This window comes from Massilia litorea, from assembly GCF_015101885.1.
Classification (GTDB): Bacteria; Pseudomonadota; Gammaproteobacteria; order Burkholderiales; family Burkholderiaceae_D; genus Telluria; species Telluria litorea.
In genome coordinates, this window is sequence record NZ_CP062941.1 from 3,808,909 (window position 1) to 3,921,078 (window position 112,170).

Here is a 112,170-nt window from a genome sequence, read left to right on the forward strand (position 1 = left end):
TCGAGCGGCGCATCCACATCGAAGCGCCCGTTGCGCAGGTCGAACCGCTGGTCGGCGACATGCGCCGCTTCATGACCTGGAATCCGTTTGCGAAGGACAAGCCGCTGGCGCTGGATTTCAGCGGTCCCGCCGGCGGGACGGGCGCCGCCTGCGACTTCGCCGGTTCCGGCGCGGCCGGCCGCGGCAGGCTGGAAGTGATCGACTCCCGGCCCGGCAAGATCACGATGCGCCTGACGATGGCCGCCCCGGTCCGCTGCGAAAACACCATCGAATTCCTGCTGGTGCCCGGCGCGGCGGGAACCGACGTCCGCTGGGCCATGCATGGACGCAGCCCCCTCATCGCCAAATTCATGGGCCTGCTGTTCGATACCGACAACATGGTCGGGCGCGAGCTCGAAAGCGGACTGGCGGACCTCAAGGCCCTGGCCGAGGCGGCCGGCGCCATCAAAGCGGCCTGATGCCGCGAAACGGAAAGGACACGGTATGCACAAGCAAATCTTCGTCAACCTGCCGGTCAAGGACCTGGCGCGCAGCCGCGCCTTCTTCTCCAGCCTCGGTTTCGATTTCAATCCCCAGTTCAGCAACGACGACGGGGCCTGCATGATCATCGGCGAGAACATCTACGCGATGCTGCTGGTCGAGCGCTTCTTCCAGGGTTTCACCAGCAAGCCGATCGCCGACGCCAGGGTGAGCACCGAGGTGCTGACCTGCCTGTCCTGCGAGAGCAGGGAGGAGGTCGACGCACTGGTCGCGAAAGCCGTCGCAGCCGGCGGGCGCGCGCCCAACCCGAAGCAGGACCACGGCTTCATGTACGGCCACGGCTTCGAGGACCTGGACGGGCACGTATGGGAACTGTCGTGGATGGACATGAACGCCTTGCCGCCGCGACCTTGATGAGAGGAGCCGTCGACGCGGCGATCGCCGCCGTCTGGCGCATCGAGTCGGCAAAGATCGTCGCCGGCGTGGCGCGCCTGGTGCGCGACATCGGCCTGGCCGAAGAGCTGGCCGGCGACGCGCTGGTGGCCGCGCTCGAGCACTGGCCGGAGGCAGGCATTCCGGACAATCCGGGCGCCTGGCTGATGCGCACGGCGAAGAACGCCGCGCTCGACCACCTGCGGCGCGACAAGTCTTACCGGGAAAAATGCGCCCAGATCGGCCACGACCTGGAAGCGATGGAGGCCCATATTGTGCCGGATTTTGTCGACGATCTCGACGCTGCGCGGGACGCAGCTGACAACGGCCTTGTCCACGACGACCTGCTGCGGCTGATGTTCACCGCCTGCCATCCGGTGCTGTCGACCGAAGCGCGGGTCGCGCTGACGCTCAAGCTGCTGGGCGGCCTCTCCACCCACGAGATCGCGCGCGCCTTCCTGGTGCCCGAACCGACGATTGCCCAGCGCATCGTGCGCGCCAAGCGCAGCCTCGGCCAGGCGCGCGTTCCCTTCGAATTGCCGCCCCCGGCCGAGCTGGCCGAACGGCTCGCATCGGTGCTGGAGGTGGTCTACCTGGTCTTCAACGAAGGCTACACCGCCACCAGCGGCAGCGACTGGATGCGCCCCGCGCTGCAGGACGAAGCCCTGCGCCTGGGGCGCATGCTGGCCGAACTTGCGCCGCGCGAACCGGAGGCCCAGGGACTGGTCGCCCTGATGGAGCTGCAGGCCTCGCGCGCCGCCGCCCGGGTCGATCGCGAAGGCCGGCCGGTGCTGCTGCTGGAACAGGACCGCCTGCGCTGGGACGGCATCCTGATCCGGCGCGGCCTGGCGGCGCTGGCCCGCGCCGAGCTGCTGGGTCCGCCCGGCCCGTACACCCTGCAAGCCGCGATCGCCGCCTGCCACGCGCGGGCGCGCATGGCGGCGGAGACCGACTGGAAGCGCATTGCCGCGCTGTACGGTGAGCTGGCGCGCGTCAACCCCTCACCGGTGGTCGAGCTGAACCGGGCGGTCGCGGTCGGCATGGCCGAGGGGCCGGCGGCCGGGCTGGCGCTGGTGGACGAACTGGCAGGGCAAGGCAGGCTGGCGCGCTACCAGTGGCTGCCGGCGGTGCGCGGGGATTTGCTGGAGAAGCTGGGACGAGGTGCGGAGGCGAGTGCCGAGTTCACGCGGGCCGCGCAGATGGCGACGAATGCGCGGGAAAAGGCGCTGCTGGAGGAGCGGGCGCGGACGAATGCCGGCACGTAGGGTGGGCATGCCCACGCGGACATATGCGTCTCGTCTGCGCATCCTTCCGCGTGGGCGCCCGTCAAACCCGTCGTTACAAATCAATGCCCGTGCTGCTTCTCGTACTCGTCCGCTTCGGCCTTGTTCGCATGCACGATGCCGTCCGGGTGCTCGGGCGGGGTGTACAGCGTGTACAGGCGCATCGGTTCGGTCTTCGAGGTGTTGATGACGTTGTGCTCGGTCCCGGCCGGAATCACGACGGCCACGCCGTCTTCCAGCTTGTGCTCTTCGCCGTCCAGGATGGCGACGCCTTCGCCGGCTTCGACGCGGATGAACTGGTCATGGCCTTCGTGGTGCTCCATGCCGATTTCCTCGCCCGCCTGCAGGGTCATGATCACCAGCTGGCTGCGCTTCGTCGTGTACAGGACCTCGCGGAAGTTGTTGCCCGCAAGCGTTTTTTGTTCGATGTTGATGCTATAGCCCGACATGTTCTCTCCCATTCAAGTTCGGCGCCGCTCGCATCGGGCGCCAGGTGACTTGATTGTATAGCACGTGCGCGCGGGCTGCCGGAGACGGTTCAGCGCCTCCTTCAGCGTCTCCAGCCGCGCTCGCGCGCCGCGCGCTCGGCGGCGGCGTTCATCGTCGTTCCCGCAATGCGCTCGTCGATGGCGTCGAGCACCGCCTCCGGCGCCGTGCTGGCCGCCTGCCGGTAGGCGCCGCCGCTCGCCGCCTTGTCGCTCAGGACGGGTATGCGCCAGGTCTCGCCCTCGCGGCAGGCCAGGCCGGCGCTGGCGCCCACGCTGAAGCTGCGGCAATAGCCGCCGTCGCGGGTGGCGAAGCTGACGCCGATGCGCACCGGGCTGTTCGGCGCCGGATCGCTCGCCAGCTGGCGCGAGAGGGCGCCGGCCAGCTGGCCGCGCGCCACCAGGCGTCCGCCGCCGTCGGCACCGACGAAGCCGCCGCCGTCGTCCTTGAACCACAGGCTGCCGGCCAGCACGCCCAGCACCAGGGTCGCGGCCAGCGCGCCCCAGCGCGGCCAGACCGGCTGGCGGACGGGCGCCGCCGCGGGCGCGGGCGTGGCTGCGGCGCGGGTGCGGGCGTTGCGCGCGGCGTCGAGGGACAGCACCTTGCTGGCGGCAGCCGCGTCGAGGCGCGCCGGCACCGGTTCCTCCAGCACGCCGGCAAAGGCATCGAAGACCCGCGCGCGCAAGGCGCGGTGGCGTTCGACGATGGCGGCCAGCTCTGGATCCGCGCGCACGGCGGCGTCGACTTGGCTGCGCTGCGGTTCGGCCAGCTCGCCGTCGGCATAGGCCATCAGGATATCGTCGGAAAATGTCATGTCAGGGCTCTTTCATCGGACAACAGCTTTTGTAATGCCTCGCGGGCACGCGCCAGGCGGCTGGTGAGGGTGCCCATCGGAATATCGAGGACGGCCGCGGCTTCCTTGTAGGGCAGGCCGTCGACCAGCACCAGCGCGACCACGATCCGGTGTTCCTCGCTCAAGAGGCTCATCGCCTTCTGCACGGCCATGCGCTGTACCTGGGCTTCGGCGCCGTCGTGCCCGACGTGTTCGCCTTCTTCCTCGGGGGCGAAGACGGCATCGCGCCGGACCCGGCTGCGCACCTCGTCGATCCAGGCATTGCGGATGATGCGGAACAGCCAGCTGTCGAGCCGGGTGCCGTCGGTATATTGTTCACTGCGGCCGAGCGCGCGCTCCATCGCGACCTGGACCAGGTCGTCGGCGTCCTCCCGGTGGAAGGTGATGGAACGCGCGAAGCGTCGCATCCGGGGCAGCAGGGCGGCAAGTTCGTTGGCAAGCATGGGGCGATTGGGGTTCACATGAATAAAACGTTGGCGGCATGGATTTTATTCCATCTGACCATCGTTTTATATTTCATGACGCCAACCATCCCTTATGATCGCGACCATGAGACTCTTTTCTTCCTTCGCAAAAGGCCTGGCCTGGGCGCTGCTGCTGTGCTCGACCGGCGCCGCCCATGCCCAGTTGCGCCTGCCCGGTTTGCACCTGCCCCAGCCCCTTGGCGGGCTGGACAGTCTGGCGCGTCCGGCCGAACGCCTGCTCGAGCGCAGCGTGCCGGGCGACCTGCGCGGCTTGCGCCTCGATGCCGTCGAGACGCTGCTGCGGCGCCACCGCACCGAGCTGGAAGCCGATCCGCGCGGCGAGCCGGTGGTGCGGGGCGAGATCCTGGCCACGTCGCCGGCCGCCGCGGCCCTGGAGGCGGCGGCGGGCCTCGAATTTGCGGTGCTGCGCGCGGACCGCTTCGAGGAACTGGGCGAGTCGCTGGTGGTCCTGCGCGTGCCGCCGAACCTGTCGACGCAGGAGGCGCTGGCACGGCTGCGGGCGCTCGACCCGGCCGGTTCCTACGATTTCAACCATGTATATACGGGCAGCTCGGCCTTGCCGCTCGGTGGCGGGGGCGGGGCCGAAGCGGCGCGCGGCGGGACTGCGGCGGGCGCCGTCGGCCTGGTCGACAGCGGCGTCGACCTCGGTCACCCGGTGTTCGAGGGTGCCGCCGTCGAATCCTTCGGCTGCGACGGCAAACCGCATCCGGCGCCGCACGGCACGGCGGTCGCGGCCCTGATGGTTGGACGCGCCGAACGCTTCGCGGGCGCCGCGCCCGGCACCCGGCTGTTCGCGGCCGACATCTATTGCGACAGCCCGACCGGCGGTTCGGCCGACAAGATCGCCGGCGCCCTCGGCTGGATGGCACGCGCGCGCGTCGGCGTGGTCAACATCAGCCTGGTCGGGCCGCCGAACGCGCTCCTGGAGCGGGTGGTGGCCGCGATGGTCGCGCGCGGACACCTGCTGGTGGCGGCCGTCGGCAACGACGGGCCGGCTGCGCCGCCCCTGTATCCGGCCAGCTATCCCGGCGTGGTCGGCGTGACCGGCGTCGACCGCCAGGGCCGTCCGCTGCCCGAAGCCGCGCGCGGCCCGCAGGTGATGTTCGCCGCGCCCGGCAGCCAGATGGTCAGCGCCGCGCCCGGAACGTCGCCTTACCGGCAGGTGCGCGGCACCTCGTTCGCCGCCCCGATCGTCGCCGCCTTGCTGTCGAAAGCGCTGCCGCAGCCGGACCGTGCCGCCGCTGCCCGGGCCGTGTCGACGCTGGCTGCGCAGGCCGTACGGGAGAACGATGCACCGGCGGACGCGCTCGGGCGTGGCGTGGTGGGCGCCGCCTTGCGCGTCGACCCGAACCGGTTTCGCTAAAAATTTAAAAATATTTTTTGGATGGATGGAATAAACGGCCGAGTCCGCTCGTTTTCCTGATAACGGCGCGCAATCGAGCGCCTCTAACAGGAGAAACCACCATGCAAACCAAAAATATCGTCCGCCAGCTCGCCATCGTTTTCGCCCTGTCCGCCGCCGCGTCGGCGCAGGCCCAGTTGCTCGGCGGAGGAGGCGGCCTCGGCGGCTCGGTCGGCGGCATGATCGGCGGCGGCCTCGGCGGCGGCATGCGCCCGATGGCGCCGATGCAGGACATGCGCCGCGTCGAGCGGGCCGCTCCGGTCGAACGCAGTGTTTCCGGCCGCGGCGCGGCAGGCGGCGAGGGCAGCGCCCGCGCTGCGGCACTCCCGGGCGTGGGAGGCTTGCCGCTCGCTTCGCGCGGCGCGGCTGACGCCACGGGCAGCGGAAACGGCAGCCTGGCCGGCAGCGGCGCGCAAGCCGGGCGCGATGTGCAGGCCGGCGGCAACGGTACGGGCGGCCTGACGGGTGGGCTGGCCACGGGCCTGGGCGGCGGGCAAGGCGCCGCCAGTGCAAGCGGTAACGGCGAGGCCGGCGTGGCCGGCAGCGTCCGGCGCGGCGCGGCCGACCTGGGCGGCGGTACGACAGCCGGCGGCACATCGGCGGGCGCTGGCGGCACGGCCGCTCCGGCGTACCCGATGGCCGGCGGCGCCAACGGCAGCGCCTCGACCGGAGGCGGCGCAAGCGCATCGGCCGGCATCGCGCCGGGCGCAACGCTGGGCGGCGCCCGTGAACTGGCCGGCAGCGCCGCCGGCGGCGCACGTTCGGCAGCGTCGCCGGTTGCAGGGGCTGCGCGCAGCCAGGTCGCCAGCACCCGCGACTATGCCGCCGGTACGGCCGCCAACGCCCGCGGCGCGGCGCAAGCGGCCGGCAGCGCCGCCGGCGGCAGCGCGCGCGGAATCGCGAACAAGGCTGCGTCGACCCAAATGCCGGTGTCGGGTTCCGTGAACGGCTCGGTGGGTGGCTCCGCTTCGGGCAGCGCCAGCGGCAGCGGCAAGGCCGGCGGCAACTAAGTCCACGGCCTAAAGTAACGTAGGGTGGGCATTCATGCCCACGCGGTGCTACGTCGCAGCGAGATCGTCGTGCACGATCACGGAGCCCGTACGTATCACCGCGCGGGCGGAGCCCGGTGAAACCGTGGGCGAGGCCTTTGGCCTCGCCCATCCCCTACGAAAAAAGGCGCACCGCCGCCGGCCGGCGGTGCGCCTTTATGCCGAATGAACATGTCCTTATAGGAATTCAGTCCTTCATCCGGTCATTCACATGGCGTATACTCTCGGGTTCGTCTATTCATGCCCCTTGGAGTCTCATGGCCACCCGCCGCACACTACTTGCCTGCGCGATCGCGCTTTCCGCCCAGCTCGCCCTTGCCGGCGGCGCCCATGCCGACCAGCTGGCCGACATCAGGAAGAAGGGCGAGATCGTCTTCGGCGTGCTCGGCACCGACGAGCCGAACAGTTTCATCGACCCGAAAACGCGTGAACTGGTCGGCTACGAGGTGGACCTGGCCAAGGCCGTGGCAAAGAAGATCGGCGTCAAGCCGGTCTTCAGGCAGATGTCGGTCGCGGCCCGCATTCCCGAGCTGCAGCAGGGCCACGTCGACGTGCTGGCGGCCACGCTCACCCACAACAAGGAACGCGAATCCCAGGTCGATTTCGCGCTGACCCACTTCGTGACCGGCTCCAAGGTCATGGTGCGCGCCGCCGGCGGCGTCACCGCCTTGCCCCAGCTGGCCGGCAAGAAGGTCGTCACCGTCCGCGGCGGTACCCAGGAAACGAACATCCGCGCCGCCGTCCCGACCGCGACCATCGTCACCTTCGAAAACACCCAGCAAGCCTTCCAGGCCCTGCAGCAGGGCAAGGGCATCGCATATGTCAACGACGAGTCCTCGCTGCTGGCGGACTACGGCAAACTCGGTCCCGGCGCGAAGAATTTCACGATCCTGCCGAACAGCATCGGCGTCGAGTCGATTGCGCTCGGCCTGCGCAAGGGCGAGAAGAGCCTGAAGGCGGTCGTCGACGCGACCCTGCGCGAACTCGAGACCAGCGGCGCGGCCAATGCCCTGTTCAACAAGTGGTACGGCCCGGGCACGCGCCCGAACATGACCAAGCGCACGTTTTCGATCCACACCGACAAGATCTGAGTTTTTGTTTTGACGTTTTTCGATGCAAGCCTGCTCCGGTCCGGCGAATACCACGACTGGCTGGTGCAGGGTTTTACCACTTCGCTCCAGCTCCTCGCCGCCAGCTTCGTGATCGCTTTGCCCCTGGGCGTGGCGATCGCGCTGATGCGCACTTCGCACGGCCGCGCCCTGCGCGGCCTCGGCGCCACCCTGGTCGAGGGCATCCGCAACGTGCCGCTGCTGGCGCACCTGCTGTTCTGGTACTTCGCCTTTCCCGAGCTGCTGCCGGAACCCGTGAAACTCGCGCTCTACGACAGCAATCCCGAATTCATCTGCGCCGTGATCGCGCTGTCCCTGTACGCGGGCGTGCACATGGCCGAGGATATCCGCAGCGGCATCCGCGCCGTCCCGGGCGCCCAGATGGAAGCGGCGCGCTCGCTCGGCCTGGGCCGCCTCGCCAGTCTGCGCCTCGTGCTGCTGCCGCAGGCCATCCGCATCGCCGTGCCGCCGCTGCTGTCGCAGACCGTCAACCTGTGGAAGGACACCAGCGTCGCCACCGTCATCGGCGCGGCCGAGATGATGTACCAGGCCGCGCGCGTCGAGACGGCGACCTTCCGCAGCGTCGAAGCGTTTACGTTCGCGACCCTGGCCTACCTGACGGTCTCGCTGGCGATTTCGCTGGCCGCGCAGCTGTATGCGCGCCGTTTCCCGGTGCGGACCTGAGGCCGGCATGATTGAACTGATCCACGACTACTGGCTGTACTTCCTCGTCGGCCAATACCCGAACGGACCGCTCGGCGGCCTGACGCTGACCATCCTGTTATCAAGCGCCGCCCTGGTGCTGGCAATGCCGCTCGGGCTCCTGCTCGGCGTCGCACGCGTCAGTCCCTGGCGCGCGGTGCGCTGGCCGACCGCGGTGCTGGTGCAGATCGTGCGCGCGGTGCCGCTGCTGCTGGTGGTGTTCTGGGCCTACTTCTTCCTGCCGGCCGTGACCGGCGTGAAGACGGGCCAGGCGACCACGATGCTGATGACCCTCGTGCTGTTCGACGCCGTCTATCTCGCCGAAATCGTCGCCGCCGGCATCCGCTCGCTGCCGAAAGGGCAGCTCGAAGGTGCGCGTTCGCTCGGCCTCTCCTACGGCCAGGCGCTGCGGCTGGTGATCCTGCCGCAGGCGCTGCGCCATGTCCTGCCGTCGCTGGTGAGCCAGCTGGTGGCGACCATCAAGGCCACCTCGCTCGGCTATATCATCGGCCTGTCCGAAGTCTCCTTCATCGCCACCCAGGTCAACACCCTGGTGTTCACCAGGGCGGTCGAGGTCTACATCGTGCTGGCCCTGACCTATTTCATGTTGTGCTTCGGTCTCTCGCGCCTGGCCTTCCTGCTCGAGCGCCGCATGAACCGGCGCCCGGTATCTGCTTTCGCAACAAAGGTGACACCATGATCGTCCTCGACCAGGTCAACAAGTGGTACGACCAGTATCACGCACTCGCCGACGTCTCCGAGCGCGTCGCGAAGAACGAAGTCGTGGTCGTCTGCGGCCCCTCGGGTTCCGGCAAATCGACCCTGATCCGCACCCTGAACCGGCTCGAGGAAATCGACGGCGGCAGCATCGCCATCGACGGGCGCGACATCCATGCGCGCGGCCTCGACGTGAACGCGCTGCGCGCCGGGATCGGCTTCGTGTTCCAGCACTTTAATCTGTTCCCGCACCTGACAGCGCTCGAGAACTGCATGCTGGCGCCGGTGAACCTGAAGCGCGCGACGAAAACCGAGGCGCGCGCCTATGCCCTGGAGCTGCTCGACGGCGTGGGCCTCGCGCACAAGGCCGACGCCTTTCCGCACGAACTGTCCGGCGGCCAGCAGCAGCGCGTGGCGATCGCCCGCGCGCTGGCGATGCGCCCGCCGATCATGCTGTTCGACGAGCCGACCAGCGCGCTCGACCCGGAAATGGTGGGCGAAGTGCTGGGCGTGATGCGCAAGCTGGCGGGCGAGGGCATGACCATGGTCTGCGTCACCCACGAGATGGGATTCGCGCGCGACGTGGCCGACCGCATCTGGTTCATGAGCGAAGGCCGCATCCTCGAAAAAGCGAAGCCGGAAGACTTCTTCACCCATCCCGCGCATCCACGTGCGCAGCAGTTCCTGGCCGACCGCAGCGGCCGCTGATCAGACCTTGTTGACCTTACTGGCGGCCTTTCTGGTCGCCAGCGCTTCCATGTCCAGCTCGATCCAGGTCGGCACGTGGTCGCTGGGCTTGTCGCGTCCGCGAATCTCGTGGTCGGTGCCGGCTGCGCGCAGGGCAGGCGCCAGCGACGGGCTGAGCAGCAGGTGGTCGATGCGCAGGCCCGCGTTGCGGCCGTAGGCATTCCGGAAGTAGTCGTAGAAGGTGTAGATGACCTCGTCCGGGTGCATGGCGCGTACCGAATCGGTCCAGCCCTGGTTCACGAGGCGATGGAAGGCCTCGCGCGACTCGGGCCGGAACAGGGCGTCGGTCAGCCAGCGCTCCGGCTTATAGACGTCGAGCTCGGTCGGCATGACGTTGTAGTCGCCGGCGATCACCACCGGCGCGCCGGTCTCGAGCAGTTGCTGGGCGCGCGTGATCAGGCGCTCGAACCAGGCCAGCTTGTAGTCGAATTTCGGCCCCGGCGCCGGGTTCCCGTTCGGCAGGTAGAGGCAGGCGACGACCAGGTCGCCGATGACGGCTTCCAGGTAGCGGCTCTGTTCGTCGCTGTCGTCGCCCGGCAGGCCGCGCGTGACTTCGACCGGATCGGTTCCGCGCGCGAGGATGGCGACGCCGTTCCAGCTTTTCTGTCCCTGCCAGATCGCCCCGTAGCCGGCGGCATTGATCTCGGCCAGCGGGAAGCGCTCCTGCGGCGCCTTCAGTTCCTGCAAACAGGCCACGTCCGGCTTCTTTTCCTCGAGCCATTCGAGCAGGGCCGGGAGGCGGCTGCCGATGCCATTGATGTTGAAGGTGGCGACGCGCATGTTTTCTCCATGTTGTTGATAGTGATGTTGTAACTCAGCCGGGCTGGAGCAGGCGCACGACAGGCTGTCAACGTTTCCAAAAAGACATGTATCTTGAGAACCACAGACACTGCTGAGCGTGCGCGGGTTTTTTTGCAAAATATATATGATTGAATCTTACTTACTTAACTCCGGAGAAACACATGTTCACTTCCATCCTGCGCACCATCGCCCGTCCAGCCGCCGTTACTCTTTTGCTGGCGGCGTCGGCCACTGCGTCCGCAGGGAGCTGGGTCGTCAAGCCGATCACGATCGAAGGCGCGCTGGTCGAGGCCGTGGGTCCGGCCGATCGCTGCCTGTCGAAATTCGGCGGCACCATCAGCGGTCATGGCACTAGCGACCTCATGGGCGGCAAGGTCGTGTTCATCGCAACCGACTGCATCACCCCGGTCGGACCGCTGTTCAACTTCAGCAACGGCAAATTCGTCGTGATGACGACCTCGGGTGACCAGATCTTCGCCAACTACAGCGGCCAGTTCGTGCCGACCGGCGAAGGCGCGAAATACGTGTTCTCCGGCGCGAGCTTCCAGGTCACCGGTGGCACCGGCAAATTTGCCAAGGTGACCGGCGGCGGCACCCTGACCGGCGGCGAAGACATGATCACCGGCACCGGCAACATCAAGCTGGAAGGCAAGGTCCTGTACTTCCAGAACTGATCCGCCAGGCACGGACGGAAGCGGCGCCAGCGATGGCGCCGCTTTTATTTTGGCGCTGTTCGCGTTAAGTGTGGAATCTTCTTGAACGGCTGAGGTCCAACCCGGACTTCACCCCTGAGCCAGCTGCCTGCGCGGCTGGCTGCAGCGGTTTCGCGGGGTTGCCAGCCGTTACCTCGGCAACTATCTCGGCTGGCGCTGGGCGCTCGACGGCGCCCGCGTCAAGACGCCGGAGGCTTTGCTGCGAGCGGCAATCGGCATATTCCACACTTAACGCGAACAGCGCCTTTTATTTTGTCCTGTGCGCCGATGGTTTTCGCACGCTGGCATCCTGTGACGTCTCGTTACCAACCAACAGGAGCACAGCATGTCGACATACGACGACAAGAACAACGCGAAAGGCCGGTCGTGGGACCAGATCACGAAGAACGGCACCGGCAGCGCCGCCAGCGTGGGCGTGGGCGGCACCGGCGACAGCGGCAAGCTCACCGGCGACGGCAGCCGGCAGTCGGCCGGGCGCACCGACGACCTGCTCGACGACGGCTCGTCGCAGGAGGAAACCAAAGGCTTTTCGAGCAGCGGCGGCAAAGTCGATACCGGCCTGGAAGGCATGGGCAAGCAGGGCGGTTCCCAAGGGAATCGCCAGTCGGGAGAGCAGGGCAAGACGGGCGACAGCGAGCCGCGCAAGCGCTAGCGCTTCGCCCGCAGCGTGATCCGGACGATCTCGCCCGGCTGCCACAGGCGCATCCGCGGCCCCCAGCTGCCGGCGCCGCGGCTGATTACCAGCTGCATGCCGTGCGCCGCGTGCTGCCCGACCACGTGCGGAAAGCGCCGCTGCACGAGGTAGTTGAACGGCCAGAACTGGCCGCCATGCGTATGCCCCGAGAGCATGAGGCCGACGCCGCGCGCGGCCGCCATGTCGATGACCGGCGCGGCCGGCGTGTGCGAGAGCAGGATGGTCGCCTCGTTCGTGGACGCCGGCAGCACGCGCTCGAGAGCGGTGGTGAGGGACGCGCCGCCGTGCATTGCGCGGCCGACGTCCTCGATCCCGGCCAGCACCAGGCCGGGCGCCAGCTCGACCCGGGCATTGCGCAGCCAGCGCACGCCGCCGGCTTCGAACTCGGCCACCGTGGTCTCGGCGTCGCCGTAGAACTCGTGGTTGCCGGTCACGGCCCAGACCCCGCGCGGGGCCTGCACACCGCGCAGGATGGCCGCCAGGCGCGGGTCGCCGATCGGGTTGTCCTCGACCTGGTCGCCCACCATCAGCACGGCCGCCGGGTGCAGGGCGTTGATCTGGGCGACCCGTTCTTCCATCCAGGCGGCGCGGCGCTGGGCGCCCAGGTGCAGGTCGGTAAGCATCACCAGCACGGTACCGTCCAGCGCGGGCGGCAGGTTTTTCATGGCCACCTCGTACTCGACCACGACCGGCGCGCGCACACCCTGGTAGATGGCGAAGGCGCCGAGCAGCACGCCGGCGATGGCCGCGATGCCCAACAGGCGCGGCGCGCGCGTACGCCACCATAAGCCAAAGCCGGTCGAGAAGTCCGCCACCAGCAGGCACAGCGTCATCACCAGCATGATCCCGAGCCAGTTCAGCGCGAACTGCTCCGGCCACCAGCGCCAGTCGGTCGCGTCGTCGCCCATGTGCACGCCGGCCAGGTAGACGAACCAGACGAGCAGGGCGCCGGGCCACCAGCCGCGCGCAGGCACGCGTGCACGGATCCCCTCGATCCGGTACAGGCGGTGGGCCACGTAGAAGTGGAACAGGGTACCGACGATGTTCAGTACGACTGAAAACATGGAGGGCCTAGTCCGCCACCGCTCCTTGCGCCACGTCCTGCAGGGCCAGGCGTGCCAGCGCCCGGATGCCCTCGTAGGATTTGGCCGCAGCGATGAAGCGTCCGTTATGGCAGAAGCTTGCATCCGGCACGCCGGTCACCCGGGCGAGATCGGCGTCGCGCAGGCCGGCCCAGGCTTCGGGCAGGTCGGCGCGCGCATCGAAACTGTCGGCGCTGACCGGCACCGTGTGGATCATGTAGCGCTGTTCTGCGATGCTGTGGCTGATGACGAACAGGACTTTCGGCATCTCCTTGCGCACCACGGCGGTCCAGGGCAGGGCGCCGTTGTTCAGGAAGAGCAGCCTGCCGCCTTCGAGCACCTCGGCGCCGCGCACCTGTTCCAGCGCCAGCAGGGCGCCGACCCGGTACTTGACCGAGTTGACCATGATGTCGGTGAGCAGGGCCATCGCTTTCCGGAACTGGCTCAGGCGGTAGGCGTCGGCCGCTTCGCCGTAGCCGAGGCGCTGCTCGTCCATCCAGTTCGGGTTGAAGCCGGAGACCACGGCCGACAGGCCATAGCCGCCGGGCGCGTTCCTGGCCGCGCCCACGTCCGACAAATCCAGGTACTGGACGACGTCGGCATCGATCGCGTAGGCCATCTGCTGGCAGGCATCCGCGCTCAGCGTCTGGCCCGTGTGTTCGAGGGCCAGGGCCGCCACGCAGCGGGCGCCGTATTCGCGCCAGACCAGGCCCGCGCTGGCGTAGGGCACGCCGGTCGGGCGCGCGGTGTCGAAACCTTTCTGGTGGTGGTCGAAGCGACCGCTGGCCGGGTCATGGATGCCGCCGACGTCGATCGCGAAGTCGGCCGCCTCGATCGTGGCCGTGTCGCGCGTGCGCACCAGTTGACTGTCCGGGAACAGGATGAAGAGGACGGCGCATGCCCATGCATCGTCCGCGTGAAACTTGCCGCTATGCGTTACCACTACCATACCTGCTCCGATCTGAAATCAGCGAACTGGCCGCGGGCTTGAAACGCCCGCCGGCCCTGAGTCCAGATGATACCGGTTCAGGCGAAGCGGCGTGCGCCGATGCGGACGGGGCTCAGGAAGCGATGTGCGCCGGCGCCGCCGTGCGCGCGCACTGTTCGACGAATTCGGCGACCAGCTGCGGCTGGGTCACCGGCAGCATGTGGCCGCCGTCAACCAGCTGCAGCCGCGCGCCCGCCACCTTGTCGGCCAGCGCCTGGCCGTTCTGTTGCCAGTCGAGGATGGCGTCCTCGCGGCCGTACAGGACCCCGGTCGGCACCGACAGTTCGCGATAGCGCGCCTGCACCCGCGGCATGTGGCCGGGCAGGGCCTGCATGTCGGCGGACGAGGCCAGGAACTGGCGCGGACGCAGGCTCAGCATGCCGCCGCCCTTGACGGGGAAATCGCGCGGCGCGCTTTCCGGCGCGAAGACCGCGGCGAGCACCTTCTTGCCGCCCGCGATCGAGCCCGGCGTGGCCAGGGTCCAGGCGAACAGCTTGCGCAGCCAGGGCGATTCGATCGCGAGCGCCTTGAAGACTTCGGGCGCCGCGTCCTGTAGATGGGTCAGCGGCGCGATCAGGGCCAGGGCGCCGACCTTGCCGGGATGTTCGAGCGCCAGCGTCAGCGCGATGGCGCCGCCCAGCGAATGGCCGGCCACGGTCGGGCGCTCCAGGCCGAGCCGGTCGATCAGGGCGGCCAGGCTCGCGGCCTGGCTCGAAACGTCGGCCGGCGTCGCGGCATCGCGGGTCGAATGGCCCGAGCCTGGGCGGTCGACCACGACCACGCGGTGGTTCCTGGCGAGGTAGTCGGCCACGCCGTAATCGAAGTGGGCGCCCTGGCCGCCGAGTCCGTGGATCAGCAGAACGGCCGGGCCGCTTCCAGATTCGCGCACATGCAGGCGCGCGCCCGGCACGTCGACGAAGCGCCCCTTCGGCGGCAGGAAGGCCTCGATGCGGCCCGCGGTGCGGTGCGTGAACCAGGCCAGGCCGAGCAGCACCAGCAGCACCAGGGCCAGGAGGACGAACAGGATAGTCATCGGGCAGTCGCTTTCTTGAGGATGCGCCAGTAATTCACCGGCGACAGGCGTTCGAGGAGGGATACGAATCGGGCGTCGTTGCCGACCAGGATGCGCGCCTGGCGTCGTTCGATGCCGCGCGCGATGATTTCGCCCGCGGTCTCGGGCTCCATGCGCAGCAGCTTTTCGGACAGCTTGCGCCCGCGCGCGATTTCCTCGGCCGGAGCGTCGCGCGGCACGCGGGCATTCTTCGCGATCGCGGTGGCGACGCCGCCCGGATGCACCACGCTCACCGCCACCGTGCTGCCGTCGAGTTCATGGCGCAGCGCGTTGGAAAAGCCCCGCACCGCGAACTTGCTGGCCGAGTAGGCGGCCTGGCCGGGCGGCGAGACGAGACCGTAGATGCTGGAGACGTTGACGATGCGCGCTTCGTCGCTGGCGCGCAGGAGCGGCAAGAAAGCCCGCGTCATGCCCACGACGCCGTTGAAATTGATGTCCATCAGCCAGTCGAAATCGTCTTCGTCGACCTGCTCGAAGCTGCCGCCCAAGGCCACGCCGGCATTGTTGACGAGCAGGTCGACCCGCTTGTGGGCGTCCATCACCGCCGCCGGCAAGGCGCGTACGGCCGCGCGGTCGGCCACGTCGACGAGATGGGTGGTGACGCGCACCCTGAGGCTCGACAGCATCCAGGCGGTTTCCTTCAGGCCGGCGGGGTCGATGTCGGCCAGCGCCAGGTGGCAGCAGCGCCTGGCCAGCGCCAGCGCAGTGGCGCGGCCTATGCCGCTGCCAGCGCCGGTGACGACGGCGACCCGGTTCGAAACGTTCATGGCATTCTTCCTTTCGGCCCGAAACGCATCACGCCGTCGGCGATGCGTCCGAAGCGGATCGTAAACATATCCTGGAAATAGTTCTGGTAGACCTGCCAGGGACGGCGGCTGCCCTGTTTCGGCAGCAGCGCGGCGGCACGCTGGACGTAACCCGAGCTGAAGCCGAGGAAGGGTTCCGCCATCACGCCCGCTTGCTGGCGCACGACGGCGATCGCCTGGCTCTTGCGGTCCATGTAGGTCAGCAGGCGGCATACCCAGGCCGCCGTCAGGTCCGCCTTCAGCGTCCACGAGGCATTCGTGTAGCCGAAGGTCATGACGCTGTTGGGCATCCCGCTCAGCATCATGCCCTTGTAGGCCATGGCTTCGCTGGGCACCCAGGGCTTGCCGTCGACCGAGACCTGCGCGCCGCCCAGCACCGACAGCGACAGGCCGGTGGCCATGACGACGACGTCGGCGTCCAGCACGCGGCCGGACGCGAGCACGATGCCGCTTTCGGTGAAACGCGCGATATGGTCGGTGACGACTTCCGCCTGGCCGTGCTTCAGGGCCTTGAACAGGTCGCCGTCGGGCACGACGCAGACGCGCTGGTCCCAGGGCTTGTAGTCGGGCGTGAAATGGGCGATGTCGACGCCCGGGCCGAGCTGGTGCTGCGCCATCTGCACGATCTTCCGTTTCGCCAGTTCCGGCTTGCCGCGCGCGATGCGGTACAGGAGCATGGACTCGAGGATCACGCGCCAGCGCGTGGCCCAGTAGGCGAGGTTCGGCGGCAGGCGGCGCTGCAGGCGCCGGGCGAACCCGTATTCCGACGGGCGCGACACCACATAGCTGGGCGAGCGCTGCAGCATCGTCACGTGGGCGGCGGTCGCGGCCATCGCCGGCACCAGGGTCACGGCGGTGGCGCCGCTGCCGATCACGACCACGCGCTTGCCGGCGTAATCGAGGTCCTCGGGCCAGAACTGGGGCTGGACGATGCGTCCCCTGAAGGCTTCTTCGCCTTCGAAACGCGGGCGGTAGGCCCGCTCGTAATCGTAATAGCCGCTGCACATGTGGAGGAAACGCGTGCGGATCGTGCGGGTTTCACCCGTTTCGCCAGCCTGCGCCTCGACCGTCCACAGCGCGTCCGCGCTCGACCAGGCCGCGCTTACCACCTTGTGCCGGAAGCGGATGTGCTGCTCGATGCCTTGGCTGCGCGCGGTCTCGCGGATGTAGTCGCGGATCGCGGGACCGTCGGCGATCGCCCTGGCGTCGCGCCAGGGCCTGAAGCCGTAGCCGAGCGTGTACATGTCGGAGTCGGAGCGGATGCCCGGATAGCGGAACAGGTCCCAGGTGCCGCCGATCGCCGCGCGCGCTTCCAGGATGGCGTAACGCTTGCCCGGGCAGCGTTCCTGCAGCATGGCGGCGGCCCCGATGCCCGACAGGCCGGCGCCGACGATCAGGACGTCCAGGGGCGCGTCCTCGTGCCGCGAAGGTGGGGTGTGCATGGCGTCTCTGCTTGTATTTTTATATAGTTGACACTCTACATTGTCAGATTATTTGTGACAAGCAAGTGTGTCAAAATAGCGGGATGACTTTCGAACCGACCGCACCCCGCGCCTACCGCGGCGTCTCGCCCGAACAGCGCCGCGCCGAGCGGCGGGCCAGGCTGATCGCCGCCGCGATTGCCGTGTATGGCGAGCGCGGCTACCGCCAGGCGACCGTCAAGGCGGTGTGCGAGGCGGCCGGGCTGACCGAGCGCTATTTTTACGAATCCTTCGAGAACAGCGAAGACCTGCTGGTGACCTCCTTCAATGCCGTCACCTATGCCGTGTTCGACGAGCTCACGGCCGCCGCCCGGGCCGCCGGACGCGGCCGGGGCGCGCGCGCACGCGCCATGCTCGACGCCTATTTCAGCGCGCTGCAGCGCTCGCCAGCCTCGGCGCGGGTCTACCTGGTCGAGATCCGGGGCGTCAGCCGCGAAGTCGACAAGGCCTTCGATGCGGCCCTGCACGCGATCGGCGCCGAGGTGGCGCGCCAGATCGCGCCGGCCGGGGCCGAGCCCGACCCGCTGCTCGAAGCGGGAATCGTCGGCGGCGTGATGCACATCGCGCTACGGTGGATCGATGCCGGCTACCAGCCGCCGCTGGAAGTGGTGACCGACACCGCGCTGCGGCTCGGGATGGTACTTGCGCGGCCTCGGCGCAGCCCCGGCCGCGGCCAGCCGGCCCGGAGCTAGTCGCCTACCTTGCGATCGAGGACCGCGGACAGCGACTCGAGCTTGACCGGTTTCACGAAGTGGTGGTCGAAGCCGGCGCTGCGCGCCAGCACCTTGTCGTGCGCCTGGCCGTAGCCGGTCAGGGCGACGTAGCGGGCCGGACGCGCGCCCTGCAGGGCGCGCAGGCGCCGTACCAGTTCGTAGCCGTCAATGTCGGGCAGGCCGATGTCGAGGATGAACACCTCGGGCCAGTCGGCGGCGGCGTTGGCGAGCGCCGCGCCCGGGCTGTCGGCGGTCGACACCGTATGGCCGAGGGCGCCCAGCACGTCGGCCAGCGATTGCGCGGCGTCGATGTTGTCGTCGACGACCAGCACGCGCCGGCCCGGCGAGCCCGGACATCCGGCTTCGGTACCCACCGCGCCGGCCTGCTCGTGCGCACCCGGCGTGCGCTCCGGACCGGCCGTGGCGGCGATGTCGAACGCCACGCGGAAGGTGCTGCCGTGCCCGAGTCCCTCGCTGTGCGCCTCGACCCGGCCGCCGTGCAGCTGCACCAGGCTTTTCACCAGCGCCAGGCCCAGGCCAAGCCCGCCCTGCGAGCGGTCGGGCGTGCGTTCGGCCTGCGAAAACAGGTCGAATACCTGCGGCAGCATCGCGGCGCCGATGCCGATGCCGTTGTCGCGCACGCTGATCGTGACGCAGCCGGCGTGGGTCGAAACGGCCAGTCCGATGCGCCCGCCCTGGGGCGTGTACTTGGCGGCGTTGTTGAGCAGGTTGGCCACGACCTGCACCAGGCGCGTGCGGTCGCCGAGGACGCGCACCCCGGCGCAGCCGAGGTCCGGTCCGAGGTCGAGCTCGAAGCGGTGCGCGCGCGCCTCGATCAGCGGGCGCGCCTGTTCGACGGCGCCGGTGACGACCGCGCTGATGTCGACCAGCTCGCGCTCGAGCGCCACCAGGCCGCGCGTGACGCGCGAGACGTCGAGCAGGTCGTCCACCAGCGCCGTCATGTGGCGCACCTGGCGGGTGATCACTTCGCTCGACTGGCGGATGCGCTGTGCGTTCGAGCCGGCCATGGTCAGCAGCTGGGCCGCATTGCTGATCGGCGCCAGCGGGTTGCGCAATTCGTGCGCCAGCATCGCCAGGAACTCGTCCTTGCGGCGGGCGGCGGCGCGCAGTTCGTCGGCGCCGGCCTTCTGGTCGTGGATGTCGGTCAGGGTGCCGACCCAGTGGGTGGCGCGGCCGTTCTCGTCGAAGCTCGGCATGGCGCGGTTGAGCACCCAGCGGTAGCCGCCCGCGTGGTGCACCATCCGGTGCTCGGCCTCGAACAGCACGTTGGCGGCGAAGCTCTTTTTCCAGGCCGCCAGCAGCGGGCCCTGGTCGTCTGGATGGACCACCTGGCGCCAGATGCGGTAGGAAGCCGCGGCCGGCACGATGCCGGTGTATTCGTGCCAGCGCTCGTTGACATAATGCTCGCTGCCTTCGACATTGCTGGACCAGACCATCTGCGGGATCACGTTGGCGATGCTGCGGAACTTCTGCTCGCTTTCCTTGAGCGCGCGCTCGGCCTGGACCTGGGCCGAGATGTCCATCGTCGCGGCCACCGCGCCGACCAGGGCGCCGCCGGCGTCGCGCATGGCCTGGGCGCGCACCAGGACGGTCTTTCTCGTACCGGGCGCGCCGAAGGGTTCGATCTCGATCACCGCTTCGTGGCTGTCGCCGCCATCGAGCACGCGCGCGATCGGCCAGTCGGATGGCGCCATGCAGGAGTCCGGGGTGGCGCCATCGGCCGCGAGCCATCCCTTCCAGGCGTCGTAGCCGGCGATGCCGTTGTCGGGCAGGTAGTCGCCCCAGATGGCCCGGTTCGCGGCATTCGTCACCAGCAGGCGACCGTTGGTGTCGGCATAGGCGATGCCGACCGGCGCCGCCTCCAGCAGGGCGTCGAGGCGGCGCCGGCTGTCTTCGGCGCGCAGCGAGGCCGCGGCGGCCCGTGCTTCGCTGGCGATACGCGCATCCTCGGCCATCTTGCGCGCCGTGATGTCGACCGCGATTCCGGCAAAGCGGCGCTTGCCGCTGGCCGGATCGGTGAACACCTTGCCGCGCGCATTGACCCAGACCTCGCATCCCGAGCGCTGGGGAATCCGGTAGTCGATGTCGTAGCGGGTGTCGAGGTGCGCCGGGGCCAGGATCACGGCCTCGATTGCGGCCACCACGCGCGGCCGGTCTTCGGGATGGATCATGTCGGTGAAGCGTTCCAGTTCGGTGCCGGAGCGCGCCAGCGCCGCGTCGACTTGGAACAGGCGCGCGAAGCGCTCGTCGACATGGGTCGCGCCGTCGTCGAGGTCATACGACCAGGTGCCGATATTGCCGGATGCCTCGAGCGAGAGCGCCAGGCGTTCCTCGGCCTCCTTGTGGCGGGCAAGGGCCCGCACCTTGTCGGTGACTTCGACGCAGGTGCAGATCAGGCCGCGCACGCTGCCGCCGGCGTCGCGCAGCGGGTTGTACGAAAAGGTGAACCAGGCCTGTTCGGGGTAGCCGTGGCGCTCGAGCGTGGTTTCGTAGTTCTCGAAAAAGAAGGATTCGCCCGCCATCACGCGGCGGATATACGGGCCGAGGCTGTCCCAGACTTCGTGCCAGACCGCCGGGTAGGGCGAACCGAGGCTGTGCGCCTTCTGGCCCAGCATCGGCTCGTAGGGGTCGTTGAAGAACAGGGTCAGGTCCTCGCCCCAGACCAGGAAGGTCGGGAAGGAGGAGCTGAGCACGATGCCGAGGCTGGTGCGGAGCGTGGCATCCCAGGCCTCGATCGGGCCGAGCGGATGCTTCGACCAGTCGAGGCTGCGGATGCGCCGGCCTGTCCTGCCGCCGTTATCGAGGAATTCTGCCTGGTTTGCTTGCTGGTTCACGGTCGTCCGAGGCGGCTAAATTTTGTATTCTACACAGTTCCTCGTCCGCAAATCCGGCATTGTCGATCCGCCAGCGGGCGGCCCGCCGCGAAGCCGGCGCCCTTGGCGCTCAGTTCCGTCATTTTTTTCGCCGGCTTCGGCCCGCGGCGGACGCAGGCTCAGTCCCAGCCTTTTTCCGATTCCTTTTCGTAGCTCTTGAGGTCGCGCGCGAACATCTCGTTGAGTTCGTCGCGCGCACGCTTGGCCATCGAGACGTACTGCTCGCGGTCCTTGTAGAAGGGATAGACGGCATCGACGCTCGCCTTGTTGTGCTCGCGGAATTTCAGGGTCGCCTCGCGTGCGCGGTAGGCGCCGTAGCCGAGCTGGCCGAGCACGCGCCGTCCGAGCTGCAGGGCCGACTCGAAGGTCTCGCGCTCGATCACGGTCACGCCGCGGTCCATCAGCTGGTACAGGTGGGTGACGTTGCGCGCCCGCGCGAGGATGGGCAGGTCCGGGAAATGCTCGCGCACGGCGTCGGCCAGGGCCAGGCTGTCTTCGATGTCGTCGATCGCCAGCACCAGCGCGCGCGCCTTGCCTGCGCCGGCCGCATGCAGCAGGTCGACCCGGGTGGCGTCGCCGTAGAAGACCTTGAAGCCGAAGCGGCGCAGCAGTTCGATCTGGTCCGGATCGTGGTCGAGCACCGTCAGGCGGATGCGGTTCGCGTTCAGCAGGCGCCCGACGATCTGGCCGAAGCGTCCGAAGCCGGCGATGATCACGTGGCCCTCGTTGTCGTCGATGGCATCCGGCTCGCGCAGGTTCTGCCCGTGGTAGCGCGGTTCGAGTACCTTGTCGTGCAGGAGCAGCAGCAGCGGCGTGGTCACCATCGACAGCGCCACGGTCGCGACCAGGATCGAGCCGACTTCGGGCGTGAACACGCGCGCCGCGCCCGCCGCGCCGAACACGACGAAGGCGAACTCGCCGCCTTGCGAGAGGAGAAAGGCGAACAGCCAGCGCTGGCCGCGCGCGATGCCGAAGCGGTGGGACAGTGCAAACAGCACGGCCAGTTTCAGCGCCAGGAAAGCGAGCACCAGCCCGAGTATCAGCAGCGGCTTCGACAGGAAGACGCCGAAGTCGACCGACATGCCGACCGCGATGAAGAACAGCCCGAGCAGCAGGCCCTTGAACGGTTCGAGGTCGGTCTCCAACGCATGGCGGTATTCGGAGTCGGCCAGCAGCACGCCGGCCATGAAGGCGCCGAGCGCCATCGACATGCCGACCCACTGCATCAGCAGCGAGATGGCGATCACCAGCAGCAGGGCAAACGCGGTGAAGATCTCGCGCATGTCCGACTTGGCGATGATGCGCAGCGCCGGACGCACGAGGTAGCGGCCGGCGACGATCACGCCGAGGATCACGCCGGCCAGGCGCGCGGCGCCGAGCCAGCCGCCGCCGCTGCTGTCGCCTGCCGCCACCCCCAGCAGGGGGATCAGCGCGATCATCGGGATCGCCGCGATGTCCTGGAACAGCAGGATGGCGAAGCCGGCCTGGCCGGCGGGCGTGCCCATCAGGTTGCGCTCGCCCAGGGTCGCCAGGGCGATCGCGGTCGAGGACAGGGACAGGCCGAGCGCGCCGACCAGGGCCACCTGCCAGGAAATGCCCGCCAACAGGGCCGCGCCGCACAGGACCCCGGCCACGCCCAGTACCTGCGCGGTGCCCCAGCCGAAGATCGGGCGCCGCATCGACCACAGGCGCGCCGGCTCGAGTTCGAGGCCGATCAGGAACAGCAGCAGCACCACGCCGAACTCGGAAAAGTGCAGGACGGTCTCCGCCTGCGTGATCAGCTTCAGTCCCCAGGGCCCGATCGCCATCCCGGCCAGCAGGTAGCCGAGCACGGCACCGAGGCCGAGGCGTTTGGCCAGCGGCACCGCCAGCACGGCGGCGGCGAGGTAGACGACGGCATTGGCGAGGAGCTCATTTTCCATTTGCGGTTCCATCGGCGTGTCGTTTAGGCGGGGTGAGCAGGAAGGCCTCGAGGCGGGCGCGGAAGGCCGCGACGTGCGCCTCGATCGCGGCCTGGTCGGCGCCGTTCGCGCCATGCAGGATGTGGGGCGGCCACCAATGCATGCCGCACAGGAGGGCGGTCTGTTCGAAGGGCGGCAGGTAGGCCTCGAACGGGCGCCCGTGGCGCTCGCCCGCCTGGTACGCGTCCTCCGGGCTGCCGGTGGTCACCGCCAGCCAATAGCCCTTGCCGCGCAGCGCGGTGGCGCCGGGACCGTAGGCCCAGCCGGGTTCCAGCACGCTGTCGGTCCACTCCTTCATCAGGGAAGGCATGCTGTACCAGCGGATCGGATGCAGGAACACGACCAGCTCGGCCTGTTCCAGCAGCGCCTGCTCGCGCGGCACGTCGATGTAGAAATCGGGATAGGTCTCGTACAGGTCGTGCACCAGCACGCCATCCAGGGCCCGCGCGGCCTCGGCCAGCCTGCGGTTGATGCGCGAGCGGTGCGGCGCGGGGTGGGCGTAGAGGACGAGGACGCGGTGATTCGGCATAGGCATGTACGTGATTGTCTTGCACGATTGTACATGCCGGGCGGCCAGGCGCAGCGCCGCTTGCCTCTTCTGCCGGTGCCGATGCCGGGCGCTAGATCCCGGGTGCCGCGCCGGGCAGCGGCGCATCGGCCGGCAGCAGGCCTTCGCCGACGAGCGCCTCCCAGAATGCGCGCGGTATCGTCATCCCCATCAGGGCCGCGTTGCGGCGCAGGTGCTCGGGGCTGCTGGCGCCCGGAATGGTCGCCGCCACCACCGGGTGGGCGGCGCCGAACTGGAGGGCGGCCGCCGCCAGGTCGACCCCGTGGCGCGCCGCGACCTGGCGCAGGCGCTCGCGCCGGGCGTGCTTGTCCGGGCCGGCCGGCCTGTAGTCGTAATGCTCGCCGCCGGCGAGAAAGCCGGAATTGTAGGGCCCGCCCAGCACGACCGATGCGCCGCGCCCGGCGCACAGCGGAAACAGCTCGGCCAGGGGCGTCGTCTCCATCAGCGTATAGCGTCCGGCCAGCAGGAAAATATCGGGATCGGACGCCTGCAGCGCGCGCAGGCAGGGCTCGACCGTGTTCACGCCCATGCCCCAGCCCTCGATGAGGCCTTCCTCGCGCATCCGGACCAGGCCCTCGAAGGCGCCGCCCGGACCTGAGGCGATGGCAAACCAGTGTTCGAATTCGGCCCGGCTGAACTGGTCGGGCGAAAGGTCGTGCACATAGACGATGTCGATGTGGCCGAGCGCCAGACGCTGCAGGCTGTCCTCGACCGCCCGCCGGGCACCGTCGGCGCTGTAGTCGATCACGCGCCGGAACGGCAGCGCGGAAACGAAAGGGCTGGCGATCTCGCCCACGGGACCGGGCACCAGCAGGCGTCCGACCTTGGTCGACAGCGTGTAGTGGTCGCGCGGGCGGCACCGCAAAGCCTGGCCGAAACGGTGTTCGGACAGGCCGGCGCCGTAGTGCGGGGCGGTGTCGAAATAGCGGATGCCGGCTTCCCACGCGGCGTCGACGGTCGTGCGGGCGGCCTCGTCGCTCGTCGTATGGTACATGTCGCCCAGGCCGGTGCCGCCCAGGCCCAGGTGCGTGATCGGTCGATAGCGCTGGTTCACGTCGGCTCCCTTGTCGTCGCTGGTCAGGAAAGACATCATGCCCGCTGCGTCACGCCGGCCGCGCACGGTTGACGACAAAAAACCCGGGCAGCTTGCGCTGTCCCGGGCTCTTGTCGCCAGCGCCGGTACGAGCCGGCTGCCACGCGTATCAGAAGTGGAAGGCGACGCCGGCGGTGACCTTGGTCATCTCGCTGATCGGCTTCGACACTTCCAGGCGGCCGCTGATGGCTGGCGAGAAAGCGTAACCCAGGCCGACGCCGTAGACGACGCCGTCGTCCAGCTTTTCGGAAGCCGACACGCCCATGTACGAGCCCTTGACCTTGATCTCGTTGTAGCCGAGGCGGCCGAACAGGTTGAAGCCGCTCGACAGCGGCAGGGTGCCGATGACCGAGATGCTGGTCTGGTTGAACTTGACGTTGACGTTGTGGCCGTCGACATCGACGTCGCCATCGGCCAGGCGGTTGTAACCGGCTTCGATCGCCACGGTCTGGTTGAATTTGTAGCCGACGAAGCCGCCGAAGCCGCCTTCGCGACCTGCGCCATCCAGCTTGGTCGAGCTGGCTTCAGCGCCAACGTAGAATTGTGGGGCTTGCTGGGCGAATGCCGACGACGAAGCGATGACCAGGGTTGCTGCGGCTGCGATTTTCTTGAACATGTCTATGGACCTTTTATGCGATTGTTATTGATGCGGGAGAATATTTCCACACAGAACTATTATCGCATGCTTTACTCGAATTTACAATTCGACGAAGTAAAATCTGTGAAACTTTTGGTAGCGATATCGAAGGAAGTGCAATAATTCAAGGACTTGGATTCTCACGCTTTCTCACAGATGGTTAGATTCCGTCGTGCAATTGTTAACTGATAGGTCAGCCCTGCGGGCAAGAAGAAGCCCGGCTGCTTACGCAAGCCGGGCCGGACTGCGTGCCTTGGGGCGCGGCTCAGAACCTGAAAGCGACGCCGGCCAGGATCCTGGTCGCGTCGCTGGACGGCTTCTGCACCTCCAGGCGCGCGTGGATTACCGGAGTGAAGGCGTAGCCCAGGCCGACGCCGTACAGCACGTTATTGTCGTGTTCCCTGGCGCTGAAACCGGCGACGTCGGCGTCGGCCGTCAGGCGGTTGTAGCCGAGGCGGCCGTAGACGTCGAAGCCCGCACTCAGGGGCAGGCTGCCGATCACTGCCAGGTCGAGCTGGTCGAGCGTCACCTCGGCACGCAGCGGCCCGGTACGGTATTCGGTATCGGCCAGGCGGTGGTAGCCGCCTTCGACGGCGAAGCTTTCGTTGAACCTGTAGCCGAGGAAGGCGCCGTAGCCGCCGTCGCGGTCGTAGTTGTGGACCTTGGTCGACGAGACGTCGACGCCGGCGTACAGCGAGGGCGGTTCGGCGGCGAAGGCGCCAGATGCGGCGGCGAGAAGGGCGGTGGCGGCGGCAAATTTCTTGAGCATGGTGTGGGTCTCTTGTCTGGTCAATGAAAGAGGCCGAAAGCGGCGCTTCGGCCAGGCGCGGGTTTGTCGTACGCACCAAGGTGACGCACCAAGGTGACGCACCGAGGTGGCGCACTAAGGTGACGCACGATTGCCAGCCAGCGATTGTTGCGCGCGTCGGGGTGGGTAGGTATTGATCGATCCCAGACAGCGGCCGCGGGTGTGCGCGATTACAACGATTGGAGCGCGCGCAATGCAGGAATCACATCTTGCAGGCGCGTCGCTTCGCAGCTGGGGACCGCCTCCGAGTTGTTGGCCTGGCCGCCGGAATTGAACCAGCAGCTGTCGATGCCGAACCGGTTGGCGCCGAGGATGTCGGCGTCGAGGCGGTCGCCGACGATGACCGTCTCCTGGTGCGAGAAGGCGCGCGCCATGTTGACGGCATAGTTGAAGAAGCGGGCGTCCGGCTTGGCGTGGCCGCAGGCCTCGGAGGTGGCCACGAAGGAAAGGTGCGCATGCAGCCCCGAGGCGCGGATGCGCCGGTGCTGGATGTGCTCGACCCCGTTCGTGATGATGCCCACTTCGCCGATGCCGGCCAGCGTTTCGCACAGTTGCTGCGCGCCGTCGACCAGGACGACGGTGTTCGGCAGCGACTCGAGATACAGGTCGCTGGCCGCTTGCGGATCCAGGTCCAGGCCCGCGCCATACTCGGCGAAGGTTCGGCGGAACCGTTCCACCTTCAGGAAGTCCTTCGACACCGCGCCAAGCTCGAACGCCCTCCAAAGTGCCAGGTTGATGGCCTGGTAGCGAACGAACAGCCCGTCGGGAACCGCTTGCAGGCCCAATTCGCGCATGGTGCGTTCGAAAGAGAGCCGTTCCGAGGCCTTAAAGTCGAGCAAGGTGTCGTCGAGGTCGAACAGGAAGAGTCGGTGTTTCATCGGGGGAGCGTGGCCGTAAAACCCCATGATACAAGGCCCGGTGTGCACGCGCCGGATGCGAAGAAGGCCTGCCCGCGCAGGCCTTCCGGTTGCCACCCGGCCTGCGTTCAGATATGCAGCGCGTGCCCCAGCGCCCGCAGCGCCGCTTCCTGTACCGCTTCGCCCAGGGTCGGGTGCGCGTGGATGGTGCCGCCCACGTCTTCCAGGGTGGCCCCCAGCTCGATCGAGTGGCTGAAGGCCGTACTCAGTTCCGACACCCCGCGCCCGACCGCCTGCCAGCCGAGGATCAGGTGGTTGTCGCGCCGTGCCACGACGCGCACAAACCCGTCGGTCGACTCGATCGTCATCGCCCGGCCGTTCGCCGAGAAGGGGAAGTTGGCGCTGATCGCGTCGATCCCCGCGGCCTCCGCTTCGCCCGGCGCCATGCCGACCACGACCACTTCCGGATCGGTGAAGCAGACCGCCGGCATGGCGTTCGGCTGGAAGTGGCGGCGCTTGCCGGCGATGATCTCGGCCACCATTTCGCCTTGCGCCATTGCGCGGTGCGCGAGCATCGGCTCGCCCGCGAGGTCGCCGATCGCCCAGACATTGCGCATCGAGGTACGGCACTGGTCGTCGATTTTCACGGCGCGGCCGTTCATGTCGAGCTGCAGCGATTCGAGGCCCCAGCCGCCGGCGCGCGGACGGCGGCCGACGGCCACCAGCACGCGGTCGGCGGACAGGACGATTTCCTCGCCCATGGCCGTCTTGACCCGCACGCCGTCGCCGGCCGCGTTCAGGCCCAGCACCGAGGAACCCAGGCGCAAATCGATGCCCAGCTTTTTCAGACTGGCCGCGACCGGCTTGGTCAGCTCCGCGTCGTAGGCCGGCAGGATGCGCTCAAGCGCTTCGACGACGGTGACCTCCGCGCCCAGCTTGCGGTAGGCCGTGCCCAGCTCCAGGCCGATGTAGCCGGCGCCGACGACCACCAGCTGCTGCGGAATCGTTGCGGGCGAAAGCGCCTCGGTCGAGGAGACGACGTTCCCGCCAAAAGGCATGAAGGGCAGTTCGACCGGCTCCGAGCCGCTGGCCAGCAGCAGGTGTTCGCAGCGCACGCGCTGCAGTTCGCCGTCCGCCGTTTTCACCTCGACCGTCTTGCCGTCGAGGATGCGGGCGAAGCCGCGGATCACCTGCACGTCGTTCTTCTTCAGCAGCGCGCCGACGCCGCCGGTCAGGCGCTTGACGATGCCGTCCTTCCAGGCGACGGTGCGCGTGACATCGATCGAGGGCGCGGCGGCCGAGATACCGAGCGGCGAATCGCCGGCATAGTGGCCCGCCTTCTCGAATTCCTCGGCCGCGTGGATCAGGGCTTTCGAGGGGATGCAGCCGATGTTCAGGCAGGTGCCGCCCAGCTGGCCGGCGTCGACCAGGATGGTCGGGATGCCGAGCTGGCCGGCCTTGATGCCGGCGACATAGCCGCCGGGACCGCCGCCGATGATGAGCAGGGTCGTGACAAGTTGATTCATCTCCTTACTCCACGAACAGGGTTGCCGGGCACTCGAGGTAGCCGCGGATGGTCTGGATGAATTCCGCCGCCACCATGCCGTCGATCACCCGGTGGTCGAAGGAAGACGACAGGTTCATGGTCTTGCGCGCCACCATCGCGCCGTTCAGGATCACGGGTTTGTCGATGATGCGGTTCACGCCCACGATGGCCACCTCCGGACGGTTGATCACCGGCGTGGTGACGATGCCGCCCAGCGCACCGAGGCTGGTGATGGTGATGGTCGAACCGCTGAGTTCCTCGCGTAGCGCCTTGCCGCTGCGGGCGGCGTCGGCCAGGCGCGCCACTTCGGCGGCTGCCGACCATGGATCGCGCGCTTCGGCATTGCGCACCACGGGCACCATCAGGCCGGCGTCGGTCTGCGCGGCGATGCCGAGGTGGACGGCGTTATACGTGGTGAGGATGTTGGCGTCGTCGTCGAAGCGGGCGTTCACCGATGGGTACTTGCGGATCGCCAGCACCACGGCGCGCATGATCAGCGGCAGCAGGGTCAGTTTCGGGCGCTGGCCCGCATAGCGCGCGTTGAGCTGGACGCGCAGGGCTTCCAGTTCGGTGACGTCGATTTCCTCGACATAGGTGAAGTGCGGGATGCGGCGCTTCGCTTCGGCCATCTTCTCGGCGATCTTGCGGCGCATGCCGATCAGCGGCATCGCCTGTTCGCCTTCCAGCACGGCGTAGCGGCGGTCGCCTTCAGCGGCCTTGCGCTGGCCGCGCGCGACGTGGGCGTCGAGGTCGGCGTGGCTGATGCGGCCGGCCGGACCGGAGCCGGTCACGTACTGCAGCTCGATGCCCATGTCCCAGGCACGCTGGCGCACGGCGGGAGCGGCCAGCGGTTTTTCGCCGGCGGCGCGGCCGTGGTGGGCCGGCGCCTGCGATCCGCCCGCGCCTTGCGTGTAGGCCGGCGCCGTCGCCGGGCGCGCAGGTGCGGCCTGTGCCGGCGCTGCGTCTTCGGCGCTGGTCACGGTGGTGACGACGGTTTCCGGCTGCGCTACCGTGATCGGCGGGAACTCCTCGGCGGTGCCGGCGCTGGAGCCGGCCGGCGCCGCCTTGGCGGCAGGGGTCTGCTGGCGCGCCGCAGTCGTCTCACCGGAGTGATTGCCCGCGCCTTCGACCTCGAGCCGGATCAGTTCGGCGCCCACGGCCATCGCCTCGCCCAGCTTGCCGCCCAGGGAGGTCACGGTGCCGTGCACCGGCGACGGGATCTCGACGGTCGCCTTGTCGGTCATGACGTCGGCCAGCACCTGGTCTTCCTTGACCGTGTCGCCCGGCTTGACGTGCCAGGCCACGACCTCGACTTCGGCAATGCCTTCGCCCAGGTCGGGCATTTTAATGACGTGAATACCCATTTATTTCGCCTCCATCGCACGTTTGAACGCGGCGCCGACACGGTCGGGGCCGGGGAAGTACGCCCATTCCTGCGCGTGCGGATATGGGGTGTCCCATCCGGTAACGCGCTCGATCGGCGCTTCCAGGTGATAGAAGCAGTGTTCCTGCACGAGCGCCGTCAGTTCCGCGCCGAAGCCGCTGGTGCGGGTCGCTTCGTGCACGACGACGCAGCGGCCGGTCTTCTTGACCGATTCGACGATGGTGTCGAGGTCCAGCGGCCACAGGGTACGCAGGTCGATGATCTCGCAGTCGATGCCGGTCTCCATCGCCGCCGCTTCCGAGACCCAGACCATGGTGCCGTAGGTGATCACGGTGAGATCCGCGCCGGGACGGAAGATCGCCGCCTTGTCCAGCGGGACCGTGTAGTAGCCCTCGGGGACTTCGCCCATCGGGTGCTTGCCCCAGGAGACCACCGGACGGTCGTGGTGGCCGTCGAAGGGGCCGTTGTACAGGCGCTTGGGCTCGAGGAAGATGACCGGGTCGTCGTTCTCGATCGAGGCGATCAGCAGGCCTTTCGCATCGTAGGGATTCGAGGGCATCACGGTGCGCAGGCCGCAGACGTGGGTGAACATCGCTTCCGGGCTCTGGCTGTGGGTCTGGCCGCCGTAGATGCCGCCGCCGCAGGGCATGCGGATCGTCAGCGGGGCCGTGAAGTCGCCGGCCGAGCGGTAGCGCAGGCGCGCCGCTTCGGAGACGATCTGGTCGGAGGCCGGATAGAAGTAGTCGGCAAACTGGATCTCGATCACCGGGCGCAGGCCGTAGGCGCCCATGCCGACCGCGGTGCCGACGATGCCGCCTTCGGAAATCGGCGCGTCGAACACGCGCTGCTTCCCGTATTTGGCCTGCAGACCGTCGGTGGCGCGGAACACGCCGCCGAAATAGCCGACGTCCTGGCCATACACGACCACGTTGTCGTCGCGGCCCAGCATCACGTCCATGGCCGAGCGCAGGGCCTGGATCATGGTCATCTGCGTCATGACCGGATCTTTATCACTATCACGCACCATCATCACACCCCCAGTTGTTGACGTTGGCGGCGCAGGTGCTCGGGCATGTCCTTGTAGACATCCTCGAACATCGACGCCGCGCTCGGGACGCGGCCATCGGCCAGCGTGCCGTATTGTTCTGCTTCCTTCTGCGCGGCGATGACCTCGGCCTCGAGTTCGGCCTGGACCCGCTCGTGCTCTTCGTCGGACCAGGCGCCCAGCCTGGTGAGGTGCTGGCGCAGGCGGACGATCGGGTCGCCCAGCGGGAAGCGGCTCCAGTCGTCGGACGGGCGGTAGCGCGACGGATCGTCGGAAGTGGAATGGGGGCCCGCGCGGTAGGTCACCCATTCGATCAGGGTCGGCCCGAGGTTGCGGCGGGCGCGCTGGGCGGCCCAGCAGGACGCGGCATACACGGCGAGGAAATCGTTGCCGTCCACGCGCAGGGACGCGATGCCCGAGCCGACGCCGCGTGCGGCGAAGGTCACGCTCTCGCCGCCGGCAATCGCCTGGAAGGTCGAGATCGCCCACTGGTTGTTGACGACGTTGATGATGCACGGCGCCCGGTAGACGTGGGCGAAGGTGAGGGCGGTATTGAAGTCGGATTCGGCGGTGGCGCCGTCGCCGATCCAGGCCGAGGCGATTTTCGTGTCGCCCTTGATCGCCGAGGCCATGGCCCAGCCGACCGCCTGCGGCACCTGGGTGGCCAGGTTGCCGGAGATCGAGAAGAAGCCCTTGTCCTTGACCGAGTACATGACCGGCAGCTGGCGGCCCTTCATCGGGTCGCGCTCGTTCGAGAGCAGCTGGCAGATCATGTCGACCATCGGATATTCGCGCGCCATCAGGAGGCTTTGCTGGCGGTAGGTCGGGAAGCACATGTCGCCGTCCTTCAGGGCCAGCGCGTGCGCGGTGCCGATGGCTTCCTCGCCGAGCGAGGTCATGTAGAAGGACATCTTCTTCTGGCGCTGGCCGATGACCATGCGCGCGTCGAAGATGCGGGTCTTCATCATCGTGCGCAGGCCGAAGCGCAGCTGTTCGGTGTCGATCTGCGGCGCCCACGGGCCGACGGCATTGCCTTCGTCGTCGAGCACGCGGATCAGGACGGTCACGAGGTCGGCGGTGTCGCCGAACTGGACGTCCACCTCGGGCCGGCGGACGGCGCCGGCGGGACTCATTTGTAAGTACGAAAAATCGGTCTTGCAACCCGGGCGGCCGGTTGGCTCCGGGACATGCAGCGACAGAGGGTTACCCTGGCTCATAATGCGCGTTTCCTTTGTGAGGTGATGTGCGGCAAGCTGAGATCATAAATCGTGCGATGGCGCGCACGGTCATTGCAGAGAAGTATTTTCGTGGTGCTTTGCAGCATAGATCGCGGGTGTCGGAAGTGTTTCGACAGCGCACATGTCACGTATCACCGCGTGGGCACAAGTGCCCACCCTACGGTACGCAACGACCGTAGGGTGGGCTCTCGAGCCCACGCGGTGAAACGCGTCCTCGGAAAACTCGCGACCGCGCCGCCACCCACACGTGGCAAAACCTAGCATGTGGCCGACCGCCGAAGCCTGAACCAGACCAAACCAACCTGATGTTGGATTGCTCCAAGACACCTACCACGCCATCCATCCACCGCCCAGCGCCCGGTACAGCCCGATCAGGTTCTCGACCTGTGTGCGCCGCAACGTAACCAGGCTCAGCTCGACCTGGTACAAATTGCGCTGCGCATCCAATTCCTCGAGATAGGAGGCGTAGCCTGCCTGGTAGCGGTCGTGCGCGTAGCCGAGCGAACGGGTCAGGATATCGCGCCGCTGCGTCGCATGGTCGACCTGCTCGGCCAGGCGCGGCACCCCGGCCAGCGCATTTTCGACCTCCGAGAACGCCGTCAGGACGCTGCGCCGGTAGGCAAACGCGGCCTGGTCGCGCTGGGAGGCGGCGGCCTCGTACTGGGCGCTCAGGCGCCCGCCCGTGAACAGGGGCGCGAGCACGCTGCCGCCCAGGCTCCAGACGGTCACCGGATCGTAGTCGAGGGCGTTCACGAACAGGCTCCCGAGCTGGGCGCTCAGTGAGACTTGCGGCAGGAAGGCCTGGCGCCGCAGCGCGAGGTTGACGTCGCTGGCGGCCAGCAGCAGTTCGCGCTGGGCGATGTCGGGCCGGCGCGCCAGCAGCTGCGAGGGCAGCACGGCGGGCACCGGCGGCAGGCGCAGGGCCGCGAAGCCGCCTCTCCCATCGGTACTGCGCTCGACGTCTCCGGGCAGTTCGCCCGCCAGCAGGCGCAGCGCGTTTTCCTGGCGCCGTACCGCCAGTTCCAGCTCCGGGATCGCGCCCAGCACCGACTGGTATTCGGACTGGGCCTGGGTCAGCTGCAGCTGCGAGATGTAGCCGACCCGGGCCTGGTCCTGGGCCAGGCGCAGCGCCTCGTTGCGCGAGGCGACCGTCTCGCGCGTAATGCTCAGCTGTGCATCGAGAGCAAGCAGGGCGACATAGTTCTGGACCGTGCCTGCCGCCACCGCCAGCGCGGCCGCATCGCGTTCGGCCTGCGTCGCCCGGTATTGCAGGCCGGCCGCGCGGACCTGGTTGCGGATGCGGCCGAACAGGTCGGGTTCCCAGCTGGCCTGCAAAGTCGGCTGGATCGAGCGGCTGGTGCTGATGCCGGTTGCCGTCAGCGCGCGGCCCGCCTGCACGCCGAGCGCGCCGTTCAGGGCCGGCAGGCGCGCGGCTTCCGCGAGTTCGGCCTGGGCGCGGGCTTCGTCGACGCGCGCCACCGCGATCAGCACGTCGCTGTTGCGCGCCAGCGCCGCCTCGACCAGGCGAGAGAGGGCCGGATCGCCGAAGCTGCTCCACCAGCCCGGGTCGACGGCGGCGCTGCCGGCAAGCTGTTCGCGCCAGTTCTCGGGCGCCGTCACGCGGGCGGCGTCCGGCATCGCGCGATAAGTTGGCAGGCAGCCGGCAAGAGTGCCCGCACCGAGCAAGGCCAGCGCCGTGTTGAAGCTGCGCCGCCTCATCGGGCGTTCCCGGCTGCGCGCGCGTTATCGGCCTCGCGCGGCGCCGCGCCGGTATCGACTTCGGCCGTCACCGACATGCCGGGACGCAGGCGCTTTGCCAGCGGCTGGTCCGGGTCGATCGCGATCCGGACCGGCAGGCGCTGCACCACCTTCGTGAAATTGCCGGACGCGTTATCCGGACGCAGCACCGAGAATTCCGAACCCGTGGCCGGCGCGATCTGCTCGACGTGGCCGGTGAGTACCTCGCCCTCGAAGGCATCGACCTTGAAGCTGGCCTGCTGGCCGACCCGCATGCGCCAGGTCTGGCCTTCCTTGAAGTTGGCCACCACCCACAGGGTATCGGGCACGAGGAACAGCAACTGCGAGCCGGCCGTCACGTACTGGCCGCGGCGCACCGTCGCCTCGCTCACCTGGCCGGCGCGCGGCGCGACGATCACGGTGTTGGCCAGGTCGATCTTGGCCAGCTCGAGCTGGGCCTGCGCCATGCTGACCTGGGCTTCCAGGCCGCCGCGCGAGACCGTCGTCCCTTTCACGCGCTGCTGCGCGATCTCGATCTCGGCCTGCGCCTTGAGCACATTCGCCGCCGCCAGACGGGCCGAGGTGCGCACCCGATCGCGCTCGCTGAGCGAGACCGAGCCGCGTTCTGCCAGTTCGTCGACCCTGGCCTGCTCGGCGCGCGCGCGGGCCTGCTCGGCCTGGGCCGCCACCAGGTTGGCGCGCGCCGAGCCGACGGTGGCGGTGTTCTGGGCCTGCGTCTGTTCGGCGTTGTTCAGGGCGGCCGTCGCATTCGCGACCTGGCCCTCGGCCGCGCGCACCCGTTCGCGGTAGATGCGGTCGTCGATGCGCAGCAGTTCCTGGCCACCCTTGACGTACTGGTAGTCCTTGACCAGCACCTCGGTCACATAGCCGTTGACCTGCGGCGCCAGCACGGTGATGGCGCCGCGCACATAGGCGTTGTCGGTGCTGACGCGGGTACTGTTGAAGGGGCCCAGGTGCCAGGCCCACATGATCAGGCCGATGCCGACCGCCGCGACCACCGCCATGATGCCGATCGAGGCCGGGGTGGCCTTGATTTTTTTCGGCGGCGCCGCGGTGTCGGCGGCGCCTGCGGCCGCGGCGGTCCCTGGCGCGGCGACGCGCGCGCTGTCGTCGGCGTCGGTGGGGACCGGCGGGTTGGCCTTGGCGGCTTCGATTTCGTCGCGGGTGGGAGGTGTCGGACTATTCATGTATACCAGGTTCAGGAGGGGTTGTTGGCAAGGGCGGCACGGCGCTCGCGGATGGCCACGCGCACCGCCACGTACAGGGACCAGAACAGGAACAGCAGGGCCAGCACGCCGCTCAGTGCGAAGACATCGTTGTAGGCCCTGACGTTCGCCTCGCGGCGCGTGATCTGGGCCAGCAGGGCGGCGCCTTGCGCGGCGCGCAGGACCGGGTCGGCGATCGTGCCGCGGTAGATCCCGCCCTGCAGCTGCAGGCGCTGGGCGACCTGGGGATCGGCGGGATTGAGTTGCGCCGTGAGGTCGCTCGAATACACCTGCTCGCGGTGCAGCTGGTAGGTGCTGAGCAGCGCGGAGCCGGTGAGGCCGCCAAGCGTCTGCGTCATCGACAGCACGACGGTGAAGGTGATCACGTAGTTCGGCCCGAACTTCAGGGCCTGGGTGATCCCGAGCAGGACCAGCGGCCCGAGGAACATGCCGCTGCCCACGGCCACCAGGAACTGGCTGAAGAAGAAGTCCTGCGGCCGGTCCAGGCTGGTGCGCCCGTAGTCGAGGGCCGCCGCCGTGCCGAACAGGACGATGGCGACGATGATCTGCGGGATCAGGGTCTTGGGGCTGAAGGTGAGCGAGCTGGCGGCGATGCCGCAGATGGTGCCGATCAAAATCACGCCGAACAGCGGCTGCATCTGGTCCGGCCCCATGCCCAGCACGCGCAGCAGGCCGACCGCGCCCACGGTCTGCTCGGTGGTGAGAAAGCGGATCAGGAAGGCGCCGACGATGAAGCGCAGGATGCTGGGCGTGACCAGCCAGCGCGTCTGGATCAGCGGGTTCGCGCGATGATGCTCGATGTAGAAGGCGGCGCTGATCAGGACCAGTGCGCCCATCAGGAGCCAGGCCAGCCAGGGCTCGTCGAACCACCACTGCGAATAGCCCTGTGCCAGTACCGCCACCAGCATGGCGGCGCCGGGCGCCATCAGGGCGAAGGTGAGGAAGTCGAGCTTTTCGAAGACCTTGATGTGCATGCCCGGCGGGAGCTTCAGCACCACCACGGCCGCCCACGAACACAGGGCCAGGCCGGCCTCGAACAGATACAGGTTGTGCCACTGGCCGAACACCAGCAGGGTCGGCGAGAGCAGCCAGGCGAGGGGCGTCGCCAGTTGCGGGATGCCGACCCCGATCACGACCATCTTGCCGGTGTAGGCGCGCGGCGCGGCCTGCAGCATATAGAGCATCGAGAGCGTGGTGGCCGCGGCGCCGGCGAAACCGCTGACGGCGCGCACCGCGACGGCCATCGTGAAGCCGCCGACCATCAGGTGCAGGCAGGTGACGGCCGCGTACATCGCCAGGCCGATCTCCGCGAACAGGCGCAGGCCGTATTGCTGGCGGAACTTGAAGACCAGCAGGTTCACGGTCACGTTGACCATCGCGTAGGCGGCCGGGAGCCAGGTGGCCTCGGAAGGCGTCAGGCCGAGCTGGCCTCCTATCGTCGGCAGGTTGGCCGAGACCAGGGCGTTCCCCAGCCCGCCGGTAATGCCGACCAGCAGGGCGACCAGCGCATAGGCCAGCCGCACCATCGGCGTATGGTAGGGCATCGAGGCGGAGCCGGGCAGGGTCGGCTTTTCGTGTTCCTCCCAGTTGGGCGTCGGTCTGAGCAGCTGCGCCATCAGCGTCCTCGCGGGGCCGGCGCGGGGGGCGACAGCGCGCCGCCCGTCAATTCGAGCGCGCGCCGCACCAGGCTGCGGCGCCTGGCCAGGGTACCTCCGCGCAGCGCCGCGCCCAGCATGCCGCAGAGCAGAACCAGGTCGGCCGGGCGCAGGTCGGGGCGGCAGGCCTTGCTCTTCAGGGCCGCGGCCAGCGGCGAGCGGAACAGCCGCGCCAGGCGCTCGCGCGCGGCTTTCGCGGCCGGGTGGCCGGGTTCCAGCGCGCGCCAGTAGTCGGCGATGGCAGGTGCTGCGACCAGATTCATTCCCACCTGCTCGACCAGGGCGAACAGGTCGTGGCCGCGCGCTTCGGCTTCCAGGCCGCTCATGGCGCGTTCGAACAGGGCCTCGACGAGGGCCGCGCGGTCGGGGAAGTTGCGGTACAGGGTCGCGCGCCCGACGCCGGCGCGCGTGACGACCAGGTCGAGCGGCGCCGTGATGCCACGCTCGGAGAAGACCGCGTCGGCGGCATCGAGGATCTGGTCGCGCCGCAGCGCGGCGTCGGAGCGCAGTAGGGTCATGGTTGTGGACACCCTTGTCCGGTTGGAGGTTGTCGGATTGTTACCAGAATACTGCGATGCGCCGCGGGCGAGCGCACGGGTGGCGGCGGCGGGTGCACGGAGACGTGCGTACCGCGTGGGTGTGAATGCCCACCCTGCGTAGAGTGGCTTCCCGTAGGGTGGGCATTCATGCCCACGCGGATCTAAAGGACCGAGACAGCAACACGCGACAGCACCACGAACTCACATTGCGCCGCCCCACACCCGCTCGAATTCTTCCATCGCCACCGGCTTCCCGAACAGGTAGCCCTGCAGCACCCCGCATCCGTGCGCCACGAGGAAATCGCGTTGCGCCTCGGTCTCGACCCCTTCGGCCACCACCTGCAGCTTGAGCGTACGCGCCAGCCCCAGGATGGCGTCGACGATCGCCCCCGCATTCGCGTCCCCGGGCAGGTCCTTGACGAAACTGCGGTCGATCTTGAGCTCGGCCAGCGGGAAGCGCTTCAGGTAGCTGAGCGAGGAGTAGCCGGTACCGAAGTCGTCCAGCGAAAAGCTGACCGCGTGCGCGCGCAGGGCGTGCATCTTGCCGATCACGTCCTCGACGTCCTCGGCGAAGACGCTCTCGGTCAGTTCGAGGCAGAGGCGGTGCGGTGCGGCGCCGGTCTCGACCAGGGTCGCCAGCACGCGCTCGACGAAGTCGGCCTGGCGCAGCTGCTGGGCGCTGACGTTGACGGCGAGCGTGAGGCAGGCCAGCTTCGGGTCGCGCGCCCAGCGCGCCAGGACGCGGCAGGTCTCCTGCAGCACCATCGCGCCCAGCGGGACGATCAGGCCGCTCGATTCGGCCAGGCCGATGAATTCGGCCGGGCCGACCAGCTCCAGCCCCGCATGGCGCGAACGCAGCAGCACTTCGCCGCCGACCAGGCGCCCGCCGACGCCGAACTGGGGCTGGCAGTGCAGCTCGAAGCGCTGGCGCCGGATGCCGTCGCGCAGGTCGCGTTCGAGTTCGATCTGGCGGTCGGCCGCGGCCTGCATGCTGGGGTCGAAGAAGCGCACCGTGTTGCGGCCCTCGGCCTTGGCCCGGTACATCGCGAGGTCGGCCTGGCGCAGCAGGGCGTCGACGCTGGCCGGCAGCGCGCCGAACATGGCCACGCCGATACTCGGCGTGCTGACGCTGGGACGGTCCGCCAGCTGGTAGGGCTGGGCCAGGGCGTGCAGCAGCTTGGCGCCGATCGCGCCCGCTTCGTGCACGGCTGCATCGGCGGTCTCGCCCAGGTTCTCGAGCACGACGACGAATTCGTCGCCGCCCAGGCGCGACAGGTGGTCGCTCTCGCGCACCGTGTGGCGCAGGCGCTCGGCCACTTCGCGCAGCAGTTGGTCGCCGACGTCGTGGCCGAGGGTATCGTTGAGCAGCTTGAAGTTATCGAGATCGATGAACAGCAGGGCGCCGAACTGGCGCGTGCGCTCGCTGCGCGGCAGGATTTTCGCGAGCTGCTCGATCAGCAGGCGCCGGTTCGGCAGCCCGGTCAGGTAATCGAAATAGGCCAGCTCGTAGATGTGGCGCTCGGCCAGCTTGGCCTCGGTGAGGTCGGTATTCGTGCCCGACATGCGCAGTGCCCGGCCGTGTTCGTCGCGCAGCACGAAGCCGCGCGAGAGCACCGGCACGTAATGGCCGTCGCGGTGCCGGAGCCTGAATTCGACGCTGTAGCTGCGGTCCTGGCCGCGCAGCAGGCTGCGCACGAAGTGGATCGCCCGCTCGCGGTCTTCGGGATGCAGCATGGCGGTCCACGTTTCGGGCCGCTCGGGCAGTTCGCCCGGCCGGTAGCCGACCATCTCCCAGTAGCGCTCCGAATAATAGAGCTGGTCGCTGACCAGGTCCCAGTCCCAGGGTGCATCGGTCGAGCCCTGCAGCACCAGGCGCAGGCGCTCCTCGGACTTGAACAGCGACTGTTCGACTTCCTTGAGCTGGGTGCAGTCGGTGAAGCAGACGATCACCTCGTTGACGCTGCCGTCCCTGGCGTGGACCGGAAAGGCGTTGCAGATCAGCCAGCGCAGCGTTTCGCCGCAGCGCAGGCCGATGATGAAATTGCTGAGCATGGTCCCGTGGCGCAGCACCGAGGCGACCGGGTAGTCGTCGGGCGCGAGGACCGTGCCGTCGGCGCGCAGCAGGGTCCAGTCGCTGGCGGCCAGCGGGGCGCGGCGCATGGCGTCGAGGGCCGAGCCGAGCAGGCGCAGCGCATGGCAGTTGGCGTAGACCGCGCGCTCGTCGCTGGCGTGGACGACGACGCCAGCCGGAATATGGTCGAGCAGCTCGTCGAAGCCGCGCGGCCGGCTGGCCGGCGCCGCGGCATGCGTGGGCAGGCCGCTGCCCTCGCGCAGGGTGGCGGTGTAATGGGTGGCCGCGCCGCCGGCGCCCTGCACCGGGACGATGTCGAGTTCCGCCGGCTGGACCAGCGCGTGATTGTGCGCCAGCGCGACGGCCAGTTCGGCCAGGGTACGTCCGACGACGTCGGGGTTCGCCAGGCGGGTACGTTCAAAAAAGGTCTTGCTCGCGGCCAGCACCCGTTGTTCGGCGTCCGCCACCAGCACGCCCGGGTCGGCCGGGTGCGCCGGAGCGGCGCCTGCCGGCCCGGGAAGGGCAGCGGCGCCGCTACCGCGAGCGAAACGCTGTGCAAAGGTTTCCATGTCGTGGCCACCATAGGTAACGGGACCATGGTAGCCGCTTTGTCCAGGCCGCGGCGCGAGGCTCGCTCAGGCCAGCGCGGCGCGGGCGCGGCGCTGGCGCACCACGTAGCCGATGCACAGCACCAGCAGCCATACCGGGATCAGGTAGACCGAGATGCGCATGCCGGGGATCAGGTACATCACCACCGTGATCCCGGCCAGGAAGGCCAGGCACAGGTAGTTCGCGAGCGGGTAGAAGGGGCTCGGGAAGCCGGTGCGGGACCCCGCCTTTGCAGCGCGGAAGCGCAAATGCACGAGCGAGATCGTGGCCCAGTTGATGATCAGGCCCGCCGTCGCCAGTCCCATCATCATCCCGAAGGCTTCGGCCGGCAGGAAGTAGTTCACCAGGATGCAGGCGCCGGTGGCGAGCGCCGAGACCCCGAGCGCGGCCAGCGGCACGCCGCTGCGGGTGAGCTTGAGGAGCGCACGCGGCGCATTGCCCTGGGCCGCGAGGCCATACAGCATGCGCGTGTTGGCGTACACGCCGCTGTTGTAGACCGACAGCGCGGCCGTCAGCACGACGACATTGAGGACGGTGGCGACGGCATTGCTGTTCAGGGCCGCGAAGATCAGGACGAAGGGACTGCCGCCGCTGGCGACCTTCTGCCACGGGAACAGCGACAGCAGGATGAAGAGCGAGCCGATATAGAAGATCAGCACGCGGTACAGGGCCTGGTTGGTCGCGCGCGGGATCGAGCGGGCAGGATCGTCCGCTTCGGCGGCGGTGATGCCGATCAGTTCCAGCCCGCCGAAGGAGAACATGATGATGGCCATCGCCATCACCAGGCCCTGCACGCCGTTCGGGAAGAAGCCGCCATGGCGCCACAGGTTGGCCACGCCCGCCTCCGGGCCGGCCGTGTGCGACACAAGCAGCCAGCCGCCGAACAGGATCATGCCGATCACGGCGACGACCTTGATCACGGCGAACCAGAATTCGAGCTCGCCGAAGGCCTTCACGTTGAGCAGGCTGAAGGAATTGATGATGGCGAAGAAGACGAGGGCCGACACCCAGGTCGGCACCTCCGGGAACCAGAACTGGACATAGATGCCGACCGCCGACAGCTCGGCCATGCTGACGAGGATGTACATCACCCAGTAGTTCCAGCCCGAGATGAAGCCGGCCATGTGGCCGCCGTATTTGTCGGCGAAATAGCTGACGGAACCGGCAACCGGTTCCTCGACCACGAGCTCGGCCAGCTGCCGCATGATCAGGAAGGCGACCAGGCCGGCGACGCCGTAGCCGAGCAGGACCGCGGGTCCGGCCATCTGGATCGTCTGGGCAATGCCGAGGAAGAGGCCGGTGCCGATCGCGCCGCCGAGGGCGATCAGCTGGATGTGGCGGCTTTTGAGGCCGCGTTTGAGTTCTTGTTTTGGGTCTGCCATTGCCGCCTGCGCCGGTATGCAAAAGTCAATGATTCTAATGCATATGGGCATCGGCGGGGATGGAATGGCGGGTCAGACGGTGTGCACCAACCCCAGCCGCCGATTCGCCGGCAGCGCCACGTCGATCATCTTCGGCTGCGGCAGGTCGAGCGCCGCCATCAGGGCGATGAAATCGTCGCGGCTGCGCCCGGCGAGGCGCGCGTTGTTGCGCTTCTCCCAGCCGATGGTCGAGACGCTCTGGCCGCGGTAATCGTGCCCCGGCCAGACCCGGGTCTCGTCCGGCAGGGCGAACAGTTTATCCCGGACGCTGTCGTACAGGTCGCCCGCGCTGCCGCCCTGGAAGTCGGTGCGGCCGCAGCCGTCGATCAGCAGGGTGTCGCCCGTGAACAGGTTGGTGCGCCACAGGAAGCTGACGCTGCCCGCGGTATGGCCGGGCGTGTGCAGGACACGGACCTCCTCGCCGCCGAAGCGGACCACGTCGCCATCCTCGAGCTGGACTTCGGCCGGCGCGATGCCGCAGCCGCTCGGGGCGCAGGCGCGCGCGCCGGTCAGCTCGCGCAGGCGGCCGCTCGAGGTCACGTGGTCGGCATGGGCATGGGTTTCCAGCGCGTAGGCGAGCCGCAGGCCAAGCCGGCGCAGGTGCGCGAGATCGCGCTCGCAATGGCGGTCGACCGGGTCGATGATGGCCGCCTCGCCGTTGGCGGCCGCCAGGATGTAAGTATAGGTCGACGATTCGGCGTCGAACAGCTGGATCGGGTTCATGGCGTTCTCCTCGCCGCGCATTCTACGGCAGCGGAGACGGACTCAGGCCATTTTCGGACCGCGTGCCCGCAGCCATTCGGCCAGCTCGAACAAGGCCATGCCGGCGACCATCGCGAGGACGAACAGCAACGGCTCGCCGCGCCCGGTGCCGAGCGAGGCCAGGGCCGGCCCCGGACAGAAGCCCGCCAGGCCCCAGCCGGCGCCGAAGACGAGGCTGCCGATCACCAGGCGGCGGTCGATGGCGGTGCTTGTGGGCAGCCTGATCGGCGCCCCGGACAGCGTCCGCCCGCGCCGCCGCGCCAGGGCGAAACCGATGGCCGCGACCAGGGTCGCGCCGCCCATCACGAACAGCAGCGACGGGTCCCAGTTCCCCGCGAGATCGAGGAAACCGAGCACCTTGCCGGGGTCGGTCATGCCGGAGACGATCAGGCCGATGCCGAACAGGAGGCCGATGGCGAAAACGAATACGAGTTGCATGGGGTATTCCTCAGGCGAGGGCGTGGCGTACCAGGTACACGGTGACGAAGCCGGCGCCGACGAACAGGCCGGTTGCGGCGAGCGAACGGGGCGAGCGGCGCGCTACCCCGCACACGCCGTGGCCGCTGGTGCAGCCGGAACCGTAGCGGGTGCCGATGCCGACCAGCAGTCCGGCGCCGAGCAGCATGCCGCTGCCGGCGTCGACGTGCAGTTCGGGCAGCGGCTTGAAGAGCGCGTAGAGGACCGGCGCGAGCACCAGGCCGAGCAGGAAGAGGGCGCGCCAGGCGGTGTCGCCATGGCTCGGGCGCAGCAGGCCGCCGAGGATGCCGCTGATGCCGGCGATGCGGCCATTCAGCAGGATCAGGAGCGCCGCGGCCAGGCCGATCAGCATGCCGCCGATGAGCGAGGCCCAGGGTGTGAAGTGGATCCAGTCGACTGTCATGTTCATTCTCCCCTGGATTTGGTCAAGCTGGATCGTACAAGGTGTGCCATCCGGCCAGCGCCCGGGTGAATGATGGCATGTCAGGGCGCCTTGCGCAGCCCGCTCAATTGTTCGTCCAGCGCCGCGCGCGACAACTCGCCCAGGTGGCGCCCGGCCAGCATGCCGCGGCGGTCGTAGAACAGCGTGGTCGGATAGCCGGCCGCGCCCACGGCCGGGGCCAGCGCGCGCGGACCGTCGAGCAGCAGGTTCGGCATGGACAGGCCTTGCGCCGCGAGATAGCGCCGTACCGTATCGGGCTCCTCGCCGGCGTTGACGAAAACAAAGGCGACGTCAGGACTGGCCGCCTGCGCCGCCGCCATGGCCGGCATCTCGCGCCGGCAGGGCGGACACCAGGTGGCCCACAGGTTGAGCACGACAGGCTTGCCCTTGAACTCGGCGAGGCGCACCGCGCTGCCGTCGAGGCGCCGGAAGGCGAGCTCGGGCAGTGGGCTGCTGGCCGGCTGGCTGGCCTGGATGGCCAGTCCGGTGCCGGCCCAGACCAGGATGCCCGCCAGCGCCGCCCCGAGCAGCGGCCGGCGCAGCGCGGGTTGGCGGCGCAGCTGCTCGAAACCGGCCGCACAGGCGGCCAGCAGGCCGGCAAAGGCGACAAAGCCGCCGTCGCGGATGTCGAGCATCGACAAAGGCGCGGCGAGGTAGGTATCGAAGTGCTTGAAGACGAAGGCGGCACGGGCTGCGACGAAGCCCCAGACCGTCATGCGCCACAGGGCGGGGCCGGCATCGATGCCGCGCCGGCGTTGCCAGGCCCAGGCGGCAAGGTTGGCGACGGCGAGTGCTGTGAGGGGACTCACGACCCGCAGCGGCAGGACCAGTGGTCCCAGGTGGATGGCATCCAGGGTGCGCTCCTTGATTCGTAGAACGGACGTTCAGGAGCACATATTAACTGGACAGTATTAACGGAAAATTAAGGCGCTGTTCGCGTTAAGTGTGGAATATGTCCCGGTTGGACCTCAGCCGTTCAGAATTCCACACTTAACGCGAACAGCGCCAAATTGATTGGCACACAGGAGCACGGCGCCTGAAGCCCCGGCCTGCGCGAAAAAAAAGGCGCCGCGTCCGGTGCTGCCGGGACGTGGCGCCTGCGCCGGCATGCCCCGGCTTATCGACCCTTGGCCTTGCTGCGACGGCGCAGCGCGCCGATGGCCAGCGCGCCCGCGCCCAGCAGTGCGACCGAGCCCGGTTCGGGCACTTCGCCGCCGCCGGGACCGCCCGTACCGCCGCGCTCAAATGCGCCGACGTACACGGTTTCCGGTGCCGCCTGGGTGGTCCCCAGCGCGAACTGGATGCCGCCGCCGACCACGCATTGCGACAGTACCGGGCAGGCCAGCATGGCCGCCGCGGCCTGGGCGTCGTCCAGCAGGAACAGGTTCAGGCCGGATTGCCCGATGCCGCCACTGTCGCCGAGCACCAGGTCCGGTCCCGTGTACGAGTAAAAGGTCCGGGTACTGGTCGCCGTATTGAAGAGGCTCAGGTAAAGGTCCGTGAGCGTGGCCGTGTTGCCGGGAGCGCCTTCGCTGATGTTCACCGTAAAGCCCAGCTGGCCGGCGCTGGTGAGGCCGGCGATATCGCTGAGGAAATACGTATTGTTGCCGGCGTTGCCGGCCGTGTTGTCACCGCCTTGCAGCCCCTGGTCGCAGGTCTGGGCGGGCGTTCCCGGGTTGCCGCTGGTGAAGGTCACGCATCCGGACTGGATGCCGTTGACGTTGGGCGGGTTCCCGTTACCCTGGCCATTGTCCTGCACGGTCACGACCGTCGAGACGGCTCCGAGTCCGGTTCCGGTCGTCTGGGTGCCGTTCGTGTAGACGAGGTCGGCGAAAGCCGGCGCGGCACCGGTGAGGCAGGCCGCGCTCACCGCAAGTTTGAGGATTGCTGATTTCATGACGTTCCCTTTGTAACAGTTTTCACATCTGTAACTACCGAACACAACACCGTAAGCGAAGCAATTTGCGAACCAGCGCGAATACAACGAATGGAATCAAACGTTTAGGCGTGTATAGCTCAGCAGCAAGAACGTGACATGTAAAATCTTCCGAATGACTTGGTTTACCTCGATGTCACGTTTCAATCAGGCGCGCTATCGAGGCCCAGGGGCTTGAAAATGGAAATTCCCTGCCGAGCACGGTATTCGGGAAGAGAACGCCGATGTGGAGCGATTGCCGCATGAATCCGACCAAGGAAAGTGGCAAAGACGTAAAGAATATCTAGCTCGCATACATGGTGGCGGTTTTCAAGTTGCACCGGCCGCGAACCATGGAAAAAGGCGAAGGCAGGGCAGCTTGTCGAAATAATTTACAGCAGCGCCGGGGCCGTCGTGTGCGGGCGCCGGGGGTTGCGCGCCTCCACGGAATCAGCTGGTTTCAGGCGTCGTGCCTGCGTGGCGCGCTGTGGCCTGCGGAGCGGGTACATGGCTGACCAGCAGCCGGTCGATCCGGTTGCCGTCCATGTCGACGACTTCGAAACGGTAGTCTCCCCACTGCGCCGTGTCGGCCGCGCGCGGGATGACGCCGAGCTGGTAGAGCATAAAGCCGGCCAGCGTGTGGTAGGTGCCGGCTTCTTCGCCCGGGAAGCGCAGGTCGGTGCCCATCAGGTCGCGGAAGCGGTCGAGCGCGACGCCGCCGTCGAGCAGCCAGCTGCCGTCTTCGCGCTGGACCGCGTCGGGTTCGCCCTGTTCGCCGATGACGGTGACCTCGCCCACCAGCGCGCTCATCACGTCGGTAAGGGTCACCATGCCCTGGATGTCGCCGTATTCGTCGACGATCAGCGCGATCTCCGCATTGTTTTTCTTGAACAGCTCGAGCAGGGCCATCGCGCTGACCGTTTCCGGCACGTACAGGATCTCCTGCACCGCCGCCTCGATATCGATCGCGTCGAGCGAGCCGGCCCGCACCGCCTGGGCCAGCAGCTCACGGGTGTGCACGAAACCGATGATCTGCGAGCGGTCGCCGCGGCAGACCGGCATGCGGCTGTAGTGGCTGGCGGCCACGCGCGCCAGGTTCTCGCTGCGCGGCTGGTCCAGGTCGACCAGGGTCAGGTCGACACGGGGCGTCATCAGCGCCTTCAGGTGGCGGTCGTCGAGGCGCAGGGCGCGCGAGACGATATCGTATTCGGTTTTCTCGAACACGCCGGCGTCGGTGCTTTCCTTGATCATGCCGGTGATGTCTTCCTCGGTCGGCGCCTCATCCTTGTGGCGGCCGATGCCGATCAGGCGGACGATGGCCTCGGTGGCGAGCGCCAGCATCTTCACGAAGGGCGACATGATCGTCGACAGCATCCGTAGCGGCGGCGCAATCAGCGTGGCCATCGCTTCCGGATAGGCCATCGCGATCCGCTTCGGGACCAGTTCGCCGAGGATGATCGAGGCAATCGTGATGCACACCACCACCAGGCCGAGCGAGGCCTGGTAGGCGTAGGGCGCGAGCAGCGGCATTTGCTTGAGCTGGGGTGTCATGTGCGCCACCAGCGAGGCCTCGCCGAAGGCGCCGTTGAAGATGCTGATCAGGGTGATGCCGACCTGCACCGTGGAGAGGAAATGGCTCGGCTCGTCGGCGAGCCCGAGCGCCGTGCGCGCGCCGCGGCTGCCTTCGCCCGCCGATTTCTCCAGCCGCATGCGCCTGGCCGAGACCAGCGCCAGTTCCGACATCGCAAATACGCCATTCAGGAGGATCAGGAAAAGGATGATCAGTATGTCGGTCATCATGGCGTGTGCATTGGTCTCCAGCGGCATGGCGGGCCGCATCCGGGGGCGCCGGCGGCGCGCGATCATTCGCCGGCATCATCGCACGCGGCCTGGCGCGGCCCGCGCACCGCACGCAGGGCCGCGCCCGGGCCTGCGCAGGCGGGCCATGACGGTTCATCCGCGGGCGCACGCGCTTCGGCCATCGCTTTCGACCGGCCGTCGCGGCGGCCGGGCAGGGCGGCGGCGGCGGTGCTAATGTGCGGCCACCAGACCAAGGGAGACAAGCATGCGAAACCGACTGTTCAAGCTGGCCGCGCTGGCGGCCGCGCTGGTGTGCGGCGCCGCCGCCGCCCAGCCGACGCCCGCCGGCGACTACCACCAGCACGTCTTCAGCGACGAGATCCTTGCACTGCTGGGACCGGACGCGGGCTTGAGGCCGGTGCAGGCGAAAGAAGTGATCGGGCTGCTCGACGCGGCCGGCATCCGCAAGGCGGTGCTGCTGTCGACCGCGTATATGTATGGCAGCCCGCGCCGCGCGGTCGAGGACGAATACGCGCAGGTCAGGCGCGAGAACGACTGGACGGCGGCGCAGGCGGCGCAGTTTCCGGACCGCCTGATCGCGTTTTGCGGCGTCAATCCCCTGAAGGATTACGCAATCGACGAGATCAGGCGTTGCGCCGGCAAGCCCGGGCTGAAGCGCGGCCTCAAGCTGCATCTCGGGAATTCCGACGTGCAGCTCGACCAGGAGGCGCACCTGAAGCGCCTGGCCGAGGTGTTCGCGGCTGCGAACCGCGCGGGCATGGCCATCGTGGTGCACATGCGCGCCAGCATCCGCAACAAGCGGCCCTACGGCGCGGCGCAAGCGCAGGCCTTCCTCGACAAGGTATTGCCGGCCGCGCCCGACGTGCCGGTGCAGGTCGCGCACCTGGGCGGGAGCGGGCCGGGCTTCGAGGATCCGCCGGCGCGCGAGGTGCTTGCCACCCTGGCCGCGGCCGCCGAAAGCGGCAGCCGCAGCACGCGCAACCTGTGGTTCGACGTCGCCTCGATCGCCGACCGCGACATCAGCGCGGAGGCGGCCGCACTGCTGGCAAAGCGCCTGCGCCAGGTCGGCATGGGGCGCGTGCTCTACGGGACCGACTCGGCACAGGGGAATAACCTGCGTCCGCGCGAGGCCTGGGCGGCGTTCCGGCGCCTGCCCCTGACCGAGGCCGAGTTCGCGCAGATCGCCGCCAACCTGCCGCCGTATTTCCGCTAGCTGTGGCAATTCGGCCACGACGCTGCGATGACATTGTGACATCAGGACTCATCAATATTTTGCATTGCTGAGTAAACGAGGTATCCTGCCGCCAAGATTTTGAACTTGCAACCGCCATATTCTTTAGCAGAAATACGACAGAGATCACGCGCATGCGTGTTTAGGTTGCCTTACGGAAATTCCAGGGCTACACTCTGCTCAGTAACTGAAAAGGGCAAACACCGCGAAAGCGGTGGACGCAAAGTCAACGGTCTACCGAGCCATGCATGGCTCCATGACGGCAGGACTGCCAGGCATCGACATTCCGTGTTGCGAGCTTTCGTTCGCCCGGATGCATACGGCCAGCATTCCTGTGATTTCTACCTAACAGGATTCGCTTGCCATGATCAATGCTTCCAACCTCTTCTCCCTGCGTCAAACCGCCGCCGCACTGGCAGTCGCCAGTCTCGTCCTCTCGTTCGGCGCCAGCGCCCAGGCCGCACAGCCTGGCGAATTCGCGCGCGGCCGCATCCTGATCGAAGCGCGCGCCGGCCTCTCCGACGCCGAGCTCGACGACCTGGTCAAGGCCCACGGCGGCAAGCGCCGCAAGGTCGGCCAGAGCCGCATGCAGATCGTCGACCTGCCGCCCGGCCTGTCGGAAGAGGACGTGGTCGCCAAGCTGGCGCGCCGCCCGGAACTCAAGTTTGCGGAGCTCGACCGTAAAGTCACGGTCGCGATGGCCGTCAACGATCCTTACATCGGCAGCGCCTGGCACATCGGCAAGATCGGCGCCCCGACCGCCTGGGACAGCACCCAGGGCAGCGGCATCACGATCGCCGTGCTCGATACCGGCGTCAACGTCGCCCACCCGGACCTGAAGGACCGCATCGTTCCCGGCTTCAACGTCCAGGACAACAATACCGACACCAGCGACCTGTGCGGCCATGGCACGGCGGTGGCCGGCACGGCCGCGGCCAGCACCAACAATGCGCTGGGCGTGGCCGGTATCGCCGGCGCCGCGAAGATCATGCCGATCCGTATCGTGTTCAAGGATGCGGCCGGCGCCTGCCAGGCCTATTTCAGCACCATCGCCAGCGGCATCACCTACGCCGCCGACCACGGCGCGCGCGTCGCCAACGTCAGTTTTGTCGGCATCGCGGGCAGCTCGGCCGTGAAAAGCGCCTCGAACTACATGAAGAGCAAGGGCGGCCTGGTCTTCATCTCGGCCGGCAATAACAACGTCGATGAAAACGTGGTGCCCGACACCGCCTTCATCATCGTCTCATCGACCGACAGCTACGACGCCAAATCGAGCTTCTCCAGCTGGGGCAGCTTTGTCTCGCTGGCGGCGCCCGGCACCGGCATCTGGACCACCAACAACGCGCTCGGCTATTCGGCCTGGAACGGCACCTCGTTCGCCAGCCCTGTCGCCGCAGGCGTGGCCGGCCTGATGATGGCATCGCGTCCCGACCTGAGCTCGGCGCAGGTCGAGTCGCTGCTGTTCAAGACCGCGGTCGACCTGGGCGCGGCCGGCCGCGATCCGGTGTTCGGCTATGGCCGCGTGAACGCCGCGGCCGCCGTCAGCGCCGCCCGCGCCTTCGTCAGCACGGTCGACACCACCGCGCCGACGGCCTCGATTGCCGCGCCGCTGGGCAGCAGCACGGTGTCGGGTTCGGTGCCGGTCAGCGTGAATGCGCTTGACAACGTCGGCGTGGCCCGCGTCGAGCTGAAGGTGAACGGCACCGTGGTCGCCACCGACAGCGCCGCGCCGTACAGCTTCAGCTGGAACTCGGCCGGTTCGCCGAACGGCATGGCCGCGTTGGTCGCGGTCGCGTATGACGCCGCCGGCAATGCGGGCGCCTCGAGCACGGTGTCGGTGAACGTCGCCAACGTCACCACCTCGGTGCCGAGCGACACGATCGCGCCAAGCGTCAACATCACCAACCCGGTCGCCGGCGCGGTCAACGGTACGGTGGCGGTGAGCGTCAGCGCCACCGACAACGCGGGCGCCGCCGGCATCCGCACCAGCCTGTCGATCGACGGCGTGCTGAAGGCCAGCGGCAGCGGCGGTTCGCTGTCGTACAGCTGGAACACCAAAAAGGAGCGCGCCGGCACCCATACGGTTTCGGTCACCGCGCGCGACGCGGCCGGCAACGCCAGCACGAAATCGGTTGCCGTCACGGTCAATTAAAACCGTCCGACGCAATGGAAAATGGCGCCCTGCGGGGCGCCATTTTTTTCGCCTGATCGCAGGATCGAAGGCTTATTGACGGCTGCGGCGGCGCAGGGCCATGCCGGCCAGGCCCGCGCCCAGCAGGGCAAGCGAAGCCGGTTCCGGCACTTCGCCAGGATTGCCGCCAGGACCGCCGGTGCCGTCGTCGCCCGGCACGTAGGTGATGTGGCTCAGGCGGCCGATGTTGCAGTTGTTATCATTCTTGGTGTCCGAGCAGTCACCACCGCTCAGGAAATTCACCTGGGAGCTGCTCCAGACGAGTTGCGTCAGGTCGCCGGTATTCTTGAAGACATAGGTGTCGAGATTGGTATTGCTGCCGCCGGTGCCAAACTTCAGCAGGAAATAACCTGGTCCTGGTGCGGCAACATTGATCACGAACAAACCGGTCGCCGCGTCGAACGTCGCGCCGTTGGTACCGTCGATCTTGGTCAGGTCGTTTTGGTTGTAATCGTTGCCGGTTGCATCTTCGAAAAAGCTCAGTTCGGTTCCGGCGCCCGAGCTGGCGCTGTCGTACGATTTCAGGAACTCGTCCATCGTTGGTCCTGCCATGGCGCTGCCTGCTGCCAGGCCGGTTGCTGCGATTGCTGCAATCAGGATGCTCTTCATCTTCGTTGCGTACATGGTCAACCCTCTTTTTAGTTGTCAGCCCATCTATATGCAAAGGGCGTGCCAGCGTGCGTAAGTGCTTGATTTGTTAATGAACAGCATTTATTTGAGGTGTGGAAAACACAATAGTAGTTGACCACTGTAAATTATTTCGACAGCGCAGTCCCAGCTGCGGGGCCGATTCAGCCGATGACCGTGACCACCACCGTGCGCCGATGCGGCCTGGTCCGATGCTCCCATAGGAAGATGCCCTGCCAGGTACCGAGCAGCAGCCGGCCGCCGCCGACCGGGACCGTGATACCCGTATCGGTCAGCACGTTGCGCGCGTGCGCCGCCATGTCGTCGGGGCCTTCGTCATTGTGGCGGTAGGCCGGGTCGCCGTCCGGCGCGAGGCGTCCCAGTACGGTGTCGAGGTCGCGCCGCACGTCGGGGTCGGCGTTCTCCGTGATCGTCAGCGAGCAGCTGGTGTGCTGGACGAAGACCTGGGCCAGCCCGCAGGCGATGCCGGACGCCGCGACGACTTGCGCCACCTCGTGCGTGATGTCGCGGGTGCCGCGGCCGCGGGTCTCGACATGCAGGATGTGCTGGTGCGCCATCGGGCCGCTCCCTTACGGCGTCGGCCGGAAGTTTTTCCGGATGCCGGCCCAGCAGTCGTGATACCCGGCCTGGAGCTGCGGGGAAGCGAGGGCGTGCGCGGTCGGGCAGAGCACGTTGCGGGTTTCGAACATGAAGGCCATGGTGTCACCGACCTTCGCCGGCTTGCCCGTATCGGCCGTGCTGGCCTTGTCGAAGGTCGCCGCATCCGGTCCGTGCCCGCTCATGCAATTGTGCAGGCTGGCGCCGCCCGGCACGAAGCCCTCGGCCTTGGCGTCGTAGGCGCCATGCACCAGGCCCATGAATTCGCTGGCGACATTCCGGTGGAACCAGGGCGGGCGGAAGGTGTCTTCGCCGACCAGCCAGCGCGGCGGGAAGATCACGAAGTCGAGGGTGTCGACGCCCGGGGTGTCGGAAGGGGCCTGCAAGACCAGGAAGATCGACGGGTCCGGATGGTCGTAGCTGATCGAGCCGATGGTGTTGAAGTGGCGCAGGTCATATTTATAGGGCGCGTAGTTGCCGTGCCAGGCGACGACGTCGAGCGGGGAGTGCCCGATCTTGGCGCTCCACAGGTTGCCGCAGAATTTCGCCACCAGCTGGAAATCGCCTTCGCGTTCTTCATAGCGGGCGACGGGCGTCAGGAAGTCGCGCGGGTTGGCCAGGCCGTTCGAGCCGATCGGCCCCAGGTCGGGCAGGCGCAACAGGGCGCCGAAGTTCTCGCAGATATAGCCGCGCGCGGTGCCGTCCGGCAGGCGCACCTGGAAGCGGACGCCGCGCGGGACGACGGCGATTTCCTGCGGTTCCAGCGCGATCGTACCGAGCTCGGTGGCGATCTCGAGGCGGCCCTGCTGGGGCACGATCAGCAGTTCCCCGTCGGCCGAGTAAAAGAAGCGGTCGGTCATCGAGCGGTTCGCCGCGTACAGGTGGATCGCGCAACCGGTCATGCTTTCCGGCGAGCCGTTGCCGGCCATGGTGACCCAGCCGTCGACGAAATCGGTGGGCGCATCGGGCAGCGGCAGCGGACTCCAGCGCATCTGGTTCGGCGGCGGGGCGACGTCGGTAAAACTGCCGACGATGCGGCCCTTGTCGATTTGTTCGAACGGCCCGTGCATGGCCGCCGGCCGGATGCGGTACAGCCAGGAGCGGCGGTTATGCGCGCGCGGGGCCGTGAAGGCCGTGCCGGAAAGCTGCTCGGCGTACAAACCATAGGCGACCTGCTGGGGCGAATTGCGGTGCTTCGGCAAGGCGCCGGGCAGGGCTTCGGTGGCGAATTCGTTGCCGAATCCAGACAAATAAGCTGATTGGTAAGCGGATTCGGTACCGATGTGCTGGGTCATGCGGATCTCCTTGCAGTATTTCCGTGCACTCTAAGTCAGGCGTTGGCATTTTACGACGTGAATAGATGAATGTAGACTATTCATCTGCTAAATACTGGAGTCCCTTGTGATCGAGCCGCACGATATCGACCTGAACCTGTTGGCCGTGTTCCAGGAAGTCTACCGCGAACGCCAGATTTCGAACGCGGCGCGCCGCCTGAACCTCAGCCAGTCGGCCGTCAGCAATGCGCTGGCGCGCCTGCGCCGCCTGTTCGGCGACGCGCTGTTCGTGCGTACGGGGCAGGGCATGCAGCCCACGCCCTTCGCGCAAAGCCTGGCGGAACCGGTCGGCGCCGCCCTGGCCCAGGTCGCGCTGGCCCTGAACCAGCGCAGCGCCTTCGAAGCCGCCGCCAGCACGCGCCGCTTCACGATCGCCATGACCGACGTCGGCGAGCTGCATTTCATGCCGGCCCTGATCGAACGCTGCCGCCTGGCGGCGCCCCACCTGCAGATCAGCTCGCGCCGCGCGGGCAGTATCGCGCTCAAGGAAGAAATGGAGAGCGGGCGGGTCGACCTGGCGATCGGTCCCTTCGAGGACATTTCCGAAGCCTTGTATCAGCGCCTGCTGTTTCGCCAGCCCTATGTGAGCATGGTCAGGCGCGGCCATCCGCTCACCGAAGGCAAAGTCGACCTGGCCCGCTTCGCCGCCGCCGAGCACCTGTTCGTCGACTCCAGCGAGAGTCCTTACGACCGCATCAACCAGCTGCTGGAAAAGGCCGGGATCGGCGCCTCGACGCGCTTCCGGGTGCCGCATTTCACGGCCGTGCCCTACATCGTCCAGGCCAGCGACCTGGTGGTGACGGTGCCGCAGAAGCTGGCCGAGCGGGCCGGGCCGCCCTTCGGCCTGGCCTGGATCACGCCGCCCCTGAAGCTGCCGCCGCTGCAGACCAATATGTTCTGGCACCGGCGCTACAACCAGGACCCGGGCAACCAGTGGCTGCGCGGGCTGGTCGCCGGTACCTTCGCCCAATAGGGCGGACGGCCACGCTCGAGCTCGTTTAATCCGCTCGCTTTGATCTAACGCAAACTCTAAACCTTGCGGACAGCGATCCTGACGGCTTGTCCTGACAGGAGATCAACATGCAACTGCATCGACTCACCCGCGCGGCCGCGCCGCTTGCGCTGACTGCGCTCATGTTCGGCTTCACCGTCCCGCAGGCCTTCGCGGACGAGACCTGCAACTCCCCCTACCTGTCCAGCCTGGTCAAGGGGCAGGAAGACTACCTGTACGTGTGGACCCTGGGCGTGAAGGGGATGGGCGACGGCTCGGACAAGCTGGTCACCCTCGACGTGAATCCGAAATCGCCCAGGTTCGGCCAGGTGATCACGCAAGTCTCCGTGGGCGGGCGCGGCGAGGCCCACCATGCCGGTTTCACCGACGACCGCCGCTTCCTCTGGGCCGGCGGCCTCGACGACAGCAAGATCTATGTATTCGACATCCACACCGATCCCGCGAAGCCGCGGCTGGTGAACACGATAGCCGATTTCGCCAAACGCTCCGGGCTGGTGGGCCCGCACACCTTCTATGCCTTGCCCGGCAGGATGCTGGTCGGGGCGCTGTCGAACAACAAGGACGGCGGCGGCACCACCGGCATGGCCCTGTACAACAACAAGGGCGAGTTCATCCGGACCTACGACATGCCGGCCGCGCCTGCAATGAAAGGCGGTGACGGCTACGGCTACGACCTGGCCATCAATCCGGCCAGGAACGCGATGCTGAGCTCCAGTTTCACCGGCAAGAAAAACTACATGACGCCGCTCGGCACCCTGATCAAGGACCAGGGCGCGATGAAGCAGTTCGGCAATACGATGGTGCTGTGGAACCTGAAGGCCATGCAGCCCGAACACGTGTTCCAGGTGCCCGGCGCACCGCTCGAAATCCGCTGGTCGCTGAACCCGGGCGACGACTGGGCGATCACGGCGACCGCGCTCACCTCGAAGCTGTGGCTGGTGAAGAAGGACGCCAAGGGCCAATGGCAGGCGAAGGACGTCGCCACCATCGGCGACCCGGCCAGGACGCCGCTGCCGGTCGACATCTCGATGCGGGCCGACGGCAAGGGCCTGTGGGTGAATACCTTCATGGACGGCACCACCCGTTACTTCGACATCAGCAATCCGGAGGCGCCGCGCCAGACCTATGCGAAGAAGACCGGGTCCCAGGTCAACATGATTTCGCAGAGCTGGGACGGCAAGCGGGTCTATGTGAGCTCCTCGCTGCTGGCCAACTGGGACAAGGGCGGCGCGGACGACGAGCAATTCGTGAAACTGTTCGGCTGGGACGGCAAGGAGCTGAGCGAACAATGGAAAGTGGATTTCTACAAGCTCAAATTGGGGCGCCCGCATCACATGAAGTTCGGCGCGAAAGCGGGGCAGCTTGCGGCCTATCCGGCGGCAGCTGCGCCGGCCGCGGTCTCGATCGCGAAGCGGTGAGGGCGGGCGCGGTGTCGCGCGCCGCCTTGCTGGCGCTCGCCCTGTGGGCGGGTGCCGCCACGGCGGCACAGGACCCCGGCCCCTCCACCGTCCCGGTGCCCGGCTTCGTGCCGCCCGCACCGGGCAGCTACCGGCTCGAGCGCATCATGAAGGCGCCGGACGGGATCGTGCTGGAGAGCGACGGCAGCCTGCGCCGCCTGTCGGAATTCACGACCGGCAAGGTCACGCTGTTCTCCTTCATCTATACCTATTGCACCGACGCGAAGGGCTGTCCGCTGGCCTATGCCACCCTGCACAGCCTGAAGGGGACGATCGAGCGCTCGCCCTCCCTGCGCGGCAAGGTGCGTTTCGTCAGCATGAGCTTCGATCCGGAATTCGACACCCCGGTGGCGATGCGCAGCTATGGCGGCAGCGAGGCCCGCGATCGGCGCGGCCTGGACTGGCACTTCCTCACCACCCGTAACGGCAGGGAACTGGCGCCGCTGCTCGACGGCTTCGGCCAGGATGTCTCGGTCGCTGCCGAAGGCCGGCCCGGCCGGCGTCCTCCTGTACTGAGCCACATGCTGAAGGTCTACCTGCTCGACCCCGGCGGCGAAGTGCGCGAGATCTATTCGACTTCGTATCTGCACCCCGCCGTACTCCTCAACGATGTCAAGACCCTGTTGCAGGAGCGGCCCGGTCCTCGCCCGCGCTGAAAAAAAACCGGTTTTCGAACGGGGCGGGGACGGGTATGCTCCGCCCCGAGCATGCCGATCCGACATGATTGTCCGGAGCAGCTTGAGGAAGGACGCCCCGACTGGCGTATCATTCCGCTCGCACGGTTCCGCCAGGTAGCGCGCTCACGAGGCGCGCGCCGGCTGGAGGAGATCATTTGTACCAGTAGGAAGATAAGGGAAAACAAGATGGCTGACCTGTTTGAGAATCCAATGGGCCTGATGGGCTTCGAATTCGTCGAGTTCGCGTCCCCGACGCCGGGCGTGCTCGAGCCGATCTTCGAGAAGCTGGGCTTTACCAAGGTCGCGGTACACCGCTCGAAGAACGTGGCGCTGTACCGCCAGGGCGAGATCAATTTCATCATCAACAACGAGCCGAAAAGCTACGCCGCGTATTTCGCCGCCGAGCACGGCCCGTCGGCCTGCGGCATGGCCTTCCGAGTCAAGGATTCCCATCAAGCCTACAGGCGCGCCCTGGAACTCGGCGCCCAGGCGGTCGAGATCCCGACCGGCCCGATGGAGCTGCGCCTGCCGGCCATCAAGGGCATCGGCGGGGCGCCGCTCTACCTGATCGACCGTTTCGAAGACGGCAAGTCGATCTATGACATCGATTTCGAGTTCCTGCCCGGTGTCGAGCGCCGCCCGCCCGGCCATGGCCTCAAGATCATCGACCACCTGACCCACAACGTCTACCGCGGCCGCATGGCCTTCTGGGCCGGCTTCTACGAGAAACTGTTCAATTTCCGCGAAATCCGCTACTTCGACATCAAGGGCGAGTACACCGGCCTGACCTCGAAGGCGATGACCGCGCCCGACGGCAAGATCCGGATTCCGCTGAACGAAGAAGGCAAAGCGGGCGGCGGCCAGATCGAGGAATTCCTGATGCAGTTCAACGGCGAGGGCATCCAGCACATCGCCCTGCTGACCGACGACCTGGTCACGACCGTGGACGCGCTGCGCGCGGCCGGCGTGCCGCTGATGAGCGCGCCACCGGCCACCTATTACGAGATGCTCGACGGCCGCATCCCGGGCCACGGCGAAAATCCGGCCGAGCTGCAGGCGCGTGGCCTGCTGCTGGACGGCAGCGTCGTCGACGGCAAGCCGCGCCTGCTGCTGCAGATCTTCGGCGAAGCCCAGCTCGGTCCCGTCTTCTTCGAATTCATCCAGCGCAAGGGCGACGACGGCTTCGGCGAAGGCAACTTCAAGGCCCTGTTCGAGTCGATCGAGCGCGACCAGGTGAGGCGCGGGGCGATCGGGCAGGCGGCAGAGGCCGCGTAATATAATACGATGCGCCGGACAAACCGGCGCCATTCGGAGAACCTCGCCTTTCGGAGAACCTTTTTGCTGCCCGCATTCGCCCTGCTGCTCCTCTTCCAGTGCCTCGGCGAAGGCCTCGTCTTCCTGCTCGGCCTGCCCGTGCCCGGCCCGGTGGCCGGGATGATCCTGCTGTTCGTCACGCTGGTGCTGCGGCCGGCGCTGCAAACGCGCATCGAAACCGCCGCAAACGCACTCCTGGGCCACCTGTCGCTGCTGTTCGTCCCGGCCGGCGTCGGCATCGTGGCGGCCGCCGGCAGCGGCAGCGGGCACTGGCTGGCGATCGTCGCTTCCCTGGTTGCCAGTACGGTGCTGACGCTGGCGGTCACCGGGCTGGTCCTGCGCGGAATGAAACCGGAAGGAGAGGGCGATGCCTGATTTCGCCCAGCTCAGTCCGCATCTGAACCAGTTCTGGGTGTATTTGTCCGCCTCGCCGCTTCTGGGCCTGACGATGACGCTGTGCGCCTACGTGCTGGCGCAGGAAGTCTACAGGCGCTGCAAGTATTCTCCGCTGGCCAATCCGGTGGCGATCGCGATCGCCCTGGTCAGCATCGCACTGCTCGTGAGTGGCATGTCCTACCAGCGCTATTTCGCCGGCGCCCAGTTCGTCCACTTCCTGCTGGGACCGGCCACCGTGGCGCTGGCCGTGCCGCTGGCGCGCCAGGTACCGCGCATCCGGCGCGCCTTCCTGCCCCTGGCCTGCGCCTTGCTGGCGGGCTGTGTCACCGCCATCGTGTCGGCGGTGGGCGTGGTGCTGGTGCTGGGCGGGTCGGGCGTACTGGCGCGCACGGTGGGGCCCAAGTCGGCCACCTCGCCGATTGCCATGGCGATTTCGGAACGCCTGGGCGGCGTGCCCGCGCTCACGGCCGTGCTGGTGATCGGCACCGGCATTTTCGGCGCCGCGATCGCACGCTCCCTGTTCAATGCCATGAAGATCGAATCCCATGCGGCGCGCGGTTTTGCGCTGGGCCTGGCCGCCCATGGCATCGGCACGGCGCGCGCCTTCCAGGTGAGTGCCGAGATGGGTGCGTTCGCCGGTCTCGGCATGGGATTGAACGGCGTGATGACGGCCGTGCTGGCGCCCTGGCTGGTACCCCTGGTCATGCGCCTGCTGGGCTAGCCGGCAGGCGTTCCGGCTCCAGATTCAGCCCCGAGCTGTCAGCTTGCGTGCCGCGTCGAGCTGGCGTTGGACCAGGTACGGGTGTCGTCCGGCTTGCCACCCGGTTTCTTGACCAGGCTGCGCAGCGCGAGCAGGGCACTGATGCCGCCCACGACCATCGCGGTCGTGCTGCCGGAGAAGCCGACGGCGTGGCTCTTGGCCAGCTGCCCGGCTTTCGGCGCAACCAGTTCCATGCGGCGCTTGTTCATCTGGGCGCCGAGTTCCGACAGGCGCGCCTTGCTCATCAGGGTTTCCGCCTGCGGCAGCAGCGTCGTTTCCTCGTCGGCCACGTGGTGGATCACGTCGCGCATCAGTTCGAGCAGGATCTTGTCGTGGCGCGGGTCGGAACCGCTGGTACGGCGCAGTTCCGCGATCAGGCGGCGCATGTCGTCGTGCTCGGGCTCGGCCTTGTGGACGAAGGGCTCTCCCTTGTCGATCTGGCGCATCACGGGATAAAACACTTCCTCTTCCAGCGTGGCGTGGATCTCGAGCGCAGTGCAGATGGTATCGGCCAGCGCTTTCTTGACGCTCGGCGACTTGTCCTTCGTGTACTGGTGAAACGTGACCATCACATGCGAGTGATCGAAACGGATCATGTCGGTGATAGTCGGGCTCAGCTGGTTCATGGAAAACATGGTGTGTCCCTCCGGATTGACGAATGAATAAGATCCTAGTCCGGGCCGGTGCTGCACGGCGTAGGAGTGCGACGCATCGGTTTGTCGGCAAACGGCGCGCTGATGCGAAAATAGTTGAGTAACTGAAAGTAATAGCTACGTATGCGATCTGACCGGAAACAGGTGTTTTTCCTTGTGATAGTTTGTCACCGATGTCCTACACGGGAACGGCCAGGCTGCTGATTACTCGTCGAAATTTGTCCTGCCAAGATGAAGCCATGTTCGACTGACGGTTGACACCGTGCAGCCGTTTTAAGAGGGCGAGGCACGCTGTCGCGTGAACGCTTAGTTTTCATCTATCGGAGGAGTCGGAATGTTTGCACATAACAAGCGCCTGCAGTACACGGTTCGCGTTTCCGGACCGAATCCAGGCCTGGCCAACCTGATGCTCGAGCAGTTCGGCGGGCCCCAGGGCGAGCTGGCTGCCGCCATGCGTTACTTTACCCAGGCCGTATCGGAAGACGATCCGGGCCGCAAGGACATGCTGTTCGACATCGCAACCGAAGAGCTGAGCCACCTCGAGGTGATCGGCAATATTGTCGCCATGCTGAACAAGAGCGCCAAGGGCGAGCTGGCCGAAGCGGTCGATACCGAAGCCGAGATGTACCGCAAGATCACCGGCGCCGGCAACGACTCCCACATCACCCAAGTACTGTACGGCGGCGGCACGCCGCTGGTCAATTCAGCCGGCGTGCCCTGGACCGCGGCCTATATCGACTCGATCACCGAGCCGACCGCCGACCTGCGTTCGAATATCGCCGCCGAAGCGCGCGCAAAAATCGTCTACGAGCGCCTGATCGCGCTCACCGACGACCCCGGCGTGAAGGAAGCGCTGGGCTTCCTGATGACGCGCGAGGTGGCGCACCAGAAATCCTTCGAAAAAGCCCTGTATTCGATGGAGTCGAATTTCCCTCCGGGCAAAATGCCGGTCGATCCGCGCTTCTCCAGCGTCTATTTCAATATGTCGCAGGGTCCCGGCGAAATGCGCGGCCCATGGAACCAGGGTCCGCAGTGGGACTTCGTCACCGACCGCGAAAAGCAGATGGCGGTCGACGGCGGCTCCGGCGAAGCCGAGGTCAAACTGCCCGCGGCCGACATCGAGGTGCTCAAGCAGATGCAGGCGCGCACCCTGTCCGATCCGTCCAAGGATCCGCAGACCGGCGCCGAACTGGGCCTCGACCCATCGACGCCGAAAGGCGCCTCGGCTGTCAGCAAGCCGTAATCACGCAGCGAAGGGCGCGCGCCCCGGTTTCCGGACCGCTTTTCGGTCCGATCCAGGCGCGCGCCGTGGCCGCTCGGGTGTTTGCTACCCTGTTTTCAAGCCGGGTAGTGCGCCCCGGGCGGACGGAAGGAATCGTGGATGGACTCCGAAACAAGCAAACTGGGCTGGACTGGCGCGTATCTGCGCCCCCTTGTTCGTGCCTTGACCGTGCGGCGCATCATCGGCCTGCTGATTTTCTCGGCCGGCTGCGTCCTCATGCTCGGCAGCCTGGCCGACCAGCTCATGACCAATCCCAAAATGCCCGCCGCCTTGCTGGGCGGCGCGACGGCCGCCGCGGCCACGGCCCTGGGCACCCTGCCGGTCCTGTTTTCACAGAATTTTTCGAAACGTACCTATGACGGTTTCCTCGGCTTCGGCGCCGGCGTGATGCTGGGCGCGACCGCATTCTCGCTGGTCATCCCGGCCCTGGCAGCCGCGCGCTCCTCGGGCGCCGGACCCTGGGAAGCCAGCCTGCTGGCGGGTGTCGGCATCATGGGCGGCGCCGGCGCCATCCTCCTGATGAGCCGCGCCACCGAGCCGGCCCAGGTGCTGGCGAGCGACGTGCACGGCAGTTCGCTGCGCCGCGCCTGGCTGTTCGTCACGGCCGTCGCCCTGCACAACATGCCCGAAGGCCTGGCGATCGGCGTGGCCTATGCCGGCATCGACATCGAAAAAGCCCATTCGCTGATGACCGGCGTCTCGATCCAGGACGTGCCGGAAGGGCTGGTGGTGGCCCTCGCGCTGCGCACGGTCGGCTACAGCCGCCTGGTGTCGGTCGGCCTCGGCGTCCTGTCGGGCGTGATCGAGCCGATCGCCGCGGCGTTCGGCGTGGCCCTGATCGGGGTCGCGGGCGGGATGCTGCCGGTGGCGCTGGCGGCAGCGGGCGGCGCGATGCTGTTCGTGATCGTCAACGACGTGATTCCCGAGATGCGCGAAAACGGGAACGGGACCTCGGCGACGATTGCCCTGATTTTCGGGTTTATCCTGATGACGGTGCTGGATACGGCGCTGGCCTGATTTCTCGACCGGTGCGCCTTCAAGGCTCGAAATGCCGCACGAACCAGCTGCAAGCCAGGTCCGCCACCTGTTCCAGCGCGCCCGGCTCCTCGAACAGGTGGGTTGCACCCGGCACGATCTCGAGCGCTTTCTCGCAGCCCAGCGCCTCGTACGCTTCCCGATTCAGGTCGACCACCTGCCCATCCTCGCCGCCCACGATCAACAGGGTCGGCGCGATCACGTGGGCCAGGGCCGTCCCGGCCAGGTCCGGCCGCCCGCCGCGCGAAACCACGGCCGCGATCCCCGTTCCGCTGTCGGCCGCTACCCGCAGGGCCGCCGCCGCGCCCGTGCTGGCGCCGAACAGGCCCAGGGGCAAGGGCGCCGTCAGCGGTTCGGTACCGAGCCAGCTTGCCGCTGCGTGCAGGCGCGCGGCCAGTACGTCGATGTCGAAGCGGTTCCGGTAAGCGGCGTCTTCCTCGGGGGTGAGCAGGTCCAGCAGCAGGGTGGCGATGCCGCCATCGCGCAGCTCGGCCGCCACCTGGTTGTTGCGCGGGCTGAAGCGGCTGCTGCCGCTGCCGTGGGCGAACAGCACGACCCCGATCGGGGTTGCCGGCAGTTCGAGCATGCCTTCAAGAAGCGCGCCGCCCGCAGGAATGCTGATCAATAGCTTGCGTGTCATGGCTCCCTCCAGCGCCTGACAACATCGCCATGGCAGCGTTGCACCGCCTTGCCCTGACGATGTTGTCAGGCGCACCAAATCAGCTTAGACCTCGGCACAAAAAGAAAAATCCGGCAGGACACGCGGTCCGGCCGGATCGTGGAGGTCGGCGCCGGCACGGGCCGGCACCTACTCAGTATACGAAGCTTAGTCGCGGATTTCCAGCTTGCGGTTCAGGCTCAGCGCCGCCAGCGAGCCGACCGCGCCCGACAGCAGGTAGAGGCTGACATAGCCGAGGCCGAAGTTGGCCGACAGGCCGAGCGCGACCAGCGGGGCGAAGGCGGCGCCGACCAGCCAGGCCAGGTCGCTCGTCAATGCCGCGCCGGTGTAGCGGAAGCGCGACTCGAAGTTCGAGGTCACGGCGCCGGCCGCCTGGCCGTAGGACAGGCCGAGCAGGCCGAAACCGATCAGGATAAAGGCGTTCTGGCCGGCTTCACCGCCGTCGATCAGCATCGGGACGAAGGCCGAGAAGATGGCGATCAGGGCGGCGAGGGTGCCGAGCGTGGTGCGGCGGCCGACCTTGTCGGCGATCAGGCCGGAAATCAGGATGCAGACGGCGGCCACCGCGGCGCCCCACATCTGGACATACAGGAAGCCGCTGATCGGACGGGTGTCGTAGAGCTGCATCCAGGACAGCGGGAACACCGTCACCAGGTGGAACAGGGCGTAGCTGGCGAGGGCGGCGAGGGCGCCGATGACGACGTTGGCGCCCTGCGTGCGGACCAGTTCGCCAACCGGTGCCGGATCGAGTTCGTGGGCGTCGAGCAGGCGCGAATATTCCGAGGTCGAGACCAGGCGCAGGCGGGCGAACAGGGCGACGACGTTGATCGCGAAGGCGACGAAGAAGGGGAAGCGCCAGCCCCAGACCAGGAAATCGTCGGTCGACAGGTTGTCCAGCATATAGGCAAACAAGCCGGCGGCGATCAGGAAGCCTAACGGTGCGCTCAATTGTCCCAGCATCGCGTACCATCCGCGCTTGTGCTCGGGGGCGTTCAGTGCCAGCAGCGACGGCAGGCCGTCCCAGGAGCCGCCCTGCGCCACGCCCTGGGCGATGCGCATCAGCGACAGCAGGACGATCGAGGCGGTCCCGATCTGCGAATAGGTCGGCAGGAAGGAAATGACGACGGTTGCCGTGCCGAGCAGGAAGAGGGCGATGGTCAGCTTGACTTCCCGGCTGAAGCGTTTCTGGATCCCCATGAACAGGATGGTGCCGATCGGGCGCGCGATGAAAGCGAAGGCGAAGATGGTGAAGGCGTACAGGGTGCCCTCGAGCCGGTCGGCGAAGGGGAAGAACACCGCGGGAAACACGAGCACCGAAGCGATCGCATAGACGAAGAAGTCGAAGTATTCGGAGGCGCGGCCGATGACCACACCGACTGCAATTTCGCTCGGGGAGATATGGCCGTCCCGGGCATTGATGTTGCGGGCGCCGCTGTGGGGGGCGGTTACTGGCGCAGCTCCTGCGCCGCCGTACGTATTCGTGCTTTGCATATTCTTCGTCTCCAGTCAGGTCGGCGGCCTTCAGAAATCCCCCTGGCCTGGGCAAGGGTGGGACAAAACGTCCAATGTTCAGCGAAGGCCGATGGCATTACAGTAGCATGTTCTCATTCCCATGTAACGTTAGATACCTAGCATGATTCCTAAAATTGTCCGACCCGGGCTTTCACTTCTCCTGCTTGCAGCGCTGTCCGGCTGCAATACGGTGACGATGAATGCGGCCGGTGATATCGCAAGGCAGCAGGCCGACCTGATCAAGGTCTCGGTGTGGCTGATGTTAATCATCATCATTCCGGTGATGATCCTGACCGTCGTTTTCGCGTGGAAGTACAGAAAGAACGCAAACGCCCGGTACGAGCCGGACTGGGATCACTCGACCAAGCTCGAGCTGGTCATCTGGGGCGCGCCCCTCCTGATCATCATCGCGCTGGGCCTGATCACCTGGATCAGCACCCACAAGCTCGACCCTTACCGTCCGCTGGACCGCCTGGACGCGCAGCGCGCGGTGCCGGCCAACACCAAGGTCCTCGAGGTGCAGGTCGTCTCGCTCGACTGGAAATGGCTGTTCATCTATCCGGAGCAGGGCATCGCCACCGTCAATGAACTGGTGACCCCGGTCGACACCCCGATCCGCTTCAAGCTGACCTCGTCGACCGTGATGAACGCGTTCTACATCCCGACCCTGGCCGGCATGATCTACACGATGCCGGGCATGGAGACGACCCTGAACGCGGTGGTCAACAAGGCCGGCGCCTACAAGGGGCAGTCGTCCAACTTCTCGGGCGACGGTTTCTCGCACATGAAGTTCGCCTACCACGGCACCAGCCAGGCCGAGTTCGACGCCTGGGTCGCCAAGGCCAAGGCCAGCGGCAAGGCCCTCGGCCGCGCCGACTACCTGGCGCTGGAAAAGCCGTCGGAAAAAGAGCCGGTGCGCCTGTACGGCAGCGTCGAGCCGAACCTGTTCCTGTCGATCGTGAACCGCTGCGTGGCCGAAGGCGCCGCCTGCATGAATCACCAGATGGCCCAGGACATGCAGCGCGTGCGTAACGACATCGCCCTCAAGCAGTTGCCGCAGGATGGCAAGCGCGTGGCCGATGCCAGCGGCGAAGTCTGCGAAACCCCTATTAATTCTGTGAAGAAGTAACCATGCAAGACTCATTTGACTTGACGAAGCTTATCTTCGGACGGCTCAGCTGGGACGCGATTCCGTTCCATGAGCCGATCCTGCTCGCTACCTTCGCGGGTGTGCTGGTAGGCGGTGCGGCCCTCGTCGGCCTCATTTCCTACTTCCGCCTGTGGGGCACCTTGTGGCGCGACTGGATTACCAGTATCGACCACAAGAAAATCGGCATCATGTACATGATCCTCGGCCTCGTGATGTTCCTGCGCGGCTTTGCCGACGCGCTCATGATGCGCGCCCAGCAGGCGATTTCCTTCGGCGACAACGCCGGCTTCCTGCCGCCGCACCACTACGACCAGGTCTTCACCGCCCACGGCGTGATCATGATCTTCTTCGTGGCGATGCCCTTCGTGACCGGCCTGATGAACTACGTCGTGCCGCTCCAGATCGGCGCGCGCGACGTGGCTTTCCCGTTCCTGAACAACTTCTCGTTCTGGATGACGACCATGGGCGCCGTGCTGGTCATGGCCTCGCTGTTCGTCGGCGAATTCGCGCGTACCGGCTGGCTGGCCTTCCCGCCGCTGTCGGGCATCCTGGCAAGTCCGGGTGTCGGCGTCGACTATTACATATGGTCATTGCAGATTGCGGGCGTAGGAACATTGCTGTCCGGGGTCAACCTGATCGTCACCATCGTCAAGATGCGCGCGCCGGGCATGGACCTGATGAAGATGCCTGTCTTCACCTGGACCTCGCTCTGCACCAACATCCTGATCGTCATGTCCTTCCCGATCCTGACCGCCACCCTGGCGATGCTGGGCATGGACCGCCTGTTCGACACCAACTTCTTCACGGCCGACAAGGGCGGTAACGCCATGCTGTACGTGAACCTGATCTGGATCTGGGGCCACCCGGAGGTGTACATCCTGATCCTGCCGGCCTTCGGCATCTTCTCCGAAGTCGTCTCGACCTTCTGCGGCAAGCGCCTGTTCGGCTATACCTCGATGGTGTACGCCACCGTCGTGATCATGATCCTGTCCTACCTGGTCTGGCTGCACCACTTCTTCACCATGGGTTCCGGCGCGAGCGTCAACTCGTTCTTCGGCATCACCACGATGATCATCTCGATCCCGACCGGCGCGAAGATCTTCAACTGGCTGTTCACGATGTACCGCGGCCGCATCCGCTTCGAACTGCCGATGATGTGGACCGTGTCGTTCATGCTGACCTTCACCATCGGCGGCATGACCGGCGTGATGCTGGCCATCCCGGCGGCCGACTTCGTATTGCACAACTCGCTGTTCCTGATTGCGCACTTCCACAACGTCATCATCGGCGGCGTGCTGTTCGGCCTGTTCGCGGGCTTCAACTACTGGTTCCCGAAGATGTTCGGCTTCAAGCTGAACCGTTTCTGGGGCCTGGTCTCGTTCTGGCTGTGGTCGATCGGTTTCTGGGTTGCCTTCCTGCCGGGTTATATCCTGGGCTTCATGGGCGTCACCCGCCGCTCGAGCCACTTCGAAGATCCTGAAATGCAGTGGCTGTTCGTCATCTCGTTCATCGGCACGCTGATGATCGCCGGCGGTATCGCCGCGCTGCTGATGCAGATCTTCGTCTCCTGGCGCGACCGCAAGAAGAACGTCGACGTCACCGGCGACCCATGGGATGGCCGTACGCTGGAGTGGGCGACCTCGTCGCCACCGCCGGACTACAACTTCGCCTTCACGCCGGTCGTGTACGACAACGACACCTACGCCGACATGAAGAAGAACGGCTGGAAGCGTCCATTGACCGATTACGTCGCGATCCACATGCCGAAGAACACCTGGGCCGGCTTCGTGATCTCGGCGCTGTCGATGGTGCTCGGTTTCGCGATCATCTGGCACATGTGGCTGCTGACCGGCCTCGCGTTCTTCGCGATGATGGTGGCAACCATTGCCCACACGTTCAACTACAAGCGTGACTATTACATTCCGGCGGAGGAAGTGACCCGTACCGAGAATGCACGCACTAAATTGCTGGAAGCCCATGTCTGAAATTAACGCAACCCTCAGTGCGCAAAACGGCGGCGTGACCGGCGCCGACGCCGGCTCGCGCTACCACGTGCGCGAGCACCATCCGGAACACGGCACCATGCTCGGTTTCTGGATCTACCTGATGAGCGACTGCCTCATCTTCGCCAGCCTGTTCGCGACCTATGCTGTCCTGGGCCGTAACTACGCCGGCGGGCCATCGGGCGCGGAACTGTTCAACCTGCCGCTGGTGGGCCTGAACACGGCCTTCCTGCTGGTGTCCTCGATCACCTTCGGCTTCGCCATGATCTCGGCGCAGTCGAAGAACCTCGGCCGGGCCCAGCTCTGGCTGGCCGTGACCGGCATTCTCGGCGCCTGCTTCCTTGGCCTGGAAATGTACGAATTCGTCGAGCTGATCCACGAAGGCGCCGGCCCGTCGCGCAGCAGCTTCCTGACCGCGTTCTTCTCGCTGGTCGGCACCCACGGCCTGCACGTGCTGTTCGGTATCGTCTGGCTCGTGACGCTGATGTTCCAGCTGGCCAGGCATGGCCTGTCGGTCGAGAACCTGCGCCGCATGGCTTGCCTGTCGCTGTTCTGGCACTTCCTGGACGTCGTCTGGATCTTCGTATTCACCTTTGTTTACCTGATGGGGACGCTGCCATGAGCGAACATCACAACCACGGTCACGACGACCACGGCCACGGCCACCATGACGCGCACGCAGTGCACTACAGCCTGAAGGACTACTCGATCGGCTTCGCGCTGGCCGTGATCCTGACGGTGATCCCGTTCTGGCTCGTCATGGGCAACATCCTCGATCCTTCGATGACGCGCTTCGTCATCATGGGCTTCGCCGGGGTCCAGGTCGTCGTCCACATGATCTATTTCCTCCACATGAACTCGAAGTCCGAGGGAGGCTGGAACATGATGGCGCTGATCCTGACCATCGTCCTGCTGGGCATCGTCCTGTCGGGTTCGATCTGGGTCATGTACCACATGAACGCCAACATGATGCCCGGCATGGGCGACGCAGCGGCCGTCACCAGCCACGGCACCCACGACATGCCATGACGGACCGGCACGGTCCGGGAGAGGGCGCCCCGACAACAGGGCGCAATTCAAACGTCGCCAGGCTGGTCCTGGCGGTAATCGGACTCTTCCTGATCGTGCTGTTTGCGGGGCTGGGGACCTGGCAGGTGCAACGCCTGTCCTGGAAGCTGGCCCTGATCGAACGCGTGGAGACACGCGTCGGCGCACCGGCGGCGGCTCTGCCGCCGGCAACGCGCTGGTCTTCCATTTCAAAAGAGTCCGACGAATACCGGCACGTAGCGCTCGCCGGCCACTTCCTCTACGAATACTCGACGCCGGTGCAGGCGGTCTCCGAACTGGGAGCCGGCTTCTGGCTCGTCACGCCGCTGTGCACGCCTGACGGCAGCATCGTGCTCGTGAACCGGGGCTTCATCACGGCCGACCAGGCGCGCGGCCGCTATCCGGCGCGCAGCGCGGGCGGCAATCCCTGCGCCGCCGGCGGCCCGGCGCACAGCCTCACCGGCCTGTTGCGCATCACGGAACCCGGCGGCGGCTTCCTGCGCGATAACGATCCTGCCGGTAACCGCTGGTTCTCGCGCGACGTCGCCGCCATCGCCGCCGCACGCGGCCTGAACAATGTCGCACCATACTTCGTCGATGCGGCGCGCGGGCAGGACTCGGCGAACGCACCCGAACATCCGGTCGGCGGCCTGACGGTCATTTCCTTCCAAAACAATCACCTCGTGTATGCGATCACTTGGTATGCTCTTGCTTTGATGGTCGCCGGTGCGTTGTGGTACGTCGCGCGCACGGGCGGCAGGGAAACCCGCAAGGCAAGGAACGATGGCCGTAAAGCTTGATCTGTTAACAAAAATAACGCCTTCGATCGCATCCGCGCTCGAGGCGAACGTCGAATACGCCGCCGGCCACAAGAACATGCTGCAGCTCATCGAGCTGCGCTGGATCGCCGTCATCGGCCAGGTCACGACGATCGCCGCCGCGATCCTGATCTTCGACGTCAACCTGCCGCTGGTGCACATGCTGCAGGTGCTGGCCTGCCTGATCGCCTTCAACATCGCCAGCCATTTGCGCTGGCACGAACGGCGGCCGGTCGCCAACAGCGAGCTGTTCATGGCCCTGCTGGTCGACGTCGCCACGCTCACCGTCCAGCTCTACCTGTCCGGCGGCACCACCAATCCCTTCGCTTTCCTGTACCTGCTGCAGATCATCATCTCGGCCGTGCTGCTGGAAGCCTGGTCGACCTGGTCGATCGTGTTCGTCACCTTGCTGTGCCTGGCCCTGCTGGCCATCTTCGCCCAGCCGCTCGCGCTGCCCTTCGACCATGCGCGCGGGATCGCCAGCCTGTATGTGCAGGGCATGCTGCTGTGCTTTGCCATCAACGCGGCGCTGCTGGTGATTTTCATTACCCGTATCAGCGGGACCCTGCGCGCCAAGGCGGCCGACCTGGCCGACCTGCGCCAGCGCGCCGCCGAGGAAGACCATATCGTACGCATGGGCCTGCTCGCTTCCGGCGCGGCCCACGAACTGGGCACGCCGCTGGCGACGCTGTCGGTGATCCTGGGCGACTGGAAGCGCATGCCCGAGTTCCGCGACAACCCCGACCTGCGCGAGGAAATCGCCGAGATGCAGACGCAACTGAAACGCTGCAAGTCGATCGTCAGCGGGATCCTGCTCTCTGCGGGCAGCGCGCGCGGCGAATCGGCGGTGCGCACCACCATCCACACCTTCCTCGACGGCCTGGCCGAAGAATGGGAAGAGCGGCGCCAGGTCGACGTGTTCGAGTACGAGAACCGGATCGCCGAGGACATTCCGGTCGCCTTCGATTCGGCCCTGAAGCAGACCATCGACAACCTGCTCGACAACGCCTTCGAGGCCTCGCCCGACTGGGTGCGGCTGGAAGCGAGCGTCGAGGACGACACCCTGCACCTCGTCGTGCTCGACAAGGGACCGGGTTTTGCACCGGCCATGCTGAGCCAGTTCGGCAAGCCTTACCAGTCGACCAAGAGCCGCCCCGGCGCCGGCGTCGGCCTGTTTTTGGTGGTGAACGTGGCGCGCACGCTGGGCGGCGGTGTGGCGGCGCGCAACCGCGACGGCGGCGGAGCGGAGGTCAGGCTGACGATTCCCCTCGCGGCGATCGTGCTGAGCGGGGAGGGCGAGCATGTCTGAGCTGTCGCCTGAAACGCCGGTCCTGCTCATCGTCGAGGACGACGAAGCCTTTGCCCGCACCCTGGGGCGTTCCTTCGAGCGGCGCGGCTACCGCGTGCTGCACGCGCCCGGTTACGAGGAAGCGGCGAAGGTGCTGGACGAGCACGACCCCGGCTATGCGGTGGTCGACCTCAAGCTGAAGGGCAATTCCTCGGGCCTGAACTGCGTGCAGCTGCTGCATGCGCACGACCCGGAGATGCTGATCGTCGTCCTGACCGGCTTCGCCAGCATCGGCACCGCGGTCGAGGCGATCAAGCTGGGTGCCTGCCAGTACCTGGCGAAACCCTCGAACACGGACGACATCGAGGCCGCCTTCGGCCACGTGGCAGGCAATGCCGATATCGAAGTCACCAACCGCTCGACCTCGATCAAGACGCTGGAATGGGAGCATATCCACGCGGTGCTGGCCGAGACCGATTTCAATATCTCGGAAGCGGCGCGCCGCCTGGGGATGCACCGGCGCACGCTGGCGCGGAAGCTCGAGAAGCAGCGGGTGAAGTGAGCGGATGACCTGAGCCGGATTCAGCCGGCCGCTGCCAGGGTCGCCTGCTCCGCCGTCTTCAGCTGTTTCGAAATCAGCTCCGCGAACAGGCGCATGGTCGTCACCGTGGTTTTATTGCTCAGCGATGCAGGGTAGGGGTCGAGGCCGCAGAGCGTCCCGAAATACGTGCCGCAGGGGCGGAACAGCGGTACCGAAAAATAGCTCTTGAAGCCGTACATGAGCGGCGTCGGATGGTCTTTGTAGACAGGGGAATCGTCGACGCTGTCGATGACGATCGCCAGGCCGGTGTCGCGCACGTCTTCGCAGAGCGTGGTCGTCACGTCCAGCGGATCGCCGGGTTTCAGGCCGTAGTCGAGCCGGTCCAGGATGGCGCATGCGGTCCAGGTCGCATCGGTCACGTGGGCGACGCAAATGAAGCGCAGGCCGGTCAATTCGGCCAGTGTACGCATGATGTCGGGAACGGCGCTGATGGCCTGCACTTCGGCTACACAATGCTGCAAGGCTTTGTCCAACGGGTGCTCCTGGAATAAAACGGTGAGGATGACATCCTAGCATCCAGCCGGCGCCTGTTTCCGATTATTCGGCTCCCTGCCGATTCTCAGAGCCCCGCCAGCAGCTTGCGCACCGCCTGGTGCGCCTCCAGCCAGCCGCTTTCGATCAGCTTCGGCCGGCACTCGGCGCATTCCTCGAACGGGTTGCAGGCGTGGGGCAGCTCGACATACTTCGAACCGACCACCGGTTTGGCGCCGTGGGCGTCGCGCGAGGAGGGGGCTTTCGGACTGCTGTCGGCGCTGTCGCCGGAGGCGCCGCCGGCGATCCAGCGTGCGAAGGGCTCGCTATCCTTGCCGTCCGGGACGTACCAGCATTTGCGCGTCGGGTTCCAGCGCGCGCCCAGGGACTTGGCTTCGTCTTTTTCGGCGTAGGGGACCTTCAGGAGAATCATGGGTGTGCTTTCGACTGAGCCGCGGTGGTGCGGCGGTCGGTATTGTACGGGGAAGTGGCGCGATGGGGGAGTCCACCCTGGGCTAGGCAAGCGGCCGCGGCGCGGATGCCTGCTGCGTTCCGATGCATGCCTGAAGCGGACGGAAATTGTTCAAAAACTTGTTCGAATACGATAATATTATCTTTTAACAACATTTTCGGGAGCGCGTTTGGAACACGAAAGCCACCACCATCATCATGCGCCCAAGACCGGCGTGCGCTGGCTGGACCTCGGCCTGGGCCTGTCGGCCGGGGTCGTCTCGCTGGTCTCGCTCTGGCTCGGCCTGCACTCGGCGCATTCGATGGAAAAGCTCGTCGCCGCGAACAGCTACCCCTACCTGGAACTGATGCGTTCGAACATCTCGACGGTGCGCATGCCCGATTCCGATCGCATGCGCCAGACGGTGACCTATTTCTTCGAGAATAACGGCATCGGTCCCGCGCGCATCGAGTGGGTACAGTTCAACTTCAAAGGCAAGCCGATGCGGGACATGAACGACCTGATCGAAGCCTGCTGTTCGATGGCTGGGTCCGATCTCAGGGCGATCGATACGCGGGGCAATGTAGTAAATGCACTCGTGCGTCCGGGCACCAGCGTCCCGATGTTTACCTGGAACGAGCCGTCGACCCCGAACCCGGCGTTTTATGCGCTGCTCAAGCAGATGAACGACATCACCTTCTCGGCATGCTATTGCTCGGTCTTCGATGAATGCTATGTGCGCAGCGACGACGACCGGAAGCCCCAACCGGTCGAGCAGTGCACCCCGCCCGCCGTCACCTTCCGCCCAGGCTTCCACCCCAAGGGTGCCTGAACGAGGGATTTCCCTCAGCCGCCCATCTTGCTGAGCGCGAACGCCGCCAGGAAACCCATCACCGTGATCAGGCCCGCGAAATCGTGGGCCTCGTCGAAGGCTTCGGGAATCATGGTATCGGCCAGCATCGCCAGGATGGCCCCGGCCGCGACCGCCGTGGTCGCGGCCACCATTCCCGGCGACACACCTTCGAACAAGGTAAAACCGGCCAGCGCCGACAGGCCCGAGGCCAGCGCGATGCCGCCCCAGATGCCGAAGATGTAGCGCGCGCTGCGGCCGGCCTTCTTCATCCCGGCAGCGCTCGACAGTCCCTCGGGCACGTTCGACAGGAAAATCGCCCACACCGCCACCATGCTGACCTTGCCGCCGCCCAGCATCGACAGGCCGATCACGATCGATTCCGGAATGCCGTCGAGCAGGGCGCCGACCGCGATCGCCGTGCCGCTGCCTCCGTGTTCCCCTTCGGTCGGCTGGCAGCCGGAGCGCTTGCGGTGGCGTGCGCCGCGATGGGCCAGCCACCAGTTCGCCAGGGTATAGACCAGGGCACCGCCGAGGAAACCGAGCGCCGTCGCCGGGAAGCCGCCCTTGTGGAAGGCCTCGTCCATCAGCTCGAAGGAGAGGGCGGAGATCAGCACGCCGGAACCGAAGGCCATGATGCCCGCCACCATCCGGATCGGCACCTTGAAGCGGTAGCCGACGCCCGCCCCCACCAGCAAGGCGGCTCCTGCCACCAGCCCCCAGAATCCCGCCTGCAGCCACATCGGTATATATTCCATCGGTTCTCCTTGGTTTTGTCAAAATGTTACGCCGAACCGCGAAACCGCCGCGTTCGCGAGTCCCGGGCATGCCATGGAACCGTCATAGGGCTGTGGTACATTCGGCACTTTTGTACGGAGCGTAACGCATGACCTCGTCCCCCTTTATCCGGCCGCGTATCAGGATCACAGCGCGGCTTACTGCGCTCGCGCCGGCGCTGCTGCTGGCGGCCTGCGCCGGCCTGGTGAGCGATCCCGGCCCGGACGACGCCGCCTTCGTCGTGATCGGCGAAGACGGCGCCGCCACCGCGCGCCTGGTAACGAGCGCGGCGACCTGTCCGCCGCTGCTGGTCGACAACCGCGCCATGCCGATGCGGGTGCGGGTGCCGAAGTCGAGCATCCCTGCGCGGCCCGGCCAGGCGCACACGCCGCCCTCCAGCGCGATGCTGGCCTGCGAGGCGCCGATCGCGGCCGGTGCAGTCACCGCGAGCGTGGCCGGACACGATTTGCCGGTGCCGAAAGCGGCGCCGCAGCGGATCGTCGTCATCGGCGATACCGGCTGCCGCCTGAAGGGCAAGGACTTCCAGGCTTGCAACGACCCCGCGGCCTTTCCCTTCGCGCGCGTGGCCGCCAGCGCCGCCGCCTTCAAGCCCGACCTCGTGATCCACGTCGGCGACTACCATTATCGCGAGGATCCATGCCCCGCCGGCCGCGCGGGCTGCGCCGACAGCCCCTACGGCTATGGCTACGATGCCTGGGCCGCCGACTTCTTCACACCCGCGCGCAAACTCCTCGCGGCCGCCCCCTGGGTGCTGGCGCGCGGCAACCACGAAAACTGCAGGCGCGCCGGCCAGGGCTGGTGGCGCTGGCTCGATCCGCGTCCTTTCCAGGCGGGGCGCGACTGCGATTCGCCGGCCAACGACGCGGTCGGCGAATACAGCGATCCGTATGCCGTGCCGCTGGGCGGCGGCGTCCAGCTGCTCGTGTTCGACAGCGCCAACACGAGTTACAAGGGCTTGCCGCCGGGCGACCCGCGGCGCGCGGCCTACGCGGCCCTTTACCGCAAGATCGAGGTGCTCGCGCGCGGCGCGCGCTCCAGCATCGGGGTCAACCATCATCCGGTGTTCGGCGTCGGCGCCCTGCGCGACGAACAGACCGGGGCGGTGAACCTGTTCGGGGGCGATGCCGGCCTGCTGGACGCCTTCGGCGACGTCGATCCCGGCTACCTGCCGTCCAGCGTGGCGATGCTGCTCTCCGGTCACGTGCACCTGTGGGAGCAGGTCAGTTTTGCCAGCAGCCACCCGACCCAGTTCGTGTCCGGCTTCTCGGGTACCTCGGAAGACATCGTGCCGCTGCCGGCCATGCCGCCGCCGGGCATGGCGCCGGCGCCCGGCGCCATCGTCGAGCACATGAGTTCCTGGATCGACGGTTTCGGCTTCATGACGATGGAGAGAACCGGACCCGATGGGTGGCTGGTCCGTGTCCATGACCGCGACGGACTGGAGCGCAATCGCTGCAAGGTAGAGGGCAAAAAGTCGCGCTGTGCGCTGGCGCAGGTGCATTGACCGTCCATACGTTCGCACAAATGTAGTTGCCAAGAATATATATTTGAGGCAATATGGCTGGGTTCGGGGCACACCGCCAAGGTGGGCTCTCGATCAGCGATGAGACGCGCTTGCGTTTCTTTTGCGCCCCCGGGCCTTCCGGGGGCGGTTTTTTCAGGACCTGCCCAGGTTCTCAATGGGAGGCGCACCGCCCGGTGCACAGCGAGCCTCCCGCCCATCGAGGAGGATGTCCATGCCCGATTACGCCGATCTCGGCCTGCAACTTGCCTGGCCGCTGGCCATCGCGCTGTCCTGGATGGCAGGCGAACTGATTTTCCGCTGGACCGCGCTGCCGCGCATCGCCGTGTATGGCCTCGCCGGCTTCGTGTTCGGCAATCTCGCCGCCGGCTACCTGCCGCCCTCGGAATCGAAGAACTTCATGCTGCTGGCGAACCTCGGCTTCGGCCTGATTCTGTTCGAACTGGGCTACCGCATCAATTTGCGCTGGCTGCGCCACAATCCCTGGATCGTCGCCACCTCGCTGCTGGAAGCGGTGCTGACCTTCGCGGCCGTCTACCTGGTGGCCGGCGCCTGCGGCATGGACATGCTGCCGGCCGCGCTGACGGCCTCGCTGGCGATGTCGAGTTCCCCAGCCGGCCTGTTGCGGGTGCTGAACGAGCAGGGCGCCGCCGGCCAGGTGACCGAGCGCGCCATGCACCTGACCGCTCTGAACTGCGTGATGGCCGTGTTCACCTTCAACGTCGTGGTCGGGATCGGCGTGTTCCAGACCTCGGGCGACCTGGCCCACGCGGCCGGCAGCAGCCTGCTGGTGCTGGGCGCGTCGAGCGTGCTGGGCGCGCTGTTCGGCGCTCTGGTTCCCCTCTGGCTGCGGATGATCAACGCTGCGCGCGACGCCACGCTCGCCTTTGCGCTGGCGGTGGTGCTGCTGGTCGCGGTCACCTATGTGCTGCAGTTCTCGCCGGTACTCGCGGCCCTGACCTTTGGCCTGGTAGCGCGCCACCGCCGCATCGCCCTCAGCCCGGCCCAGCGTAATTTCGGCGTGCTGGGCGACCTGCTGGCGGTGCTGATGTTCTTCTTTGTCGCCACCAGGGTCGAGGTCGAGCACCTGGGCGGCGGCATCGCGCTCGGCCTGCTGCTGGTCCTGGTGCGCGGCCTGGTGAAGGTCGGCGTGTGCACGGCTTTCGCGCGGGTGTCCGGCATCTCGGCGAAAAAGGGCGCCTTGTCCGGCCTGGCGCTCACGCCGATGGCGGTGTTCGCGATCCTGCTGATGGAGCAGACGCGCTGGATCGGCGTCGACCTGTTCGACAGCCTGGCGCCGCTGGCGGCCGTGATGCTGCTGCTCGACGTGCTCGGCCCCGTGCTGACCCAGCGCGCCGTCGTCTGGGCCAACGAAACCCGTCACATCAAGGAGGCGTGAGTATGGCACTCCCACCATTCGCCCAATCGCAATCGCTCACCATGGGCGTCGAGCTCGAACTGCAGCTGGTCAGCCTGTCCGACTTCGACCTGGTCGCGGCCTCGCCCGACATGCTGGAACTGCTGGGACGCGCGCCGTTCCCCGGCAACGTCACACCCGAGATCACCGAGAGCATGATCGAGATTAATTCGAGCGTGCACACCCGGCATGGCGAACTGCTGGCGGAACTGCGCGAGATCCGCGACACCCTGCTGCGCGCCGGCGACCGCCTGAACGTCGGCGTCTGCGGCGGCGGCACGCACCCGTTCCAGCAGTGGTCGCAGCGTAAAATCTTTTCCAAGCCGCGCTTTCGCGAAGTGTCGGCGCTGTACGGCTACCTGGCCAAGCAGTTCACGGTCTTCGGCCAGCACGTCCACATCGGCTGCAAGTCGGGCGACGAGGCTTTGTACCTGCTGCATGCGCTGAACCGCTACATCCCGCATTTCATCGCGCTCTCGGGTTCCTCGCCCTTCCTGCAGGGCAGCGACACCCAGTTCAATTCGGCCCGCCTGAACAGCGTGTTTGCCTTCCCGCTGTCGGGCCGCGCGCCCTTCATCCTCGAGTGGGACGCCTTCCGGCGCGATTATTTCGCGCGCATGGAAAACACCGGCATCGTGCGCAGCATGAAGGATTTCTACTGGGACCTGCGTCCCAAGCCCGAATACGGCACCATCGAGCTGCGCGTCTGCGATACGCCGCTGACGGTGGAGCGGGCGGCGGCGCTGGCCTGCTACCTGCAGGCGCTGTGCCGCTATCTGCTGGAAGGGAACGAGCCGCCGCCGCTGGAAGACGACTACCTGGTCTACAACTACAACCGCTTCCAGGCCTGCCGTTTCGGCCTGGACGGCACGCTGGTGCATCCGCAAAGCCACGAGACGATCTCGCTGCGCGAAGACATCCTCACCACCCTGCGCCGGCTCGCGCCGCATGCGCAGGCGCTGGGCAGCGAGGCGGCGCTGGAGCATATCTACAACGAAACCCATACCGGTAGCGATGCCCACCTGCTGCGCGAGGCGCACCTGGAGGCGGGCAGCACCGAGGGCATCGTGGATGCGGCGCTGCGCCGCTTCCGCGCGGATTGCGATTGAAGGCCGGCCATGCAGCGGGCAGTCCGCCCAGCCTTGGCCCGATGCTGACGAGCCGCTTGCAGGCCGCACCGTCTGCTCGCCGGGCTCAGGTGCCCGAGCGCAGCAACTCAGGCGCGGCAGCCACGATAGTGCCGCGCACGCCGTTCCGGCCGCCGCGCTTGACGGCGTACAGCTGCTCGTCGGCGGCTTCGATCAGGACGTCGAAGCTGGCCGGAGGGTAGGGGTGCAGAGCGGGCACGCAGGCGATGCCGAAGCTTGCGGTCGCGGTCACGGAGCTGCCGTTGCCGACCGGGGTGGACGCCTGGGCGAAGGCATGCCGGATCCGTTCGGCCAATGCATGTGCGCCTGCCAGCTCGGTCTCGGGCAGTACCAGCAGGAACTCCTCGCCACCATAGCGGATGACGCAGTCGACGCCCTCGCGCGCCATCGAGCGCAGCAGGCCGGCGAATGCGCCCAGTACCAGGTCGCCGGCGGCATGGCCGTGGCAGTCGTTGACGCGCTTGAAGTGGTCGATGTCGCACAGGATCACCGACAGGGCGGCGCCGTAGCGGCCCGCGCGCGTCAGCTCAGCGTCGAGCAGGCCCCGCTCCACGATCCGGCGGTTGTGGCATCCGGTCAGGGGATCGCAGTCCGCAACTTCCTCCAGCAGCATGGCGGAACGAAACTGCTCGCGCTGGGCGAGATGAAAGCGCCGTGCGGCGATGGTGCCGAGGGCGTTGCCGAGAATGAGCATCAGGACCAGCGCCACCAGGTCGTCCAGCTTCAGGGAGCCCTGAACCAGCAGCATTGCGCCGAACGCCAGGCTGGCGCCGGTGCCGATCGCCGCCGAATACACGAAGCGATTCGGGAAGATGACGTAGATCGCCATCAGGATCATCCCGAACGACATCAGGTTCCAGGGCATGGCGGCCGGCTGGTACCAGCACAGGATCGGGAACGCGCTTGAACCGATGACCATGACGGCGCAGGTCGCCCGGATCGAGACCCGCACCGAGTCGGGGTGGCGTGCGATGGCCTCGCAGGCGCACAGTGCCGCCAGCGCGACCAGCAAGCGCAGCGCCACCATGGCCCACGCGGTCGGGGTCGGACCGAGGGTGGCGATATCGGTCAGGCCGAATACGACATAAAAAAACGCGGAGAACAGCAGGCTGGCCCGCAGCTGGGCGCGACGCTCGGGCAGGAAATGACGGATGAAGCGGTCCTCGCATTCCCGATCGGCGAACTCGGCGCGGCGGCGGTCGATCGCCAGGCGGCGGGCGGGCAGGTGATATAAGGACACGGCAACTCCCGGCAGGGGACTCGATCAGGCGGCCGCAAGGCGACAGCATTGAGTATCCGCCAGATTCTAACCCAAGTGCAGGCGCGAAATTGCTATTCTGAAATGGGAGGTCCCCCAGGGGCGCGGCTCGCAGCCGCCTGAAGCTGCGCCAGCGGCACCTGGGCGCCGACTTCGTCGGCGGCGAGCACGGCAATCAGGCTGGCCAAGTCCGCTTCCAGACGCTCGAGGGTGGCCGCATCAAGGCTGGACAAGGCCTCCGGCAGCACAGCAGTTGCGCACGGCCCTTGTGCGCGAGCAGGCTGCACATGACCGGCCTCAGTAGGTTTCCTTCAGGTTGGAAGCCTTTGCGACTTCCTTCCACAGCGTCAGTTCGGACGCCAGCTTCGCGCCGAATGCGGCAGGCGTTCCCGTGAAGGACGCGGCGCCTTCGCTGGCCAGGCGCGCTTTCATCGACTCCGACGCGCCCAGTTCGTTGATCGCCTTGTTCAGTTTCGCGACGATCGGGGCCGGCGTATTGGCGGGTGCGAGGACGCCCCACCAGGTGGTGATGCTGTAGTTGGGCACGCCGGATTCGGCAATCGTCGGCACGTTGGGGAACAAGGACGAACGCTCGCTGCCGGTGACGGCGAGCAGGTCCACCGCGCCGGTCTTGACGTGCTGCGCCATCGCCGGAATCGTCGTGAAGAAGATCTGCGTGCGTCCCGCCAGCAGGTCGGCCGTTGCCGGGCCGCTGCCCTTGTAGGCGACGTGCGTCATGTTGGCCCCGGTGCGCTGCTTGAACAGTTCTCCGGCGAGATGCAGGACGGTGCCGGGCCCCGAGGAGGCGAAGTTGATTCCTTGCGGGCTTTTCTTGGACGCCGCAACCAGCTGGGGAACCGTCTTCGCACCGACGCTCTTGTGCGACACGAGGATCAATGGGGCGGTGCCGATCATGGCGATCGGGGCAAAGTCCTTTGCCACGTCGTACGAAGGCTTCTCTTCGGTAGCGACGTGGGTGACGAACGACGAGCTGACGAACAGCAGGGTGTAGCCATCCGGATCGGCCTTGGCCACGAGCTTGGAGCCGATGACGCCGCCCCCGCCGCCGCGATTGTCGACCACGACGGGCTGGCCCAGCTTCTCGGACATGCCTTTCGCCAGGCCGCGGGCGACGTTGTCGGTGCCGCCGCCGGCCGCGTAGGGCACGACCAGGGTAATGGCCCGGGTCGGGTAGTTCTGCGCCATGGCGGCAACCGGCATTGCCAGCAGCGCGGCGGCAATCGGGGCGAGCAGGCGAGGGAAGGTCGTCGATGTCATGTGGGTCTCCGCTTTGTTTTAAGATCAATTTATGGGATCGATTTCGAAGCCCGGTTTTTCAGGACCGGTTGCGTGCACAATCGAAGTTTCCCGGATCGGGATTGATATGTAAATTGCAAAATATTGTTCTATTAATGCTTCAAGCGCATTAGTTAGTGCCGGATCTCAGTTGGGGGACCACAGCTCGCCCGTCGCCCTGGCTGCACGCACGACGGCCTTCCATTTTTCCAGCTCGGCCTTCACCAGATCGCGCAGTTCTGCCGGCGTGCTGGCGTGTACTTCTGCGCCATCGCGCTCGATGCGCTCGACGAGCTCGGGGTCGGCGAGGACTTTCCCGAGGCTGGCATTGAGCCGCTCGACAACCGGCCCGGGCGTGCCCGCCGGTGCGAACAGCGCATACCACTGGGTCACGTCCACGCCGTCGACGCCGGCTTCGGCCAGGGTCGGCACGTCCGGCAGGATCGGCGTGCGCTTCGGCCCGGCGACGGCCAGCGCGTGCAGCTTGCCGCTCTTGATCAGGCGCGCAGCGGTGAACAGGCTGGGGAACATGAGCTGCGCCTGTCCAGCCATCGTCGCATCGACTGCATGGGCCGCGCCGTTGCAGGCCCGGTGCTGCAACTCGGTACCTGAATTCGAGGCGAACATGGCGCCGGCGAAGTGCGGCGCCGTGCCGATGCCGGCGGATGCGTAGCGGTACTTGCCTGGTTCCTTCCTCAGGCGTGCGACCAGGTCGCCGACAGTGCCGACCGCGAGCTCCGGGGACGCCACCAGCACGGTCGGCGAATAGCCCACCAGCCCGACCGGCTCGAAGTCTGCGACCGGGTCGTAGCGCAAGGTCTGCAGGGCCGGGTTCATGGCGTGGGTGGCGATATAGCCGAACATCAGGGTGTGGCCGTCCGGGGCGCTGGCGGCGACGTATTCGGCGGCGATCGTGCCGTCGGCGCCGGCCCGGTTGTCGATCACCACCGCTTGCCCCAGCACCTGTCCGAGTTTGTGGGCGATAGCGCGCGCCATCGTGTCGTTGCCGCCGCCGGCCACCGTGGGCACCACGATCCTGATCGGTTGCGCAGCCGCGTCCGCGGCGGGGCGCGCCGTGCGTTCCTGCGTCGCTTCCGGCGCGGCGGGCCGCGACAGCACGTAGTCCGGAATGTGCAGTTCGCCGCTCAGGATCTTGCGGGCGGTGCGCAGCAGCGAAGCACGCTTGACCTGCGCCGCTGCCCCGACCCCTTCGACGGCAACTTCGATGTCGATGCGCCCGGAAGGATGGAGCACCGAGACCTTGCCGAGGCATGCGCCCGGCTCGGCGCGGCTGGCCACCGTCCCCGGCAGGGCAAAGGCGCTCGCCACGCCGATGGCGCCGGTAACGGCATGCGACGCATGGCAGCGGCGCGGGGTGAAATAGCGCGAGGTGATGCTGTCGGCGCCGTCGCCCTGGCTGACGAGGACCGGTTTCGGTATCACGCTGTTCGAGACGTCTCCCAGGCCCATCATCCCGCCCGCCACCCGCCGCAGCGCTTCGAGGCGGTCGAGCAAGGCCCCGTTCGAATCGAGTTCGACCGGGCTCTCGCCGCCGTGCAGGCCGAGATCGGCGGCGCGCACGATCATCAGGGGCATGGCCGCATCGATGCAGGTGACCTCGATGCCGTCGATGGTGTCGATCCGTCGGCCGGTCGGGAACACCTTGCCCGTGACGGCGCCCCAGGCGTCGAGGAAGTTCAGGAGGATCGGCGCGGCGGTCCCGGCGACGCCGTCGATACGCGCGTCGCCGTCGTAGGTGATGCGCCGTCCCGGGGTCTGGACCGTCACCTCGATGCGCGACCCGGTGTTCACGTTGAACACCCGCGCAGTCGTACTGCCTTCGGTCGCCTCGATCAGGCCTTGCTCGAGCGCGAAGGGCACCACGCCCGACAGCATGTTGCCGCAATTCGGGCGCGTATCGACCGAGCGTTGTCCGACCCCGACCTGGGCGAACAGGTAGTCGAGGTCGCAGTCCGGCCGGGTCGAGCGCGACACGATCGCCACCTTGCTGTTGAGGGTGCTGCCGCCGCCCACGCCGTCCAGTTGCAGCGGGTCCGATGCGCCGATGGCGCCGATCAGGACCTGGTCGCGTGTTTCGTCATCTTCGGGCAGCCACTCGCGGAGAAAAAAGGGACCGCGCGAGGTGCCCGCGCGCATCAGTACACAGGGTAGGACTTTGCTCATGGTGTCGAATGCTTCAGAAGTTGTGGCGCAGGCCGAGATTGAATGCCTTGTCGCCGGTGCCGGTGTCGGTGGCGTTGCCGACCCTGAAGGCGGCGCCGTTACGGTTGTCGATCACGGCGTAGGCGATATAGATGTCGGTCCGCTTGGACAGGAAGTAGTCGTAGGCGACACCCCATTGGCGCGCATCGTTGTTCGCCGCCGTGTCGTCGTTGTGGCGGACGTGGGAGAACAGCAGCTTGTTGGCGCCGAAGGGAATCGACACGCCCGCCAGCATGTCCTTGCTGTCGGCGGCTGCGGGCCCCTTGTTGACTGCATAGGACGCGTAGACGGTCACCGGCTTGAACGCATAATTCGCGGACACCAGGGTATTTCGGGTGCGGTCGGTCGCGGTGGGGTTTTCGATGCGGTGATGCGCCAGCTGGATGGTCAGGGGCCCGGCGGCATAGCCGACCGATCCGCCCAGCTGCCGGCTCCTTGCGCTGTCGCCCGCCACTTCGCCGGGCGCCCAGGCCAGGTCGGCACGCAGCCCGGCAAACACGGGACTCACGTACTCGACCATATTGTTGGCGCGCGTATTGGTGGCGAACAAATTGCCGGAGCGCCCGGCCATGCTGACCGCGCCGAACGGATCGCCGATGTCGCGCAGGGTCTTGTAATAGGGCGTGTACTGGCGTCCCAGCGTGACGGCGCCGAACTTGCCGTTCAGGCCCACGAAGGCCTGGCGCCCGAACAGCACGCCGCCCTGGCCCGACGCGCCGGTGTCGGCATTGAAGGCGGCCTCGAGCCCGAATACCGCCGACAAGCCGCCACCCAGGTCTTCCTTGCCCTTGAAGCCCAGGCGCGATCCGGACGCGATGCCGCTGCTGATGTTGGTCACGGCGCCGTCCGGACCGCCGCTCTCGCGCACCAGGCCGGCGTCGACGATGCCGTAGATGCTGACGCTGCTCTGCGCCATGGCGCTGGTCGAACATGCGGCCAGCAGCGCGAGGCCGATCGTGGATTTGTTCATGACTGTCTCCTTTTTTCGTTTGTTTTCAAGACCGGAACGTCCCTGGCTGCCCGCTGCGAACGTCGCGAGAACGGTCCAGGCAAGCTATGGGACACCGCGCCCGGACTGAAGTTTCTACTCCTGGACGGGGTGTCCGCGCCCGGCCCGGCTGCGCAGGACGCGGTCTACCATCTCGCCCGACAGGCCCAGGTAATTCCCGGGATCGCAGAGCGCGGCCAGTGCCGCCCGGTCCAGGTGCTGGGAGATTTCCTTGTTCTCGACCAGCAGCTCGAGCAGCGGCCGATTGTCCCTGATCGCGACGCGGCAGATGTCGTACACGAGGTCGTGCGCATACTCGCGCCCGAGATAGGGGCCGAGTCCCATCATCACGGCTTCCGACACGACCAGGCCATTGGTCAAATCGAGATTGGCTCGCATCCGGCCCTCGTCCACTTCCAGGCCTTCGAGGACGAAGCGCGACTGGGCCAGTGCCCCTGCGGCCAGGCAGAACATCTCGGGCAGGACGATCCATTCGATCTCCCATGGCCCGGTCGAACGCTCGTGGTCGGCCACGTTCGCGTCGAGCAGGGCCGCCACGTGCTGGCGCACGACGCTGATGCAGGCGTGGATATAGCACGAGGAAATGGGGTTGCGCTTCTGGGGCATCGTGCTGCTCGAGCCGCGGCCATGCGCGAAGGGCTCGTACACTTCGCCGACTTCGGTCTGCATCATCAGCTTGACGTCGGTCGAGAACTTGCCGAGGGTGCCGGTGACCAGGCCGAGGAAGCAGCCGACTTCGGCGATGTTGTCGCGGATCGTGTGCCAGGCGATGTCGGGCTGGCCCAGTCCCAGCTCCTGCATCAGGCCGGCCTGGGTTTCGAGGCCGCCTTCGGAGAGCGAGGCGAGGGTGCCCGAGGCGCCCGCGAATTCGCCGACCAGCACGCGCGGGCGCAGCTGCGCCAGCCGTTCGCGATGGCGTTCGATGGCGCTCAGGAGACCCGCGACCTTGTAGCCGAAGGTGATCGGTACCGCCTGCTGCAGGTTGCTGCGCCCGATCATCGGGGTGTCGCGGTGGCGCGCCGCCAGGCCGGCCATCGCGGCCGAGATCGCGGCCAGTTCGGCATCGACCAGTTCGAGCGCTTCGCGTATCTGCAGCACGGTGGCGGTGTCGGTGATGTCCTGGGTGGTGGCGCCCCAGTGGCAGTACTCGCCCAGCTTGTCGCGGCACAGGGCGTTGATCTGCGAGACCACGCCGAGGATCGGGTAGCCGATGCGCTGGGTCTGCTCGGCGAGCTTCGCCATGTCGATCTTCTCGAGCACGCAGTTACGGACGATTTCGTCCACGGCTTCCTGGGGAATGATGCCCAGGCGCCCCTGGACGCGGGCCAGCGCCGCTTCGATTTCCAGGTATTTGCGGGTGCGGTTTTCGTCCGACCAGACCTGGCGCATCGCCGCGGTGCTGAAGATGTTTCCGAAGATCGTTGAGTCGACAATTGTTGCGGCCATGATGAGTCTCCTGAATTGTAGGTAAATTCGCGTGGGTAAGTTCAGCCTGCGGTGGATGCGGGCGGGTAGTCGAGGATGGCGCTGGCGCGCAGCAGGACAGGGCGGTCGACCATTTTTCCGTCGACCTGCACCGCCCCCGTGCCGGCCTGTGCCGCGGCGAGCACGCGCGCGGCCCAGTCGCGTTGTTCCGGCGTGGGCGCCAGCATGGCGTGCAGGGCCTCGACCTGGCGCGGGTGGATGCACATCTTGGCGCCGAAACCGCAGGCCCGCGCCAGCCCGACATCGTCCCGCAGCGCGGCCTCGTCGTTGATTGCGGCCGTGACGCCGGCAATCGGCGCCGGCAGCCCGGCGGCGCGCGAGGCCAGCGCGATCCGGCTGGCCGGATAGAGCAGGCCGCGCGGATCGTCAGTCAGCCCGAGGTCGAGGGCATAGTCGAGGGTGCCGAAGGCCAGCCGCTCCACGGCCGGGGCGGCGGCAATGGCGTCGACCTCGAGCAGGCCCCTGGCCGACTCGATCAGGGCGATCACGCGGGTGCCGGGCACCAGGGCGGCGGCGACGCGGTCGATCTGGCTCGCCGATTCGGCCTTGGGCAGCATGACCGTGCAGGGACCGAGCGTTCGCAGCGCGGCCAGGTCGGCGTCGAACCAGGCGCTGGCGTCGTCGTTGATGCGTACGACCAGCTGCGCGGGGTGAGCGCGGCCTTCGGCGCGCCAGGCGGCGAGCGCTTCGCGTGCCGCTTCCTTCTGGTCCGGCGCCACCGCATCTTCGAGATCGACGATGACGGCGTCCGCGCCGCTGCCGAAAGCCCTGGCGAAGCGCTCGGGGCGGTTGCCCGGGACGAACAGGTAGCTGCGCGGCGTGCGCGCGGTGGCGGCGCTCATATCGCCTCCTCGCGGCGCAGCGCGGCGATACGGTCGGCCGCGTAGCCGAGTTCGGCGAGGATCGCGTCGGTGTGCTGGCCCAGCGCCGGCACGGCATCCATGCGCGGTGGCTGCTCCTCCCAGGAGCCCGGCGGCAGCAGCGCGGGGATCGCCCCGACCGGGGAGTCGACCTCGGTCCAGCGGCCGCGCCCCTGCAATTGCGGATGCGCCCACACCTCGGCCATCGTGTTGACGTTGGCGTTGGCGATTTGCGCCTCGTCGAGACGGGCCACGACCTCGGCCGCGGTCAGGGAAGAAAAAACGGCGACGATCAGTGCGCGCAGTTCATCGCGGGCCGCGCTGCGTTTCGGATTGCTCGTGAAACGGGGATCGGCCGCGAGTTCCGGCATCCGCAGGACCTTGCTGCAGAACAGGGCCCACTCGCGTTCGTTCTGCAGGCCGAGCATGACGGTCTTGCCGTCGCCCGCCGGGAAGGGCCCATACGGATAGATGGTCGCGTGGCTGGCGCCCGTGCGCGGCGGCGGCGGGGCGCCGTCGAAAGCGTAATACAGCGGATAGCTGGTCCACTCGACCAGCGACTCGAGCATCGAGATGTCGATGTGCTGGCCGCGTCTGGTCCTGGCGCGCTGGAGGAGGGCGGCCAGGATGTTCGTGTACGCGTACATGCCCGCCGAAATGTCGGCGATCGACGGCCCCGCCTTGGCCGGTTCGTCGGCGCTGCCGGTGACCGAGACGAAGCCGGCCTCGCTCTGGATCAGCAGGTCGTAGGCCTTCTTGTCGCGGTAGGGGCCGTCGCTGCCGTAGCCGGAAATGTCGCACACGATCAGTTCCGGCTTTTCCCGGGACAGGACCTCGTACGACAGGCCGAGCCGCGCGGCGGCGCCGGGCGCCAGGTTCTGCACGACGACGTCGGCCTGTTCCATGATCAGCCGGCGCAGGATGGATTGGGCCTCCGGGTGCTTGACGTCCAGCGTCAGGCTCTCCTTGGAACGGTTGGTCCAGACGAAGTGCGAGGCCATGCCGCGTACCCGCTCGTCATAGCCGCGCGCGAAGTCGCCGACGCCGGGGCGCTCGATCTTGATGACGCGGGCGCCGAGGTCGGCCAGCTGGCGCGTGGCGAAGGGCGCGGCGATCGCATGCTCGAGCGTGACGACGGTCATTCCTTCGAGCGGCCTCATGCTGCACCTCCGTCCACGGCCTGCAGGGTGGCGCGGGCATCCATCGTCAGCCAGCCCTCGTGATCCTTCGCCCACAGGTGGATGCTGCCGTCGGCTTCCCGCTGTCCGCAGACGTAGAAGTGGTGGATGTCGAACACGGGGCGCAGGGCGCGGAATTCGAAGCGCGCCACCTGCGCCTCCGGCAGGTGCTCGCGCAGCAGGTCGAGCAGCAGGGTGGCGACCAGGGGACCGTGCACCACCAGGCCCGGATAGCCTTCGACCTCGGTCACATAGCGGCGGTCGTAGTGGATCCGGTGGCCGTTGAAGGTGAGGGCGGAATAGCGGAACAGCAGCACGTCGTCGGGGACGACCTTGCGTTCCCAGTCGGCGTCGGCCGGGGCCTGCGTGGGCGTCGGTGCCGATTCCGGCGCGCCCGGCTGGATCGCCTCGCGGTAGACGATGTCGTGGAATTCGGTGAGCGCCACGGCCTGCTCGCCGCTGCGGCGCAGTTCGTGCTTCACCTTGACGAACACCAGCTTGCCGCTGCGGCCTTCCTTTTCGCTGACATTAGCGATCGTGGAAGTGCGGGTGACCTCGTCGCCGATCCGCAGCGGTGAATGAAAGCTGAATTGGCTGCCCGCCCACATCCGGCGCGGCAGCGCCACCGGCGGCAGGAAGCGGCCGCGCTTCGCGTGGCCGTCGGCGCCGACTTCGGACTGGCGGTACAGGGGCAGGAAGTACAGCCAGTGCCACAGCGGCGGCAAGGCGGTGCCCGGCTGCGGCCGCTCAGCCGGGTGGTCCAGCGTTGCCGCCAGCGCGGCATACGGCGTCGCGGTGAAGGTGTCGGTGACCGTTTCGGTCCTTCCGATCCATTCTGTCAGATTCATGCCTGTCTCCTCTGCGGTGTAGTCGTCCGCTTGCAATGGATACAGTTTCGCGCTAGCGTATTGATTTGTATATTGCAAATTTTATTGGGATTGATGCGTCATGAACATGAATTTCGACCTGGCCGACTTGCGCGCCTTTGTCGCCGTCGCGGAACTCAACAGCTTCCGGGCCGCGGCCGATTCGATCCACCTGTCGCAACCGGCCTTGAGCCGCCGCGTCGAAAAGCTCGAGCTGGCGCTGGGCGTGCGGCTGTTCGAACGGACCACGCGCAGCGTCAGCCTGACGGCCGTCGGTCGGGACTTCTCGCGCAAGGCGCGCAGCCTGCTCGACGACCTGGAGCGCTCCCTGCTGAGCATGCAGGCAGTCGCCGCCTCGCAGCAGGGTGAAGTGGTGATCGCCTGCGTGCCCTCGGCCGTGTATTACTTCCTGCCCAAGGTGCTGCGCACCTTCCACGAGCAATACCCGCGCATCCGGGTGCGCATCATCGACGACGGCGCGAACGCCGTGCTCGAGAGCGTGGCAAAGGGAGATGCCGACTTCGGGATCAATATCATCGGCACGCAGGAGCCGGAGATCGCCTTCCAGGCCATCCTGAAGGAACCGTTCGTCGTGGCCTGCCACCGCGACCATCCGCTCGCCGGCCGGCGCCAGGTGAGCTGGGCCGAGCTGGCAAACTATGATTTCATGACCGTGGACAAAAGCAGCGGCAACCGGCTGCTGGTGGACCTGGCGCTGGCCAACTCCGACGTGCGCCCCAGCTGGTGCTTCGAGGCCAGGCATGTGTCGACCCTGCTGGGGCTGGTGGAGGCGGGGCTGGGCATCGCGGTCGTGCCGCGCCTGTCGATGCCGCAGGGCGAACACGCGACCCTGGCGCAGGTGGCATTGGTCGAGCCGACGATCGACCGGAATGTGGGACTGATCCGCCGCAACGGGCGGGAGCTGTCTCCATCGGCACGCAAACTGTACGAGCTGATCGAGTCGACCTGGCCGCTCGGCGGCGGCCAGGCCGCGCGGGCCGATACTGCTTCAGGCGGGTGAGGGCAAGCCCTCGGAGAGACCGGCAGCCTCGTCGAGCGAAGGGGCGGCAACGAATCCGCCGTCCAGTTCACGCTTCAGGGTGTCGCGGTCGCATGCGCCTTCCCAGATCGATACCACGACGCTGGCGACCGCATTGCTGATCAGGCTGGTCAAGGCGCGGGCCTCGGACATGAAGCGGTCGATGCCGACGATCAGGGCCACGCCCGCCACCGGGATTTCCGGCATGACGGTCAGGGTCGCCACCAGGGCTACGAAGCCGCTGCCGGTCACGCCCGCCGCGCCTTTCGAACTGAGCAGCATGACGCCCAGCATGGTCAGGATCTGGCCCAGCGACAGGTGGACATTGCAGGCTTGTGCGATGAACACGCTGGCCAGGGTCAGGTAGATGGCCGTGCCGTCCAGGTTGAAGGAATAGCCCATCGGGAGCACCAGGCCGGAGACGCTCTTCCTGCAGCCCAGCTTTTCCAGCTTGAGGAGCATGCGCGGCAGGACCGGTTCGGTCGACGAGGTCCCGAGCACGACGATCAGTTCGTCCTTGAAATAGCGCAGCACCTTGAGCAGGCTGAAGCGGTGCAGGCGGGCCAGGGTGCCGAGCACGACGAACACGAAGAACAGGCAGGCGAGGTAGAAGCTACCCATCAAGGTGCCGAGGGAGCTGATCGACTTGATGCCGTACTTACCGACCGTAAATGCCATGGCGCCGAAGGCTGCCAGCGGCGCCAGCTTCATCAGGAAGCCGAAGACCGCAAACAGCACATGCGAAAAGGCATCGATCGCCTCGTGCACGGGCCTGGCCGCCGCGCCGACGCGGGACAGTCCAAAGCCGGTCAGAACCGCCAACAGCAGCACCGGCAGCACCTCGCCCTCGGCAAAGGCGCCGAAAAAGGTGTTGGGGATGATGTGCATCACGAAGGGGACGAAACCGGTCGGCGCGCCGGTCCTGGCATACTTGGCGGCCACGCCCTGGTCGAGCAGGGCTGGGTCGATATTCATGCCCACGCCCGGATGGATCAGGTAGACCGCCGCCAGGCCGGTCATGAGCGCAATGAAGGTCAGCACGTAGAACAGGCCCATTGCCTTGCCCATGGTCCTGGCCACGCCCTTCATGTCGCTCATGTTGGCAATGCCCAGTGCAATGGTGCAAAACACGATCGGCGCGATCATCATCTTGATCAGCTTGACGAAGCCGTCGCCCAGCGGCTTGAGCGAGGCCCCGAATTCCGGCCAGATATAGCCTACTGTAATGCCGAGCGCGACCGCCATCAGCACCTGAATGTAGAGCGCGCGATAGAACCGCGGTGCCTTAGTCATCTCAATCTCCTTTAGTGAACTTGCCTGGGTTCGAATGCCCATTGCGGTGGAGATGTCAGTGTCGCCAGCTTTCAGTTATTTGTGAAATGCAAATTTCGACCCCAATTGATGCGGAAGACGGATCAATGGACGAAAAAAGGGCTTCCCGTGGGAAGCCCTTCTCATTCAGCCGAACAGCGCTCAGATCTGCACGGAATCGGCCACCTCGCGGAACTGCGGAATCTGGTCGAAGTTCATGTAGCGGTAGATGTCACCCGCATTCTTGTCGAGCACGCCGATGTTGGCCATGTACTCTTCTTTGGTTGGAATACGGCCCAGGATCGAGCACACCGACGCCAGCTCGGCCGAGCCGAGATAGACCTGGGTTTCCAGGCCCAGCCGGTTCGGGAAGTTGCGGGTCGAGGTCGACATGACCGTGGCGCCTTTCCTGATCTGCGCCTGGTTGCCCATGCACAGCGAGCAGCCCGGCATTTCCATGCGCGCGCCGGTGCGGCCCAGGGTACCGTAGTGGCCTTCGGCGGTCAGCACCTGCTGGTCCATCTTGGTCGGCGGCGCCATCCACAGGCGTACCGGGATGTCGGACTTGCCTTCCAACAGTTTGGACGCTGCGCGGAAGTGGCCGATGTTGGTCATGCAGGAGCCGACGAACACTTCGTCGATCTTCGCGCCGGCGACCGCGGAGAGCGTCTTGACGTCGTCCGGGTCGTTCGGGCAGGCCAGGACCGGCTCGTGGATGTCGGCCAGGTCGATCTCGATCACGGCGGCGTAATCGGCATCGGCGTCCGGCGCCAGCAGCTCGGGTTTGGCGAGCCAGGCTTCCATGGCCTCGATGCGGCGCTCCAGCGTGCGGCGGTCGAGGTAGCCGCTGGCGATCATCCACTTCATCAGGGTGATGTTCGAGGTCATGTACTCGATGATCGGTTCCTTGTCCAGGTGGACCGTGCAGCCGGCGGCGGAGCGCTCGGCCGAGGCGTCGGACAGTTCGAAGGCCTGTTCGACCTTCAGCTTGGGCAAGCCCTCGATCTCCAGGATGCGGCCGGAGAAGATGTTCTTCTTGTTCATCTTGTCGACGGTCAGCAAGCCTTGCTGGATCGCGTACAGCGGGATCGCGTTGACCAGGTCGCGCAGGGTCACGCCCGGCTGCAGCTCGCCCTTGAACCTGACCAGCACCGATTCCGGCATGTCGAGCGGCATCACGCCCGTCGCGGCGGCAAATGCCACCAGGCCGGAACCCGCCGGGAAGGAGATACCGATCGGGAAACGCGTGTGCGAGTCGCCGCCGGTGCCGACGGTATCCGGCAGCAGCAGGCGGTTCAGCCAGGAGTGGATGACGCCGTCGCCCGGACGCAGCGCGACGCCGCCGCGGTTCTCGATGAAGGGCGGCAGCTCGTGGTGGACCTTGACGTCCACCAGTTTCGGGTAGGCCGCGGTATGGCAGAACGACTGCATCACGAGGTCGGCCGAGAAGCCCAGGCAGGCCAGGTCCTTCAGTTCGTCGCGGGTCATCGGCCCGGTCGTGTCCTGGGAACCGACCGTGGTCATGCGCGGTTCGCAATAGGTACCGGGGCGGATGCCCTGGCCTTCAGGCAGGCCGCAGGCGCGGCCGACCATCTTCTGCGCCAGCGAGAAGCCGCGGCCGGAATCGGCCGGGTCGCGCGGCAGGCGGAACAGGGGCGACGGGCCCAGGCCCAGCGCTTCGCGCGCCTTGGCGGTCAGGCCGCGTCCGATAATCAGCGGAATCCGGCCGCCGGCGCGCACTTCGTCGAACAGCACGTCCGATTTCACCGTGAACTCGGCGATCACCACGCCATCCTTGAGGGCCTTGCCTTCGTACGGGCGCAGTTCGATCACGTCGCCCATGTCCATTTTCGACACGTCGAGCTCGATCGGCAGGGCGCCGGCGTCTTCCATCGTGTTGTAGAAGATCGGGGCAATCTTGCTGCCCAGGCAGACGCCGCCGAAGCGCTTGTTCGGCACGAAGGGAATGTCCTTGCCGGTGTACCACAGCACCGAGTTGGTGGCGGACTTGCGCGAGGAGCCGGTGCCGACCACGTCGCCCACATAGGCGACCAGGTTGCCCTTGGCCGTCAAGGCTTCGATCTGCGCGATCGGGCCGATCCTGCCCGGTTCGTCCGGATGGATGCCGGGACGCGCATTCTTCAGCATGGCCAGCGCATGCAGCGGGATGTCGGGACGCGTGGTCGCATCGGGCGCGGGCGAGAGGTCATCGGTATTGGTTTCGCCCGACACCTTGAATACGGTGAGGACCAGGCTGTGCGGCACTTCCGGGCGCGAGGTGAACCACTCGGCATCGGCCCAGGATTGCAGCACGCCCTGGGCGTTGGCGCTGCCCTTGTCGGCCAGTTCCTTGACGTCGTGGAAGTAATCGAACATCAGCAGCGTCTTCTTCAGGCCTTCGGCCGCCACCGCGCCGACGACCGGGTCCTCGAGCAGGTCGATCATCGGCTTGATGTTGAAGCCGCCCAGCATCGTGCCCAGCAGGCGGGTCGCCAGTTCGCGCGAGATCAGCGGACTGGTTTGCGTGCCCCTGGCGACCGTGTTCAGGAAGGCGCTCTTGACCTTGGCCGCGTCGTCCACGCCTGCGGGAACGCGGTGGGTGATCAGGTCGAGCAGGAACTGTTCGTCGCCCGCCGGAGGGTTCTTCAGGAGTTCGACCAGTTCGGTGGTCTGCGCCGCGGAAAGGGGAAGGGGAGGAATGCCGAGGGACGCGCGTTCGGCGACGTGGGTGCGGTATGCGGATAGCATGTGAAGCTCTTTTAGTCAGGTCAACAAGTCAAGGAGGCGATCGCCCCTTGTTCCGCCCCGGATTATACCTCAAAGAGTCTTCTATAAGACATAAGACACAAAACTAAAGGACAGGCCGCCGCAGTAGCGGCGGCGCGGGTTGCAGCGCCCTACAGCTGCGCCAGCGGCACCTGGGCGCCGGCTTCGTCGGCGGCGAGCAGGGCGATCAGGCTGGCCAGGTCCGCTTCCAGGCGCTCGAGGGTGGCCGCGTCGAGGCTGGACAAGGCGTCCGGCAGCACACCCGCGAAGGGCAGCGGCGCGCTTTTCAGCAGGGCGTCGGCCGCCGGCAGGGCGCGCAGGGCGACCCCGCGCCGGTCGAAACCGTCGCGCGCGGTCGAGACCAGGCCGCGGCTTGTGAGCGTGCGCACCAGGTTGCTGGCGGTGGACTGGTGGATGTCGAGCGAGCGCGCCAGTTCCGTCACGCCGATCCCGGGTGACTGTGCGATCACGGACAGCGCCCACAGTTGCGCGCCGCCGAGGCCGGCTTCGCGCTCGACCTGGCGGAAATGGGTTTTCACGGAATTGAACACGATCCGGAACTGGCGCAGGACGCGCGTCGCAGGTTCCGGCTGGGCTGCGTCGGGTGTGTCGGGTGAGATAGATTGTAAAGACATTGTGACATCATAACGGAAAGCGTCAGGCCTCGCGAGGCCTGCCGCGGAGACTGTGGCATGGACTGTGGCACGTACGCCGCACGACGTCGGCTATACTGCGCGCAAGAGAATCAATTTAGCAAGGAAAACAGTGGATCAGGACGAGAAGACCGAGAGCGGCATCCGCCAGCAGGCCAGGGATTTGTTCGGCAGCGCCGGCGGCAGGGCCAGGGCGGGGGTAAGGCAGGCGCATGGCATTCTCGCCGGACGTCCGCGCCACCAGCAGGTGCTGCTGATCGGTTTGTGGTCCTTCGCGGCGCTGCTCATCGCGCTCATCATTTACCTGCTGATCCTGATTCCGCTCACGCCCGGCATCGCCGACCTGAAACAGGTCAGCAGCGCGCGCCCGACCGTCATCATGTCGTCCGACGGCAAGGAGCTCGGCACCTTCGAACAGGGCCTGCAGGAGCGCGTCAAGCTGTCGCAGGTCTCGCCGCATGTGGTGACGGCCCTGATCGCGACCGAAGACCACCGCTTCTACGAACACCATGGCGTCGACTTCACCCGCATCGGCGGCGCCATGCTGGCCAGCCTGAAGGGCGACGCCCAGGGCGGTTCGACGATCACCCAGCAGCTCGCCCGCAACATGTTCCCGGAAGAGATCGGGCGTGCGCGCAGCATCAACCGCAAGCTGAAAGAGCTGATCACCGCGATCAAGATCGAGAACAACTACAGCAAGACCGAAATCCTCGAAGCCTACCTGAACACGGTGCCCTTCCTGTACAACGCGCGCGGCATCGAGATGGCGGCGCGCACCTATTTCTCCAAGCCGGCATCGAAGCTGGACGTGCTGGAGGCGGCAACCCTGGTCGGCATGCTGAAGGGGACGTATTACTACAATCCCGTCACCAATTCGCAGCGCTCGCTCGCGCGCCGCAATGTGGTGCTCGGCCAGATGTACAAGCACGGCGCCTTCAACGAGGCGCGCTACAAGGCGCTGGTGAAGCGTCCGCTGCGCCTGGACTTCGAGCGCCAGGTCGAGCGCAGCGGCCGCGACAACCATTTCACGGCCTATGTCCGTAAATGGCTGCTCGAATGGGCCAACGAAAACGATTACGACCTCGAACTCGACGGACTGGTGGTGCAGACCACGCTCGACGCCGGCCTGCAGGAAGCGGCGCTGCGCGCGGTCGAGAAGCAGGCCAGCGCGCTGCAGGCGGTGGCCGACGTCGAGTGGGCCAATCCGAATCCGCCCGGTTCGACCTCGATCGGCACCTACACCTCGATGCGCACGAGCGTCGCGCCCTTCGACTACTACTGGCTCACGCACCGCGCGCAACTGGACGCGTTTGTCCGCGAAAGCGGCGACTACAAGCGCGCGGTCGAGGGCGGCGAGGCGCCGGCCGCGGCGCTCAAACGCATCAAGGCGGACCGCGACTTCATGCGCAAGCTGCGCGAAGCGAAGACGCGCCTGGAAGCCGGCTTCGTCGCGATCGACCCGGCCACCGGCGAAGTCAAGGCCTGGGTCGGCAGCCGCGATTTCGCGCGCGACCAGTTCGACCACGTGGCCCAGGCCGCGCGCCAGCCGGGATCGACCTTCAAGCCCTTCGTGTATGGCGCCGCCCTGGAAAAGGGCATCCCGCCCGAGCAGCCTTATGTCGACGCCGTGATGGACATCAAGGCCGCCGACGGCACCATCTGGCGCCCGACCGACATGACCGGCACCACCGGGCGCCAGATGACGATGCGCGACGGCCTGGTGTACTCGAAGAACACGATCACCGCCCAGGTCGGGCGCGACGTCGGCCTGGGGCCGGTGATCAAGCTGGCCCAGAACCTCGGCATCCGCCAGAGCAAACTGTCGCAGGTGCCCTCGCTGGCCCTGGGCACCAGCCCCGTGACCCTGCTCGAGATGGTCAGCGGTTACGCCAGCATCGCGGCCCAGGGCGAGTACCGCAAACCGGTCTTCGTGCGCCGCATCAGCGACCGCGACGGCAACGTGATCGCCGACTTCGCCACCGTGAAGCCGGAGCGCGCGATGTCGCAGGCGTCCTCGGTGACCCTGATCGACATGCTGCGCGGCGTCGTCAACCGCGGCACCGGCACCGCCGTGCGTTCGCGCTTCGGCATCAACGGCGACGTCGCCGGCAAGACCGGCACCACCCAGAACAATGCCGACGGCTGGTTCATCCTGATGCACCCGAACCTGGTGGCCGGCGCCTGGGTCGGCTTCAACGACAACCGCGTGACGATGCGCTCGGCCTATTGGGGGCAGGGCGGCCACAACGCCATCCTGCTGGTGGGCGACTTCTTCAAGACGGCGCTCGACGCCGGCAAGATCGACCGCGAGGCGCTGTTCCCGGGCGGGCGTCCGCAGGCGCCGGCGCGGGTCGAGCGCGAGCAGCCGGAAGAGGAATTCATCGACCCGCGTGAGTTGTCCGAGGGCGTGCCGGCGGATGCGGCGCACCCGCTGCAGCAGGAAGAGCCGGCCGAGGACGAGGCCGAGGAAGCCCAGGACGCGCCGATGGAAGGGGTGCCGCCCCCTCCACCGCCGCCGACGCCGGTACCGTCGCCCTCGTATTAACCCGGAAGGCCCGGAACCGCTCGTCAGGCGGGGCTGAACTGCCGTAGGGTGGGCTCCCCGAGCCCACGCGGTGATACGTGCCGGCTCCGATCCCGCATTCGACGATCTTGAGGGCAGGTATCAACGCGTGGGCATGCCCACCCTACGCTAAGGTCGCGCCGCGCCTTCTCATTTAGTCGTGAAGTTGGTCAGCCACTGCAGGTTCGGATCCTTCGCCCAGCTCGCGGCGCCGGTGTTCCAGTTGCTGTCGACGTTGTTCTGGCTGCCGAAGCAGTCGCCGGAGGGGCGCGTGGACCCAGCCGCTGCTGTTCGCATTCAGGCACCAGTACAAGCCCGCCGCGCAGGTCAGCCCGGCCGGCGAAATTATCGCGTTCGCCGTTGACCGCCCGCGAGCGGGGCCCGGCAGGGCCGGTTGGCCGGCGAGTGCGTCAATACTATCTTCAGATGAGCTCGTTTGCGCGCACGGGGCTTACAGAATTGGCGTGCCGCCCGTGACGGCGATGCGCGCGCCGGAGATATAGCTCGCCTGGTCCGAGGCCAGCAGCACGTACACCGGCGCCACCTCGGCCGGCTGGCCCGGCCGCTTCATCGGCACCTGCTGGCCGAAACTCTCCACCTGGTCGGGTGGCATCGTCGCCGGGATCAGCGGCGTCCAGATCGGCCCCGGCGCGACCGAGTTCACGCGAATCCCCTTGTCCGCCAGCAGCTGGGCCAGGCCGGCCGTGAAGTTGGCGATCGCGCCCTTGGTCGCGGCATAGGCGAGCAGGGTCGGCTTCGGGTTGTCGGAGTTGATCGAGGTGGTGTTGATGATCGCGGAACCCGGCGCCATGTGTTTTACCGCGGCCTTGCAGATGTGGAACATGGCCGTGATGTTGACCTGGAAGGTGTAATCCCATTCCTCGTCCGGAATCTCCTCGATCGAATCGTGACTCATCTGGAAGGCGGCGTTGTTCACCAGTACGTCGATGCGGCCGAATTCCTGCACCGCGCGCTCGACGATGGCGCGGCAGTGCTTCGGGTCGGCCAGTTCGCCCGGCATCAGCACGGCGCGCCGCCCGGCCGCCTCGACCAGGCGCGCCGTTTCCTGCGCATCCTCGTGTTCGTTCAGGTAGGCGATCAGGACGTCCGCCCCTTCGCGTGCAAAGGCGAGGGCGACGGCGCGGCCGATGCCGCTGTCGCCGCCGGTGATCACGGTTGCCTTGCCCACCAGCTTGTCCGAGCCCTTGTAGCTCGTTTCGCCGTGGTCGGCCGGCGGATCGAGTGCGGATTCGTGACCGGGTGGCTGTTGCTGCTGTTTCGGCTGGTTCATCGCATGCTCCTCAGTGAATGCGACGGACGCTCAGCTGCCCTTCGGCAGGCTGCGCAGGGTCGCGGGAAAGCGTGGGCCTCCGGGCAGTTCGGTGGCTGGCGGTTCGACCGCGTCCTGCAGCAGCAGTTGCTGCGCGCGCGGGGCGGTCGAGATGCCGAGGTCGGCGAACATCTGCATCGAGGCCAGGATCACCGCCTGCTGGGTATTCATGAACAGGTCGTAGTCGGCGTCGAGGACCGTGTAGACGATCTCCCACTCGATGTAGTCCTGAGTGTACTTCGCCAGGTGGGCGCGGTCGAAGCGTACCTTCTCGCGCTTGCCGATGAATTCGGCCACCGCGGTCGGCACCTTGGCCGCCAGCGCCGCCGGCGTGTCCGGATGGGCGCGCAGGTTGAAGACGATGCGGCGCGTGACCATGCGCTTGAAGTTCGACACCGTGGCCTTCAGCAGTTCGGCGTTCGAGACGATGATCTGCTCGCCGCTCGAGGCGCGCAGGCGGGTGGTCTTCAGGCCGACCTTCTCGACCGTGCCCGAGGTGTTCGAGGTCGAAATGAAGTCGCCCACCTCGAAGGGCTTGTCGATCGCGATCGCGAGCGAGGCGAACAGGTCGCCCAGCACGTTCTGCACCGCCAGCGCGATGGCGATGCCGCCGATCCCGAGGCTGGCGACAAAGGTCGTGATGTTGATGCCGAGGTTGGCCAGCAGGGCCAGCGCGAAAATCACCCAGACGCTGGTCTGCAGCACCCAGATGATCAGGGTATGGGCCACGGTCACCTGAGCGTCGGTCGTCGCGTGCTCGTGGTTGCGGAAATAGCGGCGCGCGGTGACCTTGATTGCGCTGTGCAGGTAGATCGCCAGCTGCAGGCCCAGGGTCAGGAACCAGAGGTGGCTCACGCGCGCGTTCCAGGGCGGCGGCAGGTCGAGCGCGGACAGGCCGATCAGGAGGCTGGTGGCGATCACGACGAGATTGCTGGTGCGCGCCAGGGTCTTGCGCAGCACTTCGGCGACCGGGCGGTGTGCGTGCTCGTCGCCCAGCTGGTCGAGGCGGCGCCGGAACAGCATCAGCGCGCCGTGGATGGCGACGAAGCTGGCCACGGCCAGGGCCAGTGCGAACAGGGCGTTCGGGAGCGTGATGTCGAGGGATGCAACGAAGGCGCGGATATCCACTTTGGGCTCCTTTTTTTATGGAAGAGGGGGCGCAAGGGCGCGCAAAACGTCCGGCGGCACGAAGGGCGCCGGAGGGTGAAGCGGAATTGGCACTGCAGTGCGCTGCCGCGGCGCGGGGCCGCGACAACGGGCGGACGCTCAGGGCGTCCGCGGAGGCGAACTACTTATTTGCGCTTCAGGTGCTGGCGTACCGCTTCGGCCGACACGCCGACCTCGGATACCGCCTTTTCCAGCTCTTCACGCGTCACGCCCAGGGCCTCGGTCCAGTGGCGCACTTCCCACTCTTCGTGAACGTTGATGCGGCTGCGGTCCTGCTGACCGGATTTTTGCAGATTATCGGACATGATGGCCTCCTATCGATGAATTTGGAACGAATATGCCACGCCCTGCAGCCACCGTCGGTTAAGCATTTCACGTTGAGCAGGCATTGCCCGGTAGCCGGCCTGCGCGTGTGCTCAGGCGCAGCCGAAGTTGTGCAGCGACGAGCCGGAGCATTCCGAGGAACCGGGCGGGCACGCACATTGAGGGACGGTGGAGCTGTTGCCTGTCGCGTTATCGGTGGTTTGAATCGGCGTGGGCACCGATACCTGCACAGGCAACAGCCCCGACGCCCCCACGCACCGATGATTCCGCCAGTGCAATAAATTCCTTGGCTCCGTGCTGCTGTTTCGGTTACGCTTGTCGGATCGGCACTATTGAGGAGCACACCATGTCTTATGAAACCTCCCAGCCCGAGCGCAGCGCGGTGGACGCGCTGCCCGGTCTTGTCGCACTCGACTTCGGCACCAACTGGTGCGGCTATTGCCGCGCCGGCGAACCGCTCATCGCGGGCGCGCTGAAGGACTATCCGGACGCCCGCCACATCCAGGTCGAGGACGGCCCCGGCCGCCCGTTGGGGCGCTCTTTCAAGATCAAGCTGTGGCCGACGGTCGTGGTCCTCAAGGACGGCGTCGAGGTCGCACGCGTGACCCGTCCCGACAGCGCCGACGAGGTGCGTGAAGCGCTGTCGAAGGCGGGGAGCACATGAGTCGGCAGACGAATTAGCCCATGCAGCAACCCATGCAGCAACCCATAACGAGAATATGAACGAGACTATGAGTCAGCCATCCAATAAAGCGCGTACCGTCCTCTTCGCCAGCTTGATCGGCACCACGATCGAATTTTTCGACTTCTACATCTACGCCACCGCCGCGGTGCTGGTGTTCCCGAAACTGTTCTTCCCGGCGGCCGACCCGGCCGCCGCCGTGCTGCAATCCTTCGCCACCTTCGCCATCGCCTTCTTCGCGCGTCCGGTCGGCTCGGCCCTGTTCGGCCACTTCGGCGACCGCATCGGGCGCAAGGCCACCCTCGTTGCGGCGCTGCTGACCATGGGCCTGTCGACCATCGTGATCGGCTTGCTGCCGACCTATGCCACGATCGGCACGCTGGCGCCGCTGCTGCTCGCACTGTGCCGCTTCGGCCAGGGCCTGGGCCTGGGCGGCGAATGGGGCGGGGCGGTGCTGCTCGCCACCGAAAACGCGCCGCCGGGCAAGCGTGCCTGGTATGGCATGTTCCCGCAGCTGGGCGCGCCGATCGGCTTCCTGCTGTCGGGCGGCATCTTCCTGATCCTGACCCAGACCATGGGCGACGAACAGTTCTTCGCCTGGGGCTGGCGCATTCCCTTCCTGTCGAGCGCCATCCTCGTCATTGTTGGCCTGTACGTGCGCCTGAAAATCCACGAGACGCCCGACTTCCAGGCCGTGCTCGACAAGGGCGAACGCGTGAAGGTGCCGTTTGTCACCGTGTTCAAGGAGCATGGCCGCGCGCTGCTGCTGGGCACCCTGATGGCGACCTCGACCTTCGTCCTGTTCTACCTGCTGACCGTGTTCGCGCTGAGCTGGGGCACGACCGGCCTGCACTATTCGCGTACCCAGTTCCTGCTGCTGCAGCTGGGCGCCGTGTGCTTCTTCGGCTTCCTGATCCCGCCTTCGGCCATCATCGCCGACCGCTTCGGCCGCCGCGCCGCCATGATCGGGGTGACGGTCGCGATCATGGTGTTCGGCCTGACCTTCGGCGCGCTGTTCGTCGCCGACGACCTGGTGAAGGCAGGCCTGTTCCTGGTGATCGGCCTGTCGCTGATGGGCCTGACCTACGGACCGCTCGGCACGCTGCTGGCCGAACTGTTCCCGCCGGCGGTGCGCTATACGGGTTCTTCGCTGACCTTCAACCTGGCCGGCATCCTGGGCGCCTCGCTGGCACCGTATGTGGCGACCGCGCTGGCGAAGAATTACGGGATCGAATACGTCGGGTATTACCTGACGGGTGCGGCGGTGCTGAGCCTGATCGCGCTGTTGCTGGTGAAGAGCCCGGCGCGCCAGCCGGAGGTGGCGCGGGTTTGATTTATTGACGATAACGGGGCTGTTGCCTGCCCCGTTTTCGGTAATGTTGATCCGCATGGGCTCGGAGAGCCCATCCTACGGGATGCTTTTCGACCGGTAGCGTCGCCCGTAGGATGGGCACTTGTGCCAATGCGGATTCAAAACACCGATGACGCTGCAGGCATCAGCCCAATAACGCCTGCATGCGGCATCAACCCGACGGCAGCAGCTTGTCGTCTTCCTTCTTGTCCGAGCGCACCCCGGCGAGCCGGTCGACCTTGATCAGCCCCTCCGCCGCCGCATGCGAGGCCGCGAAGACGCTGTCCGGCGCCAGGATCAGCTGGGTGCCGGTGGTGCTGACCTCCTCGATCAGCCTGTCGAGCGCCTCGATCCGCACCGGGTCGGGGTTCACGTTGCGGATATAGATCATCCGTACCGCCTGCGGATGGCGCCGCACGATCTCGGCATAGATCTCCGGATCCTTCTCCCCGCTGTCGCCGATCAGCACAAACTGCATGCCCGGATAAAAACGCAGGATCAGTTCGATCTTCTCCAGCTTGTGGTTGCCGTGCTTGGTGAGCTTGAACACGTCGCGCATGCCCAGCTCGCGCAGCAGCAGCGGACCGACCGGGATGCCCTGCAGGCGCAGGAAGTCGACCAGGAAGCCGAACAGGTGCCAGGGACTGGACGACACATAGAACAGCGGATTGTCCTCGTTCCCGCTCGCGCCGTCGCGCAGGGCCCGGTAGAAAGCGGCCACCCCCTTGAAGGGCTTGCGCGTGTGGGCGTTGGTACGCGCCAGCATCAGCGCCATGTTCAGCTTGTTGGTGACATTGGTCCACAGAACCGTGTCGTCGATGTCGCTGATGATTCCGAAGCGGGCGCTCGCGGCCGGCACGAAAGCCTCGGCCGAGGCGCGCACCGGTTGGCCGTCGGCGCCGAGCGAGTCCGGCAGTTCCAGGTCGACGCGGTGCGCGCCGCCGGCGAGCGGGGAGGAGGGCAGGATCTCGAACTCGAAATAGCCGCCGCTGTCGGTCACGGTTTCCCAGCTGCGGCCGTCGAAATGCGCGGTCACGCGCGCGCCGGCCACCTCGTCCGATTCGAGCCGGCGGTAGAGGGCGACCAGGTTGCTCCAGCTGCTGTCCTGGCCGGTCTGCTCGCGAAAACTCGCCTCGTCGAGCACGCGGCCCTTGATCCAGAGTTTGTTCGCGTTGCCAAAACCGAGATAGGGCAGCACCAGCAGGGGGTGGTCGCTGCCCAGCCGGCGCAGGCGGCGCAGGGCGCGGGTGGCGAACTGCCCGGCCGCGTCGGCCAGGCGGTCGTGCAGGGCAGGCGCTTGCGCCGCTTCGTCCAGGCGCCGCGGCGCTGCGGCCACGGCTACGGCCTCGCGCGCGGCGGGCGGGTGCTCGATCCAGAGCCGGTGCGGGGCAATTCCCGCAGCCTGCAACGCGCGTTCGAACTCCCCGGACAAGGCGGCGGGCAGGGCGCGCGGCAACAGCTGCACCTGCACGCCGGCCTGCCTCAGCCGCGCCAGCTCGCTGTCGGAGGCAAGGCCCGGATTCAGATAGACGGTGGCGCCGGGTGCGGCGCGTGCGGCGACCTCGGCAAGGCCGGCAGGGCTCAGGATCAGGTAGGCGGTTTCAATGCGCGGTTCGGTCATCGGTATCGGCAGGTGGCCAGGTTCAGGCATCAGTATCGCGTATCTGGCCGATCCGGCAACGCACGGCTGGCCTGGCATGCACTGTGCACGCTAGCGCACAGTCCGATTCGGCGAACCAAGGCATACTGCGGGTATTGTCTTATTGTCATGAGATACCGAACAGCCCACAGGACTCCTGCCCCATGTCTTTCGCCATCATCGCAAGCCTGGTCGTACTGATTGTGATCGCCACCCTGATGCCGCTGTCGCGTCACACCGAATGGTGGGTGCGCGACCTGGATTTCCCGCGCCTGCAGATCGCATGCGTGGCGCTCGGCGTCCTGCTCGTCAAGACGATTGTCCTCGACTGGGACGAGACCGAAACCTATATCCTGGCCGCCGCGACCCTCGCCTGCCTGGCCTACCAGGCCTGGTGGATCCTGCCCTACACCCGGCCCTGGCCGAACGAGGTGAAACGGGCGGTCGGCGGCGCGCCGGGCGACCGCATCCGCATCCTGACCGCGAACGTCCTCACGCCCAACCGGAATACCGGCGCACTGATCGCGCTGATCCGCGAGCACAAGCCGGATGTCTTCGTCACCCTGGAGACCGACCAGTGGTGGCAGGAGCGGCTCGACGTGCTCGAAGCCGCCTATCCGCACTCGATGAAATGTCCGCTCGACAACCTGTACGGCATGCACGTCTATTCGAAGCTGCCGCTCGAGGACAAGGCGATCCAGTTCCTGGTCGAGGACGACATCCCGTCGATGCACGCGCTGGTCGTGCTTCCTTCAGGGCGCAAGGTGCGCATGCACTTCCTGCACCCGGCGCCGCCGAGCCCCACGGAACACGACGAATCGACCGAGCGCGACGCCGAGCTGCTGGTGGTGGCGAAAAGCGTGGCCGGGCTGGACACGCCGGTGATCGTCGCGGGCGACCTGAACGACGTGGCATGGTCGACCACGACCCGGCTGTTCCGCAAGATCAGCGGGCTGCTCGACCCGCGCATCGGGCGCGGCATGTTCAACACCTTCCACGCCGACCACTGGTTCCTGCGCTGGCCGCTGGACCACCTGTTCCACAGCCGCCACTTCACCCTCGGCTTCATCCGCCGTTTGCCGCATTTCGGTTCGGACCACTTCCCGATGCTGGTCGAACTGGTCTACGACCATGCGCGCGGCGCCGACCAGGAGGGGCTGGAGGCCGATGCGCAAGACCATGCGCTGGCCGAGGAGAAGATCGCCGCCGAGCCGGTGACGGTCGACGACGTGCACGAGCCGCAGGCGTGATTCAGGCCTCGCGTTTGAACTCCGGTGCAGGAAGAGGATGGCGCCGCTCGTCGGGGCGCATCAGCACCCGGCGCGCGACGTCGAAGGGCACGCCCATGCCGGCCATGACGCGCGCGGGCGAATCGCCGGTCGGGGTCTTGATCGCCGCGTCGATCAGGAGCGCGGTCTTGTAGTCGGTTCGTCTGTCCATGCACCGATTGTCGCACGGGTTCGGCTCAGAACGAATACACCAGCGTCAGCGAAGTCTGGGTATCGAGGTTCTTCTTGTCGACCGGCACGTTGGTGTCGTTGCGGGCGGAGAAGGCGGCCTTCATCTGCATCGTGTCGTTGATCTTGGTGGACAGGGCCGATTCGGCGATCGAGTGCACGTTCGAGGTGCCGCGCTCGACGCTGACGGTCTGCACGAAAGCGGCCGAGGGGCTCACCTGCCAGCGGAAACGCGCGGCGCCGCGCACCGTCATGCCGCTCTCACGCTCGCCCGTTTCGCGCTCGCCGCTGAAATAGCCCGGACCGATTTCGACGTCGAGCGCCTTGTCCGCAGTATTGTAGAGCTGCGAGCCGTGGCCGACCGCGAACGAGGTGTAGCGCGTGTAGGCGCCGAACTTGTCGTTCACGTGCGAACCCAGCACGAAGGCGCGCGAACCTTCCTTCATCAGCTTGTAGGCGGCCTTGGCCGACGCGGTCCAGCGCTCGGCCGAGCGGGTGCGGTAGCGTTCACCGTCGTCGTCCGTGATCTCGTCTTCCTTGAAGAAGCCGCTGACGATGTATTCGTTGCTCCAGTCGGCGGTCTCGTGGCGGGCGTCGATCTTGCCGCTGATCGAGGTGCCGGTGGTATTGCCCGAGGTACTGATCGCACCCAGTTCGGCCGAGGTGAACCAGCTGCCCTCGGGAATCGTCTCGGGACGCGCCACCTTCAGGGCGCTGTGGATGCTGCCGATGGTGGGCAGCTCGTCGGCGGCGCCGTCTGCATGGGCGGGGAAATGGGCCAGGCCGAGCAGGGCCAGGGCGTACAGCGGGAATGGTTTCATAAGCTAGGGTGCGGCCGCGGCGCCAGCCCGTGGGCTGGACCGTCTGCCTGCCGGTCGGTGATCTGTCAACTGCGCAGCAAACTGCGCGCAAAGAGCGCCGGTGCACGCGGTGCGGCAAAGGGGCTCGGCCGAGATTGTATCCCAGAAGCAGCATAAATGCGCGCCGAAGCCAACCGAACCGGCCATGTTGCGGCCACGGCGCGACTCGACAGTAAGCCGGAGCGCGCCCGCATTCCCGCTCCGCCGGCTTCAGGTGCCGATGTACACGATCTTGAAAATGAACAGCGCCGCGATCACCCAGACGACGGGTTTGACATCGCGCGCCCGGCCCGTGGTCAGCTTCAGCGCCGCATAGGTGATGAAGCCGAAGGCGATGCCTTCCGCGATCGAATAGGTGAACGGGATCACCAGTGCGGTGATCGCGGCGGGAATGCTCTCGGTGGTGTCGCCCCATTCGATGTCGCCCAGGTCGCGCAGCATCAGGCAGGCGACGAACAGCAGGGCCGGGGCCGTGGCATAGGCCGGCACCACGCCGGCCAGCGGCGCGATGAACAGGCAGGCCAGGAACAGCACCGCCACCGCCAGGGCGGTCAGCCCGGTACGTCCACCCGCCTGCACGCCGGCCGCGCTCTCGATATAGGCCGTGGTGCTCGAGGTGCCGAGCATCGAGCCGGCGACGATGGCACCGCTGTCGGCCAGCAGTGCCTTGTTGAGGCGCTCCATCTTGCCTTCAACCAGCAGGCCGGCGCGGCTGGCCACGCCCATCAGGGTGCCGGTCGCGTCGAACAGTTCGACCAGGAAGAACACCAGCACCACGTTGATGATGCCGACCGACAGGGCACCCCGGATGTCGAGCTTCAGCAGGGTCGGATCGATCGAGGGCGGCGCCGAGAAGATGCCGTGGAAGGTGTTACCACCGAAGAAGAATGAGAGGATGGTGACGACGATGATGCCGATCAGGATCGCGCCGCGCACCTTCAGGCGGTCGAGGGTCACGATCAGGAGGAAGCCGAGGATCGCCATGATGGCCTGCGGCTTGTGCAGGTCGCCCGCCTTGACCAGGGTCGGCTCGCTGCCGACGACGATGCCGGCGTTCTTCAGCGCGATCAGGGCCAGGAACATGCCGAGGCCGACGGTGATGGCCACCCGCAGCGAATGCGGGATGCCGTTGACGATCATGCCGCGCAGGCCCAGCACGGACACCAGGATGAACAGGCAGCCCGAAATGAACACGGCGCCCAGCGCCGCCGGCCAGGCCACGCCCATGCCGAGCACGACGGCGTAGGCGAAATAGGCGTTCAGGCCCATGCCGGGCGCCATGCCGATCGGGTAGTTGGCGTACAGGCCCATCACCGCGCTGCCGAGGGCGGCCACGAGGCAGGTTGCCACGAATACCGCTTCCTTCGGCATTCCGGCGTCGCCGAGGATCGAGGGGTTGACGAAAATGATGTAGGCCATCGTCAGGAAGGTGGTCAGGCCGGCGAGCAGTTCGGTGCGGACGTCGGTGCCGCTTTCGCTGAGTTTGAAGTAGTTGTCGAGCATCGTGGATGGGGTTCCGTGTGGGGCGCAGAAGGCTTGTCATGCGCGCGGTTGGGATGACCGAAGCATAACACCGCAGAGCCCGCAGCGCGGCCATAACATGGTCTTCGGCACGACAAAAACGCCGGCCGGCGAGGGCGCCAGGCGGTCTCAGCCGTTTTTCCACTCTTTTCTTGCTTTACGTTGCAGGATTGGTATCATCGATTTTGCTGGCTGTCATGTCGATGGCCGTCTACCTGTGAGCCCGCGATGCAAATCCGTGCCTACCTGTATCTGATGGCTGCGGCAATCCTGGTCCCGGTGATCCTCTTCGCCGGATTCGCGCTGCGCCTGATCGAAGGCGCGGAAACCGACCTGGAGCGGGCCAGGGTGGTCCGCGCGGCCGATCGCGTCGCCCTGCTGGTCGACGCCGAACTGGCCGCCACCCGGAGTGCGCTGCGCGTGCTGGCCGCCTCGCCCAGCCTGGCGCGCGGCGACCTCGACGCCTTCTACGAAGAAGCGAAAGCGGCCACCGGCAGTCCCGACGCATGGGGGGTGCTGCTCGACGAGAACGGGCGCATGTTGTTCAACACGCTCGCCCCCAGCGGCGCAGCGCTGCCCCAGGAAGCACTTCCCCCTTTCCTTTCCTCGGTACTGGCTGCGCAGCGTCCTTTCGTCACCGAGCTCATTCCGGGCTACGTCAGCGGCCGCATGATGACGGCCGTCGGCATGCCGGTGAGCGCCGGCGGACGGCGCTACGTGCTGGGGGTGGCTTACGGCGCCGAGCATTTCCGCCGCCTGCTGGCCGAAGCCGGGACGCGGCCCGACTGGCAGCTCGACATCCTCGACCGCGCCGGCAAGCTGGTCGCATCGAACCTCGGGTCGGCCGAGCTGGTGGGCCAGGAAGCGCCGGCGGCGCTCGCCGCGGCCGCCACCCGTTCGCGCGAGGGCATGCTCGGGCTGGCGCTGCGCAATGGCGGCGAGGGCACGGTCGCCTTCAGCCGGTTGCCGGACTCCGGATGGCTGGTCGCGGTCGGGGCGCCTGCCGCGTCGCTCATCGCGCCGCCCGGCGGCGCGCGGCGCGCGGCGGCGCTGGCCCTGGTTGCGGCCCTGCTCGGGGCCGCCGCGGTCTCGGCCTCGTTCGGCCGCGGCCATGCGCGCGCCATCCGCAGCGCACTCGAGGCGGCAAGCAGCCTGGGGCGCGGCGAACTGCCGCCCCAGCGGCGCTCGCGCATCGTCGAGATCGACCGCCTGCTGGCGGCGTTGCGCCAGGCCGGCAGCGAGCTGCGCCGCACCCAGGCCACGCGCGACTCGGCCGGCAGCGAACGCCAGTCCCAGCTCGAGCACGCCCAGCTGGCGCGCCAGAGGGCGGAGGAGGAAAACCGCGCCAAGGACCAGTTCCTGGCCATGCTCGGACACGAATTGCGCAACCCGCTCGCACCGATCGGCACCGCGGCCCAGCTGCTGAAAATGCCCGACCTCGACAGCCACCGCGCGCGCTATGCCGCCGACGTGATCGGGCGCCAGGTCGAACACATGAACCGCCTGCTCTCCGACATGCTCGACGTCTCGCGCGTGACGCGCGGCCTGGTAACCCTGAACCTGGAAGACGTCGACCTGCGCAATATCGTCGAGCGCGCCGTCGAGCAGACCCGGCCGCTGATGGAGGAACGCCAGCATCGCCTCGAACTGCGCCTGCCGTCGCAGGCGGTGATGGTGCGCGGCGACCAGACCCGCCTGACCCAGGTGGTGGCCAACCTGCTGACGAATTCGGCCAAATACACGCCGCCGCACGGCGCGATCCAGCTGTCGCTGGGCAGCGCCGGCAACGAAGCCACCCTGAGCGTGGCCGACGACGGCGAAGGCATCACCCCCGACCTCCTGCCGCGCGTGTTCGACCTGTTTTCCCAGGGCGAGCGCAAGGCCGACCGCGCACAGGGCGGACTCGGACTGGGCCTGGCCCTGGTGCGCAGCCTGGTGCAGCTGCACGGCGGGGAGGTCGACGCCAGCAGCCCCGGAAGCGGCGGCGGCAGCATCTTCACCGTGCACCTGCCGCTCAAGCACGAACTGGCGGCGCTCGCGGCGCCGGCGCCGAACCCGCGCCGCGGCCGCGATTCGGTCCGCGATCCGGCGCGCAACAGCGCGCCGCCCGCGCTGCCGGCGGCCTTGCGCGTGATGCTGGTCGACGACAATATCGATGCCGCGGTCAGCCTGTCGCTGCTGCTGGAGGCGGCCGGCGACCACCTGGTATCGACCTATTACGACGCCGCCAGCGCGCTCGAATGGGCCGCCTTCGAGCGCCCCGACGTGTTCATCCTCGACATCGGCCTGCCCGACATGAACGGCTACGAGCTGGCGCGGCGCCTGCGCGCGATGCCCGAGTTCGCCGACACGCTGTTGATCGCGCTGACCGGCTACGGCCAGCTGGCCGACAAGGTAAGGGCGCGCGAAGCCGGCTTCGACCTGCACATCGCCAAACCGGCCGAGCCGGAGGAGATCCTGGCGGCACTGGCGACGGTCAAGGTCGCCGGCGAGACCGAGCGCGTGGAATAGCGCGGCTCCGGCGGGCGATTCCGGCTGCGCGCGAGGCCACCGATGCGCTACCATGGCGTTTTCATCCTTCATCACGCTGACCCATGCCGAAAAACAAGAAGCCCGTGCCGCGCAAGCCGGCCGCCGCCGCCGAACCCGATACCGACGCACTGGCCCAGGCCCTGGCTGACCTCGCGCTCGAGGTGGCCGAGGGCGAGGACAGCGATCCCGAACTGGCCGCCGCGCGCGAGCAGGAGCTGCTGGTCGACATCCGCAAGGCCCTGCGCAAGAAGCGCGACGAGGTGCTCTACGGCGCCATCGAGCTGGCACGCTTCACCGATCCCGAAGCCTGCCGCCTGCTGCGCGCCCACATCGGCGAACAGTCGGCGACGCTGCACCTGCGCCGCGAAGATGAGCCGGAACTCGAGATCGACGCCTTCCTGATCCCGCTGTTCGTGCGCAGCACGGGCGGGCTGGTGGCCGAGGAAACCTTCGCCGACGATGCCGCCTACGAGGAGCTGGCGAACAGTTTCGTCGCCGCTGAACTGGACAGCCCGCGCGCCAAAGTGGCCCTGGTGCGCCATGCCTACGACCTGGCCGAGGCCGACCACATCGGCTATTCGGCCCTGCAGGAGCTGCTGCGCGAGGCCGCCGCTTCCCTGACCAGCAAGAAGCCGGTGGCCGCGCCGCTGCTCGAAGCGAGCATCCGCGGCTGGACCGGCGAGCGCTTCGCGCCCGACGAGACGGCGATGGAGCTGCGCTTCCTGTTCGGCTTTTCGCTGAAACGCGCCGACGATCCGTTCTACGCCGTGCCGAAGGACGAGATCGACGCCGACGTGTATTTCGCCGACCGCATGCGCCGCTACCGCGCCTGGACCGAACGCGTGGCGCCGCTGGTGCGCCGCTGCCTGGCGGCCGATCCGGACAGCATCAGCGTCGACTTCCTGTACCAGGACCTGTTCCATGGCGCCAAGGAGCAGGGCGTGTCCGAGCTGGCGATGCTCGGCACCCTGGCCGAAATCAACCGCCTGCTGGCCGGGAAAGAACTGGCGGCCGACCGTGTGCGCGCCGTCGTCGCGCCGCTCGACGCCGGCGAACACATCGAGCTGCGCGTCAACCTGTACGCCCTCGATGGCGGACCTCCCTGGGGCGGGACCGCAAAGCCCGTCGACCTGGCCGCCGATCTCGGCGCCGAGGTCGACGAACTGTGCGATGCGCTCGGATCGATCGGCATCGACGACGTGTCCACCGCCGACGGCTTCGACGACCAGGGCCATCCGGAAGGCGCCCAGCCGTATCCTCCAGGCTGACTCCGTTCCAGCCTGCGCTGCGCTGCAACAACGGGGCGGCGCGCCCCCCCGCTGCGGGGCTGGGGCGGGGCGCCACCGGATGCCGCCGGGTCCCGCCGCGGCGCGCGTTTCGCCCACATAACGGCAGAGTATGCCTACACCCTCCGGGGCGCACGCCTTGCCCCGATGATCCCTCCCAAGCCGCCTGCGCAGCCCCTTGCCGGGCGTGCGCACGCTTGCGCATGCCTGCCGTATGGATGAGTTTTCGTAGTGGATTTCCTTGTATATGGGTAGGACTACACCTACAAAATTGCCTGCGGGACACCGGACTCTCCTATGAGGAAATGCTCTGCGTTTCCAACGAGTCCTTTCTAGCGGCTAATGTTGCGATGCATAAATGAAAATAGTAGTAATTTTGCATGATACGATTCGGGGGTCCGGCTGCGTGACAGGGCGTGAATTTCCCGCCACCGCCATGATTAGCCACGGACCCAAGATCAACTAAAGCGCCACAAAGGCGAAAGGAAATCAACATGCCGACCCTGATCGTGTTTTGCCACCTGCGCTGGGACTTCGTCTTCCAACGCCCACAACATCTGATGACGCGCCTGGCGGAACACTACCAGATTCTGTTTGTCGAGGAACCCGTCCACAGCGAGGGTCCCGCCCACCTGCAAAAGACGACCGTCGCGCCGAACATCACGGTGTGCCGCCCGCATACGCCGATCCAGAACACCTGGGGTTTCCACGACGACCAGCTGCCGACCATGCAGCGCCTGCTGGCCGACCTGGTGCCCGAAGGCGAGCGTCCGGTGGTGTGGTTCTATACCCCGATGGCGCTGCCGCTGCTGCAGGGCTTCAATCCTTCTCTGGTCGTCTACGACTGCATGGACGAACTGGCCGCCTTCAAGAACCCGCCGAAGCAGCTGCTGCAGCGCGAATCGGCCCTGCTCAACATCGCCGACCTGGTCTTCACCGGTGGCCCAAGCCTGTACGAAGCCAAGAAGGACCGCCACGCGAACGCCCACTGCTTCTCGAGCAGCGTCGACGCCAAGCATTTCCGCAAGGCCCTGGACGCCTCGATCTCGCATCCGGACCAGGCACACATCGCCGGTCCGCGCCTGGGTTTCTACGGCGTGATCGACGAGCGCTTCGACACCGAGCTGGTGCGCCAGATGGCCGCCGCCCACCCGGAATGGCAGATCGTGCTGGTCGGCCCGGTCGTGAAAATCGATCCGGCCGAACTCCCGCGCGCCGACAACGTCCACTACATGGGCCAGCGCAACTATGACGAACTGCCGAAGTTCCTGGCCGGCTGGGACGTCTGCCTGCTGCCGTTCGCGATGAACGATTCGACCAAGTTCATCAGCCCGACCAAGGTGCTCGAATACATGGCCGCCGAAAAGCTCAGCGTCAGCACCCCGATCACCGACGTCAAGGTGCCGTACGGCGACGTCGTCGCGATCGCCTCGACCGCGGACGAGTACATCGCCGCCTGCGAACGGATGCTGGCCGCGAGCGAAGACGAAAAAGCGAAGCTGATCGAGCGCATGCGCGACATCGTCGCCAACACCTCGTGGGACAAGACTGCCGGCCGCATGCACGAGCTGATCAGCACCACCGCGCCGGGCAAGGCCCGCTCGGCCGCTGCCGCCGTGCTCGAAGCCGGCACCGCCGCCCGCGTCAGCCCGCTGCCGGTCGCACAGAAGTCCGCCGCCTGATTTCCAGGCAGCGCAAGAACCCGCCCGGCCTCGCGGTCCGGCGGGTTTTTTTATGCATGTCGCTGGCTGCCAACGAAGCCATTGACTGCAGTGCACCGTAGGGTGGGCACCGCCCACGCGTTACCTGCCTCGCCGAAGTAGCAATCAGCACTGCTCCGACAAATCGCCTGGACAAACGCCAATACGCCAACACGGATCATCATCCCGCGTGCGCGTGCGCATGCCCACGCTACGGTGGGCGTCTGCCAACACCTGAATAAGAGCACTCGTCCACTCCACGTCCTCAATGCCTGAACGACGCCGCCGGCGCCACCGCCTGCGGCCGCGGCGGTACCTCGCCGTCGGCCATGCGCACGATCGACAACGGATGCGCGAAGCGGATGCCTTCGCGTTCGAAGCGCCGGTAGATCTCGAGCAGGACCGCCTGCTGGGTATCCATGTGGGCGATGTAGTCGGGACTCTGGAAGTGGTACACCACCTCGAAATTGAGCGACCACTCGCCGTAGTTGAAGAAATGGGCGCGCTCGAAGGCGGCCATCGGCTCGGCATCGACGACTTCGCGGATCAGTACCGGAACCCGCGCCAGCTGGGTGTCGCTGGCGCCATAGGCCACCCGCAGCACGAAGGCGACGCGGCGCGTCTCCATGCGCTTGTGGTTGTGGATGCGG

The 112,170-nt window shown here is 67.0% G+C and carries 103 protein-coding genes, 1 pseudogene and 1 riboswitch (2 of these 105 cut by a window edge); of the genes and pseudogenes, 42 read left to right on the plus strand and 62 right to left on the minus strand.

The genetic code is table 11. The annotated features are described in order from the left end of the window. The 3 genes in view from LPB04_RS17155 to LPB04_RS17165 are tightly spaced (at most 25 nt apart) and all read left to right on the plus strand, a layout consistent with a single transcriptional unit that may run on beyond the window. On the plus strand, positions 1-458 hold the 3' portion of the coding sequence (locus LPB04_RS17155) for an SRPBCC family protein (protein ID WP_193685719.1). The gene continues 82 nt to the left of window position 1, outside the view; only the last 458 of its 540 coding nucleotides appear in the window; the start codon falls outside the window, past its left edge; the stop codon is at positions 456-458. A 25-nt stretch (positions 459-483) separates the two neighbouring features. Continuing rightward, a complete protein-coding gene (locus tag LPB04_RS17160) occupies positions 484-894 on the plus strand; it encodes a VOC family protein (RefSeq protein WP_193685720.1) in 411 nt (136 codons plus the stop codon). Beyond that, positions 894-2,177, plus strand: coding sequence for an RNA polymerase sigma factor (locus LPB04_RS17165; RefSeq protein ID WP_193685721.1), 1,284 nt, complete (start codon positions 894-896; stop codon positions 2,175-2,177). The genes LPB04_RS17160 and LPB04_RS17165 overlap by 1 nt, the downstream gene beginning before the upstream one ends. Before the next feature lie 80 nt (positions 2,178-2,257). Here LPB04_RS17165 and LPB04_RS17170 read toward each other — a convergent pair whose 3' ends face one another. The 3 genes from LPB04_RS17170 to LPB04_RS17180 form a co-directional block, all read right to left on the minus strand. Next, entirely contained in the window at positions 2,258-2,644 is a 387-nt protein-coding gene (locus tag LPB04_RS17170) for a cupin domain-containing protein (protein WP_193685722.1), read from the minus strand. Positions 2,645-2,745: 101 nt separating this feature from the next. Then, positions 2,746-3,495 (minus strand): anti-sigma factor family protein, encoded by a 750-nt coding sequence (locus LPB04_RS17175; protein WP_193685723.1) that lies wholly within the window; start codon positions 3,493-3,495, stop codon positions 2,746-2,748. Next, positions 3,492-3,977, minus strand: a complete 486-nt coding sequence (locus LPB04_RS17180) for an RNA polymerase sigma factor (RefSeq protein ID WP_193685724.1) — start codon at positions 3,975-3,977, stop codon at positions 3,492-3,494. Before LPB04_RS17180 ends, LPB04_RS17175 begins: the two co-directional genes overlap by 4 nt. 106 nt (positions 3,978-4,083) lie before the next feature. On the opposite strand from LPB04_RS17180, the gene LPB04_RS17185 reads away from it, so the two are divergent. The 6 genes from LPB04_RS17185 to LPB04_RS17210 all read left to right on the plus strand — a co-directional run bounded on the left by LPB04_RS17185 (position 4,084) and on the right by LPB04_RS17210 (position 9,706). After that, complete coding sequence (locus LPB04_RS17185; RefSeq protein WP_193685725.1) at positions 4,084-5,382, plus strand: S8 family serine peptidase; 1,299 nt, start codon at positions 4,084-4,086, stop codon at positions 5,380-5,382. Positions 5,383-5,483: 101 nt separating this feature from the next. Then, positions 5,484-6,431 carry a hypothetical protein gene (locus LPB04_RS17190; protein ID WP_193685726.1) on the plus strand — a complete coding sequence of 316 codons (948 nt, stop codon included), beginning with the start codon at positions 5,484-5,486 and terminating at the stop codon, positions 6,429-6,431. Between the two features lie 296 nt (positions 6,432-6,727). Then, entirely contained in the window at positions 6,728-7,561 is an 834-nt protein-coding gene (locus tag LPB04_RS17195) for an ABC transporter substrate-binding protein (RefSeq protein WP_193685727.1), read from the plus strand. A gap of 9 nt (positions 7,562-7,570) precedes the next feature. Next, positions 7,571-8,263: an amino acid ABC transporter permease gene (locus tag LPB04_RS17200; protein WP_193685728.1), complete on the plus strand. Its 693-nt coding sequence runs from the start codon at positions 7,571-7,573 to the stop codon at positions 8,261-8,263. Between the two features lie 7 nt (positions 8,264-8,270). Next, the gene (locus LPB04_RS17205) at positions 8,271-8,981 is read left to right on the plus strand and encodes an amino acid ABC transporter permease (protein ID WP_193685729.1); all 711 of its coding nucleotides are present in this window, start codon (positions 8,271-8,273) and stop codon (positions 8,979-8,981) included. Next, complete coding sequence (locus LPB04_RS17210) at positions 8,978-9,706, plus strand: amino acid ABC transporter ATP-binding protein (RefSeq protein ID WP_193685730.1); 729 nt, start codon at positions 8,978-8,980, stop codon at positions 9,704-9,706. Before LPB04_RS17205 ends, LPB04_RS17210 begins: the two co-directional genes overlap by 4 nt. Here the strand turns inward: LPB04_RS17210 and xth are convergent, their stop codons facing one another. Continuing rightward, complete coding sequence (xth, locus tag LPB04_RS17215; RefSeq protein WP_193685731.1) at positions 9,707-10,525, minus strand: exodeoxyribonuclease III; 819 nt, start codon at positions 10,523-10,525, stop codon at positions 9,707-9,709. Positions 10,526-10,707: 182 nt separating this feature from the next. On the opposite strand from xth, the gene LPB04_RS17220 reads away from it, so the two are divergent. From LPB04_RS17220 to LPB04_RS17225, 3 genes and pseudogenes are all read left to right on the plus strand, one after another. Continuing rightward, the gene (locus LPB04_RS17220) at positions 10,708-11,220 is read left to right on the plus strand and encodes a hypothetical protein (protein WP_227496450.1); all 513 of its coding nucleotides are present in this window, start codon (positions 10,708-10,710) and stop codon (positions 11,218-11,220) included. A 121-nt stretch (positions 11,221-11,341) separates the two neighbouring features. Next, a pseudogene (locus LPB04_RS24105) lies at positions 11,342-11,491 on the plus strand (IS1595 family transposase); the annotation flags it as partial. 93 nt (positions 11,492-11,584) lie between these two features. Further along, the gene (locus tag LPB04_RS17225; protein WP_193685732.1) at positions 11,585-11,911 is read left to right on the plus strand and encodes a hypothetical protein; all 327 of its coding nucleotides are present in this window, start codon (positions 11,585-11,587) and stop codon (positions 11,909-11,911) included. Here LPB04_RS17225 and LPB04_RS17230 read toward each other — a convergent pair. From LPB04_RS17230 to LPB04_RS17250, 5 genes are all read right to left on the minus strand, one after another. After that, positions 11,908-13,017, minus strand: a complete 1,110-nt coding sequence (locus LPB04_RS17230) for a metallophosphoesterase (RefSeq protein ID WP_193685733.1) — start codon at positions 13,015-13,017, stop codon at positions 11,908-11,910. The two genes, LPB04_RS17225 and LPB04_RS17230, sit on opposite strands and share 4 nt — an antisense overlap. Positions 13,018-13,024: 7 nt before the next feature. Beyond that, positions 13,025-13,984: an MYG1 family protein gene (locus tag LPB04_RS17235; RefSeq protein WP_193685734.1), complete on the minus strand. Its 960-nt coding sequence runs from the start codon at positions 13,982-13,984 to the stop codon at positions 13,025-13,027. Between the two features lie 112 nt (positions 13,985-14,096). Further along, positions 14,097-15,056, minus strand: coding sequence for an alpha/beta fold hydrolase (locus LPB04_RS17240; RefSeq protein ID WP_193685735.1), 960 nt, complete (start codon positions 15,054-15,056; stop codon positions 14,097-14,099). Next, positions 15,053-15,862: an SDR family NAD(P)-dependent oxidoreductase gene (locus LPB04_RS17245; protein ID WP_193685736.1), complete on the minus strand. Its 810-nt coding sequence runs from the start codon at positions 15,860-15,862 to the stop codon at positions 15,053-15,055. The genes LPB04_RS17240 and LPB04_RS17245 overlap by 4 nt, the downstream gene beginning before the upstream one ends. Beyond that, complete coding sequence (locus LPB04_RS17250; protein ID WP_193685737.1) at positions 15,859-17,343, minus strand: flavin-containing monooxygenase; 1,485 nt, start codon at positions 17,341-17,343, stop codon at positions 15,859-15,861. Before LPB04_RS17250 ends, LPB04_RS17245 begins: the two co-directional genes overlap by 4 nt. Positions 17,344-17,426: 83 nt before the next feature. Here LPB04_RS17250 and LPB04_RS17255 point away from each other — a divergent pair, with 83 nt between their 5' ends. Then, positions 17,427-18,074 carry a TetR/AcrR family transcriptional regulator gene (locus LPB04_RS17255; protein ID WP_193685738.1) on the plus strand — a complete coding sequence of 216 codons (648 nt, stop codon included), beginning with the start codon at positions 17,427-17,429 and terminating at the stop codon, positions 18,072-18,074. Here the strand turns inward: LPB04_RS17255 and LPB04_RS17260 are convergent. From LPB04_RS17260 to LPB04_RS17370, 23 genes are all read right to left on the minus strand, one after another. Then, positions 18,071-20,950 (minus strand): hybrid sensor histidine kinase/response regulator, encoded by a 2,880-nt coding sequence (locus LPB04_RS17260; protein ID WP_193685739.1) that lies wholly within the window; start codon positions 20,948-20,950, stop codon positions 18,071-18,073. The genes LPB04_RS17255 and LPB04_RS17260 overlap by 4 nt on opposite strands. Positions 20,951-21,108: 158 nt before the next feature. Continuing rightward, complete coding sequence (gene kefC, locus LPB04_RS17265) at positions 21,109-22,911, minus strand: glutathione-regulated potassium-efflux system protein KefC (RefSeq protein ID WP_193685740.1); 1,803 nt, start codon at positions 22,909-22,911, stop codon at positions 21,109-21,111. Beyond that, positions 22,901-23,485, minus strand: coding sequence for a glutathione-regulated potassium-efflux system oxidoreductase KefF (gene kefF / locus LPB04_RS17270; RefSeq protein WP_307727231.1), 585 nt, complete (start codon positions 23,483-23,485; stop codon positions 22,901-22,903). The genes kefC and kefF overlap by 11 nt, the downstream gene beginning before the upstream one ends. An 85-nt stretch (positions 23,486-23,570) precedes the next feature. After that, positions 23,571-24,608: an aldo/keto reductase gene (locus LPB04_RS17275; RefSeq protein WP_193689055.1), complete on the minus strand. Its 1,038-nt coding sequence runs from the start codon at positions 24,606-24,608 to the stop codon at positions 23,571-23,573. A 112-nt stretch (positions 24,609-24,720) separates the two neighbouring features. Beyond that, positions 24,721-25,227, minus strand: coding sequence for an outer membrane beta-barrel protein (locus LPB04_RS17280; RefSeq protein ID WP_193685741.1), 507 nt, complete (start codon positions 25,225-25,227; stop codon positions 24,721-24,723). A 286-nt stretch (positions 25,228-25,513) separates the two neighbouring features. Then, the gene (locus LPB04_RS17285) at positions 25,514-26,017 is read right to left on the minus strand and encodes a porin family protein (protein ID WP_193685742.1); all 504 of its coding nucleotides are present in this window, start codon (positions 26,015-26,017) and stop codon (positions 25,514-25,516) included. Positions 26,018-26,226: 209 nt separating this feature from the next. Continuing rightward, positions 26,227-26,934: a YjjG family noncanonical pyrimidine nucleotidase gene (locus LPB04_RS17290; protein ID WP_193685743.1), complete on the minus strand. Its 708-nt coding sequence runs from the start codon at positions 26,932-26,934 to the stop codon at positions 26,227-26,229. Positions 26,935-27,041: 107 nt separating this feature from the next. Next, on the minus strand, positions 27,042-28,439 hold the full coding sequence (gene lpdA, locus LPB04_RS17295; protein ID WP_193685744.1) for a dihydrolipoyl dehydrogenase: 1,398 nt from the start codon (positions 28,437-28,439) through the stop codon (positions 27,042-27,044). A 4-nt stretch (positions 28,440-28,443) separates the two neighbouring features. Next, entirely contained in the window at positions 28,444-29,823 is a 1,380-nt protein-coding gene (locus LPB04_RS17300) for a dihydrolipoamide acetyltransferase family protein (RefSeq protein ID WP_193685745.1), read from the minus strand. Further along, complete coding sequence (locus LPB04_RS17305) at positions 29,824-30,840, minus strand: alpha-ketoacid dehydrogenase subunit beta (protein ID WP_227496452.1); 1,017 nt, start codon at positions 30,838-30,840, stop codon at positions 29,824-29,826. Positions 30,841-30,872: 32 nt separating this feature from the next. Beyond that, positions 30,873-32,105 carry a 3-methyl-2-oxobutanoate dehydrogenase (2-methylpropanoyl-transferring) subunit alpha gene (locus tag LPB04_RS17310; RefSeq protein WP_193685747.1) on the minus strand — a complete coding sequence of 411 codons (1,233 nt, stop codon included), beginning with the start codon at positions 32,103-32,105 and terminating at the stop codon, positions 30,873-30,875. Positions 32,106-32,453: 348 nt separating this feature from the next. Beyond that, positions 32,454-33,845: an efflux transporter outer membrane subunit gene (locus LPB04_RS17315; protein WP_193685748.1), complete on the minus strand. Its 1,392-nt coding sequence runs from the start codon at positions 33,843-33,845 to the stop codon at positions 32,454-32,456. Beyond that, the gene (locus LPB04_RS17320; protein ID WP_193685749.1) at positions 33,842-35,071 is read right to left on the minus strand and encodes an HlyD family secretion protein; all 1,230 of its coding nucleotides are present in this window, start codon (positions 35,069-35,071) and stop codon (positions 33,842-33,844) included. The genes LPB04_RS17315 and LPB04_RS17320 overlap by 4 nt, the downstream gene beginning before the upstream one ends. 11 nt (positions 35,072-35,082) lie before the next feature. After that, positions 35,083-36,726: an MFS transporter gene (locus tag LPB04_RS17325; protein ID WP_227496453.1), complete on the minus strand. Its 1,644-nt coding sequence runs from the start codon at positions 36,724-36,726 to the stop codon at positions 35,083-35,085. Beyond that, a complete protein-coding gene (locus LPB04_RS17330; RefSeq protein ID WP_193685750.1) occupies positions 36,726-37,283 on the minus strand; it encodes a TetR/AcrR family transcriptional regulator in 558 nt (185 codons plus the stop codon). The genes LPB04_RS17325 and LPB04_RS17330 overlap by 1 nt, the downstream gene beginning before the upstream one ends. A 222-nt stretch (positions 37,284-37,505) precedes the next feature. Continuing rightward, positions 37,506-39,944 carry a putative bifunctional diguanylate cyclase/phosphodiesterase gene (locus LPB04_RS17335; RefSeq protein WP_193685751.1) on the minus strand — a complete coding sequence of 813 codons (2,439 nt, stop codon included), beginning with the start codon at positions 39,942-39,944 and terminating at the stop codon, positions 37,506-37,508. 66 nt (positions 39,945-40,010) lie between these two features. Beyond that, complete coding sequence (locus LPB04_RS17340; protein ID WP_193685752.1) at positions 40,011-41,366, minus strand: amino acid permease; 1,356 nt, start codon at positions 41,364-41,366, stop codon at positions 40,011-40,013. 72 nt (positions 41,367-41,438) lie between these two features. Next, a complete protein-coding gene (locus LPB04_RS17345) occupies positions 41,439-42,128 on the minus strand; it encodes an MBL fold metallo-hydrolase (RefSeq protein WP_193685753.1) in 690 nt (229 codons plus the stop codon). Between the two features lie 42 nt (positions 42,129-42,170). After that, positions 42,171-42,605 carry a YeeE/YedE family protein gene (locus tag LPB04_RS17350; protein ID WP_193685754.1) on the minus strand — a complete coding sequence of 145 codons (435 nt, stop codon included), beginning with the start codon at positions 42,603-42,605 and terminating at the stop codon, positions 42,171-42,173. A gap of 10 nt (positions 42,606-42,615) precedes the next feature. Beyond that, positions 42,616-43,047: a YeeE/YedE family protein gene (locus LPB04_RS17355; RefSeq protein ID WP_193685755.1), complete on the minus strand. Its 432-nt coding sequence runs from the start codon at positions 43,045-43,047 to the stop codon at positions 42,616-42,618. Positions 43,048-43,127: 80 nt separating this feature from the next. Further along, positions 43,128-43,895: a TlpA disulfide reductase family protein gene (locus tag LPB04_RS17360; RefSeq protein ID WP_227496454.1), complete on the minus strand. Its 768-nt coding sequence runs from the start codon at positions 43,893-43,895 to the stop codon at positions 43,128-43,130. Between the two features lie 308 nt (positions 43,896-44,203). Further along, the gene (locus LPB04_RS24110; protein ID WP_227496455.1) at positions 44,204-44,983 is read right to left on the minus strand and encodes a PEP-CTERM sorting domain-containing protein; all 780 of its coding nucleotides are present in this window, start codon (positions 44,981-44,983) and stop codon (positions 44,204-44,206) included. A gap of 468 nt (positions 44,984-45,451) precedes the next feature. Further along, positions 45,452-46,801, minus strand: coding sequence for a hemolysin family protein (locus tag LPB04_RS17370; RefSeq protein WP_307727232.1), 1,350 nt, complete (start codon positions 46,799-46,801; stop codon positions 45,452-45,454). Between the two features lie 265 nt (positions 46,802-47,066). Here LPB04_RS17370 and LPB04_RS17375 point away from each other — a divergent pair, with 265 nt between their 5' ends. Together LPB04_RS17375 and LPB04_RS17380 are read left to right on the plus strand one after the other, a co-directional pair. Beyond that, positions 47,067-48,035: an amidohydrolase family protein gene (locus LPB04_RS17375; protein ID WP_193685756.1), complete on the plus strand. Its 969-nt coding sequence runs from the start codon at positions 47,067-47,069 to the stop codon at positions 48,033-48,035. Positions 48,036-48,238: 203 nt separating this feature from the next. After that, a riboswitch (cyclic di-GMP riboswitch) is annotated at positions 48,239-48,329 on the plus strand. Between the two features lie 88 nt (positions 48,330-48,417). Beyond that, positions 48,418-50,205, plus strand: a complete 1,788-nt coding sequence (locus LPB04_RS17380) for a S8 family serine peptidase (protein ID WP_193685757.1) — start codon at positions 48,418-48,420, stop codon at positions 50,203-50,205. A gap of 72 nt (positions 50,206-50,277) precedes the next feature. Here LPB04_RS17380 and LPB04_RS17385 read toward each other — a convergent pair whose 3' ends face one another. The 3 genes from LPB04_RS17385 to hmgA all read right to left on the minus strand — a co-directional run bounded on the left by LPB04_RS17385 (position 50,278) and on the right by hmgA (position 52,784). After that, positions 50,278-50,868 carry a PEP-CTERM sorting domain-containing protein gene (locus tag LPB04_RS17385; RefSeq protein WP_193685758.1) on the minus strand — a complete coding sequence of 197 codons (591 nt, stop codon included), beginning with the start codon at positions 50,866-50,868 and terminating at the stop codon, positions 50,278-50,280. A 167-nt stretch (positions 50,869-51,035) separates the two neighbouring features. Next, positions 51,036-51,449: a secondary thiamine-phosphate synthase enzyme YjbQ gene (locus LPB04_RS17390; protein WP_193685759.1), complete on the minus strand. Its 414-nt coding sequence runs from the start codon at positions 51,447-51,449 to the stop codon at positions 51,036-51,038. A gap of 12 nt (positions 51,450-51,461) precedes the next feature. After that, entirely contained in the window at positions 51,462-52,784 is a 1,323-nt protein-coding gene (gene hmgA / locus LPB04_RS17395) for a homogentisate 1,2-dioxygenase (protein WP_193685760.1), read from the minus strand. A 106-nt stretch (positions 52,785-52,890) separates the two neighbouring features. Between hmgA and LPB04_RS17400 the strand changes: the two genes are divergently transcribed. The 6 genes from LPB04_RS17400 to LPB04_RS17425 all read left to right on the plus strand — a co-directional run bounded on the left by LPB04_RS17400 (position 52,891) and on the right by LPB04_RS17425 (position 58,400). After that, positions 52,891-53,796 carry a LysR family transcriptional regulator gene (locus LPB04_RS17400; RefSeq protein ID WP_193685761.1) on the plus strand — a complete coding sequence of 302 codons (906 nt, stop codon included), beginning with the start codon at positions 52,891-52,893 and terminating at the stop codon, positions 53,794-53,796. Positions 53,797-53,903: 107 nt separating this feature from the next. Continuing rightward, positions 53,904-55,253 carry a methanethiol oxidase gene (gene mtoX, locus LPB04_RS17405; RefSeq protein ID WP_307727234.1) on the plus strand — a complete coding sequence of 450 codons (1,350 nt, stop codon included), beginning with the start codon at positions 53,904-53,906 and terminating at the stop codon, positions 55,251-55,253. Next, the gene (locus tag LPB04_RS17410) at positions 55,250-55,948 is read left to right on the plus strand and encodes an SCO family protein (RefSeq protein ID WP_193685762.1); all 699 of its coding nucleotides are present in this window, start codon (positions 55,250-55,252) and stop codon (positions 55,946-55,948) included. The genes mtoX and LPB04_RS17410 overlap by 4 nt, the downstream gene beginning before the upstream one ends. Before the next feature lie 207 nt (positions 55,949-56,155). Then, complete coding sequence (gene hppD / locus LPB04_RS17415) at positions 56,156-57,244, plus strand: 4-hydroxyphenylpyruvate dioxygenase (protein WP_193685763.1); 1,089 nt, start codon at positions 56,156-56,158, stop codon at positions 57,242-57,244. A gap of 63 nt (positions 57,245-57,307) precedes the next feature. Continuing rightward, positions 57,308-57,658, plus strand: coding sequence for a CidA/LrgA family protein (locus tag LPB04_RS17420; RefSeq protein WP_193685764.1), 351 nt, complete (start codon positions 57,308-57,310; stop codon positions 57,656-57,658). Further along, positions 57,651-58,400, plus strand: a complete 750-nt coding sequence (locus LPB04_RS17425; protein WP_193685765.1) for an LrgB family protein — start codon at positions 57,651-57,653, stop codon at positions 58,398-58,400. Before LPB04_RS17420 ends, LPB04_RS17425 begins: the two co-directional genes overlap by 8 nt. A 38-nt stretch (positions 58,401-58,438) precedes the next feature. On the opposite strand, the gene LPB04_RS17430 is transcribed toward LPB04_RS17425, so the two are convergent. Further along, entirely contained in the window at positions 58,439-59,074 is a 636-nt protein-coding gene (locus tag LPB04_RS17430) for a hemerythrin domain-containing protein (protein WP_193685766.1), read from the minus strand. 352 nt (positions 59,075-59,426) lie between these two features. Here LPB04_RS17430 and LPB04_RS17435 point away from each other — a divergent pair, with 352 nt between their 5' ends. Further along, positions 59,427-60,335, plus strand: coding sequence for a manganese catalase family protein (locus LPB04_RS17435; protein ID WP_193685767.1), 909 nt, complete (start codon positions 59,427-59,429; stop codon positions 60,333-60,335). Positions 60,336-60,473: 138 nt separating this feature from the next. Then, positions 60,474-61,391, plus strand: coding sequence for a ZIP family metal transporter (locus tag LPB04_RS17440; protein WP_193685768.1), 918 nt, complete (start codon positions 60,474-60,476; stop codon positions 61,389-61,391). Between the two features lie 19 nt (positions 61,392-61,410). On the opposite strand, the gene LPB04_RS17445 is transcribed toward LPB04_RS17440, so the two are convergent. Together LPB04_RS17445 and LPB04_RS17450 are read right to left on the minus strand one after the other, a co-directional pair. Beyond that, a complete protein-coding gene (locus LPB04_RS17445) occupies positions 61,411-62,049 on the minus strand; it encodes a dienelactone hydrolase family protein (protein WP_193685769.1) in 639 nt (212 codons plus the stop codon). 186 nt (positions 62,050-62,235) lie between these two features. Beyond that, a complete protein-coding gene (locus LPB04_RS17450; RefSeq protein ID WP_193685770.1) occupies positions 62,236-63,579 on the minus strand; it encodes an MFS transporter in 1,344 nt (447 codons plus the stop codon). A gap of 142 nt (positions 63,580-63,721) precedes the next feature. Here LPB04_RS17450 and cyoA point away from each other — a divergent pair, with 142 nt between their 5' ends. The 7 genes from cyoA to LPB04_RS17485 are packed head-to-tail and all read left to right on the plus strand — an operon-like array spanning position 63,722 to position 70,468. Continuing rightward, on the plus strand, positions 63,722-64,729 hold the full coding sequence (cyoA, locus tag LPB04_RS17455; RefSeq protein ID WP_193685771.1) for a ubiquinol oxidase subunit II: 1,008 nt from the start codon (positions 63,722-63,724) through the stop codon (positions 64,727-64,729). 2 nt (positions 64,730-64,731) lie between these two features. Further along, positions 64,732-66,735, plus strand: coding sequence for a cytochrome o ubiquinol oxidase subunit I (gene cyoB / locus LPB04_RS17460; RefSeq protein ID WP_193685772.1), 2,004 nt, complete (start codon positions 64,732-64,734; stop codon positions 66,733-66,735). Next, complete coding sequence (cyoC, locus tag LPB04_RS17465) at positions 66,728-67,375, plus strand: cytochrome o ubiquinol oxidase subunit III (RefSeq protein WP_193685773.1); 648 nt, start codon at positions 66,728-66,730, stop codon at positions 67,373-67,375. Before cyoB ends, cyoC begins: the two co-directional genes overlap by 8 nt. Further along, on the plus strand, positions 67,372-67,782 hold the full coding sequence (cyoD, locus tag LPB04_RS17470; protein ID WP_193685774.1) for a cytochrome o ubiquinol oxidase subunit IV: 411 nt from the start codon (positions 67,372-67,374) through the stop codon (positions 67,780-67,782). The genes cyoC and cyoD overlap by 4 nt, the downstream gene beginning before the upstream one ends. Continuing rightward, positions 67,779-68,600: an SURF1 family protein gene (locus tag LPB04_RS17475; RefSeq protein ID WP_193685775.1), complete on the plus strand. Its 822-nt coding sequence runs from the start codon at positions 67,779-67,781 to the stop codon at positions 68,598-68,600. The genes cyoD and LPB04_RS17475 overlap by 4 nt, the downstream gene beginning before the upstream one ends. Then, positions 68,584-69,927, plus strand: a complete 1,344-nt coding sequence (locus tag LPB04_RS17480) for an ATP-binding protein (RefSeq protein WP_193685776.1) — start codon at positions 68,584-68,586, stop codon at positions 69,925-69,927. Before LPB04_RS17475 ends, LPB04_RS17480 begins: the two co-directional genes overlap by 17 nt. Further along, positions 69,920-70,468: a response regulator transcription factor gene (locus LPB04_RS17485; protein WP_193685777.1), complete on the plus strand. Its 549-nt coding sequence runs from the start codon at positions 69,920-69,922 to the stop codon at positions 70,466-70,468. Before LPB04_RS17480 ends, LPB04_RS17485 begins: the two co-directional genes overlap by 8 nt. A gap of 20 nt (positions 70,469-70,488) precedes the next feature. Here the strand turns inward: LPB04_RS17485 and LPB04_RS17490 are convergent, their stop codons facing one another. Beyond that, positions 70,489-70,980 carry a GAF domain-containing protein gene (locus LPB04_RS17490; RefSeq protein WP_193685778.1) on the minus strand — a complete coding sequence of 164 codons (492 nt, stop codon included), beginning with the start codon at positions 70,978-70,980 and terminating at the stop codon, positions 70,489-70,491. An 86-nt stretch (positions 70,981-71,066) separates the two neighbouring features. Continuing rightward, positions 71,067-71,411, minus strand: a complete 345-nt coding sequence (locus tag LPB04_RS17495; RefSeq protein WP_193685779.1) for a DUF5710 domain-containing protein — start codon at positions 71,409-71,411, stop codon at positions 71,067-71,069. A gap of 208 nt (positions 71,412-71,619) precedes the next feature. Here LPB04_RS17495 and LPB04_RS17500 point away from each other — a divergent pair, with 208 nt between their 5' ends. Continuing rightward, positions 71,620-72,261 carry a hypothetical protein gene (locus LPB04_RS17500; protein WP_193685780.1) on the plus strand — a complete coding sequence of 214 codons (642 nt, stop codon included), beginning with the start codon at positions 71,620-71,622 and terminating at the stop codon, positions 72,259-72,261. A 14-nt stretch (positions 72,262-72,275) separates the two neighbouring features. On the opposite strand, the gene LPB04_RS17505 is transcribed toward LPB04_RS17500, so the two are convergent. Beyond that, on the minus strand, positions 72,276-73,037 hold the full coding sequence (locus LPB04_RS17505; RefSeq protein WP_193685781.1) for a ZIP family metal transporter: 762 nt from the start codon (positions 73,035-73,037) through the stop codon (positions 72,276-72,278). Positions 73,038-73,165: 128 nt separating this feature from the next. Here LPB04_RS17505 and LPB04_RS17510 point away from each other — a divergent pair, with 128 nt between their 5' ends. The 3 genes from LPB04_RS17510 to LPB04_RS17520 all read left to right on the plus strand — a co-directional run bounded on the left by LPB04_RS17510 (position 73,166) and on the right by LPB04_RS17520 (position 77,125). After that, positions 73,166-74,581, plus strand: a complete 1,416-nt coding sequence (locus tag LPB04_RS17510; RefSeq protein WP_193685782.1) for a metallophosphoesterase family protein — start codon at positions 73,166-73,168, stop codon at positions 74,579-74,581. Between the two features lie 232 nt (positions 74,582-74,813). Then, the gene (locus LPB04_RS17515) at positions 74,814-75,998 is read left to right on the plus strand and encodes a cation:proton antiporter (protein WP_193685783.1); all 1,185 of its coding nucleotides are present in this window, start codon (positions 74,814-74,816) and stop codon (positions 75,996-75,998) included. A 2-nt stretch (positions 75,999-76,000) separates the two neighbouring features. Beyond that, entirely contained in the window at positions 76,001-77,125 is a 1,125-nt protein-coding gene (locus LPB04_RS17520) for a YbdK family carboxylate-amine ligase (RefSeq protein WP_193685784.1), read from the plus strand. A gap of 85 nt (positions 77,126-77,210) precedes the next feature. On the opposite strand, the gene LPB04_RS17525 is transcribed toward LPB04_RS17520, so the two are convergent. From LPB04_RS17525 to LPB04_RS17565, 9 genes are all read right to left on the minus strand, one after another. Further along, on the minus strand, positions 77,211-78,404 hold the full coding sequence (locus tag LPB04_RS17525) for a GGDEF domain-containing protein (RefSeq protein WP_193685785.1): 1,194 nt from the start codon (positions 78,402-78,404) through the stop codon (positions 77,211-77,213). 92 nt (positions 78,405-78,496) lie between these two features. Then, positions 78,497-78,655 carry a hypothetical protein gene (locus LPB04_RS17530; RefSeq protein WP_193685786.1) on the minus strand — a complete coding sequence of 53 codons (159 nt, stop codon included), beginning with the start codon at positions 78,653-78,655 and terminating at the stop codon, positions 78,497-78,499. Between the two features lie 64 nt (positions 78,656-78,719). After that, positions 78,720-79,700 (minus strand): tripartite tricarboxylate transporter substrate binding protein, encoded by a 981-nt coding sequence (locus tag LPB04_RS17535; protein ID WP_193685787.1) that lies wholly within the window; start codon positions 79,698-79,700, stop codon positions 78,720-78,722. Between the two features lie 165 nt (positions 79,701-79,865). Then, positions 79,866-81,902, minus strand: coding sequence for a 4-oxalomesaconate tautomerase (locus tag LPB04_RS17540; RefSeq protein ID WP_193685788.1), 2,037 nt, complete (start codon positions 81,900-81,902; stop codon positions 79,866-79,868). Between the two features lie 13 nt (positions 81,903-81,915). Beyond that, complete coding sequence (locus LPB04_RS17545; RefSeq protein ID WP_193685789.1) at positions 81,916-82,911, minus strand: porin; 996 nt, start codon at positions 82,909-82,911, stop codon at positions 81,916-81,918. Positions 82,912-83,025: 114 nt separating this feature from the next. Beyond that, complete coding sequence (gene pcaB, locus LPB04_RS17550) at positions 83,026-84,396, minus strand: 3-carboxy-cis,cis-muconate cycloisomerase (protein ID WP_193685790.1); 1,371 nt, start codon at positions 84,394-84,396, stop codon at positions 83,026-83,028. Between the two features lie 41 nt (positions 84,397-84,437). After that, positions 84,438-85,277: an HpcH/HpaI aldolase/citrate lyase family protein gene (locus LPB04_RS17555; RefSeq protein WP_193685791.1), complete on the minus strand. Its 840-nt coding sequence runs from the start codon at positions 85,275-85,277 to the stop codon at positions 84,438-84,440. Continuing rightward, positions 85,274-86,455, minus strand: a complete 1,182-nt coding sequence (locus tag LPB04_RS17560; protein ID WP_193685792.1) for a CaiB/BaiF CoA transferase family protein — start codon at positions 86,453-86,455, stop codon at positions 85,274-85,276. Before LPB04_RS17560 ends, LPB04_RS17555 begins: the two co-directional genes overlap by 4 nt. Then, the gene (locus LPB04_RS17565; protein WP_193685793.1) at positions 86,452-87,321 is read right to left on the minus strand and encodes an FAS1-like dehydratase domain-containing protein; all 870 of its coding nucleotides are present in this window, start codon (positions 87,319-87,321) and stop codon (positions 86,452-86,454) included. Before LPB04_RS17565 ends, LPB04_RS17560 begins: the two co-directional genes overlap by 4 nt. Positions 87,322-87,421: 100 nt before the next feature. Between LPB04_RS17565 and LPB04_RS17570 the strand changes: the two genes are divergently transcribed. Then, positions 87,422-88,360, plus strand: a complete 939-nt coding sequence (locus tag LPB04_RS17570) for a LysR family transcriptional regulator (RefSeq protein ID WP_193685794.1) — start codon at positions 87,422-87,424, stop codon at positions 88,358-88,360. Here LPB04_RS17570 and dctA read toward each other — a convergent pair. From dctA to LPB04_RS17585, 3 genes are all read right to left on the minus strand, one after another. Beyond that, the gene (gene dctA, locus LPB04_RS17575) at positions 88,349-89,671 is read right to left on the minus strand and encodes a C4-dicarboxylate transporter DctA (RefSeq protein ID WP_193685795.1); all 1,323 of its coding nucleotides are present in this window, start codon (positions 89,669-89,671) and stop codon (positions 88,349-88,351) included. The genes LPB04_RS17570 and dctA overlap by 12 nt on opposite strands. A gap of 180 nt (positions 89,672-89,851) precedes the next feature. Continuing rightward, positions 89,852-92,437 carry a bifunctional aconitate hydratase 2/2-methylisocitrate dehydratase gene (gene acnB / locus LPB04_RS17580; RefSeq protein ID WP_193685796.1) on the minus strand — a complete coding sequence of 862 codons (2,586 nt, stop codon included), beginning with the start codon at positions 92,435-92,437 and terminating at the stop codon, positions 89,852-89,854. A 149-nt stretch (positions 92,438-92,586) separates the two neighbouring features. Next, positions 92,587-93,090 carry a MarR family winged helix-turn-helix transcriptional regulator gene (locus tag LPB04_RS17585; protein WP_193685797.1) on the minus strand — a complete coding sequence of 168 codons (504 nt, stop codon included), beginning with the start codon at positions 93,088-93,090 and terminating at the stop codon, positions 92,587-92,589. A gap of 130 nt (positions 93,091-93,220) precedes the next feature. Here LPB04_RS17585 and LPB04_RS17590 point away from each other — a divergent pair, with 130 nt between their 5' ends. Further along, the gene (locus LPB04_RS17590) at positions 93,221-95,653 is read left to right on the plus strand and encodes a penicillin-binding protein 1A (protein WP_193685798.1); all 2,433 of its coding nucleotides are present in this window, start codon (positions 93,221-93,223) and stop codon (positions 95,651-95,653) included. A 168-nt stretch (positions 95,654-95,821) separates the two neighbouring features. Here LPB04_RS17590 and LPB04_RS17595 read toward each other — a convergent pair whose 3' ends face one another. The 4 genes from LPB04_RS17595 to LPB04_RS17610 all read right to left on the minus strand — a co-directional run bounded on the left by LPB04_RS17595 (position 95,822) and on the right by LPB04_RS17610 (position 98,473). After that, entirely contained in the window at positions 95,822-95,968 is a 147-nt protein-coding gene (locus LPB04_RS17595; RefSeq protein ID WP_193685799.1) for a hypothetical protein, read from the minus strand. Positions 95,969-96,122: 154 nt separating this feature from the next. Next, positions 96,123-96,962: a glucose 1-dehydrogenase gene (locus LPB04_RS17600; protein ID WP_193685800.1), complete on the minus strand. Its 840-nt coding sequence runs from the start codon at positions 96,960-96,962 to the stop codon at positions 96,123-96,125. A gap of 30 nt (positions 96,963-96,992) precedes the next feature. Further along, positions 96,993-98,129, minus strand: coding sequence for a mechanosensitive ion channel family protein (locus LPB04_RS17605; RefSeq protein ID WP_193685801.1), 1,137 nt, complete (start codon positions 98,127-98,129; stop codon positions 96,993-96,995). Positions 98,130-98,293: 164 nt separating this feature from the next. Continuing rightward, positions 98,294-98,473 carry a DUF3606 domain-containing protein gene (locus LPB04_RS17610; RefSeq protein ID WP_193685802.1) on the minus strand — a complete coding sequence of 60 codons (180 nt, stop codon included), beginning with the start codon at positions 98,471-98,473 and terminating at the stop codon, positions 98,294-98,296. Between the two features lie 365 nt (positions 98,474-98,838). Here LPB04_RS17610 and LPB04_RS17615 point away from each other — a divergent pair, with 365 nt between their 5' ends. Both LPB04_RS17615 and LPB04_RS17620 read left to right on the plus strand, forming a co-directional pair. Continuing rightward, the gene (locus LPB04_RS17615) at positions 98,839-99,156 is read left to right on the plus strand and encodes a thioredoxin family protein (protein ID WP_193685803.1); all 318 of its coding nucleotides are present in this window, start codon (positions 98,839-98,841) and stop codon (positions 99,154-99,156) included. A 67-nt stretch (positions 99,157-99,223) separates the two neighbouring features. Next, positions 99,224-100,507: an MFS transporter gene (locus LPB04_RS17620; RefSeq protein WP_193685804.1), complete on the plus strand. Its 1,284-nt coding sequence runs from the start codon at positions 99,224-99,226 to the stop codon at positions 100,505-100,507. 190 nt (positions 100,508-100,697) lie between these two features. On the opposite strand, the gene LPB04_RS17625 is transcribed toward LPB04_RS17620, so the two are convergent. Next, positions 100,698-102,176, minus strand: coding sequence for an App1 family protein (locus tag LPB04_RS17625; RefSeq protein ID WP_193685805.1), 1,479 nt, complete (start codon positions 102,174-102,176; stop codon positions 100,698-100,700). Positions 102,177-102,328: 152 nt separating this feature from the next. Here LPB04_RS17625 and LPB04_RS17630 point away from each other — a divergent pair, with 152 nt between their 5' ends. Then, entirely contained in the window at positions 102,329-103,414 is a 1,086-nt protein-coding gene (locus LPB04_RS17630) for an endonuclease/exonuclease/phosphatase family protein (protein WP_193685806.1), read from the plus strand. Between the two features lies 1 nt (position 103,415). On the opposite strand, the gene LPB04_RS17635 is transcribed toward LPB04_RS17630, so the two are convergent. From LPB04_RS17635 to LPB04_RS17645, 3 genes are all read right to left on the minus strand, one after another. Then, on the minus strand, positions 103,416-103,604 hold the full coding sequence (locus LPB04_RS17635; protein ID WP_193685807.1) for a hypothetical protein: 189 nt from the start codon (positions 103,602-103,604) through the stop codon (positions 103,416-103,418). 25 nt (positions 103,605-103,629) lie between these two features. Beyond that, on the minus strand, positions 103,630-104,442 hold the full coding sequence (locus tag LPB04_RS17640) for a DUF481 domain-containing protein (RefSeq protein ID WP_193685808.1): 813 nt from the start codon (positions 104,440-104,442) through the stop codon (positions 103,630-103,632). A 249-nt stretch (positions 104,443-104,691) separates the two neighbouring features. Beyond that, positions 104,692-105,984: an NCS2 family permease gene (locus LPB04_RS17645; RefSeq protein ID WP_193685809.1), complete on the minus strand. Its 1,293-nt coding sequence runs from the start codon at positions 105,982-105,984 to the stop codon at positions 104,692-104,694. Between the two features lie 246 nt (positions 105,985-106,230). On the opposite strand from LPB04_RS17645, the gene LPB04_RS17650 reads away from it, so the two are divergent. From LPB04_RS17650 to LPB04_RS17660, 3 genes are all read left to right on the plus strand, one after another. Continuing rightward, a complete protein-coding gene (locus tag LPB04_RS17650; protein WP_193685810.1) occupies positions 106,231-108,513 on the plus strand; it encodes a hybrid sensor histidine kinase/response regulator in 2,283 nt (760 codons plus the stop codon). Positions 108,514-108,596: 83 nt separating this feature from the next. After that, positions 108,597-109,802, plus strand: a complete 1,206-nt coding sequence (locus LPB04_RS17655; RefSeq protein WP_193685811.1) for a hypothetical protein — start codon at positions 108,597-108,599, stop codon at positions 109,800-109,802. Between the two features lie 512 nt (positions 109,803-110,314). Next, on the plus strand, positions 110,315-111,502 hold the full coding sequence (locus LPB04_RS17660; protein ID WP_193685812.1) for a glycosyltransferase family 1 protein: 1,188 nt from the start codon (positions 110,315-110,317) through the stop codon (positions 111,500-111,502). Positions 111,503-111,785: 283 nt separating this feature from the next. Here the strand turns inward: LPB04_RS17660 and LPB04_RS17665 are convergent, their stop codons facing one another. Beyond that, on the minus strand, positions 111,786-112,170 hold the 3' portion of the coding sequence (locus tag LPB04_RS17665) for a mechanosensitive ion channel family protein (RefSeq protein WP_193685813.1). The gene runs 695 nt beyond the window's last position; only the last 385 of its 1,080 coding nucleotides appear in the window; its start codon lies off the right edge, out of view — the gene reads right to left on this strand; its stop codon occupies positions 111,786-111,788.

What these genes read in the sequence shown, in the direction of transcription:
- LPB04_RS17160 (WP_193685720.1), top strand. Translation starts at nt 484, where the DNA reads ATGCACAAGCAAATCTTCGTCAACCTGCCGGTCAAGGACCTGGCGCGC.
- LPB04_RS17165 (WP_193685721.1), top strand. Translation starts at nt 894, where the DNA reads ATGAGAGGAGCCGTCGACGCGGCGATCGCCGCCGTCTGGCGCATCGAG.
- LPB04_RS17170 (WP_193685722.1), bottom strand. Translation starts at nt 2,644, where the DNA reads ATGTCGGGCTATAGCATCAACATCGAACAAAAAACGCTTGCGGGCAAC.
- LPB04_RS17175 (WP_193685723.1), bottom strand. Translation starts at nt 3,495, where the DNA reads ATGACATTTTCCGACGATATCCTGATGGCCTATGCCGACGGCGAGCTG.
- LPB04_RS17180 (WP_193685724.1), bottom strand. Translation starts at nt 3,977, where the DNA reads ATGCTTGCCAACGAACTTGCCGCCCTGCTGCCCCGGATGCGACGCTTC.
- LPB04_RS17185 (WP_193685725.1), top strand. Translation starts at nt 4,084, where the DNA reads ATGAGACTCTTTTCTTCCTTCGCAAAAGGCCTGGCCTGGGCGCTGCTG.
- LPB04_RS17190 (WP_193685726.1), top strand. Translation starts at nt 5,484, where the DNA reads ATGCAAACCAAAAATATCGTCCGCCAGCTCGCCATCGTTTTCGCCCTG.
- LPB04_RS17195 (WP_193685727.1), top strand. Translation starts at nt 6,728, where the DNA reads ATGGCCACCCGCCGCACACTACTTGCCTGCGCGATCGCGCTTTCCGCC.
- LPB04_RS17205 (WP_193685729.1), top strand. Translation starts at nt 8,271, where the DNA reads ATGATTGAACTGATCCACGACTACTGGCTGTACTTCCTCGTCGGCCAA.
- LPB04_RS17210 (WP_193685730.1), top strand. Translation starts at nt 8,978, where the DNA reads ATGATCGTCCTCGACCAGGTCAACAAGTGGTACGACCAGTATCACGCA.
- xth (WP_193685731.1), bottom strand. Translation starts at nt 10,525, where the DNA reads ATGCGCGTCGCCACCTTCAACATCAATGGCATCGGCAGCCGCCTCCCG.
- LPB04_RS17220 (WP_227496450.1), top strand. Translation starts at nt 10,708, where the DNA reads ATGTTCACTTCCATCCTGCGCACCATCGCCCGTCCAGCCGCCGTTACT.
- LPB04_RS17225 (WP_193685732.1), top strand. Translation starts at nt 11,585, where the DNA reads ATGTCGACATACGACGACAAGAACAACGCGAAAGGCCGGTCGTGGGAC.
- LPB04_RS17230 (WP_193685733.1), bottom strand. Translation starts at nt 13,017, where the DNA reads ATGTTTTCAGTCGTACTGAACATCGTCGGTACCCTGTTCCACTTCTAC.
- LPB04_RS17235 (WP_193685734.1), bottom strand. Translation starts at nt 13,984, where the DNA reads ATGGTAGTGGTAACGCATAGCGGCAAGTTTCACGCGGACGATGCATGG.
- LPB04_RS17240 (WP_193685735.1), bottom strand. Translation starts at nt 15,056, where the DNA reads ATGACTATCCTGTTCGTCCTCCTGGCCCTGGTGCTGCTGGTGCTGCTC.
- LPB04_RS17245 (WP_193685736.1), bottom strand. Translation starts at nt 15,862, where the DNA reads ATGAACGTTTCGAACCGGGTCGCCGTCGTCACCGGCGCTGGCAGCGGC.
- LPB04_RS17250 (WP_193685737.1), bottom strand. Translation starts at nt 17,343, where the DNA reads ATGCACACCCCACCTTCGCGGCACGAGGACGCGCCCCTGGACGTCCTG.
- LPB04_RS17255 (WP_193685738.1), top strand. Translation starts at nt 17,427, where the DNA reads ATGACTTTCGAACCGACCGCACCCCGCGCCTACCGCGGCGTCTCGCCC.
- kefC (WP_193685740.1), bottom strand. Translation starts at nt 22,911, where the DNA reads ATGGAAAATGAGCTCCTCGCCAATGCCGTCGTCTACCTCGCCGCCGCC.
- kefF (WP_307727231.1), bottom strand. Translation starts at nt 23,485, where the DNA reads ATGCCTATGCCGAATCACCGCGTCCTCGTCCTCTACGCCCACCCCGCG.
- LPB04_RS17275 (WP_193689055.1), bottom strand. Translation starts at nt 24,608, where the DNA reads ATGTCTTTCCTGACCAGCGACGACAAGGGAGCCGACGTGAACCAGCGC.
- LPB04_RS17280 (WP_193685741.1), bottom strand. Translation starts at nt 25,227, where the DNA reads ATGTTCAAGAAAATCGCAGCCGCAGCAACCCTGGTCATCGCTTCGTCG.
- LPB04_RS17285 (WP_193685742.1), bottom strand. Translation starts at nt 26,017, where the DNA reads ATGCTCAAGAAATTTGCCGCCGCCACCGCCCTTCTCGCCGCCGCATCT.
- LPB04_RS17290 (WP_193685743.1), bottom strand. Translation starts at nt 26,934, where the DNA reads ATGAAACACCGACTCTTCCTGTTCGACCTCGACGACACCTTGCTCGAC.
- lpdA (WP_193685744.1), bottom strand. Translation starts at nt 28,439, where the DNA reads ATGAATCAACTTGTCACGACCCTGCTCATCATCGGCGGCGGTCCCGGC.
- LPB04_RS17300 (WP_193685745.1), bottom strand. Translation starts at nt 29,823, where the DNA reads ATGGGTATTCACGTCATTAAAATGCCCGACCTGGGCGAAGGCATTGCC.
- LPB04_RS17305 (WP_227496452.1), bottom strand. Translation starts at nt 30,840, where the DNA reads ATGACGCAGATGACCATGATCCAGGCCCTGCGCTCGGCCATGGACGTG.
- LPB04_RS17310 (WP_193685747.1), bottom strand. Translation starts at nt 32,105, where the DNA reads ATGAGCCAGGGTAACCCTCTGTCGCTGCATGTCCCGGAGCCAACCGGC.
- LPB04_RS17315 (WP_193685748.1), bottom strand. Translation starts at nt 33,845, where the DNA reads ATGAGGCGGCGCAGCTTCAACACGGCGCTGGCCTTGCTCGGTGCGGGC.
- LPB04_RS17320 (WP_193685749.1), bottom strand. Translation starts at nt 35,071, where the DNA reads ATGAATAGTCCGACACCTCCCACCCGCGACGAAATCGAAGCCGCCAAG.
- LPB04_RS17325 (WP_227496453.1), bottom strand. Translation starts at nt 36,726, where the DNA reads ATGGCGCAGCTGCTCAGACCGACGCCCAACTGGGAGGAACACGAAAAG.
- LPB04_RS17330 (WP_193685750.1), bottom strand. Translation starts at nt 37,283, where the DNA reads ATGACCCTACTGCGCTCCGACGCCGCGCTGCGGCGCGACCAGATCCTC.
- LPB04_RS17335 (WP_193685751.1), bottom strand. Translation starts at nt 39,944, where the DNA reads ATGGAAACCTTTGCACAGCGTTTCGCTCGCGGTAGCGGCGCCGCTGCC.
- LPB04_RS17340 (WP_193685752.1), bottom strand. Translation starts at nt 41,366, where the DNA reads ATGGCAGACCCAAAACAAGAACTCAAACGCGGCCTCAAAAGCCGCCAC.
- LPB04_RS17345 (WP_193685753.1), bottom strand. Translation starts at nt 42,128, where the DNA reads ATGAACCCGATCCAGCTGTTCGACGCCGAATCGTCGACCTATACTTAC.
- LPB04_RS17350 (WP_193685754.1), bottom strand. Translation starts at nt 42,605, where the DNA reads ATGCAACTCGTATTCGTTTTCGCCATCGGCCTCCTGTTCGGCATCGGC.
- LPB04_RS17355 (WP_193685755.1), bottom strand. Translation starts at nt 43,047, where the DNA reads ATGACAGTCGACTGGATCCACTTCACACCCTGGGCCTCGCTCATCGGC.
- LPB04_RS24110 (WP_227496455.1), bottom strand. Translation starts at nt 44,983, where the DNA reads ATGAAATCAGCAATCCTCAAACTTGCGGTGAGCGCGGCCTGCCTCACC.
- LPB04_RS17370 (WP_307727232.1), bottom strand. Translation starts at nt 46,801, where the DNA reads ATGATGACCGACATACTGATCATCCTTTTCCTGATCCTCCTGAATGGC.
- LPB04_RS17375 (WP_193685756.1), top strand. Translation starts at nt 47,067, where the DNA reads ATGCGAAACCGACTGTTCAAGCTGGCCGCGCTGGCGGCCGCGCTGGTG.
- LPB04_RS17380 (WP_193685757.1), top strand. Translation starts at nt 48,418, where the DNA reads ATGATCAATGCTTCCAACCTCTTCTCCCTGCGTCAAACCGCCGCCGCA.
- LPB04_RS17385 (WP_193685758.1), bottom strand. Translation starts at nt 50,868, where the DNA reads ATGTACGCAACGAAGATGAAGAGCATCCTGATTGCAGCAATCGCAGCA.
- LPB04_RS17390 (WP_193685759.1), bottom strand. Translation starts at nt 51,449, where the DNA reads ATGGCGCACCAGCACATCCTGCATGTCGAGACCCGCGGCCGCGGCACC.
- hmgA (WP_193685760.1), bottom strand. Translation starts at nt 52,784, where the DNA reads ATGACCCAGCACATCGGTACCGAATCCGCTTACCAATCAGCTTATTTG.
- mtoX (WP_307727234.1), top strand. Translation starts at nt 53,904, where the DNA reads ATGCAACTGCATCGACTCACCCGCGCGGCCGCGCCGCTTGCGCTGACT.
- hppD (WP_193685763.1), top strand. Translation starts at nt 56,156, where the DNA reads ATGGCTGACCTGTTTGAGAATCCAATGGGCCTGATGGGCTTCGAATTC.
- LPB04_RS17425 (WP_193685765.1), top strand. Translation starts at nt 57,651, where the DNA reads ATGCCTGATTTCGCCCAGCTCAGTCCGCATCTGAACCAGTTCTGGGTG.
- LPB04_RS17430 (WP_193685766.1), bottom strand. Translation starts at nt 59,074, where the DNA reads ATGTTTTCCATGAACCAGCTGAGCCCGACTATCACCGACATGATCCGT.
- LPB04_RS17435 (WP_193685767.1), top strand. Translation starts at nt 59,427, where the DNA reads ATGTTTGCACATAACAAGCGCCTGCAGTACACGGTTCGCGTTTCCGGA.
- LPB04_RS17440 (WP_193685768.1), top strand. Translation starts at nt 60,474, where the DNA reads ATGGACTCCGAAACAAGCAAACTGGGCTGGACTGGCGCGTATCTGCGC.
- LPB04_RS17445 (WP_193685769.1), bottom strand. Translation starts at nt 62,049, where the DNA reads ATGACACGCAAGCTATTGATCAGCATTCCTGCGGGCGGCGCGCTTCTT.
- LPB04_RS17450 (WP_193685770.1), bottom strand. Translation starts at nt 63,579, where the DNA reads ATGCAAAGCACGAATACGTACGGCGGCGCAGGAGCTGCGCCAGTAACC.
- cyoA (WP_193685771.1), top strand. Translation starts at nt 63,722, where the DNA reads ATGATTCCTAAAATTGTCCGACCCGGGCTTTCACTTCTCCTGCTTGCA.
- cyoB (WP_193685772.1), top strand. Translation starts at nt 64,732, where the DNA reads ATGCAAGACTCATTTGACTTGACGAAGCTTATCTTCGGACGGCTCAGC.
- cyoC (WP_193685773.1), top strand. Translation starts at nt 66,728, where the DNA reads ATGTCTGAAATTAACGCAACCCTCAGTGCGCAAAACGGCGGCGTGACC.
- cyoD (WP_193685774.1), top strand. Translation starts at nt 67,372, where the DNA reads ATGAGCGAACATCACAACCACGGTCACGACGACCACGGCCACGGCCAC.
- LPB04_RS17475 (WP_193685775.1), top strand. Translation starts at nt 67,779, where the DNA reads ATGACGGACCGGCACGGTCCGGGAGAGGGCGCCCCGACAACAGGGCGC.
- LPB04_RS17480 (WP_193685776.1), top strand. Translation starts at nt 68,584, where the DNA reads ATGGCCGTAAAGCTTGATCTGTTAACAAAAATAACGCCTTCGATCGCA.
- LPB04_RS17485 (WP_193685777.1), top strand. Translation starts at nt 69,920, where the DNA reads ATGTCTGAGCTGTCGCCTGAAACGCCGGTCCTGCTCATCGTCGAGGAC.
- LPB04_RS17495 (WP_193685779.1), bottom strand. Translation starts at nt 71,411, where the DNA reads ATGATTCTCCTGAAGGTCCCCTACGCCGAAAAAGACGAAGCCAAGTCC.
- LPB04_RS17505 (WP_193685781.1), bottom strand. Translation starts at nt 73,037, where the DNA reads ATGGAATATATACCGATGTGGCTGCAGGCGGGATTCTGGGGGCTGGTG.
- LPB04_RS17510 (WP_193685782.1), top strand. Translation starts at nt 73,166, where the DNA reads ATGACCTCGTCCCCCTTTATCCGGCCGCGTATCAGGATCACAGCGCGG.
- LPB04_RS17515 (WP_193685783.1), top strand. Translation starts at nt 74,814, where the DNA reads ATGCCCGATTACGCCGATCTCGGCCTGCAACTTGCCTGGCCGCTGGCC.
- LPB04_RS17520 (WP_193685784.1), top strand. Translation starts at nt 76,001, where the DNA reads ATGGCACTCCCACCATTCGCCCAATCGCAATCGCTCACCATGGGCGTC.
- LPB04_RS17535 (WP_193685787.1), bottom strand. Translation starts at nt 79,700, where the DNA reads ATGACATCGACGACCTTCCCTCGCCTGCTCGCCCCGATTGCCGCCGCG.
- LPB04_RS17540 (WP_193685788.1), bottom strand. Translation starts at nt 81,902, where the DNA reads ATGAGCAAAGTCCTACCCTGTGTACTGATGCGCGCGGGCACCTCGCGC.
- LPB04_RS17545 (WP_193685789.1), bottom strand. Translation starts at nt 82,911, where the DNA reads ATGAACAAATCCACGATCGGCCTCGCGCTGCTGGCCGCATGTTCGACC.
- pcaB (WP_193685790.1), bottom strand. Translation starts at nt 84,396, where the DNA reads ATGGCCGCAACAATTGTCGACTCAACGATCTTCGGAAACATCTTCAGC.
- LPB04_RS17555 (WP_193685791.1), bottom strand. Translation starts at nt 85,277, where the DNA reads ATGAGCGCCGCCACCGCGCGCACGCCGCGCAGCTACCTGTTCGTCCCG.
- LPB04_RS17560 (WP_193685792.1), bottom strand. Translation starts at nt 86,455, where the DNA reads ATGAGGCCGCTCGAAGGAATGACCGTCGTCACGCTCGAGCATGCGATC.
- LPB04_RS17565 (WP_193685793.1), bottom strand. Translation starts at nt 87,321, where the DNA reads ATGAATCTGACAGAATGGATCGGAAGGACCGAAACGGTCACCGACACC.
- LPB04_RS17570 (WP_193685794.1), top strand. Translation starts at nt 87,422, where the DNA reads ATGAACATGAATTTCGACCTGGCCGACTTGCGCGCCTTTGTCGCCGTC.
- dctA (WP_193685795.1), bottom strand. Translation starts at nt 89,671, where the DNA reads ATGACTAAGGCACCGCGGTTCTATCGCGCGCTCTACATTCAGGTGCTG.
- acnB (WP_193685796.1), bottom strand. Translation starts at nt 92,437, where the DNA reads ATGCTATCCGCATACCGCACCCACGTCGCCGAACGCGCGTCCCTCGGC.
- LPB04_RS17585 (WP_193685797.1), bottom strand. Translation starts at nt 93,090, where the DNA reads ATGTCTTTACAATCTATCTCACCCGACACACCCGACGCAGCCCAGCCG.
- LPB04_RS17595 (WP_193685799.1), bottom strand. Translation starts at nt 95,968, where the DNA reads ATGCGAACAGCAGCGGCTGGGTCCACGCGCCCCTCCGGCGACTGCTTC.
- LPB04_RS17600 (WP_193685800.1), bottom strand. Translation starts at nt 96,962, where the DNA reads ATGAACCAGCCGAAACAGCAGCAACAGCCACCCGGTCACGAATCCGCA.
- LPB04_RS17610 (WP_193685802.1), bottom strand. Translation starts at nt 98,473, where the DNA reads ATGTCCGATAATCTGCAAAAATCCGGTCAGCAGGACCGCAGCCGCATC.
- LPB04_RS17615 (WP_193685803.1), top strand. Translation starts at nt 98,839, where the DNA reads ATGTCTTATGAAACCTCCCAGCCCGAGCGCAGCGCGGTGGACGCGCTG.
- LPB04_RS17620 (WP_193685804.1), top strand. Translation starts at nt 99,224, where the DNA reads ATGAGTCAGCCATCCAATAAAGCGCGTACCGTCCTCTTCGCCAGCTTG.
- LPB04_RS17625 (WP_193685805.1), bottom strand. Translation starts at nt 102,176, where the DNA reads ATGCCTGAACCTGGCCACCTGCCGATACCGATGACCGAACCGCGCATT.
- LPB04_RS17630 (WP_193685806.1), top strand. Translation starts at nt 102,329, where the DNA reads ATGTCTTTCGCCATCATCGCAAGCCTGGTCGTACTGATTGTGATCGCC.
- LPB04_RS17635 (WP_193685807.1), bottom strand. Translation starts at nt 103,604, where the DNA reads ATGGACAGACGAACCGACTACAAGACCGCGCTCCTGATCGACGCGGCG.
- LPB04_RS17640 (WP_193685808.1), bottom strand. Translation starts at nt 104,442, where the DNA reads ATGAAACCATTCCCGCTGTACGCCCTGGCCCTGCTCGGCCTGGCCCAT.
- LPB04_RS17645 (WP_193685809.1), bottom strand. Translation starts at nt 105,984, where the DNA reads ATGCTCGACAACTACTTCAAACTCAGCGAAAGCGGCACCGACGTCCGC.
- LPB04_RS17650 (WP_193685810.1), top strand. Translation starts at nt 106,231, where the DNA reads ATGCAAATCCGTGCCTACCTGTATCTGATGGCTGCGGCAATCCTGGTC.
- LPB04_RS17655 (WP_193685811.1), top strand. Translation starts at nt 108,597, where the DNA reads ATGCCGAAAAACAAGAAGCCCGTGCCGCGCAAGCCGGCCGCCGCCGCC.
- LPB04_RS17660 (WP_193685812.1), top strand. Translation starts at nt 110,315, where the DNA reads ATGCCGACCCTGATCGTGTTTTGCCACCTGCGCTGGGACTTCGTCTTC.